The 115,343-nt window shown below is 33.0% G+C and carries 144 protein-coding genes, 1 tRNA gene, 1 other RNA gene, 2 pseudogenes and 1 riboswitch (1 of these 149 cut by a window edge); of the genes and pseudogenes, 119 read left to right on the top strand and 29 right to left on the bottom strand.

Features of this window, described 5'->3' with window-relative positions; genetic code table 11:
• Positions 1–165 precede the first annotated feature (165 nt).
• A tRNA-Arg gene (locus tag ISP08_RS09935) sits at positions 166–237 on the bottom strand.
• 151 nt (positions 238–388) lie between these two features.
• Between ISP08_RS09935 and clpP the strand changes: the two genes are divergently transcribed.
• Positions 389–973, top strand: coding sequence for an ATP-dependent Clp endopeptidase proteolytic subunit ClpP (clpP, locus tag ISP08_RS09930; RefSeq protein WP_048792598.1), 585 nt, complete (start codon positions 389–391; stop codon positions 971–973).
• 31 nt (positions 974–1,004) lie between these two features.
• Here clpP and ISP08_RS09925 read toward each other — a convergent pair whose 3' ends face one another.
• Both ISP08_RS09925 and ISP08_RS09920 read right to left on the bottom strand, forming a co-directional pair.
• On the bottom strand, positions 1,005–1,901 hold the full coding sequence (locus ISP08_RS09925) for a TIGR01777 family oxidoreductase (protein ID WP_195718530.1): 897 nt from the start codon (positions 1,899–1,901) through the stop codon (positions 1,005–1,007).
• 137 nt (positions 1,902–2,038) lie between these two features.
• A complete protein-coding gene (locus ISP08_RS09920; RefSeq protein WP_195718529.1) occupies positions 2,039–2,224 on the bottom strand; it encodes a hypothetical protein in 186 nt (61 codons plus the stop codon).
• A 255-nt stretch (positions 2,225–2,479) separates the two neighbouring features.
• Here ISP08_RS09920 and ISP08_RS09915 point away from each other — a divergent pair, with 255 nt between their 5' ends.
• Positions 2,480–3,157, top strand: coding sequence for a DUF4887 domain-containing protein (locus ISP08_RS09915; RefSeq protein ID WP_195718528.1), 678 nt, complete (start codon positions 2,480–2,482; stop codon positions 3,155–3,157).
• A 60-nt stretch (positions 3,158–3,217) separates the two neighbouring features.
• Here the strand turns inward: ISP08_RS09915 and ISP08_RS09910 are convergent, their stop codons facing one another.
• Entirely contained in the window at positions 3,218–3,436 is a 219-nt protein-coding gene (locus ISP08_RS09910) for a hypothetical protein (protein ID WP_195718527.1), read from the bottom strand.
• Positions 3,437–3,749: 313 nt separating this feature from the next.
• Between ISP08_RS09910 and ISP08_RS09905 the strand changes: the two genes are divergently transcribed.
• The 12 genes from ISP08_RS09905 (at position 3,750) to ssrA (ending at position 16,165) form a co-directional block, all read left to right on the top strand.
• Positions 3,750–4,778 carry a sugar-binding transcriptional regulator gene (locus tag ISP08_RS09905; RefSeq protein ID WP_195718526.1) on the top strand — a complete coding sequence of 343 codons (1,029 nt, stop codon included), beginning with the start codon at positions 3,750–3,752 and terminating at the stop codon, positions 4,776–4,778.
• Positions 4,779–4,818: 40 nt separating this feature from the next.
• Positions 4,819–5,826, top strand: coding sequence for a type I glyceraldehyde-3-phosphate dehydrogenase (gap, locus tag ISP08_RS09900; RefSeq protein ID WP_048792604.1), 1,008 nt, complete (start codon positions 4,819–4,821; stop codon positions 5,824–5,826).
• Between the two features lie 130 nt (positions 5,827–5,956).
• Entirely contained in the window at positions 5,957–7,147 is a 1,191-nt protein-coding gene (locus tag ISP08_RS09895) for a phosphoglycerate kinase (protein WP_195718525.1), read from the top strand.
• A gap of 70 nt (positions 7,148–7,217) precedes the next feature.
• Positions 7,218–7,979: a triose-phosphate isomerase gene (tpiA, locus tag ISP08_RS09890; protein ID WP_048792606.1), complete on the top strand. Its 762-nt coding sequence runs from the start codon at positions 7,218–7,220 to the stop codon at positions 7,977–7,979.
• Between the two features lies 1 nt (position 7,980).
• Positions 7,981–9,498, top strand: a complete 1,518-nt coding sequence (gene gpmI, locus ISP08_RS09885; RefSeq protein ID WP_195718524.1) for a 2,3-bisphosphoglycerate-independent phosphoglycerate mutase — start codon at positions 7,981–7,983, stop codon at positions 9,496–9,498.
• Positions 9,499–9,694: 196 nt separating this feature from the next.
• Positions 9,695–10,999, top strand: a complete 1,305-nt coding sequence (gene eno / locus ISP08_RS09880; protein WP_048792608.1) for a surface-displayed alpha-enolase — start codon at positions 9,695–9,697, stop codon at positions 10,997–10,999.
• Positions 11,000–11,164: 165 nt separating this feature from the next.
• Entirely contained in the window at positions 11,165–11,626 is a 462-nt protein-coding gene (locus ISP08_RS09875) for a hypothetical protein (RefSeq protein ID WP_195718523.1), read from the top strand.
• A gap of 68 nt (positions 11,627–11,694) precedes the next feature.
• Positions 11,695–11,928, top strand: a complete 234-nt coding sequence (secG, locus tag ISP08_RS09870; RefSeq protein WP_048792610.1) for a preprotein translocase subunit SecG — start codon at positions 11,695–11,697, stop codon at positions 11,926–11,928.
• 127 nt (positions 11,929–12,055) lie between these two features.
• Complete coding sequence (locus tag ISP08_RS09865) at positions 12,056–12,796, top strand: alpha/beta hydrolase (RefSeq protein ID WP_195718522.1); 741 nt, start codon at positions 12,056–12,058, stop codon at positions 12,794–12,796.
• Positions 12,797–12,833: 37 nt separating this feature from the next.
• Complete coding sequence (rnr, locus tag ISP08_RS09860) at positions 12,834–15,215, top strand: ribonuclease R (RefSeq protein WP_048792612.1); 2,382 nt, start codon at positions 12,834–12,836, stop codon at positions 15,213–15,215.
• Between the two features lie 22 nt (positions 15,216–15,237).
• Positions 15,238–15,702 (top strand): SsrA-binding protein SmpB, encoded by a 465-nt coding sequence (gene smpB, locus ISP08_RS09855; protein WP_048792613.1) that lies wholly within the window; start codon positions 15,238–15,240, stop codon positions 15,700–15,702.
• A 103-nt stretch (positions 15,703–15,805) separates the two neighbouring features.
• Positions 15,806–16,165, top strand: a transfer-messenger RNA (tmRNA) gene (ssrA, locus tag ISP08_RS09850).
• A 49-nt stretch (positions 16,166–16,214) separates the two neighbouring features.
• On the opposite strand, the gene ISP08_RS09845 is transcribed toward ssrA, so the two are convergent.
• Entirely contained in the window at positions 16,215–17,264 is a 1,050-nt protein-coding gene (locus ISP08_RS09845; RefSeq protein WP_195718521.1) for a tyrosine-type recombinase/integrase, read from the bottom strand.
• 112 nt (positions 17,265–17,376) lie between these two features.
• On the opposite strand from ISP08_RS09845, the gene ISP08_RS09840 reads away from it, so the two are divergent.
• Positions 17,377–17,559 carry a hypothetical protein gene (locus ISP08_RS09840; protein ID WP_195718520.1) on the top strand — a complete coding sequence of 61 codons (183 nt, stop codon included), beginning with the start codon at positions 17,377–17,379 and terminating at the stop codon, positions 17,557–17,559.
• On the opposite strand, the gene ISP08_RS09835 is transcribed toward ISP08_RS09840, so the two are convergent.
• The 6 genes from ISP08_RS09835 to ISP08_RS09810 form a co-directional block, all read right to left on the bottom strand.
• Positions 17,556–18,428, bottom strand: a complete 873-nt coding sequence (locus ISP08_RS09835; RefSeq protein WP_195718519.1) for a hypothetical protein — start codon at positions 18,426–18,428, stop codon at positions 17,556–17,558. The two genes, ISP08_RS09840 and ISP08_RS09835, sit on opposite strands and share 4 nt — an antisense overlap.
• 61 nt (positions 18,429–18,489) lie before the next feature.
• Entirely contained in the window at positions 18,490–19,089 is a 600-nt protein-coding gene (locus ISP08_RS09830) for a hypothetical protein (protein ID WP_195718518.1), read from the bottom strand.
• Between the two features lie 42 nt (positions 19,090–19,131).
• Positions 19,132–19,314, bottom strand: a complete 183-nt coding sequence (locus tag ISP08_RS09825) for a hypothetical protein (RefSeq protein ID WP_195718517.1) — start codon at positions 19,312–19,314, stop codon at positions 19,132–19,134.
• Positions 19,315–19,324: 10 nt separating this feature from the next.
• Complete coding sequence (locus tag ISP08_RS09820; RefSeq protein WP_195718516.1) at positions 19,325–19,789, bottom strand: ImmA/IrrE family metallo-endopeptidase; 465 nt, start codon at positions 19,787–19,789, stop codon at positions 19,325–19,327.
• 161 nt (positions 19,790–19,950) lie between these two features.
• Entirely contained in the window at positions 19,951–20,184 is a 234-nt protein-coding gene (locus tag ISP08_RS09815; RefSeq protein ID WP_195718515.1) for a hypothetical protein, read from the bottom strand.
• A gap of 79 nt (positions 20,185–20,263) precedes the next feature.
• Positions 20,264–20,599 carry a helix-turn-helix domain-containing protein gene (locus ISP08_RS09810; RefSeq protein WP_195718514.1) on the bottom strand — a complete coding sequence of 112 codons (336 nt, stop codon included), beginning with the start codon at positions 20,597–20,599 and terminating at the stop codon, positions 20,264–20,266.
• A gap of 165 nt (positions 20,600–20,764) precedes the next feature.
• Here ISP08_RS09810 and ISP08_RS09805 point away from each other — a divergent pair, with 165 nt between their 5' ends.
• Entirely contained in the window at positions 20,765–20,965 is a 201-nt protein-coding gene (locus ISP08_RS09805; protein ID WP_195718513.1) for a helix-turn-helix transcriptional regulator, read from the top strand.
• Between the two features lie 110 nt (positions 20,966–21,075).
• Positions 21,076–21,252, top strand: a complete 177-nt coding sequence (locus ISP08_RS09800; RefSeq protein WP_195718512.1) for a hypothetical protein — start codon at positions 21,076–21,078, stop codon at positions 21,250–21,252.
• On the opposite strand, the gene ISP08_RS09795 is transcribed toward ISP08_RS09800, so the two are convergent.
• Entirely contained in the window at positions 21,249–21,488 is a 240-nt protein-coding gene (locus ISP08_RS09795; RefSeq protein WP_195718511.1) for a hypothetical protein, read from the bottom strand. The genes ISP08_RS09800 and ISP08_RS09795 overlap by 4 nt on opposite strands.
• A gap of 62 nt (positions 21,489–21,550) precedes the next feature.
• Here ISP08_RS09795 and ISP08_RS09790 point away from each other — a divergent pair, with 62 nt between their 5' ends.
• The 57 genes and pseudogenes from ISP08_RS09790 (at position 21,551) to ISP08_RS09515 (ending at position 61,645) form a co-directional block, all read left to right on the top strand.
• Entirely contained in the window at positions 21,551–21,760 is a 210-nt protein-coding gene (locus ISP08_RS09790; protein ID WP_195718510.1) for a hypothetical protein, read from the top strand.
• 11 nt (positions 21,761–21,771) lie between these two features.
• Positions 21,772–21,942, top strand: coding sequence for a hypothetical protein (locus ISP08_RS09785; RefSeq protein ID WP_195718509.1), 171 nt, complete (start codon positions 21,772–21,774; stop codon positions 21,940–21,942).
• Positions 21,943–22,058: 116 nt separating this feature from the next.
• Entirely contained in the window at positions 22,059–22,670 is a 612-nt protein-coding gene (locus ISP08_RS09780; RefSeq protein WP_195718508.1) for an MBL fold metallo-hydrolase, read from the top strand.
• Positions 22,671–22,691: 21 nt separating this feature from the next.
• Positions 22,692–23,462 carry a DUF1351 domain-containing protein gene (locus tag ISP08_RS09775; RefSeq protein WP_195718507.1) on the top strand — a complete coding sequence of 257 codons (771 nt, stop codon included), beginning with the start codon at positions 22,692–22,694 and terminating at the stop codon, positions 23,460–23,462.
• Positions 23,463–23,481: 19 nt separating this feature from the next.
• Positions 23,482–24,105: a hypothetical protein gene (locus ISP08_RS09770; protein ID WP_195718506.1), complete on the top strand. Its 624-nt coding sequence runs from the start codon at positions 23,482–23,484 to the stop codon at positions 24,103–24,105.
• A 78-nt stretch (positions 24,106–24,183) separates the two neighbouring features.
• Positions 24,184–25,908, top strand: coding sequence for a hypothetical protein (locus ISP08_RS09765; RefSeq protein WP_195718505.1), 1,725 nt, complete (start codon positions 24,184–24,186; stop codon positions 25,906–25,908).
• A gap of 66 nt (positions 25,909–25,974) precedes the next feature.
• A complete protein-coding gene (locus ISP08_RS09760) occupies positions 25,975–27,792 on the top strand; it encodes a DUF5906 domain-containing protein (RefSeq protein ID WP_195718504.1) in 1,818 nt (605 codons plus the stop codon).
• A 3-nt stretch (positions 27,793–27,795) separates the two neighbouring features.
• Positions 27,796–27,981 carry a hypothetical protein gene (locus tag ISP08_RS09755; RefSeq protein ID WP_195718503.1) on the top strand — a complete coding sequence of 62 codons (186 nt, stop codon included), beginning with the start codon at positions 27,796–27,798 and terminating at the stop codon, positions 27,979–27,981.
• A 5-nt stretch (positions 27,982–27,986) separates the two neighbouring features.
• On the top strand, positions 27,987–28,265 hold the full coding sequence (locus ISP08_RS09750; RefSeq protein ID WP_195718502.1) for a helix-turn-helix domain-containing protein: 279 nt from the start codon (positions 27,987–27,989) through the stop codon (positions 28,263–28,265).
• A gap of 383 nt (positions 28,266–28,648) precedes the next feature.
• Positions 28,649–29,131 carry a hypothetical protein gene (locus ISP08_RS09745; RefSeq protein WP_195718501.1) on the top strand — a complete coding sequence of 161 codons (483 nt, stop codon included), beginning with the start codon at positions 28,649–28,651 and terminating at the stop codon, positions 29,129–29,131.
• Complete coding sequence (locus ISP08_RS09740) at positions 29,124–29,318, top strand: hypothetical protein (protein WP_195718500.1); 195 nt, start codon at positions 29,124–29,126, stop codon at positions 29,316–29,318. Before ISP08_RS09745 ends, ISP08_RS09740 begins: the two co-directional genes overlap by 8 nt.
• Before the next feature lie 2 nt (positions 29,319–29,320).
• Positions 29,321–29,995: an SA1788 family PVL leukocidin-associated protein gene (locus ISP08_RS09735; RefSeq protein WP_195718702.1), complete on the top strand. Its 675-nt coding sequence runs from the start codon at positions 29,321–29,323 to the stop codon at positions 29,993–29,995.
• Complete coding sequence (locus ISP08_RS09730; RefSeq protein ID WP_195718499.1) at positions 29,992–30,201, top strand: hypothetical protein; 210 nt, start codon at positions 29,992–29,994, stop codon at positions 30,199–30,201. Before ISP08_RS09735 ends, ISP08_RS09730 begins: the two co-directional genes overlap by 4 nt.
• Entirely contained in the window at positions 30,182–30,418 is a 237-nt protein-coding gene (locus ISP08_RS09725; RefSeq protein WP_195718498.1) for a hypothetical protein, read from the top strand. The genes ISP08_RS09730 and ISP08_RS09725 overlap by 20 nt, the downstream gene beginning before the upstream one ends.
• Before the next feature lie 2 nt (positions 30,419–30,420).
• Positions 30,421–31,032: an HNH endonuclease signature motif containing protein gene (locus ISP08_RS09720; RefSeq protein ID WP_195718497.1), complete on the top strand. Its 612-nt coding sequence runs from the start codon at positions 30,421–30,423 to the stop codon at positions 31,030–31,032.
• A complete protein-coding gene (locus ISP08_RS13040) occupies positions 31,033–31,227 on the top strand; it encodes an SAV1978 family virulence-associated passenger protein (RefSeq protein WP_195718496.1) in 195 nt (64 codons plus the stop codon).
• A 6-nt stretch (positions 31,228–31,233) separates the two neighbouring features.
• On the top strand, positions 31,234–31,572 hold the full coding sequence (locus tag ISP08_RS09710; protein ID WP_195718495.1) for a hypothetical protein: 339 nt from the start codon (positions 31,234–31,236) through the stop codon (positions 31,570–31,572).
• 1 nt (position 31,573) lies between these two features.
• Positions 31,574–31,804, top strand: coding sequence for a hypothetical protein (locus ISP08_RS09705; RefSeq protein WP_195718494.1), 231 nt, complete (start codon positions 31,574–31,576; stop codon positions 31,802–31,804).
• Positions 31,805–32,008: a hypothetical protein gene (locus tag ISP08_RS09700; protein ID WP_195718493.1), complete on the top strand. Its 204-nt coding sequence runs from the start codon at positions 31,805–31,807 to the stop codon at positions 32,006–32,008.
• On the top strand, positions 32,009–32,329 hold the full coding sequence (locus ISP08_RS09695; RefSeq protein WP_195718492.1) for a MazG-like family protein: 321 nt from the start codon (positions 32,009–32,011) through the stop codon (positions 32,327–32,329).
• Positions 32,316–32,942: a hypothetical protein gene (locus tag ISP08_RS09690; RefSeq protein ID WP_195718491.1), complete on the top strand. Its 627-nt coding sequence runs from the start codon at positions 32,316–32,318 to the stop codon at positions 32,940–32,942. The genes ISP08_RS09695 and ISP08_RS09690 overlap by 14 nt, the downstream gene beginning before the upstream one ends.
• 71 nt (positions 32,943–33,013) lie before the next feature.
• Complete coding sequence (locus ISP08_RS09685) at positions 33,014–33,226, top strand: DUF1381 domain-containing protein (RefSeq protein ID WP_195718490.1); 213 nt, start codon at positions 33,014–33,016, stop codon at positions 33,224–33,226.
• 78 nt (positions 33,227–33,304) lie between these two features.
• Positions 33,305–33,439: a hypothetical protein gene (locus ISP08_RS12950; protein ID WP_279610843.1), complete on the top strand. Its 135-nt coding sequence runs from the start codon at positions 33,305–33,307 to the stop codon at positions 33,437–33,439.
• 1 nt (position 33,440) lies between these two features.
• Positions 33,441–33,629: a hypothetical protein gene (locus tag ISP08_RS09680; RefSeq protein ID WP_195718488.1), complete on the top strand. Its 189-nt coding sequence runs from the start codon at positions 33,441–33,443 to the stop codon at positions 33,627–33,629.
• A gap of 3 nt (positions 33,630–33,632) precedes the next feature.
• Positions 33,633–33,824: a transcriptional activator RinB gene (gene rinB / locus ISP08_RS09675; RefSeq protein WP_195718487.1), complete on the top strand. Its 192-nt coding sequence runs from the start codon at positions 33,633–33,635 to the stop codon at positions 33,822–33,824.
• Positions 33,821–34,255: a transcriptional regulator gene (locus tag ISP08_RS09670; protein WP_195718486.1), complete on the top strand. Its 435-nt coding sequence runs from the start codon at positions 33,821–33,823 to the stop codon at positions 34,253–34,255. The genes rinB and ISP08_RS09670 overlap by 4 nt, the downstream gene beginning before the upstream one ends.
• Before the next feature lie 228 nt (positions 34,256–34,483).
• Positions 34,484–34,819 (top strand): HNH endonuclease, encoded by a 336-nt coding sequence (locus ISP08_RS09665; RefSeq protein WP_195718485.1) that lies wholly within the window; start codon positions 34,484–34,486, stop codon positions 34,817–34,819.
• Positions 34,820–34,970: 151 nt separating this feature from the next.
• Positions 34,971–35,273, top strand: a complete 303-nt coding sequence (locus ISP08_RS09660) for a P27 family phage terminase small subunit (protein ID WP_195718484.1) — start codon at positions 34,971–34,973, stop codon at positions 35,271–35,273.
• Positions 35,270–36,955, top strand: coding sequence for a terminase TerL endonuclease subunit (locus ISP08_RS09655; protein ID WP_195718483.1), 1,686 nt, complete (start codon positions 35,270–35,272; stop codon positions 36,953–36,955). Before ISP08_RS09660 ends, ISP08_RS09655 begins: the two co-directional genes overlap by 4 nt.
• Before the next feature lie 14 nt (positions 36,956–36,969).
• Positions 36,970–38,160 (top strand): phage portal protein, encoded by a 1,191-nt coding sequence (locus tag ISP08_RS09650; RefSeq protein WP_195718482.1) that lies wholly within the window; start codon positions 36,970–36,972, stop codon positions 38,158–38,160.
• Positions 38,157–38,900 (top strand): head maturation protease, ClpP-related, encoded by a 744-nt coding sequence (locus tag ISP08_RS09645; RefSeq protein ID WP_195718481.1) that lies wholly within the window; start codon positions 38,157–38,159, stop codon positions 38,898–38,900. Before ISP08_RS09650 ends, ISP08_RS09645 begins: the two co-directional genes overlap by 4 nt.
• 25 nt (positions 38,901–38,925) lie before the next feature.
• Positions 38,926–40,053 carry a phage major capsid protein gene (locus ISP08_RS09640; RefSeq protein WP_195718480.1) on the top strand — a complete coding sequence of 376 codons (1,128 nt, stop codon included), beginning with the start codon at positions 38,926–38,928 and terminating at the stop codon, positions 40,051–40,053.
• Between the two features lie 70 nt (positions 40,054–40,123).
• Positions 40,124–40,420 carry a phage gp6-like head-tail connector protein gene (locus ISP08_RS09635; RefSeq protein WP_195718479.1) on the top strand — a complete coding sequence of 99 codons (297 nt, stop codon included), beginning with the start codon at positions 40,124–40,126 and terminating at the stop codon, positions 40,418–40,420.
• Entirely contained in the window at positions 40,404–40,760 is a 357-nt protein-coding gene (locus ISP08_RS09630) for a head-tail adaptor protein (RefSeq protein ID WP_229294116.1), read from the top strand. The genes ISP08_RS09635 and ISP08_RS09630 overlap by 17 nt, the downstream gene beginning before the upstream one ends.
• A complete protein-coding gene (locus ISP08_RS09625; RefSeq protein ID WP_195718477.1) occupies positions 40,757–41,164 on the top strand; it encodes a hypothetical protein in 408 nt (135 codons plus the stop codon). The genes ISP08_RS09630 and ISP08_RS09625 overlap by 4 nt, the downstream gene beginning before the upstream one ends.
• Positions 41,161–41,556: a hypothetical protein gene (locus ISP08_RS09620; protein WP_195718476.1), complete on the top strand. Its 396-nt coding sequence runs from the start codon at positions 41,161–41,163 to the stop codon at positions 41,554–41,556. Before ISP08_RS09625 ends, ISP08_RS09620 begins: the two co-directional genes overlap by 4 nt.
• A 40-nt stretch (positions 41,557–41,596) precedes the next feature.
• Complete coding sequence (locus ISP08_RS09615) at positions 41,597–42,238, top strand: major tail protein (protein WP_195718475.1); 642 nt, start codon at positions 41,597–41,599, stop codon at positions 42,236–42,238.
• A 72-nt stretch (positions 42,239–42,310) separates the two neighbouring features.
• A complete protein-coding gene (locus ISP08_RS09610; RefSeq protein WP_195718474.1) occupies positions 42,311–42,541 on the top strand; it encodes a fibronectin type III domain-containing protein in 231 nt (76 codons plus the stop codon).
• A gap of 39 nt (positions 42,542–42,580) precedes the next feature.
• Entirely contained in the window at positions 42,581–42,931 is a 351-nt protein-coding gene (gene gpG, locus ISP08_RS09605) for a phage tail assembly chaperone G (RefSeq protein WP_195718473.1), read from the top strand.
• Positions 42,932–42,972: 41 nt separating this feature from the next.
• Complete coding sequence (locus ISP08_RS09600; protein ID WP_195718472.1) at positions 42,973–43,128, top strand: hypothetical protein; 156 nt, start codon at positions 42,973–42,975, stop codon at positions 43,126–43,128.
• 14 nt (positions 43,129–43,142) lie between these two features.
• A pseudogene (locus ISP08_RS09595) lies at positions 43,143–44,603 on the top strand (phage tail tape measure protein); the annotation flags it as partial.
• Positions 44,604–44,865: 262 nt separating this feature from the next.
• A pseudogene (locus ISP08_RS09590) lies at positions 44,866–49,260 on the top strand (phage tail tape measure protein); the annotation flags it as partial.
• Between the two features lie 5 nt (positions 49,261–49,265).
• On the top strand, positions 49,266–50,096 hold the full coding sequence (locus ISP08_RS09585) for a phage tail domain-containing protein (protein WP_244138698.1): 831 nt from the start codon (positions 49,266–49,268) through the stop codon (positions 50,094–50,096).
• Positions 50,097–50,105: 9 nt separating this feature from the next.
• A complete protein-coding gene (locus ISP08_RS09580) occupies positions 50,106–51,698 on the top strand; it encodes a phage tail protein (RefSeq protein ID WP_195718469.1) in 1,593 nt (530 codons plus the stop codon).
• Entirely contained in the window at positions 51,691–52,254 is a 564-nt protein-coding gene (locus tag ISP08_RS09575; RefSeq protein ID WP_195718468.1) for a hypothetical protein, read from the top strand. The genes ISP08_RS09580 and ISP08_RS09575 overlap by 8 nt, the downstream gene beginning before the upstream one ends.
• A gap of 12 nt (positions 52,255–52,266) precedes the next feature.
• Entirely contained in the window at positions 52,267–54,201 is a 1,935-nt protein-coding gene (locus ISP08_RS09570; protein WP_195718467.1) for a phage baseplate protein, read from the top strand.
• Between the two features lie 13 nt (positions 54,202–54,214).
• Positions 54,215–55,708, top strand: a complete 1,494-nt coding sequence (locus ISP08_RS09565) for a BppU family phage baseplate upper protein (RefSeq protein WP_195718466.1) — start codon at positions 54,215–54,217, stop codon at positions 55,706–55,708.
• The gene (locus ISP08_RS09560; protein WP_195718465.1) at positions 55,692–56,072 is read left to right on the top strand and encodes a DUF2977 domain-containing protein; all 381 of its coding nucleotides are present in this window, start codon (positions 55,692–55,694) and stop codon (positions 56,070–56,072) included. The genes ISP08_RS09565 and ISP08_RS09560 overlap by 17 nt, the downstream gene beginning before the upstream one ends.
• The gene (locus ISP08_RS09555) at positions 56,056–56,226 is read left to right on the top strand and encodes an XkdX family protein (protein WP_195718464.1); all 171 of its coding nucleotides are present in this window, start codon (positions 56,056–56,058) and stop codon (positions 56,224–56,226) included. The genes ISP08_RS09560 and ISP08_RS09555 overlap by 17 nt, the downstream gene beginning before the upstream one ends.
• 36 nt (positions 56,227–56,262) lie before the next feature.
• Positions 56,263–56,706, top strand: a complete 444-nt coding sequence (locus ISP08_RS09550) for a hypothetical protein (protein WP_195718463.1) — start codon at positions 56,263–56,265, stop codon at positions 56,704–56,706.
• Entirely contained in the window at positions 56,679–57,092 is a 414-nt protein-coding gene (locus tag ISP08_RS09545) for a hypothetical protein (protein ID WP_069844471.1), read from the top strand. Before ISP08_RS09550 ends, ISP08_RS09545 begins: the two co-directional genes overlap by 28 nt.
• Positions 57,093–57,130: 38 nt before the next feature.
• Positions 57,131–57,418 carry a phage holin gene (locus tag ISP08_RS09540; RefSeq protein ID WP_103301626.1) on the top strand — a complete coding sequence of 96 codons (288 nt, stop codon included), beginning with the start codon at positions 57,131–57,133 and terminating at the stop codon, positions 57,416–57,418.
• A gap of 12 nt (positions 57,419–57,430) precedes the next feature.
• Entirely contained in the window at positions 57,431–58,303 is an 873-nt protein-coding gene (locus ISP08_RS09535; RefSeq protein WP_195718462.1) for a peptidoglycan recognition protein family protein, read from the top strand.
• Position 58,304: 1 nt separating this feature from the next.
• Positions 58,305–59,120 (top strand): CHAP domain-containing protein, encoded by an 816-nt coding sequence (locus tag ISP08_RS09530; protein ID WP_195718461.1) that lies wholly within the window; start codon positions 58,305–58,307, stop codon positions 59,118–59,120.
• A gap of 799 nt (positions 59,121–59,919) precedes the next feature.
• Positions 59,920–60,453: a hypothetical protein gene (locus ISP08_RS09525; protein ID WP_195718460.1), complete on the top strand. Its 534-nt coding sequence runs from the start codon at positions 59,920–59,922 to the stop codon at positions 60,451–60,453.
• Between the two features lie 242 nt (positions 60,454–60,695).
• Positions 60,696–61,226 (top strand): hypothetical protein, encoded by a 531-nt coding sequence (locus ISP08_RS09520; protein WP_195718459.1) that lies wholly within the window; start codon positions 60,696–60,698, stop codon positions 61,224–61,226.
• 5 nt (positions 61,227–61,231) lie between these two features.
• Complete coding sequence (locus tag ISP08_RS09515; protein ID WP_229294075.1) at positions 61,232–61,645, top strand: hypothetical protein; 414 nt, start codon at positions 61,232–61,234, stop codon at positions 61,643–61,645.
• 235 nt (positions 61,646–61,880) lie between these two features.
• Here the strand turns inward: ISP08_RS09515 and ISP08_RS09510 are convergent, their stop codons facing one another.
• Positions 61,881–62,429: a DUF4396 domain-containing protein gene (locus ISP08_RS09510; protein WP_229294282.1), complete on the bottom strand. Its 549-nt coding sequence runs from the start codon at positions 62,427–62,429 to the stop codon at positions 61,881–61,883.
• A 983-nt stretch (positions 62,430–63,412) separates the two neighbouring features.
• On the opposite strand from ISP08_RS09510, the gene ISP08_RS09505 reads away from it, so the two are divergent.
• From ISP08_RS09505 to ISP08_RS09485, 5 genes are all read left to right on the top strand, one after another.
• Complete coding sequence (locus ISP08_RS09505) at positions 63,413–63,805, top strand: GNAT family N-acetyltransferase (RefSeq protein ID WP_195718456.1); 393 nt, start codon at positions 63,413–63,415, stop codon at positions 63,803–63,805.
• 555 nt (positions 63,806–64,360) lie between these two features.
• Complete coding sequence (locus tag ISP08_RS09500; protein WP_195718455.1) at positions 64,361–64,780, top strand: GNAT family N-acetyltransferase; 420 nt, start codon at positions 64,361–64,363, stop codon at positions 64,778–64,780.
• A gap of 306 nt (positions 64,781–65,086) precedes the next feature.
• Positions 65,087–65,494 carry an HIT family protein gene (locus tag ISP08_RS09495; protein WP_229294074.1) on the top strand — a complete coding sequence of 136 codons (408 nt, stop codon included), beginning with the start codon at positions 65,087–65,089 and terminating at the stop codon, positions 65,492–65,494.
• Between the two features lie 469 nt (positions 65,495–65,963).
• Positions 65,964–66,350: a YxeA family protein gene (locus ISP08_RS09490; RefSeq protein WP_048792618.1), complete on the top strand. Its 387-nt coding sequence runs from the start codon at positions 65,964–65,966 to the stop codon at positions 66,348–66,350.
• 826 nt (positions 66,351–67,176) lie between these two features.
• Positions 67,177–69,117 carry a CDP-glycerol glycerophosphotransferase family protein gene (locus tag ISP08_RS09485; RefSeq protein WP_195718453.1) on the top strand — a complete coding sequence of 647 codons (1,941 nt, stop codon included), beginning with the start codon at positions 67,177–67,179 and terminating at the stop codon, positions 69,115–69,117.
• 394 nt (positions 69,118–69,511) lie between these two features.
• Here the strand turns inward: ISP08_RS09485 and ISP08_RS09480 are convergent, their stop codons facing one another.
• Positions 69,512–70,816, bottom strand: coding sequence for a TrkH family potassium uptake protein (locus ISP08_RS09480; protein ID WP_195718452.1), 1,305 nt, complete (start codon positions 70,814–70,816; stop codon positions 69,512–69,514).
• 208 nt (positions 70,817–71,024) lie between these two features.
• On the opposite strand from ISP08_RS09480, the gene ISP08_RS09475 reads away from it, so the two are divergent.
• The 3 genes from ISP08_RS09475 to ISP08_RS09465 all read left to right on the top strand — a co-directional run bounded on the left by ISP08_RS09475 (position 71,025) and on the right by ISP08_RS09465 (position 73,388).
• Complete coding sequence (locus tag ISP08_RS09475) at positions 71,025–71,936, top strand: ABC transporter substrate-binding protein (protein ID WP_195718451.1); 912 nt, start codon at positions 71,025–71,027, stop codon at positions 71,934–71,936.
• A 139-nt stretch (positions 71,937–72,075) separates the two neighbouring features.
• Positions 72,076–72,546: a GNAT family N-acetyltransferase gene (locus ISP08_RS09470; protein ID WP_195718450.1), complete on the top strand. Its 471-nt coding sequence runs from the start codon at positions 72,076–72,078 to the stop codon at positions 72,544–72,546.
• Positions 72,547–72,638: 92 nt separating this feature from the next.
• The gene (locus tag ISP08_RS09465) at positions 72,639–73,388 is read left to right on the top strand and encodes an HAD-IIB family hydrolase (RefSeq protein WP_195718449.1); all 750 of its coding nucleotides are present in this window, start codon (positions 72,639–72,641) and stop codon (positions 73,386–73,388) included.
• Positions 73,389–73,436: 48 nt separating this feature from the next.
• Here ISP08_RS09465 and ISP08_RS09460 read toward each other — a convergent pair whose 3' ends face one another.
• Positions 73,437–74,183 carry a sulfite exporter TauE/SafE family protein gene (locus ISP08_RS09460; protein WP_195718448.1) on the bottom strand — a complete coding sequence of 249 codons (747 nt, stop codon included), beginning with the start codon at positions 74,181–74,183 and terminating at the stop codon, positions 73,437–73,439.
• Positions 74,184–74,604: 421 nt separating this feature from the next.
• Between ISP08_RS09460 and ISP08_RS09455 the strand changes: the two genes are divergently transcribed.
• Positions 74,605–74,853, top strand: coding sequence for a GlsB/YeaQ/YmgE family stress response membrane protein (locus ISP08_RS09455; protein ID WP_048792624.1), 249 nt, complete (start codon positions 74,605–74,607; stop codon positions 74,851–74,853).
• A 120-nt stretch (positions 74,854–74,973) separates the two neighbouring features.
• Here ISP08_RS09455 and ISP08_RS09450 read toward each other — a convergent pair whose 3' ends face one another.
• Positions 74,974–75,123, bottom strand: coding sequence for a hypothetical protein (locus tag ISP08_RS09450; protein WP_161800949.1), 150 nt, complete (start codon positions 75,121–75,123; stop codon positions 74,974–74,976).
• A gap of 484 nt (positions 75,124–75,607) precedes the next feature.
• On the opposite strand from ISP08_RS09450, the gene ISP08_RS09445 reads away from it, so the two are divergent.
• Positions 75,608–76,051: a VOC family protein gene (locus ISP08_RS09445; protein ID WP_195718447.1), complete on the top strand. Its 444-nt coding sequence runs from the start codon at positions 75,608–75,610 to the stop codon at positions 76,049–76,051.
• Between the two features lie 51 nt (positions 76,052–76,102).
• Here ISP08_RS09445 and ISP08_RS09440 read toward each other — a convergent pair whose 3' ends face one another.
• From ISP08_RS09440 to tsaT, 4 genes are all read right to left on the bottom strand, one after another.
• On the bottom strand, positions 76,103–77,065 hold the full coding sequence (locus tag ISP08_RS09440) for an arsenic resistance protein (protein ID WP_195718446.1): 963 nt from the start codon (positions 77,063–77,065) through the stop codon (positions 76,103–76,105).
• A gap of 61 nt (positions 77,066–77,126) precedes the next feature.
• Positions 77,127–77,255: a hypothetical protein gene (locus ISP08_RS12945; RefSeq protein WP_267904781.1), complete on the bottom strand. Its 129-nt coding sequence runs from the start codon at positions 77,253–77,255 to the stop codon at positions 77,127–77,129.
• A 533-nt stretch (positions 77,256–77,788) separates the two neighbouring features.
• On the bottom strand, positions 77,789–78,040 hold the full coding sequence (locus ISP08_RS09435) for a hypothetical protein (RefSeq protein WP_195718445.1): 252 nt from the start codon (positions 78,038–78,040) through the stop codon (positions 77,789–77,791).
• Positions 78,041–78,088: 48 nt separating this feature from the next.
• Positions 78,089–78,271, bottom strand: coding sequence for a type II toxin-antitoxin system toxin TsaT (gene tsaT, locus ISP08_RS09430; protein ID WP_048792628.1), 183 nt, complete (start codon positions 78,269–78,271; stop codon positions 78,089–78,091).
• A gap of 302 nt (positions 78,272–78,573) precedes the next feature.
• Between tsaT and ISP08_RS09425 the strand changes: the two genes are divergently transcribed.
• Both ISP08_RS09425 and ISP08_RS09420 read left to right on the top strand, forming a co-directional pair.
• Positions 78,574–78,780 (top strand): TM2 domain-containing protein, encoded by a 207-nt coding sequence (locus ISP08_RS09425; protein WP_048792750.1) that lies wholly within the window; start codon positions 78,574–78,576, stop codon positions 78,778–78,780.
• A gap of 249 nt (positions 78,781–79,029) precedes the next feature.
• Entirely contained in the window at positions 79,030–79,239 is a 210-nt protein-coding gene (locus tag ISP08_RS09420; RefSeq protein ID WP_048792629.1) for a YozE family protein, read from the top strand.
• A gap of 2 nt (positions 79,240–79,241) precedes the next feature.
• Here ISP08_RS09420 and ISP08_RS09415 read toward each other — a convergent pair whose 3' ends face one another.
• From ISP08_RS09415 to ISP08_RS09395, 5 genes are all read right to left on the bottom strand, one after another.
• A complete protein-coding gene (locus ISP08_RS09415; RefSeq protein ID WP_048792630.1) occupies positions 79,242–79,475 on the bottom strand; it encodes a hypothetical protein in 234 nt (77 codons plus the stop codon).
• A gap of 277 nt (positions 79,476–79,752) precedes the next feature.
• Positions 79,753–81,048 carry a CitMHS family transporter gene (locus ISP08_RS09410; RefSeq protein WP_195718444.1) on the bottom strand — a complete coding sequence of 432 codons (1,296 nt, stop codon included), beginning with the start codon at positions 81,046–81,048 and terminating at the stop codon, positions 79,753–79,755.
• 190 nt (positions 81,049–81,238) lie between these two features.
• On the bottom strand, positions 81,239–81,475 hold the full coding sequence (locus ISP08_RS09405) for a hypothetical protein (protein ID WP_195718443.1): 237 nt from the start codon (positions 81,473–81,475) through the stop codon (positions 81,239–81,241).
• Between the two features lie 177 nt (positions 81,476–81,652).
• The gene (locus ISP08_RS09400; protein WP_195718442.1) at positions 81,653–82,177 is read right to left on the bottom strand and encodes a GNAT family N-acetyltransferase; all 525 of its coding nucleotides are present in this window, start codon (positions 82,175–82,177) and stop codon (positions 81,653–81,655) included.
• 295 nt (positions 82,178–82,472) lie between these two features.
• Positions 82,473–82,898 (bottom strand): organic hydroperoxide resistance protein, encoded by a 426-nt coding sequence (locus ISP08_RS09395; protein WP_048792634.1) that lies wholly within the window; start codon positions 82,896–82,898, stop codon positions 82,473–82,475.
• A 181-nt stretch (positions 82,899–83,079) separates the two neighbouring features.
• Between ISP08_RS09395 and aroD the strand changes: the two genes are divergently transcribed.
• Together aroD and ISP08_RS09385 are read left to right on the top strand one after the other, a co-directional pair.
• Positions 83,080–83,793, top strand: coding sequence for a type I 3-dehydroquinate dehydratase (aroD, locus tag ISP08_RS09390; RefSeq protein ID WP_195718441.1), 714 nt, complete (start codon positions 83,080–83,082; stop codon positions 83,791–83,793).
• 66 nt (positions 83,794–83,859) lie between these two features.
• Positions 83,860–84,399: a nitroreductase family protein gene (locus ISP08_RS09385; protein ID WP_048792636.1), complete on the top strand. Its 540-nt coding sequence runs from the start codon at positions 83,860–83,862 to the stop codon at positions 84,397–84,399.
• Positions 84,400–84,695: 296 nt separating this feature from the next.
• Here the strand turns inward: ISP08_RS09385 and ISP08_RS09380 are convergent, their stop codons facing one another.
• Positions 84,696–85,016, bottom strand: a complete 321-nt coding sequence (locus ISP08_RS09380) for a thioredoxin family protein (RefSeq protein ID WP_195718440.1) — start codon at positions 85,014–85,016, stop codon at positions 84,696–84,698.
• Positions 85,017–85,162: 146 nt separating this feature from the next.
• Between ISP08_RS09380 and ISP08_RS09375 the strand changes: the two genes are divergently transcribed.
• The 18 genes from ISP08_RS09375 (at position 85,163) to ISP08_RS09295 (ending at position 101,987) form a co-directional block, all read left to right on the top strand.
• A complete protein-coding gene (locus ISP08_RS09375; RefSeq protein WP_048792638.1) occupies positions 85,163–85,516 on the top strand; it encodes an arsenate reductase family protein in 354 nt (117 codons plus the stop codon).
• 149 nt (positions 85,517–85,665) lie between these two features.
• Positions 85,666–86,046 (top strand): glycine cleavage system protein GcvH, encoded by a 381-nt coding sequence (gene gcvH, locus ISP08_RS09370; RefSeq protein WP_195718439.1) that lies wholly within the window; start codon positions 85,666–85,668, stop codon positions 86,044–86,046.
• 173 nt (positions 86,047–86,219) lie between these two features.
• A complete protein-coding gene (locus tag ISP08_RS09365; RefSeq protein ID WP_195718438.1) occupies positions 86,220–86,612 on the top strand; it encodes a toprim domain-containing protein in 393 nt (130 codons plus the stop codon).
• Positions 86,609–86,911: a thioredoxin family protein gene (locus tag ISP08_RS09360; RefSeq protein WP_048792641.1), complete on the top strand. Its 303-nt coding sequence runs from the start codon at positions 86,609–86,611 to the stop codon at positions 86,909–86,911. Before ISP08_RS09365 ends, ISP08_RS09360 begins: the two co-directional genes overlap by 4 nt.
• Positions 86,912–86,962: 51 nt before the next feature.
• Positions 86,963–87,071: riboswitch (SAM riboswitch) on the top strand.
• A gap of 83 nt (positions 87,072–87,154) precedes the next feature.
• Positions 87,155–88,180 carry a methionine ABC transporter ATP-binding protein gene (locus ISP08_RS09355; RefSeq protein ID WP_195718437.1) on the top strand — a complete coding sequence of 342 codons (1,026 nt, stop codon included), beginning with the start codon at positions 87,155–87,157 and terminating at the stop codon, positions 88,178–88,180.
• Positions 88,173–88,868 (top strand): methionine ABC transporter permease, encoded by a 696-nt coding sequence (locus ISP08_RS09350; RefSeq protein WP_195718436.1) that lies wholly within the window; start codon positions 88,173–88,175, stop codon positions 88,866–88,868. The genes ISP08_RS09355 and ISP08_RS09350 overlap by 8 nt, the downstream gene beginning before the upstream one ends.
• Before the next feature lie 18 nt (positions 88,869–88,886).
• Complete coding sequence (locus ISP08_RS09345) at positions 88,887–89,696, top strand: MetQ/NlpA family ABC transporter substrate-binding protein (RefSeq protein ID WP_048792644.1); 810 nt, start codon at positions 88,887–88,889, stop codon at positions 89,694–89,696.
• A gap of 368 nt (positions 89,697–90,064) precedes the next feature.
• Positions 90,065–90,826, top strand: a complete 762-nt coding sequence (gene sufC / locus ISP08_RS09340) for a Fe-S cluster assembly ATPase SufC (RefSeq protein ID WP_048792645.1) — start codon at positions 90,065–90,067, stop codon at positions 90,824–90,826.
• Positions 90,827–90,922: 96 nt separating this feature from the next.
• A complete protein-coding gene (gene sufD / locus ISP08_RS09335; RefSeq protein ID WP_048792646.1) occupies positions 90,923–92,230 on the top strand; it encodes a Fe-S cluster assembly protein SufD in 1,308 nt (435 codons plus the stop codon).
• 120 nt (positions 92,231–92,350) lie between these two features.
• On the top strand, positions 92,351–93,589 hold the full coding sequence (locus ISP08_RS09330) for a cysteine desulfurase (protein WP_239682597.1): 1,239 nt from the start codon (positions 92,351–92,353) through the stop codon (positions 93,587–93,589).
• Entirely contained in the window at positions 93,579–94,028 is a 450-nt protein-coding gene (gene sufU / locus ISP08_RS09325) for a Fe-S cluster assembly sulfur transfer protein SufU (protein ID WP_048792648.1), read from the top strand. Before ISP08_RS09330 ends, sufU begins: the two co-directional genes overlap by 11 nt.
• Positions 94,029–94,227: 199 nt before the next feature.
• Positions 94,228–95,625 carry a Fe-S cluster assembly protein SufB gene (gene sufB, locus ISP08_RS09320; RefSeq protein ID WP_048792649.1) on the top strand — a complete coding sequence of 466 codons (1,398 nt, stop codon included), beginning with the start codon at positions 94,228–94,230 and terminating at the stop codon, positions 95,623–95,625.
• Positions 95,626–95,930: 305 nt separating this feature from the next.
• Complete coding sequence (locus ISP08_RS12900) at positions 95,931–96,941, top strand: hemolysin family protein (RefSeq protein ID WP_229294073.1); 1,011 nt, start codon at positions 95,931–95,933, stop codon at positions 96,939–96,941.
• 27 nt (positions 96,942–96,968) lie between these two features.
• On the top strand, positions 96,969–98,033 hold the full coding sequence (locus ISP08_RS12895; RefSeq protein ID WP_229294072.1) for an NAD(P)H-dependent flavin oxidoreductase: 1,065 nt from the start codon (positions 96,969–96,971) through the stop codon (positions 98,031–98,033).
• A gap of 150 nt (positions 98,034–98,183) precedes the next feature.
• On the top strand, positions 98,184–99,032 hold the full coding sequence (locus tag ISP08_RS09310; RefSeq protein WP_195718435.1) for a DUF72 domain-containing protein: 849 nt from the start codon (positions 98,184–98,186) through the stop codon (positions 99,030–99,032).
• A gap of 68 nt (positions 99,033–99,100) precedes the next feature.
• On the top strand, positions 99,101–100,420 hold the full coding sequence (locus tag ISP08_RS09305) for a bifunctional metallophosphatase/5'-nucleotidase (RefSeq protein ID WP_195718434.1): 1,320 nt from the start codon (positions 99,101–99,103) through the stop codon (positions 100,418–100,420).
• 82 nt (positions 100,421–100,502) lie between these two features.
• Positions 100,503–101,426 carry a lipoyl synthase gene (lipA, locus tag ISP08_RS09300; protein WP_048792654.1) on the top strand — a complete coding sequence of 308 codons (924 nt, stop codon included), beginning with the start codon at positions 100,503–100,505 and terminating at the stop codon, positions 101,424–101,426.
• Positions 101,427–101,606: 180 nt separating this feature from the next.
• Positions 101,607–101,987 (top strand): YutD family protein, encoded by a 381-nt coding sequence (locus ISP08_RS09295; protein ID WP_195718433.1) that lies wholly within the window; start codon positions 101,607–101,609, stop codon positions 101,985–101,987.
• A 123-nt stretch (positions 101,988–102,110) separates the two neighbouring features.
• Here ISP08_RS09295 and ISP08_RS09290 read toward each other — a convergent pair whose 3' ends face one another.
• Positions 102,111–102,377 (bottom strand): DUF3055 domain-containing protein, encoded by a 267-nt coding sequence (locus ISP08_RS09290; RefSeq protein WP_195718432.1) that lies wholly within the window; start codon positions 102,375–102,377, stop codon positions 102,111–102,113.
• A 136-nt stretch (positions 102,378–102,513) separates the two neighbouring features.
• Between ISP08_RS09290 and ISP08_RS09285 the strand changes: the two genes are divergently transcribed.
• From ISP08_RS09285 to dltD, 8 genes are all read left to right on the top strand, one after another.
• Positions 102,514–102,945, top strand: a complete 432-nt coding sequence (locus ISP08_RS09285; protein ID WP_195718431.1) for a DUF86 domain-containing protein — start codon at positions 102,514–102,516, stop codon at positions 102,943–102,945.
• 5 nt (positions 102,946–102,950) lie between these two features.
• Positions 102,951–103,730 carry a TIGR01457 family HAD-type hydrolase gene (locus tag ISP08_RS09280; protein WP_048792658.1) on the top strand — a complete coding sequence of 260 codons (780 nt, stop codon included), beginning with the start codon at positions 102,951–102,953 and terminating at the stop codon, positions 103,728–103,730.
• 10 nt (positions 103,731–103,740) lie between these two features.
• Positions 103,741–104,703 (top strand): 2-hydroxyacid dehydrogenase, encoded by a 963-nt coding sequence (locus tag ISP08_RS09275; protein ID WP_195718430.1) that lies wholly within the window; start codon positions 103,741–103,743, stop codon positions 104,701–104,703.
• A gap of 465 nt (positions 104,704–105,168) precedes the next feature.
• Positions 105,169–105,315 (top strand): teichoic acid D-Ala incorporation-associated protein DltX, encoded by a 147-nt coding sequence (locus tag ISP08_RS09270; RefSeq protein WP_080985239.1) that lies wholly within the window; start codon positions 105,169–105,171, stop codon positions 105,313–105,315.
• A 14-nt stretch (positions 105,316–105,329) separates the two neighbouring features.
• Positions 105,330–106,793 carry a D-alanine--poly(phosphoribitol) ligase subunit DltA gene (gene dltA, locus ISP08_RS09265; protein WP_195718429.1) on the top strand — a complete coding sequence of 488 codons (1,464 nt, stop codon included), beginning with the start codon at positions 105,330–105,332 and terminating at the stop codon, positions 106,791–106,793.
• Positions 106,790–108,004, top strand: a complete 1,215-nt coding sequence (dltB, locus tag ISP08_RS09260; RefSeq protein ID WP_195718428.1) for a D-alanyl-lipoteichoic acid biosynthesis protein DltB — start codon at positions 106,790–106,792, stop codon at positions 108,002–108,004. Before dltA ends, dltB begins: the two co-directional genes overlap by 4 nt.
• 17 nt (positions 108,005–108,021) lie before the next feature.
• Positions 108,022–108,258, top strand: coding sequence for a D-alanine--poly(phosphoribitol) ligase subunit 2 (gene dltC, locus ISP08_RS09255; protein WP_195718427.1), 237 nt, complete (start codon positions 108,022–108,024; stop codon positions 108,256–108,258).
• Complete coding sequence (gene dltD / locus ISP08_RS09250; protein ID WP_195718426.1) at positions 108,255–109,433, top strand: D-alanyl-lipoteichoic acid biosynthesis protein DltD; 1,179 nt, start codon at positions 108,255–108,257, stop codon at positions 109,431–109,433. The genes dltC and dltD overlap by 4 nt, the downstream gene beginning before the upstream one ends.
• Positions 109,434–109,461: 28 nt before the next feature.
• Here the strand turns inward: dltD and ISP08_RS09245 are convergent, their stop codons facing one another.
• Positions 109,462–109,704, bottom strand: coding sequence for a NifU family protein (locus tag ISP08_RS09245; protein WP_042739763.1), 243 nt, complete (start codon positions 109,702–109,704; stop codon positions 109,462–109,464).
• Between the two features lie 105 nt (positions 109,705–109,809).
• Between ISP08_RS09245 and ISP08_RS09240 the strand changes: the two genes are divergently transcribed.
• A complete protein-coding gene (locus tag ISP08_RS09240; protein WP_048792664.1) occupies positions 109,810–110,130 on the top strand; it encodes a YuzD family protein in 321 nt (106 codons plus the stop codon).
• 31 nt (positions 110,131–110,161) lie between these two features.
• Here the strand turns inward: ISP08_RS09240 and ISP08_RS09235 are convergent, their stop codons facing one another.
• Entirely contained in the window at positions 110,162–111,226 is a 1,065-nt protein-coding gene (locus ISP08_RS09235) for an NAD(P)/FAD-dependent oxidoreductase (RefSeq protein WP_048792665.1), read from the bottom strand.
• A gap of 446 nt (positions 111,227–111,672) precedes the next feature.
• On the opposite strand from ISP08_RS09235, the gene ISP08_RS09230 reads away from it, so the two are divergent.
• The 4 genes from ISP08_RS09230 to ISP08_RS09215 form a co-directional block, all read left to right on the top strand.
• A complete protein-coding gene (locus ISP08_RS09230; RefSeq protein ID WP_048792666.1) occupies positions 111,673–111,909 on the top strand; it encodes a YuzB family protein in 237 nt (78 codons plus the stop codon).
• Positions 111,910–111,921: 12 nt separating this feature from the next.
• Complete coding sequence (locus ISP08_RS09225; protein WP_195718425.1) at positions 111,922–112,281, top strand: HesB/IscA family protein; 360 nt, start codon at positions 111,922–111,924, stop codon at positions 112,279–112,281.
• Positions 112,282–112,572: 291 nt separating this feature from the next.
• Positions 112,573–113,781, top strand: a complete 1,209-nt coding sequence (locus tag ISP08_RS09220) for an NAD(P)/FAD-dependent oxidoreductase (RefSeq protein ID WP_048792668.1) — start codon at positions 112,573–112,575, stop codon at positions 113,779–113,781.
• Positions 113,782–113,890: 109 nt separating this feature from the next.
• Positions 113,891–115,343 carry the 5' portion of a M17 family metallopeptidase gene (locus ISP08_RS09215; protein WP_195718424.1) on the top strand. The gene runs 26 nt beyond the window's last position, so the window shows 1,453 of its 1,479 coding nt (coding positions 1–1,453); its start codon is at positions 113,891–113,893; the stop codon falls past the right edge of the window.

Here is a 115,343-nt window from a genome sequence, read left to right as displayed (position 1 = left end):
AAAGTTAAAATGAGGTAAGCTTTCAAATTTATTTGGAGGCTTATTTTTGTGAAAAGGCGTTTATTAAATCTGTTTATAAACAACTTTCTTTATGGAAAATTGAAAACATAATCTTTAAGTTCTATAATGACTTAATAAATAAAGAAAGTTGAATGAAAACAAGTACCCCCTCGAAGGGAATCGAACCCCTATTCTAAGAACCGGAATCTTATGTGTTATCCATTACACTACGAGGGGTAAAATATACAATACCAATAGTTTACAAATGTTCAAAGTATTGGTCAATGATGAGTTTGAAAAGAATTTCAAAATGGTGAGTTTATTTTTTGACCATTTTTGACTTTTAAGTTAAAATAAATTCAACAGTTATAATTAAGGAGGAAACAGAATGAATTTAATTCCTACAGTAATAGAAACAACAAACCGTGGTGAACGTGCTTATGACATTTACTCACGTTTATTAAAAGACCGTATTATCATGTTAGGTTCTCAAATCGATGACAATGTAGCAAACTCAATTGTATCTCAATTGTTATTCTTACAAGCACAAGATGCTGATAAAGATATTTATCTTTATATCAATTCACCAGGAGGTAGTGTAACTGCTGGTTTCGCAATTTATGATACAATTCAACATATTAAACCAGATGTACAAACTATTTGTATTGGTATGGCAGCATCTATGGGTTCATTCTTATTAGCAGCTGGAGCTAAAGGTAAACGTTTTGCTTTACCAAATGCTGAAGTAATGATTCACCAACCTCTAGGTGGCGCGCAAGGTCAAGCAACAGAAATTGAAATTGCAGCAAATCATATCTTAAAAACACGTGCTAAATTAAATCAAATTTTAGCTGAACGTACAGGTCAATCAATTGAACAAATTGAAAAAGATACAGATCGTGATAATTTCTTATCAGCGAACGAAGCAAAAGAATACGGCTTAGTTGACCAAGTAATGGAACCAGAAGCATAAAAAAACAGTCCTGTTAAGGACTGTTTTTTATTTATTGTTCTAAATTTTCTAGTGCTAATTTTAAATTATTAAATTTGAATTTAAAGTCTAGAGCTTCTAATTTATTAGGAATAACTTTTTGTGTATCTAGTACTACCGTAGACATTTGTCCTAAAACTAGGCGTATTAAAGTACAAGGGACCCAAGTGTAATGGGGTTTATCCATAATACGACCAAGTGTATAACCAAATAAATTTTGGCGTTCGGCAATAGGTGTAGTGAAATTAAATACACCGTTAGCTTTGTTATGGCTAATGACAAATAGAATAGCGCGCGTAAGGTCTTCTAGGTGAATCCAAGAATACCATTGACGACCAGAGCCAATTTTGCCGCCCACATATAAGTTATACGGTAGTTTCATTAATGGTAATGCGCCATCTTCGTTAGACAATACCATGCCAAATCTACCAATCACTACACGTGTACCCAATGTTTCAAATTGTTTCGCTATACGTTCCCATTGATAGACAACTTCTGATAAAAAGTCGAAAGGTAATGTGCGATATAGTTCTGTATATGTTTGATGTAAATCGGGTTTATAATATCCTACAGCACTAGCATTAAAAAGAACTTCAGGTTTGTAACTTCTATCCTTGAATAGCTCAAATAATGCATGTGTAGATTGTAATCTGCTTAGCATAATTGTTTGTTTGTATTTTGTAGTCCACCGTTTATTTAAACTCGCGCCAGCCAAATTGATTACGATATCTATGTCTGGAACTAAAGATTGCCATCCTGCTTTAGACCAATTAACATAGCTGATTTTATGGTGATTACTTGATTTATCTTGACGGGTTAATATAGTAATATGTGCATCACTCTCTTTAATTGCATCAACTAGCTGAGTTCCCACCATGCCAGTTCCGCCAGTTATTAAATAATTTTTCATTGTATCACCTCAAGTATATGATTTTGGTAATTTCGTTGTAATGTGGAGTATATAAATTAGTATAGCGTATTTTACAAAAAAGACGTTAAAATTTGTTTTTTAATAAAATATTGCTTGCAATAATAAAGGTATGAAATTTATATAATAAACATACCAACAATGAATATTATAATTAGTAGCGTTATGATAAAGATGACAAATGATAACTTACTGTGTTTCTTTGGGGCGTAATGATCATTTTCTAACATCATTTGTTTAATCGATTGTCCTTTAGGCTTTTTATCGTCGTCAAGTTCTTCAAAAGGGTCATGCTTTGTCATCATGTTATACTCCTTAACTATAAATATAATAAAATTTAACCTATTAAATGTTGAAACATTTCCTCTATTTAGATTACTATAAGTATAGCAATAACATAAGTAAAAACTTTAAAGTTCAAATAGATAAAAATGACTTATTTTGTAGTTTGTTTAATAATTAATTCAAATTTTGCAGTAAATAGGTTAAAATATAATGTCATAATGTAATAAAGTAGTAAGTTTAAATAAATTAGAGAGATTTCAAAGTGAGGGAAGTTTATGTCGAATCAAAATAATAATTTTGATGATAACCAAAACAAAAAAATGAGTGGTTTGGCTAAAGTAATTAGTGTTGTAATTATTTTGCTATTAATAGGTGGCTTAGCTTTTGCCATTTTTGCATTTGTTGATCATTCAAATAAATCCAATGAACGACTGCAACATCAGAAAGAAGAAGAAAAAGCTAAGAAAGATAAAGAAAAGAAAGACAAAGACAAGAAAGATAAAGAGAAAAAAGATAAAGAGAAGTCTGAGAAACAAACGCAACAAACACAGCAGACTCAACAAACACAGCAAACGCAGCAAACGCAACAAACACAGCAGACACAACAGACACAACAAACTCAACAACAAACGACGCAAAATAGAGCACGTAAGTCTACTCAACAAACAAAAGAACGACCTACTAAAGAAGAAAAGACGACCGAAGAAAAAAATGAAGAAAAGACAACAGAAGAAAAAACAGATGAGCCAAAGACTGAAGAACCGAAGACCGAAGAACCGAAGACCGAAGAACCTAAAACAGAGGAACCAAAGACTGAGGAACCTAAAACAGAAGAACCAAAAACAGAGGAACCAAAGACACAACAACCTAAAACCGAGCAATCCACAACAGAACAACCGAAAAGTAGTTCAAATTCCTCTCAAGATAAACAACAATCAGATAAAGACAAATAATACAGTAAATAGGCTGAGACATTTAAATATGTCTCAGCCTAAAATTTTTGCCTAAAAGTTTTAAAAGAGTAAAGAAAATAAATAACTTAAAAATTGAAAAATTGCTATCATTAATATAATTAAACCAACACAGCCGATACTTAACGGGAAGCATCCGCAATTAAAAACTTTTATGTTTCCTTTTTTAGTGTCGCGATTTTGTTGGTTTGAAAAATGTTCTTTATCTTTATAATGCTTATCTCCAGGTTCTAAAATTTCTTGTTTATGTTGTTGGTTCATTAAAGTCCCACCTTTAAAATATACTGAGCAGTATTATAGTTAGTTTAACTTAAACAACTAAACAAAACTATAAAATTGAAATGATGATTAATATTTTGTATTAGGGGTAATATTTAATAATGTAGTCATTAAGTTTTAAATGCAAAGTAAAATTTAAATTGTGGTTAGCTAACTAAGCTTATACTTGCAATTTTTTATATATAGTAGTACTATTGCAAATGTAGAGGTTATATTTTTTTGTCCCACAAGGGACGTAAAACGTCAACCTATGGTTGTTAGTTGACCCTTTGACAAGAAACGGAGGAGGTTAGTAGTGAAAGAATTGATGAAAATTCAACAGAAGTTAGTTCCAGAAATTGTTGAAAAGTTATATCGTCGTTTTTCGATTCTTTCTACTATTGCTAAAACTCAACCTGTAGGTAGACGTAGTTTAAGCGAGCATATGGATTTGACTGAACGTGTGCTTAGGTCTGAAACAGACGTGCTAAAAAAGCAAGAATTAATTAAAGTAAAACCAACTGGCATGGAAATAACACATGATGGAGAGGTTTTACTTCAACAATTAAATAGTTATTTCAATGTCTTTGCTGATAACCAACATTTAGCGCAACTGATAAAAGAACGCTATGGTATTCAAGATGTTTTTGTTATACCAGGCGATTCAGATGCTAAAAAATCGGTTAAGATTGAAATAGCACGTCAAGCTGGTCAATTACTGGAAAACAGTCTCTACGAAAATTCGGTAGTTTCTGTTACGGGTGGTTCGACAATGGCTTACGTAAGTGAGTCTATGGGTAAGCAACCTTATCAAGTATTCTTTGTTCCAGCGCGTGGAGGCCTAGGTGAAAACGTTGTGTATCAAGCTAACACGATTGCAGCTAGCATGGCACAACAAACAAATGGCGATTATACAACGTTATATGTTCCAGACAATGTAAGTGAAACAACGTATCATACATTGTTAAATGAACCTTCAGTCATTCATACGCTAGAAAAAATTAAAGAATCAAATATCACAGTTCACGGCATAGGTGATGCGCTGAAGATGGCTCGGAGAAGACAATCTCCCGAAGAAACAGTTGCAAAACTTCAACATCATAATGCTGTTGGAGAAGCATTTGGTTATTATTTCGATGCACAAGGCGATGTAGTCCATAGAGTGAAAACGATAGGACTACAATTAGAAGATCTTGAGTCGAAAAGGTTTATTTATGCCGTCGCAGGGGGTAAATCTAAAGGTGAGGCGATAAAAGCCTATCTTTCTATTGCCCCTAAGAACACAGTTTTAATTACTGATGAAGGCGCGGCACAAGTAATAGCAAATCATAGTAATAAAAAGTAATTTAGCTTTTTAAATATTCATTTTAAAGGAGGCCATTATAATGGCAGTTAAAGTAGCAATTAATGGTTTTGGTAGAATTGGTCGTTTAGCATTTAGAAGAATTCAAAACGTTGACGGAATCGATGTAGTAGCAGTTAACGACTTAACAGATGACGAAATGTTAGCACACTTATTAAAATATGACACAATGCAAGGTCGTTTCACTGGAGAAGTTGAAGTTGAAGAAAACGGCTTCCGCGTTAATGGTCAAGAAGTTAAATCATTCTCTGAACCAGATCCAACTAAATTACCATGGGGCGACTTAGATATCGATGTTGTCTTAGAATGTACTGGTTTATTTGCTGATAAAGATAAAGCTTCAGCTCACATTGATGCAGGCGCTAAAAAAGTTTTAATTTCAGCTCCAGCAACAGGCGACTTAAAAACAATCGTTTACAACACTAACCACAACGAATTAGACGGTTCAGAATCAGTAGTATCAGGTGCTTCATGTACTACTAACTCATTAGCTCCAGTAGCTAAAGTGTTAAATGATGAATTTAGTTTAGTTGAAGGTTTAATGACAACTATCCATGCTTACACTGGTGACCAAAGCACACAAGATGCGCCTCACAGAAAAGGTGACAAACGTCGTGCTCGTGCAGCAGCAGAAAACATTATCCCTAACTCAACAGGTGCTGCAAAAGCAATCGGTTTAGTTATTCCTGAAATCGACGGAAAATTAGACGGTGGCGCACAACGTGTTCCAGTTGCAACAGGTTCATTAACTGAATTAACAGTTGTATTAGAAAAAGACGTAAGTGTTGAAGACGTAAACAACGCAATGAAAAATGCTTCAAACGAATCATTTGGTTACACTGAAGACGAAATCGTTTCTTCTGACGTAATCGGTATGACTTACGGTTCATTATTCGACGCTACACAAACTCGTGTAATGACTGTTGGTGACCGTCAATTAGTTAAAGTTGCGGCTTGGTATGACAATGAAATGTCTTACACTTCTCAATTAGTTCGTACTTTAGAATACTTAGCATCACAAGCTAAATAAGTTAAAATAGTTTAATTTAGCAAGGCCGATGTGCTGTTAAATTTTATTAATAAGCTTAGGAGTAAGCGGGGAGCACAAACGCTTCTCCGCTTATTTTTACTTTATTGTCCCAAAAGAGGAGGAAGTTAAGATGACTAAAAAAATTGTATCTGACTTAGATTTGAAAGGTAAAACTGTACTTGTACGTGCTGATTTTAACGTACCTATGAAAGATGGAGAAATTACTGACGACAACAGAATTGTTCAAGCTTTACCAACAATTAAATATATTGCTGAACAAGGTGGTAAAATCGTATTATTCTCTCATTTAGGTAAAGTTAAAGAAGAAAGTGATAAAGCATCATTAAGCTTAAAACCTGTAGCTGCTGATTTATCTGAGAAATTAAGTAAAGAAGTCGTATTTGTTCCAACTACACGTGGAGAACAATTAGAAAATGCTATCAAAGATTTAAACGAAGGAGAAATCCTTTTAGTAGAAAATACACGCTTCGAAGATGTTGATGGTAAAAAAGAATCTAAAAATGACCCAGAATTAGGTAAATACTGGGCTTCATTAGGCGATGTATTCGTTAATGATGCTTTTGGTACAGCACACCGTGAGCATGCTTCAAACGTAGGTATCGCTTCTAATCTTGAAACTGCAGCTGGTTATTTAATGGATAAAGAAATTAAATATATCGGTGGCGTAGTTGAAAATCCTGATAAACCTGTAGTAGCTATTCTAGGTGGTGCAAAAGTATCAGATAAAATTGGTGTTATTACTAATTTACTTAACATTGCTGATAAAGTACTTATCGGTGGTGGTATGTCTTATACTTTCTTTAAAGCACAAGGTAAGGAAATCGGTCTATCTCTATTAGAGGAAGATAAAGTTGACTTTGCTAAAGATTTACTTGAACGCGCTGGCGATCAAATCGTGTTACCTGTAGATTGTAAAGTTGCGAAAGAATTTTCAAATGATGCTGAAATAACTGTTGTTTCTGTCGATGACATTCCTGCTGATCAAGAAGCAATGGATGTTGGTCCTAAAACAGTTGAATTATTCAAAGAACAATTACAAGGTGCGCATACAGTAGTATGGAATGGACCTATGGGTGTATTTGAATTAAGTAACTTTGCTAAAGGTACTATCGGTATTTGTGAAGCCATCGCTGAATTAAAAGATGCGAATACAATTATCGGTGGCGGCGATTCAGCTGCAGCTGCAATTTCATTAGGTTACGCTGATGACTTCAGTCATATTTCAACAGGTGGCGGCGCTTCATTAGAATATTTAGAAGGTAAAACACTACCTGGCGTAGAATCAATCTCTGATAAATAAATTGATAATACCACAAGAATTAACTATGCTTGTGATAAGAACATAAACAAACTTATAGGAGTGTAATATAATGAGAAAACCTATTATTGCTGGTAACTGGAAAATGAATAAAACAGTTCAAGAAGCTAAAGATTTTGTTAATGCATTACCTGCATTACCAGATACAAACGAAGTAGAATCAGTTATTTGTGCACCAACAATCCAATTAGATGCATTAGTAACATTAGTAAAAGATGGCAAAGCACAAGGTTTAAAAATTGGTGCGCAAAATGCTTACTATGAAGACAATGGTGCATTTACTGGTGAAACATCTCCAGTGGCATTAGCTGATTTAGGCGTTCAATATGTAGTAATTGGACATTCAGAACGTCGTGACATCTTCCATGAAACAGATGAAGAAATTAATAAAAAAGCACACGCAGTATTTAATCATGGTATGACACCAATTATTTGTGTGGGTGAAACAGACGAAGAACGCGAAAGCGGCAAAGCTAACGAAGTTGTTGGCAATCAAGTTAAAAAAGCAATCGAAGGTTTATCTGACGACCAACTTAAACAAGTAATCATTGCTTACGAACCAGTTTGGGCAATCGGTACTGGTAAATCATCAACTGCTAAAGATGCTAACGAAATGTGTGCATTTGTTAGAAAAACAGTTGCAGATGCTACTAGCCAAGAAGTTGCTGACGCTACACGTATTCAATATGGTGGTAGTGTTAAACCAAATAATATCAAAGAGTACATGGCAGAATCAGATATCGATGGCGCATTAGTAGGTGGCGCATCACTTAAAGTCGATGATTTTGTACAATTGTTAGAAGGTGCGAAATAGTATGGCAAAACAACCAACTGCATTAATCATCTTAGATGGTTTTGCAAATAGAGAAAGTGAACATGGTAACGCAGTTAAGTTAGCGTATAAGCCTAACTTTGACCGTTATTATTCTAAATACCCTACGACTCAAATTGAAGCCAGTGGTTTAGATGTAGGCTTACCAGAAGGTCAAATGGGTAACTCAGAAGTTGGTCATATGAATATTGGTGCTGGACGTATTGTTTATCAAAGTTTGACACGTATTAATAAATCAATTGAAGACGGAGATTTCTTTGATAATGAAGTGCTTATTAATGCTATTAAACATGTGAAAGATAATAATTCTGCATTACATGTATTTGGTTTATTATCTGATGGTGGCGTACACAGTCATTATAAACACTTATTTGCAATTTTAGAATTAGCTAAAAAACAAGGACTAGCAGAAGTATATGTCCATGCATTTTTAGATGGTCGTGACGTAGATCAAAAATCTGCATTGAGATATATCGAAGAAACAGAACAAAAATTCCAAGAAATAGGAATTGGTAAATTTGCTTCAGTTTCTGGTCGTTATTATGCAATGGATAGAGACAAACGTTGGGATCGTGAAGAAAAAGCTTATAATGCTATTCGTAACTTTGACGGACCTAAATATAGTTCTGCTAAAGAAGGCGTTGAAGCAAACTATGACAATGGCTTAACTGATGAATTCGTTGAACCATTTATCGTAGAAGATCAAAATAATGGTGTTAATGATAATGATGCTGTGATTTTCTATAACTTCCGTCCTGACAGAGCTGCTCAACTTTCTGAAGTATTCACAAACAAAGTGTTTGATGGCTTCAAAGTTGAACAAGTTAACAATCTATTTTATGCAACTTTTACTAAATACAATGACAACATTGACGCTGAAATTGTATTTGAAAAAGTAGACTTAAACAATACAATTGGCGAAGTGATTCAAGATAATGGCTTAAAACAATTACGTATTGCTGAAACTGAAAAATATCCTCACGTAACTTATTTCATGAGTGGTGGTCGTAACGATGAATTCGAAGGTGAACGTCGTCGTTTAATTGATTCACCTAAAGTAGCTACTTACGATTTGAAACCTGAAATGAGTGCTTATGAAGTGAAGGATGCTTTAATTGAAGAGTTGAACAAAGGTGACTTAGATTTAATCTTACTCAACTTTGCTAACCCTGACATGGTTGGTCACAGTGGTATGCTAGAACCAACGATTAAAGCAATTGAAGCTGTAGATGAATGTCTAGGTGAAGTAGTTGATAAAATTATCGATATGGGCGGTAATGCAATCATTACTGCTGACCATGGTAACTCTGACATGGTATTAACTGACGATGATGAACCTATGACTACACACACTACAAATCCAGTTCCAGTTATTGTCACTAAAGATGGCGCAAATTTACGTGAAACAGGTCGTTTAGGTGACTTAGCGCCAACATTGTTAGATTTATTGAACGTTAATCAGCCTGAAGACATGACAGGTGTATCATTAATTAAACATTAAGTTAATGCTTAATTAATGATTAAAGAAACTGTATTAACAACAATGCTTAATTTATAATGAAAAGTAATTACGCTTCATTATAAATAATAGGACATGAATAACTTAATCATTTTATATTTGAATTAAATCAAGCTATAATGAAAGTGCAAAAATAAAAAAATTCTAAACTACATTAAGAAAAAAAGGAGATTAAAACATGCCAATTATTACAGATGTTTATGCTCGCGAAGTCTTAGACTCACGTGGTAACCCAACTGTCGAGGTTGAAGTATTAACTGAAAGTGGTGCGTTTGGTCGCGCATTAGTACCTTCAGGTGCTTCAACTGGTGAACACGAAGCAGTAGAATTACGTGACGGTGACAAAAACCGTTACTTAGGAAAAGGTGTTACTAAAGCAGTAGAAAATGTTAACGAAATTATCGCACCTGAAATCGTTGAAGGTGAATTTTCAGCTTTAGATCAAGTATCTATCGACAAAATGATGATTCAATTAGACGGTACAGAAAACAAAGGTAAATTAGGCGCTAACGCTATCCTTGGCGTATCAATCGCAGTAGCTCGCGCAGCAGCTGATTTACTTGGCCAACCACTTTACAAATATTTAGGTGGATTTAATGGTACTGAATTACCAGTTCCAATGATGAATATCGTTAACGGTGGTTCTCACTCTGATGCACCAATCGCATTCCAAGAATTTATGATTTTACCAGTTGGTGCTGAATCATTTAAAGAATCATTACGTTGGGGCGCTGAAATCTTCCATAACTTGAAATCTATCCTTAAAAACCGTGGTTTAGAAACAGCTGTAGGTGACGAAGGTGGTTTCGCACCTAAATTTGAAGGTACTGAAGATGCAGTAGAAACTATTCAAGAAGCTATTAAAGCAGTAGGTTTAGAACCAGGAAAAGACGTATTCTTAGGCTTTGATTGTGCGTCATCAGAATTCTATGAAAATGGTGTTTATGACTACAGTAAATTCGAAGGACCAAATGGTGCTAAACGTTCAGCTGAAGAACAAGTTGACTTCTTAGAACAATTAGTAAACAAATATCCTATCATTTCTATTGAAGATGGTATGGATGAAAACGATTGGGACGGTTGGAAAGTACTAACTGAACGTATCGGTGACCGCGTACAATTAGTTGGTGACGACTTATTCGTAACTAACACTGTTAAATTAGCTGAAGGTATCGAAAAAGGTATTGGTAACTCTATCTTAATTAAAGTTAACCAAATCGGTACTTTAACTGAAACATTTGATGCTATCGAAATGGCTCAAAAAGCGGGTTACACTGCAGTAGTTTCTCACCGTTCTGGTGAAACAGAAGATACAACAATTGCTGACATTGCCGTTGCTACAAACGCTGGTCAAATTAAAACAGGTTCATTATCAAGAACTGATCGTATCGCTAAATATAACCAATTATTACGTATCGAAGATGAATTATATGAAACTGCTAAATTCAAAGGATTAAAAGCATTTTACAATTTATCTAAATAATATAGTTTAAAAAGTTCACGCTTAAAAGCACGTAAGCCATTCTAGCTTACGTGCTTTTTTATAATATAAAAATATCTTTTGTGTGAAATAAAGCTAAAAGTTCATCTTTCAAGGTGAAACTGATATAATATAATGTGTAAATATTTTAAGGAGTACTTGGTAACTATGGATGATAAGCAAAACGCAAGAGTTATAAAAACGGGTCATTTTATTGCGTATAGTTCATTGTTTCTTGCTATTTTGTTAGCAATTCACTTGTTTGTTATATTGGATGACCATGTAGTAAAACAATTGTTAGTGAGTAATGGACAAAAACCGACAGCAAATGCTATTGGTACGATTCGTAATAGCTTTCAATTTACTGGTACTATGTATGTTTTTGCTTACCTAGCTGGTGTTGTGGCGATTTGGAATCGACACACATATTTATGGTGGTTTATGTTTGCGACGTATACATCTCATGTTTTATATAATTTAGTAAATATAACTGCATTATTTAAAGCAATCATTGATGCAAAATCTGCAGTGAACATCTTACCGTTATCAATCGTTATGGTAGCATCAACGTTATTAGCGATTTATATGTTAATAGTATCAATTAAACGAAAGAGCACATTTAATAGATAGAAATTTGATAAAGTAAACGAACGTATGGTATAATGCGTTTCGTATATAAGGAATGGAGGACAATTATTATGCACACGTTAATGATAATACTTTTAGTAATAGATTGTATTGCATTAATAACTGTTGTATTACTCCAAGAAGGTAAAAGTAATGGCCTTTCAGGCGCTATTAGTGGTGGTGCAGAGCAGTTATTTGGAAAGCAAAAACAACGTGGTATCGACTTATTTTTGCATAGATTAACAATTGTATTGTCTGTCATTTTCTTCTTGTTAATGTTAGGCATTAGTTATTTGGGTATATAAGGTCCGACAATGTTATCGTCGGACTTTTTTATTTATAATAGACGGTGTGAATATTATAAATATTTAGTAAGTATATGGGTATAAACATCATGCGTGTATTTAATGCAAGTGAAAGGATTGAAACAAAATGCAAATTAAACTACCAAAGCCATTTTTCTTTGAAGAAGGAAACCGTGCTGTACTACTATTACATGGTTTTACCGGGAATTCAGCTGATGTTAGACAACTAGGCAGATTCCTACAGAAAAAAGGTTATACTTGTTATGCACCTCAATATGAAGGTCACGCAGCACCACCAGAAGAAATACTCGAATCAAGTCCACACGTTTGGTTTAAAGACGCCTTAGATGGATATGATTTCCTCGTCGAAAAGGGCTATGATGAAATTGTAGTGGCAGGAATCTCATTAGGTGGTTGTTATGCTTTAAATATAAGCTTAAATCGAGATGTAAAGGGTATTATAACCATGTGTTCTCCTATGTATATCAAGACTGAAGGTTCAATGTTTAAAGGCGTACTCGAATACGCACGTAAATTTAAACAATATGAAGGCAAAGATGAATCAACGATTGAAAAAGAAATGTCTGCATTCAAACCGACAGATACGTTGAAAGAATTACAAGGTCAAATTCAAAATATACGTGAACACGTTGATGAAGTCATAGATCCATTGTATGTCGTACAAGGTGAACTGGACGAAATGATTAATACAGATTCAGCGAATATTATATACAATGAAAGCGACTCAGATGAAAAATCTATAAAATGGTATGAAAATTCAGGTCATGTCATCACTATTGACAAAGAAAAAGAACAATTATTTGAAGACATTTATGATTACTTAGAATCATTAGATTGGTCCAAATAATGCAAAGATAAATATACAATTAGAAAGGAGGGGCATGATGAATTTAAAACAATCCATTGAAGAAATAATTAAACAACCAGATTATGAACCGATGTCAGTGTCTGACTTTCAAGATGCCTTAGGTTTGAACAGTGCCGACTCATTTAGAGACTTAATTAAGGTGCTCGTAGAACTAGAACAAACTGGTTTAATAGAAAGAACTAAAACGGATAGATATCAACGCAGAGAAAGTAATAAATCTAAACAAGGCTCACTCATTAAAGGAACTTTAAGTCAAAACAAAAAAGGTTTTGCTTTTTTACGTCCGGAAGATAGTGACATGGATGATATCTTTATTCCCCCAACAAAAATTAATAGAGCGTTAGATGGAGATACTGTATTAGTAGAGCTTCACAATTCAAGAGGTGACCATAAAGGTAAAACTGAAGGTGAAGTGAAATCTATTGAAACACATTCAGTAACGCAAGTTGTCGGTACTTATAGTGAAGCACGACACTTTGGCTTTGTAATACCCGACGACAAACGTATTATGCAAGATGTCTTTATTCCAAAAGGACAAAACTTAGGTGCCGTAGACGGACATAAAGTACTTGTCCAAATTACAAAATATGCAGATGAAAACTCGAACCCAGAAGGTCACATCTCTGCAATTTTAGGACATAAAAATGATCCCGGCGTAGATATATTATCAATCATTTATCAACATGGTATCGAAATTGAGTTCCCTGATAATGTATTAGCTGAAGCTGAGAAAGTGCCTGAACAAATTGAACCAAATGAACTTAAAGGTAGAAAAGACTTACGTGACGAACTTACAATAACGATTGATGGCGCAGATGCTAAAGACTTAGACGATGCCATTAGCGTGAAGAAATTAAAAAATGGCCATACAGAGCTTACCGTAAGTATTGCCGACGTAAGTTATTATGTCACTGAGGATTCGGCTTTAGATCAAGAAGCCTTTGATAGAGCTACGAGTGTCTATTTAGTAGACCGTGTTATTCCTATGATTCCTCACCGTTTAAGTAACGGTATTTGTTCATTAAATCCAAATGTGGATAGATTAACTTTAAGTTGTCGTATGGAACTTGATCAGAGTGGAGACGTTGTAAAACATGAAATTTTTGATAGCGTTATACATTCTGATTATCGTATGACTTATGACGAAGTTAATGAAATTATTACTGATAAAAACGAAACGACACGCGAAAAATATAGTGAAGTCACACCAATGCTTGATTTAGCACAAGACTTATCTCAACGCTTAATTTCAATGAGAAGACGTCGTGGTGAAATTGACTTTGATATTAATGAAGCAAAAGTACTTGTAGATGGCGATGGTATACCAACAGACGTACAAGTGCGAAGTCGTGGCGAAGGCGAACGTTTAATAGAATCATTTATGTTAGCAGCAAACGAAACGGTTGCAGAACACTTTGATAAGTTAGACGTACCATTTATATATCGTGTACACGAACAACCGAAATCAGAACGCTTACGTCAATTCTTCGATTTTATTACTAACTTTGGTTTAATGATCAAAGGTACTGGCGAGGATATTCATCCAGCGACATTACAAAAAATTCAACAAGAAGTTGAAGGATTGCCAGAACAAATGGTAATTTCTACGATGATGCTTCGTTCTATGCAACAAGCACGTTATGATGATACAAATTTAGGTCATTTCGGCTTATCTGCAGAGTATTATACTCACTTTACGTCACCAATCAGAAGATATCCTGATTTGATTGTGCATAGATTAATACGTAAATATTTAATCGACAATACGATGGATAATAAAGAAGTGCATAAATGGGAAGAAAAATTACCTGAAATTGCCGATCATACTTCTCAAAGAGAACGTAGAGCAATTGAAGCAGAACGTGACACTGACGAACTTAAGAAAGCCGAATATATGGTACAACATATTGGCGAAGAGTTTGAAGGTATCATTAGTTCAGTAGCAAACTTTGGTATGTTTATTGAGTTGCCGAATACTATCGAAGGTATGGTACACGTAGCTAATTTAACAGACGATTATTACCACTTTGATGAACGCCAAATGGCAATGATTGGTGAACGTCAGGCTAAAGTATTCCGTATCGGTGATTCAGTGCAGATAAAAGTTATCAATGTAGACGTAGATGAGCGTATGATTGATTTCCAAATCGTAGGTATGCCGCTACCGAAGAATGAGCGTAGCCAACGACCAGCGAGAGGCAAGACAATTCAAGCTAAAACGCGAGGCAAGTCTTTAGATAAAAATAAAGATAACGATAATAAAGGCAGCAAAAAGAAAAAACAACGTAAAGGTAAAAATCAACGTCAACGTGATAACCAAAGCAATGGAAATACGAAACACAAACCTTTTTACAAAGACAAAAAGGTAAAGAAACACGCACGTAAAAAGAAAAAATAAATCAACAAAGAGGTGAAACTCAATGCCAAAGAAAAAATCACCAGGTACATTAGCTGAAAATCGTAAAGCAAGACATGATTTTAATATTGAAGATACGATTGAAGCGGGCATTGTGTTACAAGGAACTGAAATTAAGTCTATCCGACGTGGCAGTGCCAACTTGAAGGATAGTTATGCACAAGTGAAACGTGGCGAGATATACTTGCAAAACATGCATATCGCGCCATATGAAGAGGGTAACCGATTTAATCATGATCCTAGACGTTCACGTAAGTTATTATTACACAAACGTGAGATTGCTAAGCTAGGAGATAGAACGAGAGAAGTCGGGTACTCTATCGTTCCTTTGAAACTCTATTTAAAACATGGTAACTGCAAAGTCTTATTAGGTATAGCACGTGGTAAGAAAAAATATGATAAGCGTCAAGCTTTAAAAGAAAAAGCAGTGAAACGTGATATAGATAGAGAAATGAAAGCCCGTTATTAAGCGGATTTGTTGCGCTACAAGCGATTGTTTGATATTATTAAATGTGCTTTCTGAAAAAGATTAGATGCAATTTATCGACAGAAAGTACATTATTTCCTATTAAGGGGACGTTTTTGGATTCGACAGGGGTCCCCCGAGCTAATTAAGCGTGTCGGAGGGTTGTCTCCGCAACAACACACTCAGTTTATAATAACTGGCAAATCAAACAATAATTTAGCAGTAGCTGCGTAATAGCACTCTGCATCGCCTAACAGTGTTTCCTATGCACTGTTAACGCGATTCAACTGTAGTAGGATACGCTAGGCACTGCAGTTTGAAGTCTGCCTAGAAGAGATTAATCAAACTAGCATAATGTTGGTCGTCTATCACCTCTCATTATGCGAAACTTAACGATAGACTACGCACGTAGAAAGATTTGTATCAGGACCTCTGGACGCGGGTTCGAATCCCGCCGTCTCCATATGCAAGCCTTTATATACAAGGCTTTTAAGGTAGCAAGTGTCAAATATGTGTCAAGAGAATAATTCTCTTACACGTTGACCTTGCTCTTTTTTTTGTTCTTCTAACAAGTGTGAGTACGTGTCTAATGTAATTGATATACTAGAATGCCCTAAACGCTTACTAATATATTCAATGGGAATTCCTTTAGAAAGTAAGTATGATGTGTGAGTGTGTCTTAATACGTATGGAGTAATAGAATTATCTTTTAATCCTATTTGTTTTTTTGCGAAATCAAATGATTTTTTTACAGCGTTGTGACTTAATTTAAATAATTTGCCATTAACACGTTGTGGTAAATTGGCCAGTTTAGATTTAATTAATAAAACATCTTTTGTTGTAACTTCCACAAAGCGATCAGCGTTACTTGTTTTTGTTCCTCTTAAATGTATAATTCCTTCTTTACTGTTCAAATCAACGCTTGTCATATTAATAGCATCACTATATCTTGCTCCTGTAATTCCTAAAATATAAAGAAAAATATAACTTTGCTCTTCTCTAGATTTAAAATACTCAATTAATTTAAGATAACTTTCTATAGTTATATACTTTGTGGATTCCTGTTTAGCTTTTTTAGTCCCTTTAATATCAATTTGATAAGTAGGGTCTTTTTTTATATAACCGTCATATACTGCATCTCTAAGGCAGGGAGATAAACAACCATTTACTTTACGAACAGTTTCATCTGTGCGTCCCTGACCAAAATCATTTAAAAATTTTTGGTAATCAGTACGTTTAATGTTGCCAATTAAGTAACTCTTACCAAACCATTCATTAAAAAGTTTTAATGACCGTTCATACCAATAGTATTGCTGTGATGCGACATGTTTTTTATTTTTTATCTCTAGCCAGTCTTTGTAATATGCTTCGAATGTTTTATTATCTTCAATCTTGTTACCATCTTCCAAATCTCTAATAAGTTGTTGTGCTGCATTAATTGCTTCTGCTTTCGTTTTAAATCCTGATTTACGTTTTTTACCTGACTTAAAACTAGAGTCTTTCACATCGTATTGCCAAGTCGTAGATGTTTTATTTTTACGTTTTGTTACTGTAAATGATGCCATGTTTAATTTTCCTCCCTAAAAAAGATAAAAATATATACCCATAGATAAAAACTATGGGATAATGTATTAATTATAGTTTTGTGTTATAATTAAATAAAAAGTAGGTGTTGCTATGAATATTAAACTTAGCGATAAAGATATTCATGTTATTTTTGTAAGCCTAGATTACTTGTCGAAATCTACTAATTTACTTGAGAATTATGATTTGTGGCATGAAGATGAAATGCAGGATTCTTTTGCAAAAGATTATTATAAGCTATTACAAAAACTTCGCAATTCAAATGAAAATAATTAATCTATATATTCGTCAACAAAAAATTCAATAGTTTTAAGAATCCATTCACAGTCATTTTGTATCACCTTGTTTTTGTTTGTATGTGATGTCGAGTTTCTAACTGAATAAGTAACTAAAAGTCTATTGTTAGCTCTTTTTGAAATAATATTTTTATTTCTGAGTGTTTCTCCGATTTTATTTAACATAGTACTGTCATCATCAACTTTCAAATTGTTTTTCTCAAGGATAATCATTAATACAGTTTCTAAACATACAGAAAAGGTACAAGTAGCAGCTAAATATAATTGATTTTCATAACAGATTTTTGCTTCATTCATTTGATACTTGAAATCAGCGTCATTCACTTTATCCATAATTGTTTCAAAATCTAAAAATGAAAACGGGTTTTTGGATGGCTTATTATTATTCATTATTTTTTTGCTCTTATCTTTATAGATCTCATCATAATGTTCTTTTGCTAATAATTTACCTTTAAAACCGAAGTGGTCGGGTTTGAGTTCATAATTAATACCGAATTTTACATAACTAAATTTCTTATTATTAAAGTCTATAGTAGGAAGCAGATATTGAGCCACTTCTTCGGGGTTATCTTCATTAGCTATCATTTTTTTGAAATTAGGATCTTCAGTATTTATTTGAGTTTCTTTAATATATTGATTTTCGATATTATTTGTAATAACGACAATATACTCATTGGGTTCGTTAATTTTTCCTATATTTAAAATTATTAAACCTAAGTAATCATAGGCTTTATAAAATGGAAAATTTTTCTTGTCATTTTCAGACAAAAAACTATAATCACTTTCTATTTTATTTAAATATCCTTTTTTAAATTGCGTTAATAAATTATTTACCATTTCTATATTCATGCATTATCTTCCTTAATAATAAATTTTAAAATATATAGGGCACGTTAGGGTGCCCTTATAGTTAGTTTCTAATTTGTTTTGACCACAAATCATATTGTTGTTGGTTAATTGTTCCATTTTGTAATTGTTGGTCTAAAGTATTTTGTTCTTTGTTTATTTTAGAATTTGAAAAGTTGTTATTATATTTTTCGTGACCATCATTTGTATATTCTTTTTGGTAAGCACTATTATCTTGTTGGTATTTTGCACCATTGTCTTGAGCTTGTTGCTGCTGTGGTTGAGATTGTTGAGTCTGTTGTGTATTTGCATTAGCTTGTTGTTGACTAGTATTTGCTTGTTGATTCTGTTGTTCAGTATTAGCCTGTTGTGTATTGTTGTTATCTTGCGCTTGATTATCTGCGTAAGCTTGTTGGTTTCCATTATCTTGTGATTTATTGTCGTTACTAGCAGTTTGTTTGTCTTTATCCGATTTATCTTTGTTGTTATCTTTTTTAGCTGACTTTTTATCATCATTCGATTTTTTGTCATTAGACTTCTTATCATTAGTTTTCTTGCTTTTACTTTCTGATTTTTTATTATCATCAGATTTATTATCTTCTTTATTTCCACATGCACTTAAAACTAAAAATCCTGCTAAAATTAAAAATAAAACCTTTTTCACTATTAATCCATCCTCTTTTTTTAAATTTATTTAAATTAATACCTATGAAAAGGTAGCAATTAAAATACCAATTACAAATAAAACTCCAACTATAAATAAGACGCAACCACATCCTTCAACGGGTCCGTTACTCTTACCATTCGTATCTGCACTTTTTGACGCCATATACATAAGTATGATACCAATTACCAAAAAAATTATTGCGCTTACTAGTAAAGTACCCATATCAATCCCCTTATTCTATTGTTTTATATTCAAATACTCTCAGTGGCTCAAACTGTATTACATAATTCCCACAGTGAGTTGCTAAACCATATTTACGTTTATAATGTGCAATACAATCTTGTACATAACCTTCTGTAAGTTCAAAAAAATTAGCCATCGTATATAAATTATGGCAACCATGTTTGAAGGCTGATACTAAATCTTGAAGTGAAATCATCTTTTCCATGGCATAACGTCTTGCGTACCCTTCGAATTTTCTGTTGTTGAATTGTGATTGATCTAGGATGTTACCATATGTAAGTTTGTGGTGGGCGAGTTCTTCGGCTAGTATCTCGGCTTTATGTGTTTCAGATAAATTAGGTCTGATAAATATTTCTTTGTTAACACAACTTCCTGACTGAAAAGAAGGTAGATTGTTTGTTTCCTTAATATAAATATGACTGTATTCCATACATAGGTCTTCATATAATCCCATAAAAAACACCCTTTTTGATAAGTTTAAGTTATAATAGTTGATAAGTTTGTGTTATAATTATATTAGTAGGATATCGGGCGCTCGTGGCTGAATTATTTCGTCAGCTATGCGTTGCACTTTCCTTAAATAAGGCTTAGCTCAAAGTCACCATATCAATAGACTTAGGCTTCCTTTGAATTCACCCGATACAAACTATACATTACTGTATAGAAGGGCAATAAATTACCTAGCGTTGGAGCTTGTGATGCGATAGTACTACCAAATGTGTTGCGTTTACTCATGTTTGTAATTAAATCTACCCCTTTACTATTTTTAATTCCAAATCTACTTGCAAGTGACGCGTTTGATTTTGCAATTTCACCTAGTGCTTTAGAAGCAGGGGCTCCAACTTTCAATTATGTTATCGCCGCGGTTTTTTATCCGTGGCTTCTTTATGTTTCCATAAAGTTCAGCATATGTGTTTATCCTATTAAATTACTTATCTCTATTTTTAACCCATTCAATAAATTTTCTAACTTCTTCCATTTCTTCTTCAGTTAAATTTTCTTTATCAAAGTGTGCTGCGAATGTGTCTTGTTCTTCTTTGACTACATCTTGTCTTTCAGTAATCCGAGATTTGGGAACATTGAAATATTCGGCAAGTTCTTCGATTTTTCCAATACGTGGATATTTTACTTCTTTTATCCAATTAGAAATAGTTGATTGACTTACGCCAATAGCTTCAGAAAGTTCTATTTGTGTAATGTTGTTTTGTTTCATAAGTTGTTCTAAGTTCTCCGACAAAATTTTTCTAGCGCTTTTATACTCCATATTTTCTGCTCCTTTAATATTACTTAATGTAATATTAACTTACCATAAGTAATCTATTATTACAATAGGTAATATCACTTTTTAAGAAAAAATATTACTTTTTATGTTGACATATCACTTTAAGTAATAGTAGTATTGTATTTAGCAACTAGGAGGTGATTAAAAATGCCAGGAGAATTTCCAGTCAAAGTTTGGAGGATTAATTCAAAAATGACACAGCAAGATGTTGCAGATAAGTTAGGTGTTACTAAACACACTGTTATCAGATGGGAGAAAGACGATACAGAATTAAAGGGCATTCAATTATATGCTTTGGCTAAGTTGTTTGATACGGAAGTAGATTACATCAAGGCCAAAAAAATTTAATATCATTATCACTTTAAGTGATAAGAAGAGGTGAATAGTTAATGAACGAACTACAAACATTTCATTAAAGATGTTAAACCATCACAAATCGAAATTTAGGAGGAAACGGAATGTTTAAGAAAAAAAACAAAATCATTAATTTAAAACCATTAGTTGAATCTAACAACGACGACTTTAGAATACCGACACTATTTTTAAAATTACAAAAATTCTTTTATGAAAATAAAATAAGCGAAGAGGAACGCAAGAAATTATCTCGCATGCTCAACGCTTACTATGAAGGTTAGAATTTTAAGTTATTTAACACATCTAATCCTTCTGATAATTCTTGAGATTTTTGCTTTTCTTGTTTCTTAGAATATTCTTCATTAAATTTTTTAGCCTTATCAACAGCATCGACATAAACATTCAATGCTTTCTCAACGTTAATTTTTCTAGGGGCTATTGAAGATTGTGAAGATTCCCAATCATGAGAAGAAACCAAAGCAGATGCAAATTTCTCTGGATCAATGTAATTACTCATATTTCCCACCACCCACTATCGCAGTAGCGATAACAACATTATACACGAAAGGAGTGATTTAAATGGAATTTATCGGATTTGCAGATGCAAAAGAGTTTGTAAAAGTTAGCGGAATTTCTAAAGATGATTTGGAAGAAAAAGTTTTTTCAAACAAAGCATTCCAAGAAGCGTGTATGTATCGTTTTGGTAAAGGTAATAAACGTTACATCAAAATTAGACCTGCAATTGACTTTATAGAACAAAATATTTTTATTAAAGAATCTAATTTATAAGGAGGGATAGCATGAATAAGTCGTTTTATATCGCATTCACAGCGTGGATGGTATTTACACTCGCTTTAATGTTAATAGGTGTGTATTTCACAACAGCGATTTTTACAGGAACAGTGGTAGCAGCATTGATTTACGTATTCTTTAACAACTATTTTTTCGCAAATAAAAAGACTGCAAGCTAATGGCAGTTAGCTAACAGTCAGAAATTTAATAGTATACACGAGATATGAACGTTCAATAGTTCACTACTTCTTATTATACCTAATATTTAACCAATAAACAATAAGGAGTGGCGTAATTGAATTATGAAATTATATCTTCAGGTTCAAAAGGTAATGCAGTCTTAATCAACGATGTACTAGTAGACTGTGGTGTCTCGTTTAAAAAACTTAAAAATCATTTATACGACGTTAAGTATTTACTCTTAACTCATATCCACAGTGACCATATTAAACCATCGACATTAGTGAACATCAAAAAGCAATTTCCACATATTAGAGTGATTGGTAATTATGAAGTTGCTCAAATATTTGAAATAGATCACATCATCAACGCAGGTTACCCAATAGATATTGATAATTACACATTTGAAGCATTCGAATGTGAACACGATGTAACAACGTATGGTTATACATGGGAGTTTGAAAATAAATCGATTATTTACGCTACCGACACAAGTACTTTGAAAAACGCACCTGTGAAGCAATACGATTACTTATTTCTTGAATCTAACTACGATGAAACAAAGTTAGAACTAGCAAGAGGTAAACGAAGTAATTACGGGTATGACCCATATCTTTCAGGGCTTAGACATTTGAGTACAAAGGATTGTAAAACATTTTACTATTTGAACCGTCGAGACAAAAATTCAGAACTTATTGAACTTCATAAATCAGAAAGGTTCTATTAAAAATTTTATGGAGGTTCGAATATGAACGAGTTAATTATAGAACACGATTACAAAGTAACTACACAACAAGGTTCTGTGAACTTTGAAGAATACGACAACTTACTTGCAGAGGCTCAAAACTTAGCCGACCATGTTAAGACTGTTGAAGTAACAGAGGAGAACGTCAAAGAAGCTAAAAAGTTAATGGCTTCGATGAATAACAGAGTGAAAGACCTCGAAAGTGTACGTAAAGATGTAAAGAAATCTATGTTACAACCATACAACCACTTTGAAAGCCAAGTTAAAACAATCAAACAAGTTATTGATGAAGCAGTGGGACATGTTAAAAAACAAGAACGTGAACTCACTGAACAAGAACGTGAAGACAAGAAGCAAAGTATTGTCACGTTATTTGATAAACGTATAAAGCATTATGACTTTGAAAACATATTAGGGTTTGCTGATTTTCTAAGACCTGAATATTTAAACAAGTCTTACTCAATGAACAAAGTTGAAGACCAGTTAGTCCAATGGCTAGAAAAAACGAAACGTGATTTGGAAGTCATTAATAGATCTAGTAACAGAGAAGAACTCATCATTGAGTACCAAAACACGCAAGACTTATCAATGGCTTTTGAAAGAGTTGATAAGCGAAACGAACGTAAAAGACAAATTGAAACGCAGCAAAACGAACGTAAGCAGCCGACGAAACAAACGTATCACGTTTTTACAATCGGTGATGACAAAGAAGCACAAATTGCAAAGTTACTTTTAGAACAAAACAATATCAATTTTGAATACAAAAATTATTAATTAAAGGAGCAATTAAACTATGGAATTATTAAAAGATTTAGAACTTGTAGAGGTAGCAGTAGAAGACGGTAAAGCAGAGTTAACATTTTTAGACGAAGAAAACATGGAAATTCGTAAGGTCAACATTAACAAGAAGAAATACGACCGTGACAAAAATAAATGGTTTGAAGATAGCGAACAAGCTGAGAAGGCTGAAAAAATTGCCGAAGATGAATTCGGAAAAAGTTTTGATGATTTAGAAGATGCTGTAGGACAACGTAAAGATATTTATGCATACGACAAATTCAATTCATTATTCGAAGTCCAAATGATTGAGAAATTCGATAAAGACCAGGAGGGTTTAATATTCCAAACAACAATTTCTGAAATCACTGAAGACAATGTAGGTATTCATATTCGTTTTGAATACGAAGGAGATAAGTATGAATCTAAAATGACATACTCAGATTATTTAGAAGCTAAAAAACAATTTATCGTAGATCCAATTAAGAAGCAAAAGCAATATGAAAAGTTTGAAACCAAATTTAAATTACCGATTTCCGAGAAAGAACAACTCATCGGTGAACAAATAACTGTCGAAGTCAAAGTAGCGTTCGGAAAATTCTCTTACGCTGAAATTAAACCAATACCTAAGAAGAAATAAACATTAAGAAAAGTAACTAATTAAACAGAGCGGGTCCAGTCCCGCTTTTCCTTTAAATAAATCTTAGGAGGAAAAATTATGGAAGATTTACTTTTCTTCGATATTGAGGTTTATAAACATAACTCATTCGTAGTCTTTAAAAACATTGATAAAGAAACTGTTGGTATTTTCACCGACAAAGGAGAATTTGAAGGGCTTCGTAAGTTCATCAAAGATAAAACTTTAGTAGGTTATAACAATAATTATTACGACAACAAAATATTAAGAGCAATGGTAGACGGTAAAGAGCAATCTAAGATAAAACAGATTAACGATAATATCATTACAGGTGAATACGTAAATTACGCTAGTGTACCAAATACCACTTACGATTGTTTTCAACAAATAGACGTATCTAGTCCTTCATTAAAGAAAATAGAAGGTAACACTGGGCGCATGATATTAGAAACCGACATTGGTTTTGATATCGATAGAGAACTTACCGATGAAGAACTTGAACAAGAAATGAAATATTGTGCCTATGATGTTGAAAATACTATCGATGTATTTAAGGAACGTAAAAGTAATTACTTCGATATTAAAGAAAATCTAACTGACATGTTAGGTAATAAAAAAGCAATGAAATGGAATACGACAACGATATCTTCGAACATTCTGTTAGGTGACATGAAACCAACATCTATGTGGGGTCCGATTGAATACTACTTACCTGAAGGAATATTCAATAATGTACCTGAAAATGTCAAGGACATGTGGACATCTAAGAAATCAAATAAAACCTCAATTACAATAGAAGATTTTGATTGTGAAGTAGAGTTTGGTTTCGGGGGCCTTCACGGTGTGCATAAGCACATTTATAAAGCCCATGATGTAAAACTCCTAGACGTAGCTTCCATGTATCCACATATTATTTTAAACATTAAAGCGTTACCTGAGAAAGCACTTAAAAAATATGAAGAAATATTAAACGAACGTATCAAAATCAAACACGTTGATAAGAAAAAATCAGACGCTTTGAAACTCGTTTTAAACAGTGTTTACGGCAACCTCAAAAATAAGTACAGCGCTTTAAGAAATGATAATGCTGCGTTAGCAGTTTGTGTATATGGTCAAGTTGCTTTATACACACTTTGCAAACGACTTTCAGAGACTTGCACTATCTTGAATATCAATACAGATGGGGTAGCTTTCACAACTAATTCTGATGAATATCAAAAGGTTTGGAAAGATTGGGAACAAGAATTCAACCTTACACTCGAAGAAGATAAATTCAAAACACTTATCCAAAAAGATGTTAACAACTATATCGCTGTCGAACCGGACGGCGCAATCAAAGTTAAAGGCGGAGACGTAAACAGGTATCACAGTGACGCTAAGTTCAAAAACAACAACGCACGTATTTTAGATATAGCACTTGTAGATCATTTAGTTTATGACAAACCTATTATTCAAACATTACAAGAATATAGAAACCAACCCCACTTATATCAATATATTTTACAAGCAGGTCGAACATACAAAGGAACGTATGACAGTAATGAGAACAAATTACAAAAAGTCAATCGTGTGTTTGCTGCAATGCAATTTGGAGAGGCTTATCGATTGTATAAGGTAAAAGAAATAGATGGTCAAGAATCTTGGGCAAGGTTCCCAGATGCACCCGAAAATATGAAAGTTTGGAACCATGAAATATATGACGAAGAAGGCAATTCACTTATACCAGACTTTGAGAAATTTATAGACATCAACCACTATTATCAAATACTTGTAAAAAAATTAGAACGATGGAAAGAACCCGTATAAAAATAATCAGTATAAAAGAACCAACATAATCCAGCATAAATATTTTATTCGAAAGGAGAGTTCACATTGTATGTAGAATACAAAGACGATAACTCAAAACATGCAACAAATGATGCTGATGTGAGTGAATTCTCAGATAGTTTTAGAAACGCAGGTTGGTTATTAACTGATAACGATCTTGTTGTAGATATAGATAACTTACCTAAAGAAACTATTAAAAAAATGCTTAAAACATTCAACATTAACACCCAAACAGTTTGGACTGATAGAGGTGTGCATCTTTACTTCAAAAAACCTGCAACGTTCAGAGGTGCAGGTGCGGTCACGCCACTCGGTTTTGAAGTCGAGTATAAACACTTGAAAAATACGAAATCAGTCACGATAAAACGTAAAGGTGAAATGCGAGAAATCGAAAACCAAGGTGTTAGAGAAGCCTTACCATTCGTGTTATCGAATTCAGTCAGCAAGTTAGATTCACTTTTAGGACTTGAAGAAAATGACGGACGTAATCAAAAACTTTACAAGCACAAAATGAAACTTAATCGACATAAACACACAGATGCAATATTAGCATTCATTAATGACTATATATTTGCAGAACCTATGGAACAGTCAGAGTTTGAAACCGTATCTCGTTCCAGTGATTCAGGTTCGACAGACCAAGACGAACATTATGCAAAAGCAACAGAAATCATGAATATATTTCAGACGGTCATATATGGTGACACATTGTACTTTAAAGACAATGATGGTGAATTTACAGACGACACAGCAATTCTTAGACAACATATTTTCAGATTATCAGGACCTAAGAAAACCAACTTTATTGATGAGGTCATGAAACAGGTTGAATATCGTAGTCATCGTATACCTTCAAACACAGTGTTTCCAATTAGATTTAAAAACGGAATCCTTCAAGATGGTGAATTTATTCCGATTAACTACCAAGAATTTACACCTTATATTATCGACATCGATTATGACCCTGAAGCAGAACCCGTTAAAGAGGTTGATGAATATATAGACCTACTTACTAACCAAGATGATGGTTATAAAAAACTTTTACATGAAATCATGGGTCACACTTTAATAGTTAATCCAGAGTTCAAACGTCTCATGGGTAAGTTCTTCATATTCGTCGGAGATGGCGGGAACGGTAAAGGAACCTTACTTACAATTATTCGTTCCATACTAGATAGAAAGAACGTAACAGGGCTTTCAATTCGTAATATGGCTGATGAAAGATACTTTACAACAATGAAAGGTAAACTTGCCAATCTTGGTGACGATATTCAAGACGAACCTATTAACAATGATCAAATGAAATTATTAAAAAACATTTCAACATGTGACTATGTTTCGATGCGACAGCTTTATAAACAATCGGAAGATGTTGAATTAACTTGTACATTGATTTTCACATCGAATCATATCTTGAAATCATTTGAAAAAGGTGCTTCATACAAACGTCGAGTACTTTGGTTACCAATGTATTCCAAACCTACAAAGAAAGACCCTAAGTTCATTACTAAACTAACAACACCAGCAGCAATGAAGTACTGGATTAGATTAATCGTAGATGGTTATATGCGACTTTATAACAATGTAGAGTTCACTCAAAGCGTTAGCGTTAATAAGTTTAACTTAGATTACCATAATGAAAACGATACTTCAGGGTTGTTTTTACAAGACTTCAATAAAGAAGACATTGAAGGATTGAGACCACCTGAAATTTATGATCAATACGAAGTGTTTTGTGAAGAAAATGGTATTAACGTCATGAGCCGTAAACAATTTCAAATAAATATTAAAGAAGATTTTGGTTTGACCCCAAAACCTATCAAAAAGAATGGTAAAACCATGAGAGCTTATCAGGAGGTATAAACAATGAAAGTATCGATTAAAGAAATAGAAGATCTATATAGCATTATCAAACATTGCAAGGTTGTATTTGATAACACAATTACAATGGAAGATTTTGAAACTGAAGACGAATTCATCAAAGCTTACCAAGAAGGTGCAAGAATCGAACTCAATGAATATGCTGATCACGAATATATTGATTTGGGGTGAATAAAGTGCCTAAAGTTCCATTCAATGAAGTGATGAATAAAGTACGAAAAAGACATAATCTTACTCAAAGTGATGTGAGTATTAAATCAGGATTAAGTTTGAAACGAATTCAGAATATAGAAAAAGGCGAATACTACTTTACAGGTGTACATCAAATTGCAAATTTATGTGATGCATTACAAATGGGTAGGTTGGCTAAGAAAAGATGGGTTTATGAACTAAGCGAATATGTAAAAATACCTGAATATATTTATTCTCCACATCAAAGAGATAAAAATTCATAGTGCGGTTACTTTTTTGAAATAAGATAATCACTACTCCCGCAAGGGATAGAGAACTTTTACAGTTTACAGTTACGTTTCGGTTACATGCTTTTTTGAGAAATGTAACCGGCGCATACCTTGAGAGAGTAAGGGTTGTAGCGATTTGGTTCAAAAGTTACAACAAATAACGATTATGATTTTTTCTCAGAGAATATAGACACAAAAATTACATCTCTCTTTATAGAAATACTTTTAACTTTAGAAAAGATATAACTATATAACTAATATACTATATCCCTTGGGAGAGTAAGAAAGCAAGAGTTACAAAATAGTTACATTTGGTTACATGTTGATAATTTATGTAACTCTTGTCTGAATCATTGAATAACTACTCTGCATAGAAGGTGATCTCAATCAAAACTAAATACACTTTAACCAAACATGCACACGACAGGTTCCATCAACGTGTACGTAAAGGAGACCCTAAAGCATGGACGAACCTTGCGATTGAACGGGGCATACCTTTGGAAGATGGCAATATTAGATATGGTGATTATCTTATAGTCCTTAAAGACAAAATGGTTGTCACAATATCTTACTACAACGATCAGCAGTTAAGAGATTTTAAACATGATGTGGTTAAGACGATTGTTAATAAATTTAAACGCAAACTAAAACCTTTACTGAAACGTAAGAAAGAAACACAAATTGAAATATATGAAGCAAAGATACGTGAATTAAAAGCGCGTAATCCTAAAGTAGTAGCATCAATCGCTGAACATATCGTTGAGCTTGAAAAAGATTTAAACGCAGTATCGACTGAGATTAATGATTTATACCGCATAGCGCAGATGTATCACATACAGAGAGGTGATCTCAATGGATGAAGAAACAATCAAGATTAAATATAACGTCGAGTTTGAAAAGACGATTACATTTCCAGCTCATCCTAATGATGATAACTGGGAACTGGAAGAACAAATATACAATCACATGCAAACAAATAAAGAAGATTATACAGATGGCAAGATTCGATGGATAGAGGAACCGACCATTACTGACAGGGGGATATAACAATGATATTTAAAGGCGAAGAAATTTCAATACGAGAATTAGCGAGACGTACAGGCATTAGTTATGGCACGTTGGAATATAGATATAACCAACAAGGTTTACGTGATGATGACTTGCTTAATGGTAAAGATTACAGAAAGACTAATATGTTCACATATAACGGTGAAGCACATGAAATAACTACAGAAGAAAGAAATAATATAATCAGCCGAAATTTGAATTTGAAACTCGTACAAAAACGTTTAGATGCTGGTTGGGATTATGACCTGGCGACAAATTTAAGCAAAGCATACGTCACTATGGATAATACCATTTGCTTACAGATTAAAGTTAATAAACATTTTTATCATATACCTTACGATGAGTTACCTGACTTACAAGAGCAAGGAATCAGTCCACAAAGTATACGTAATACATTAAGAAAGGGTGGCATTTACGACATCGTACCAACAGGCACTGTTGTCTACATCAATGGTGTAAGAACAACAGGAGAAGCTGATGTGTTCGATGAAATGGAAGATGAATATATTGAGAAGAAAGTGCAGGCGTATAAGGCAGAACGTCATCGTGAGAAGAAGCCCCATCTTTTCCAAGTGCCACAGAAACATACTGAAAGTAAGTATGCGAAGTATCTGTGGGAGAGTTACACATTCAAATGTAAGGAGGTGGCAAAGTGATGAAAATAATTGATCTAAACCTAGATGATTACATTTGGTTTATCGAACCTGGTACGAGCATTTCATATCCGGCTACAGTTACTAACTTAGTTTATAACGATGATAAACCATATGCCGAAGTATTAGTTGGGCAGCATGAAGTACGTATCGATGATAGTTACGACATAGCGATAGGAGAGAGAAAAAATGCAAAACACACTTGGTGACTTAAACAATCATTTATTTGCACAACTAGAGAGATTGAACGACGAAGAAATTAAAGGCGAAGAATTAAAAGAAGAAATTGAACGTTCTAAAGCAGTATCTAATATCGCAAAAGGGATTATAGATAATGGGCAACTCGTATTACAAGCGCAAAAGTTTGCTGACGATCAAATGAATGCAGATGGGAAAATGCCTAAGTTACTAAATGGTGGTGTTTAGGTGTGCATAGATGGACTGACGAAGAAAAAGAGTTCCTAAAACAGAATGTAGAAGGTACGCCAATACATGAATTAACTAAAATGTTTAACGCTGAATTTAACACTGATTTAAGGTACGAACAAGTAAGAGGTACAGTAAAACGAATGAAGTTAAGATGTGGTGTTACAACTCAATTTAAGAAAGGTCACATTACATGGAATAAAGGTGTGCCCATTTACAACAAGAAATGTGAAAAAACACAATTCAAAAAAGGTCATGTCCCTAAAACATATTTACCTGTTGGCGCTGTAAGAATTAATAAAGACGGTTATAAAATGATTAAAGTTTCTGATGAAGGTGGATATAGCGATAGATGGAAATTGAAACATAGAGTGATGTGGGAAAGAGAAAATGGCAAAATACCACATGGCTATAACTTAATGTTTTTAGATGGTAATAAATTAAATGATAGTATGGATAATCTTATTTTAATTAAACGTTGTGAACTATCAAGATTAAACAAGCAGAAGTTGATTAAAGACGACCCAGAATTTACAAAGGTTGGAGTCAATATTGTAAGAATACAACAGAAAGTACATGATTTACAGGATAACTCTAAGAAAAAGGGTGAGTAAATGAGATCCACATACTTCACTAACAAGCATTACCTAACCAAAGATAACCGACGTATTGCCCACGTACATATTGTGGGTAATGCGTGCACAGTATGCGGGCATTATAGAAGGTTTACTGAATTTAAGCGACGTACGTTTGATAAAGCAGCATTTGAACAGTTTTGTATCGATAGAGGATTAACAATGAAGGAGTGATGGCGAGTGAGTGAATATAAATTAGATTTAAGTAACTTTAAAGAAGAACCACCGACACCATGGACTGATGAACAGTATAGAGAAGCATTTCAGTCGTTAGTAATTAAATATCACGAAATGAAAAGAGAAAGAAATACTTTAATAGACGACATAGCCATATTAAAAGCTAATAACGAGCGTTTAATGCGACGTAACCAGAAACTCGAGGATTACGTGCGTATGTGGGAGAAACTTACCAAATGGAAGCAAGGGAAACTAGCAGAACGTTGTAATAATGATTTATTACATGAGTTGAGTTATACGATGAATGAGTTGGAACGAGATATGTATAAGGGGCGTGGGTAGTATGGTGTATAAGTATGAAGAATTTATAGACGCTATGAGATTTGGATTGACAATGAGTGATAGAGATAGCACTGACGATATATGGAAAATGGTAGATGAAGTTGTAAATAAAGCAAAGGCGTTTGATGAAATATTAAAAATAGATAATCAAGCCACTGATGAAGATAGAATAACAGGTCAGTATGAAAGTGATATTGAAACGGTTTTAAGTGAATATAAGGAGGACGAGTAGATGAGCGAAGTAGAAACAAAACGTATTTACGATATCAATAAGAATAAATTTCATGGCGTATTTCAATCGGCAAGACCTTATACCGCTGTGACTGTTGGAGGACAGTCTGGACAGATTTCTTTTCCAGTAGCAGTTATAGAATACGAGAACGAATTGAGAGTTGTTGAACCGTATCAAGTTAGGTTTATCCAGGAGGACGAGTAAATGACTAACATAGATCAATTAATCAAATCTGTAGAACAATGGTCAATAGATAAAGACTTACACAAAGGTAATCCAGATAGACAAGCATTAAAGTTTTATGAAGAAGCTGGCGAAGTGGGTGCAGCATTATCACGTAACAAGTTAGACGATTTAAAAGATGGTATAGGCGATACAGTAGTGACGTTAATTATACTAGCCCAACAACATGGAATGACATTAGAGGAGTGTTTACAGTACGCATATGACGAAATCAGTAAAAGGAAAGGACGTACTATAAATAGTACCTTTATTAAAGAAAGTGATTTAAATGGGAACAGTTAAAAATATGAGAGGGCATAGATTTAATGGTTGTGAAGTTTTAAAAAGAAGTGGCACGAATAGTGATAAAAGGGCTAAGTGGTTATGCAAGTGTAGATGTGGAAATATATTTGAAGTTACAGGCAAATCTATTAGAAATGGGCATGTAAAATCTTGTGGTTGTTATAGAAAAGAGGTAACTAAAAGGCGTGGTAAAAAGAACGCAACTCATGGTGACACAAACACAAGACTATACAATATATATCGCGGAATGAAACAGAGGTGCTATTATACTAATTCTCATAATTATGAAAGATATGGTGGGAGCGGTATTAAAATTTGTAAAGAATGGCTTGATGACTTCAGTAATTTTAAAAAATGGGCAATAACTAACGGATATGACGAAAACCTATCAATAGATAGAATAAATAACAAAAAGGGTTATGAGCCAAATAATTGTAGATGGGTTGACGCGAAAACGCAAACACGCAATAGAAGTATTACTAAAAGAGCTGTTTTTCAAGGTAGATTAATAACACTCGGAGAAATATCTGAAATAACTGGGATGTCATTTTCTAAAGTACATTATATGTATAAACAAGGGAAGAACTTAGATGCAACAAAAATCAGAAAATAATAAGAAGGCCTCAAAGAATACTAAAGACATCGTAGAACGTATTAAAGATGTACTAAATAAGGAGTGATGTTATGCAATACCTAATCAAAACCACCACACACGATACAGGCGAAGTCTTTCACGATGTGGTTAAGGCGAGAGAGAATGAAGTGTTTACGTTGGTTGATGCAGAGAGTGAGAGAGAGGCGCTTAAAAGATATAGGTTCAATAAATTGGTTAAGCGAATTAATAATACATTGAAAAATAATAAATTATTGCAAGCAATAAGAGAGGACAGTGAGTAAATGGAAGACATATTATTTACCATTGTAATAATAGTAGCTATCATCTGCTATACCATTTACAAGATAGATTGTAACCATGTGAATAACCCTAAGAATAGTTATCCTACTGGTGGATTAAGTGGGCATAGAAGTTTAGAAAAGAAACCTGCCAGTGATGAATTAATAGAGCTTTTGAAACATAAAGCAGAGGAGAATAGAAAGGACAGTGAATGAGATGAACAGTAAATTTTATTACTCAGATAAAAAGAAATTAGTTATATACGTAATGAATGCGAGATTTAATAAAGAAACTGTAGAAGCATTAAACACTGCTTTCAACGACGTGTTGCCAAAAGATTATAGAGTATTTATCTTACCTGAAGGAACAGAAGTTATTGATATGGATTTAACTAAGGAGGACTAACCTATGAAATTCATTAAACGTTTACTATATATTATCTCTCTACTCACTGTGTACGAACTAAGCAAGTACGTTACGAATGAGATTATCATACGCTTAACAGCTAATGATGAGATAGATGCACCGTGTGATTACGATATCAGCAGTCATGCAGATTTGAACGGTGTTCATAACTACAATACGGGAGGTATTCAATGAGCACATCCTATGATATTAAGCCTGGTACATTTAAGTATATTGAATCAGAGATATATAACTTACACGAGAATAAACGTGAGATAAATAGATTAAGAATGGAGATACTTAATCCTACTAAGGATATAGATACGAATATAGTATATGGTCCATTACAGAAAGGAGAACCCGTAAGAACCACAGAACTCATGGCTACACGTTTACTTACGAATAAGATGTTACGTAACTTAGAAGAGATGGTTGAAGCAGTAGAGTATGTGTACGATAAGTTACCTGATGAACATCAACGTGTAATTAGATTAAAGTATTGGAACAAAGATAGGAAGATGAAGATGGAACAGATAGGAGCAGAGTGTCATATGCATCGCAACACAGTAACTACGATAAGAAAGAACTTTGTTAAAGCTGTAGCGATACATGCAGGTATCAAATAACATTGTGCATTGATTGTGCAAATGGCCTACAAATCAGTGTTATTATGATAGTGTACAAAGATTGTATCTATGTACTACTCCTTTACTACACTTGAGCACATCACATCAGTGGTGTGCTTTACTTGTGCTTATTGATACCAGCACTACACATGAACATCATCCATACCTTTCTCAGTCATGATGTAGTGTTGGTATGAGTTAGCATTTAACTCAATGAGGTGAACACTGATGACACTAACAGAAGAACAACGACGATCATTTTACAATAGCATGGACTGGCGAAACAAACGCGAGGCCATCAAAGCAAGGGACCATTACGAGTGCCAACAATGTAGACGCGAGGGTAAGGTGGCGCTTGACATATACGAGCCTAATAAGAATGGCCGTAAGAAGATAAAGCTAGTAGTACACCATATTAAAGAGCTAGAGTATAACCCAGACTTAGCACTTGAAGATGATAATTTAGAAACCTTATGTGTTGAGTGTCACAATAAGATTCACGACAGACATTTTTCAAGTCGACCATCTCCAAAAAAATTAAAGTGGGATGATGAAACATGGTAAAAATTAAATTTATAAATATTATATAAAAAAATTATTTAATTTTATCCCCCCGGGTCAAAAATTTTGGCAAAAACTTTTCCGGCGGGGAACCGGTGTAGGGGAGCCGACAGAACGATTTTGGTTTTAAAATTTATACGTTAGGGGGGTATTTATGAAAAATAAAAAATCTATCGAGCAATATTTACTAGGTCAAATAGAAAAGGATAATCCAGTACAAGTTGAAAAAGTACAACGTTATCTTAACTTATTAGATATTTTTTATAAGCTAGATAAAGACATTAAGGAACACGGCACTTTGGTTGAAACAAAAAATGCCTCTCAAACATTTTTAAAACCAAATCCTGCTGTGGCTGAAAAGAATAAAATAAATTCTTCATTGTTATCAATTGAAAAATCATTTGGTTTTGAAAAGGTTGAAATTGAGGAATCGCCTACAAGTAGTGGTTTACTATGATACGTAATAAGCATGTAGATGAATACATCAATCAATATAAACAAGGGAAAATTATTCTTAATAAAGAACGTATTGATCTAATAAATCATTTAGAAAAAAATATCCTAACTAGAAATGATGTATTCTTCGATGAAATAAAAATAGAAAATTGTATTAAATTTTCGGAAAAATGGTATTTTCCATTACAACCTTTTCAAAAATTTATAATTGCTTTTGTTTTCTTATTTAAGAAACAAAAAGATGAAATGACTAATGAAGATGTTATATCACCCTATTTCAAACAATTCTTTATCACACTCGGCCGTGGCGGCGGTAAAAATGGTTTGATTAGTGCATTAACTAATTTTTTTCTTACACCATATCACGGTATTAAAAAGTACGATGTATCAGTCGTAGCTAACAGTGAAGACCAAGCTAAGGTCTCATTTAAAGAAGTATACGATATGATAACCGACAATGATTTGTTTATTAAAAAAGGTAGAAAGGCCGCGCCCTTTAGACGAACACGTACTGAAATAGAAGGGCTTGAAACACAATCCATATTCAGATTTAACACATCTAACGCAGAAACCAAAGATGGTGGCCGTGAAGGATGTGTTATTTTTGATGAGATACATCAATATGAAGATGCTCAAATCGTTAATGTTAAACGAGGGGGTTTAGGTAAAGTCGAACACGGTCGCACTATTTATATAGGGACTGATGGTGACGTTAGAGAAGGTTTTATGGATGGTCTCAAAGATAGAACTCTGGATTTACTTAGCGGAGAAGATACAGAAGATAGACTATTCCCATTCTATTGCAAATTAGATGACAAAACTGAAGTAGATGACCCTTCAGCATGGGAAAAAGCCAATCCTATGTTTCATAAACCTTTTTCAAAGTACGCAAGAAATTTATACGAGGAAGTATATACGGAGTATAAAGACTTGATACGTAACCCGGGTAATCGAAGCGAATTTATGACTAAACGTATGAACTTACCTGAAGAAGACCTTGAAAAAATTATTGCTACTAGAGAAGAAGTTAAAGCTACCAATCGACCTTTCCCTGAATTAGAAAATAAACAATGTATTGGCGGTTTGGACTATGCAAATATTAAAGACTTTGCTGCAGTAGGTTTATTGTTTAGAGACGGTGAAGATTATATATGGAAAACTCATTCGTTTGTACGTAAAGGTTTCTTAGACTCAGTTAAGTTAAAGCCGCCTATTTATGAATGGGAAAAAGATGGGCTTCTTACAATCGTAGATGAACCTTCAATTAGTGAATATTATATCGCCCAATGGTTTGATGATATGCGCCAAATATATGGTTTAGAAAAAGTTATTGTAGATAATTACAGAATTGATTTAATTCGTAGGGCCTTTGAAGAATATGGCATAGATTACGAGGTTATTCGTAGTCCACGTTCTATACACGGACTATTAGCCCCTCGTATAGAAACAATGTTTGCGAATAATAAAATTGTTTTTGATAATAACCCATTAATGCGTTGGTACACGAATAATGTTGCTGTAAAAATCAAACCTGATGGCAATAAAGAATTTATTAAGAAAGATGAAATTAGACGTAAAACAGATGGCTTCCACGCTATGCTTCATGCACTTTATCGAGCCGATGATTTGCTAGAAGTCGATTTGAATGACAGTTTAGATTTCTTAAATGCAATTAGTTTTTAGAAGGGAGGGACAACATGGGAATTTTAGATCGCATATTAGGTAAGCAACATGAAATTAGTTGGATGTATGATTTAGAACTGTTTCAAGATACATCAGAAAAAGCCTACTTGAAACGTATGGCTATCGATACATGCATTGAATTTTTAGCGCGTACGATTTCCCAATCTGAATTTAGGATTATGGATGAGAATAAAAAAGCAATTAAAGATAACATCTATTATAAGTTGAACTTCAGACCGAATACCGATTTATCAGCGACAGATTTTTGGCAAAAAGTTATTTACAAGCTTGTATACGATAACGAAGTTTTAATCGTCGTGACTGATAAACGAGAACTTGTTATTGCTGATGATTACGATAGAAAGAAATTTGCGTTATATCCAGATGTATTTGAGCATGTGCTTATTGGTGAATATGAATATGAACGTTCATTTGATATGGATGAGGTTATTTATTTAACTTATAACAATGCGAAATTGAATCAATTTACTGAAGGGTTATTCCAAGATTATGGGGAGCTATTCGGACGTATGATGAATGCGCAAATGCGTAACAACCAAATACGTGGCATTATCAACGTGGATTCACAAAAAGTAAATACTACTGAAGAAATGGAAAAAATGCAGGATTACGTTAACAAAGTGACTGAAGCTTTTAGTAAAAACGGCGTCGCTATCGCACCACTAACGAAAGCATTTGAATATCAAGATGCATCTTCAGGCAACAAAATGAGTGCAGCACCTTTTGATGAGTTAGGCAAGCTACAAAAATCTTTAATTGATAATGTAGCTAGAGCTATCGGTATTCCACCTTCGCTTTTACATGGTGATTTAGCGGACTTAGAAAATGCGTTTGAAGCATATATTAAATTCTGTATTAAGCCACTTACGAAGAAGTTTGAAGATGAGCTTAACGCTAAACTATTCACAGAAGCAGATATCTTAAAAGGTATTGGTATTAAGATAATTGGTATCGATAAGAAAAATCCATTAGAACTTGCTGATAGCATAGATAAGCTTGTATCTTCAAGTACATTCACACCTAACCAAGTATTAATACTATTAGGCGAAGAACCATCGGACGACCCGAAAATGGATGAATACAAGATTACGAAGAACTTAACAACAGCAAGAGAAAAAGAAAATGGTAATCAGGATAACCAAGATAATCACGAAGAACCACTCGAAGGAGGTGATGATGAATGAGAATAGAGGTCAAGGGTGCAATTGTACCAAATAACGACAAATGGATTTATGACATGCTTGATTTAGACGCCACATCACCAAAAGATGTGATTGATGCACTGCCTACATCAAATGAAGATGTTGAGTTAATCATTAACTCAGGAGGAGGAGATGTTTTCTCAGGGAGTGAAATATATACATCTTTGAAAGAATATCCAGGTAACATCAATGTGAAAGTGGTCGGTGTTGCAGCAAGTGCAGCTTCTGTTATTGCCATGGCTGGTAAGCATATTGAAATGAGCCCCCCAGCTCAAATGATGATTCATAATGCTAGCACCGTTGTTATGGGAGATGACAGAGCTATGACTTCTGCATCTAACATGTTGAGCGGTGTGAATCGTGGTATTGCGAATGCTTACATTGCTAAAACTGGTAAAGGTGAACAAGAAATCTTAGATCTTATGAATGAAGAAACTTGGTTGAATGCACAAGATGCTGTTGAATTAGGTTTTGCAGACAGTAAGATGTTTGATGAATCAGCACCTAAACTCGTTGCAAATTCAGGGCAGATGTTATCAAATGATGCGATTAATAAAGTTGCGACATTGATGAAACAAACACCAGAAGTGAAAATTGACGTCGAGCAAATAGCGAATAAAGTAATTGAAAAACTAAACGAAAAAGAAGAACCTGAAACGATTGAGGATTCAACGAAAGAACAACATGTTGAAAACAAATCGAAACCAAGGTTCTTTTTTTAATACAAAAAATAAGGAGGGCTAAATAATGCCTTTAAATTTATCAGATGATTTTAAAAACGCACGAGAAGAATTTTTAAATGCTATCCAAAACGGAGATAGCGAACAAGAACAAGCCGAACTATACGGCCAAATGATTAATGAGCTATTTGAAGAATCAAAAGCTCAAGCAAAACAAGAAGCAGAAAAGATTAGTTCTTTACCTTCTAAAGACAAACAATTAACAGCTGAACAACGTAAGTTCTTCAATGACATCAACACTGAAGTTGGTTACAAAGAAGAAAAATTACTACCAGAAGAAACAATCGACCGTATCTTTGAAGATTTAACGACAGAACATCCTTTATTAGCTGATTTAGGTATCAAGAATGCAGGTTTACGCCTTAAATTCTTAAAATCAGAAACGAGCGGTGTAGCTGTATGGGGCCAAATCTTTGGAGAAATCAAAGGTCAATTAGATGCTGCGTTCAGTGAAGAAACAGCTATCCAAAACAAATTAACTGCATTTGTTGTATTACCTAAAGACTTACAAGATTTTGGTCCTGCGTGGATTGAGCGTTTTGTACGTTTACAAATCGAAGAAGCATTTGCAGTTGCCTTAGAAGCAGCATTCTTAACAGGTACAGGTAAAGAACAACCTATAGGATTAAATCGTCAAGTACAAGAAGGCGTTTCAGTATCAGGTGGTGTTTATCCTGAAAAAGCTTCTAACGGTACATTAACTTTTGCTGATTCACAAACAACAGTTGATGAATTAACAAAAGTATTTAAACATCATTCAACTGATGAAAAAGGTCACGCAGTTGTGGTTAAAGGTAATGTAACAATGGTTGTTAATCCTTCAGACGCGTTTGACATTCAAGCACAATATACACACTTAAATGCAAATGGCGTGTATGTAACAGCACTACCATTCAATTTAAATATTGTTGAATCTTTAGCACAAAAATCAGGGCAAGTATTAACTTATGTTAAAGGTCGTTATGATGGTTACTTAGCAGGTGGTATTAACGTCAAGAAATTCGACCAAACATTAGCTATTGAAGATATGGATTTATACACTGCTAAGCAATTTGCCTATGGTAAAGCAAAAGACGATAAAGTTGCAGCTGTGTATGATTTAAACATTAAAGCTACAGCATCTTCACCCAAGTAACCCCCAAAACGTTGAAGTAACAGCGAATGCTAAAACAGCTACGATTTCAGCGGAATAGGGGCGTGATACTATGGACGATTTGCTCGTTGAATTTAAAGGTCGTATGCATATTTTTCACAGTTCCGAAGATGAATCGTTAAAGCAGATATTGGAATTATCTTATTTAGCGATTCAATCTATTTGTGGTTCGTTTGATATAGATGAGAATTCAGTAGGTAGAGAGCTCGTGCTTGAACGTTCACGTTATGTTTACAATGAACAACTCCAATTTTTCCATAAAAATTTTTCGACAGTGCTACATGACTTTGGTATGCAAAATGTGATCTATAGGGGTGATGATTTTGGCACAGATGAACTTCAAGAATAGAAAAGTGTTGTCTGGCGACTTTCGCACTCCTGTCAGCTTTTTCCAATATGAAAACCAAGGGCCTTATCCAGATGATTTTGAAGAAACAAACTTATTTAATTGTTTTGCCGAAACCTATAGTCCTTCTGTTAAAGATAGGGAATTACTTGGTGTAAGTGATTCAACTTCGGGTTTATCAATGGTGATACGCGATCCGTATCAAACTTATACACCGACAGCTAAACATGTTGTCAAAGTTGATGATTTTAGGCTACAAAAACAATTATTTGATATCAAAGATGTTCGTTTGGATACGCCTGAACGTGGTTTTATCACGTTAGTATTGGTGGAAAAAGCATGACAGTAGAAATTAAAGGCATACCAGAGTTGGAAAAACAATTGGAACAAAGATTTGGTAAACAAGCCATGCGTGAAAAAAGTGATAGAGCGTTAGAACAAGCTTCGGATTATATGTTAGGTGAATTAAAGAAGAACTTTGTCGCATTTAAAGACACAGGCGCTTCAATAAATGAAATGAAACGAACTCAACCCTTTACAGCAGCTAAAGATAGACAAAGAACAGTTGTTATTGAATGGGTGGGCCCAATGGACCGTTATCGTCTCATTCATTTGAATGAACATGGTTATACGCGAAACGGTAAGAAAATTAACCCACGTGGTTTTGGTGTGATTGAAAAAACATTACAAGCAAGCCAAGCGAAATACCGAAGTATTTGTATTCGAGAATTGGGGAGATCCTTATGAATATACTTAGGTACATTTATGACTTACTCATCAACGACGATTTCATTAAAGCCAATGTCGCTAACCGTATTTATTTTTATGAAGTAACTGAAAATGTTGATACGTCAAAGCCTTTTATTATTTTGTCGCCTATATATGATACGCCAAGTAGTTTTGTATCAGATAGCTACTTATCAGAAACCTACAATGTTCAAGTCGATGTAGAAACTTATAAAGACCAAACCACAATAGATATAACGAAACGCGTTAGAAAGATATTATTTGATAATAACTTTTATCAAACAGCTAGCATGTTAGACGATTATTTTAAAGAGACAAAAAGATACGTGAAATCAAGAAGGTATGAGGGCATACCAAAAAATCAATATTACAAAGGCGAGCACATCAATTAGGTGTGCTTTTTTAATGCCTAAAAATAGGAGGAATTATAATATGGCTCAATCACAAGGTTCATATAAAGTCGGTTTTAAACGTGTACACGTAGGTGTATTTAACAAAGAAGGTAAAGCTATCGAACAAAAATTCATTTGGGAAAATGAAAACGGTGGTACAGTTAACATGAACATTACAGGTTTAGCACCTGATTTAGTAGATATGTTCGCATCAAACAAACGTGTTTGGATGAAAAAACAAGGTACAAACGAAGTTAAATCAGACATGGATATTTTCAATATTCCAAGTGACGATTTAAATACAGTTATTGGACGTTCTAAAGATAAGAACGGTACTGCATGGGTAGGCGAAAACACTCGTGCGCCATATGTTGCTATGGTTGGTGAATCAGAAGATGGATTAACTGGAGAACCTGTTTATGTAGCATTACTTAAAGGGACGTTCAGTTTAGACTCTATCGAGTTTAAAACAAAAGGTGAAAAAGCAGAAGCGCCAGACCCTACAAAATTAACTGGTGACTGGATGAGCCGTACTATCGATAAAGACGGTACACCTGAAGGTATTACTTATGGTTACCATGAAGGTTCTGCAGGCGCAGACGAATTCTTGAAAAAAGTATTTGTTGGCTTCACAGGGACTGAACCTGAAGTAAGTGATTCAGAAACAGTAGATGCACCCTAATACGCCCCAAAATGTAGAAGTGAAGGCTAATACAAGAACAGCCGTAATTAACGCTGAATAGGGGGCTAATATATGACAGAAAAATTAAAAGTTTATAATACCGAAAACGAAGTTGTTGGCGAAGCGTCTAAAAGTGATGAAGGAAAAACGAGCATCACCATTAAAGACTTAGAGCCTGGTACAACTTATCCTAAAGGTACTTTTAAAATAGTTACTGAAACGAAAGATGGTGTGTCTGAATATGTTGACGTACCTGAATTTACAACTAAAGAAGTAAAAAGAAAAACGAAGGCGCAGAAATAATCTGCGTCTTTTTTATTTGAATAATAAGGAGCGAATACAATGATTAAATTTGAAATTAAAGATAAAGAAACAGGTAAAACAGCATCATATGTGAAGGAAGATATCACAATGGGTGAAGCTGAGAAGTTTTATGATCACATGGAATTTTCTGAAAAAGAAAATGCAAAAGAAAAACCTGATGCAAAAAAAGTTAGAAAAAATGAACGACAGTTTTTAGCAAATTTATTCAAAGACCAAGGTTTAACTGAGGATGATATTTTAAATAATATGAGCACTAAAACTTATTCTCGTGTATTCGATGCCTTATTTCAAGAAATGCAAGGCGAAGATGGAGAAAGTTCAGAAGATGCATCAGAAGAAGTGGGAAAGACAGAGGAACAATCTCAATAAGAGACATTTTATCGAACATTAAATCTATACAAAGATACTGTATGGAACAATATGGTTGGACGTTAACTGAAGTTAAAAACCAACCTTATTTTGAATTGCTCAATATCCTCAACTCCCAAAATACTGAAGAAGAGGAACAACAAGAAGAACAAAAAGTTTATACAGGTACAGACCTTAAACAGTTATTTGGGGGCTAGAAAGGAGGAACTAAATGGAAGATTATGTTAGAGGCGTCACGATACGAAACACAATGGATAATTCACAAGTAGACCGTGGATTTGCAGGGTTAAAACGTCAACTCGGTTTAGCTAATAGTGAATTAAAAGCGAATATGTCCGCTTTTGATAAGTCTGAAAAGTCTATGCATAAATACCAAACACGTTTATCAGGCTTGAATAAAAACATGAAAATTCAAAAGCAAATGTTTAACCAAGCCGAGAGTGAATTAAAACAACTTAATGAGAAATATGCAGAAGCTAAACAACGCGTAGGCAGTGTAGAAAAAGCTTATAAAGGGTTAGTTGAAGCTGAGAAGAAAAACAAAGTTGCTTTAGACCGTTCAAATGAATCTTTAAAAGAATCTAACGCTGAACTAAAAAAGCAACAAGCACAATATAAGCGTACGACAGAATCTAAAGAAAAAGCGTATATAAAACTCAAACAACTTCGACAAGCTGAAAAAGATTTAAAGAACTCCAATCAAGCCACAACAGCTCAATTAAAACGTGCAAATGATGCTACTCAGAGACAAGCGAATAAACATAAAGAACTTGTTCAAAAGTATAAAGATGAAGGCGCTCAACTATCTAAACTTAAAGGGCAAAATAATGCCTTAGCAACTTCTAATGGTAAAGTACGTGCTTCTTATGATAAAACGAACACTGAATTATCCCAAACAGAAAAAGAATTTAACGATCTAAATAAAACAATTAAAAATCATGACCAAAACTTAACGAATGCACAGAAAAAGGTCAATGCTGAACGTACGTCAATGAACAATCTTCAAAAGACAATTGGACGTACAGAGTCTGAAATGAAAGCCTTCAACAAGGAACAGTTGATAGCGAATAGCCACTATACGAAAACGGCTAATCATTTAGACACGATGTCTGGTAAGTTTGGAAAAGTTGGTTCTAGTATGACATCGATGGGACGTAGCATGAGTGTTGGTGTGACAACGCCACTCACTTTAGGCCTCGGTGCAGCTGTTAAGAAATCAGCAGACTTTGAAGAACAAATGTCTAAAGTGGGTGCGGTTTCACAAGCAAGTGGTAGTCAATTAAAAGCCATGTCAAATGAGGCTGTGCAACTCGGTGCGAAAACATCTAAATCAGCAAGTGAAGTAGCTGAAGGTATGAACGAACTTGCACAACTTGGTTTCAATGCGAAACAAGTTATGGCAGCAATGCCAGGTGTTATTAGTGCGGCTGAAGCCAGTGGTGCAGATATGGCAACAACTGCAACAGTTATGGCATCTTCTATTAACTCATTTAACTTAAAAGCCAGTCAATCTGGACATGTGGCTGATGTATTAGCTACTGCTGCAAACGACAGTGCGGCTGACATTAGCTATATGGGAGATGCATTGAAATACGCAGGTACACCAGCCCATTCGCTAGGCATGTCACTAGAAGATACATCAGCTTCTATTGAAGTAATGAGTAATGCGGGTCAATGGCTCGAACACATAGAAATATGTGCGTAGAAATCGGTGAATTCGGTAGAGGTTAAGGTGATAAATATTATCACTATACTAATACCGAGCCAAGCACGTGAAAGTTCAAAAAGTAGCGTGAAGGTGTAGAGACTAGAGGTTGAACTAGAACAAGTAATAATGCCTCCACGAGCGCCGATTACCTTAAATGGTAAAGATATAGTCCGACACTCAAGGGAAATCTTGAGAGTATAGGGTAAACTCCTATATATAACAGATGCTAAAGGGGGAACAAGCAGGTACCACGTTACGTGCATCCCTTATCAGACTAGCAAAACCGACAAAACAATCTCAAAAAGCAATGGATGAACTCGGTATATCTCTTACGGATTCTAAAGGTAAGTTTGTAGGCATGCCTAAATTAATCGGTCAGTTCAAAGACGGCTTACAAGGCATGACCAAAGAACAAAAACTTGCGACTGTTTCACAAGTTGTAGGTACTGAATCTGCGAGTGGTTTTTTATCCTTAATTGACGCTGGACCTAAGAAGTTAGATAAGTATAGTAAATCACTTAAAAACTCTGACGGTGCAAGTAAGAAGACAGCGAAGCAAATGCGCGACAACTTAAAAGGTGCACTTGAACAACTTGGTGGTGCATTTGAATCACTAGGTATTCAAGTAGGTAATGATCTAACACCAATGTTACGAGGCGCTGCAGGTGTCATACAAAAATTCGGTCAAGGTTTTTCTAGTATGCCAGGTTGGGTCCGTAAAGGTGCAATTGGTTTAGGTATCTTTGCAGCCGCAACAGGACCTGTGCTTATAGCTACAGGCTTAATGATTGGGGCAGTTGGTAAAGCTGCAAAAGGTTATGCAGCACTTAATAGACAAATGGCAGTGAATACAGCAGAGGCAGCAGTTAATGCTGGAGCGAATAAAGCGGCTGCAGGTTCACTGGCAACAACAGGTAAAGTGACTAAAGGTCACCAAAGCACATTAGGTAAAATGGGCAATGTCTTAACAACTGTAACAGGACGTTATGGCAAGTTAGGGAGCGCCGTTAGAATTGCAGGGAAAGTCCTTAGTAAAGCAGCGCTTCCAGTTACAATCTTAACAACTGTACTAGGGTTAGCTTATACAAAATTAGATTGGTTCCGTAAAGGTGTAAGTGACTTTGGCAAATTATGGGGTCAAACATTTGGCCACATGGACTTTTCATGGGTTGGTAAACTCGGTAGTGGCATCGCTAAAGGCTATGATAAGCTCAAAGGCTTTAGTGCGAAACTACTTGGCATGACACCACAATTCCAACTTATAAAAAAAGAATTTGGCTTACTTCATAAAGCCGTATCTAAGACCACTGATACAATGAACGTGTTAGGTAAAGGGATTTCTAAAAGTACGAAAAAAGCTTTAGGTGCTTATACGGATTTGTCACAGAAATCAAAAGTAAAACTTGAACAAATACGTATATCTCATAAGAAAATTGGAGATAAAGAATACAACCAAGTTAAGTCACTTTATGGCAATATAAACAAAGAAGTTTCTAAACAGATGAATAAACGCCATGACAGTGAAGTTAAAGGTTTACAAAAAATCTTCAAACGTACAAGTGGATTATCTCAATCTGAAGAAGGTAAAATTTTAGAGAATACGAAACGTCACAATCGTAAAGAATCTAAAGAAGCTAAAAGTATTAATAATCAAATTGTTGGCATATATGCTAAAGCACATCGTGAACGTCGTTCATTGACGGCCAAAGAAAATAATAAGGTTGCTAGCTTGCAACGTAAATTAGATAGAACGGTTGTTAAATCTTTATCTAAAGGTGCAATTGAACAAAAAGCTATCTTAGAAAGATTAAAACAAAATAAAGGCAAGTTATCTATGCAAGCAGCCTCACGTGTTATTAAAGAAAGCGCTAAAGAAAGAGATAAATCAATCTCTAGTGCTAAGAAAAAGTATAAAGACACAGTAGCTGAGGCTGTTAAACAACGTGATGTGACGGGTAATCTATCTAAGAAGCAAGCTGATAAAGTTATTAAAGATGCTAAGAAACAATATAATGAATCTAAAAAGAACGCTAAGAAACAACATAAAGACGTTGTAGATCAAGCACAGAAACAAAATAAAGGTGTTAAGAAAAATATCGATGCGCAAACAGGCCATGTGAAATCGAAATGGGAAGTAATGCGTGATACATCTATTGGTAAAGCTAAGGCTATTTCGAAAGGTACAGTCAAATGGTTTAAGGATATGCACAAAGGTGCAAAAACTTGGTGGGGCGCACTTGGTAGAACAATAGCGGATAAATCAAGAGATAGTAAAAATAGTTCAGGTAAAAACTTTAAAGGCTTAGTCAATACAGCTAAGGGTAAGTTTAAAGATTTAGTTGGTGATGTTAAATCAAAATGGGGCAAAATCAAAAATCACATTACTGATAGGTCAAAAGATAGTAAGAATAGTTCCAACAACAATTTCAAAGGTTTAGTCAATACAGCCAAAGGTAAGTTCAAGGATTTACTCGGCGATGCTAAATCGAAATGGAATAGCATAAAAAATAATATCTCGGATAGATCTAAAGATAGTAAGAATCATTCCAATAAAAACTTCGGCGATATGGCGAATACGGCTAAAGGTAAATTTAAAGACATGTTAGGTAAAGCCAAAGATAACTTTAATAAAATCTTTAGAGACAGTGATGATAAAGGTAAGAAAACACATGGTAAGTGGAAAGAATGGTTAAATAAAACACTTAACTTTATCAAGAATATCAAAAAAGATTTTGGCAATGCTGCTTCCGACTTAGGTAAGACCGTAGCTAATAAAGCTGTAGATGGGTTAAATGGCATGATTGGCGGTATTAATAAAATTGCTAAAGCGATTACCGATAAAACATTAATTAAACCTATACCTCATTTATCAACTGGTACTTACGACGGCGCTAAAGTAGCAACAAATGCTGATGGTGGATTAAAACAATCTACATTAGCGGTTGTCAATGACCGCGGTAAAGGTAACGCGCCAGGTGGCGGGTATCAAGAAGTTATTGAACGTGCCGATGGTAGCATACATGCGCCAAAAGGTCGTAACGTTGTCGTTCCACTTGGTGTAGGAGACAAAGTTCATAATGCTACGGATACAAAACGTTATCAAGATATGGGTATGATACCAAGATTTGCTAGTGGGACGAAGAAAAAAGAAAATGATTATTTAAAACATCCCTTAAAGGCACTATTTAGCGATGGTAAAAAAGGTGCTGCCGTAGCTAAAAAGACAGCTAAGGATACATCAAAGAACGTCATTAAGAAAACTAAAGAAGTTGGTACCGACGCCCTAGAAAAAGCTGAAGATGCTGCTATGGGTATTTGGGGTGGCATTAAAGGTATCACTAAAGATGTTGGTGAATTCCTAGACCACCCAGGTAAACTTGTAGACAAAGTTATGGAGAAGATTGGCGTTAATTTTGGTAGTGGCGCAAACGCTACAGTTAAAATGGCACAAGGCGCTTATGGGAAATTAAAGAAAGCATTAGTAGAAAAAGTTAAAACTTGGTTTGAAGAATCGGGTGGCGATGGTGACGGTGGATATATTAAATATCTTGATAACATCACGACACCATATAGCCCGAACGGACCACCACCAGGATATGCGTTTAATTGGCCTCACCCAGGTATTGACTTACCTTATCATTATGAACCTGTATACTCTACGATTAATGGTACTGCCCATACGAAAGAAATGCCGGGTGGATTTGGACATTATATCCAAGTTCATGGTGGTGCTTTAGATGTTATTTATGGGCATTTAAGTAAATGGCTTGTTAAAGAAGGACAAAAGGTGCATCCAGGTACAAAGCTTGGTATCTCAGGTAATACAGGTGCAAGTACAGGTCCTCACTTACACTATGAAATGCATCAAAACGGTAAACCAATTAACCCTATTAAATGGTTGAAATCACATAATGGTAGTAAAGGCGGTAAAGGTGAAAGCTATGCTCGAAGTGTTATTAAACAAGCTCAAAATATATTAGGCGGAAAGTATAAAGGTAGTTATATACTTAATAATATGATGAAACTAGCTAAACGTGAATCAACTTATGATGCTAGTGCAGTAAATAACTGGGATAGTAACGCCAAAGCAGGGCACCCATCTAAAGGTCTATTCCAAATGATTGATACGACATTTAGAGCGAATGCTAAAAGTGGATATTCAAACTTTAGTAATCCTGTTCACCAAGCAATATCAGCTATGCGTTATATTCAGAGAACTTACGGCTGGGGCGGTTTCCCAAGAGCAGCTGCATACGCATATGAAAACGGAGGCATGGTCACGAAACATCAAGTGGCTGAAATCGGTGAAGGTAACAAACCTGAAATGGTTGTACCTTTAACGAAACGTAATAGAGCCATACAACTTATTGAGCAAGCTATGAGATATGTTGGTATGGATAAAGGTTCTACGAATGTGACAGTCAACAATGATAATTCAACTATGGAGAAATTGTTACAACAACTTGTAAGAGTAAATGATCATAATAATCGTTTAACTCAAACGTTAATAGAAATTGTAAAAGCACCTACACGAAACGGTAATCCTAAAGATGCTGAAAAAATACTTTCAAATCTGATGGGTGAACGTGCAGCGATGACAGCTTTTAATCAAGGAGGTTAAACAGTGTGGAAGATAAATGGGTCAAAATAATTAGAGATGATGAAACGATAAATGTTACTGAAGTAATCCCTAATTTCATAATTATGGAAGTGAGAGCAAGTTATCCTGTCTCTACTGTAGAAAATACTTCCACTAAAGGCGTTGATGGTGAGCTACCTGGTGTAGCCACTTTCGCGCCTTTTAATTTAGTTATCAAATGTGGTTTTGATGGCTTTGATTCCTACGATGTTAATTTAATGGAATGGCGCTTACGTGATATTTTCTTTTCACGTAAACCGTTTTATATCGTTACATCTGAAAATCCGGGCATTAAGTATCCTGTACAAAATCCAGATATTCAACCCGATTATAGCGATTATACGGCGACTAAATTTGAAATGACGTTTTCAGTTTATAAAGGGTACGCTGAATCAATAAATGATACTTCAGACCTTAACTTTCTCAATGACAATTGGCAATTTGAATCAGGCGTTATAACAGATGAAATTAAGTATAACTTTAATGAAAAACGATTTACAGTTTGGAATGGCTCCTCAGATAAAATAGACCCCTCGTTACGACATAGGTTGAAACTTATTATTCATGCGGATGCACCCAATGGATTAAGAATTAAAAATTATCATAATGATTCTGAATTTATTTATTATGAAAGTTTAAGCAAAGGCGATACTTTAGTCATAGATGGCGTTTATCCCATTAAGAACAATAAACGTGTTGGGATAAACACAAATAACGACTGGATAACTTTAGAACGAGGCAACAACAATATTGAAATTGATGGTAACGGCGTGTCGAATGTTTCTGCTCAGTTCGTCTTTCCGTTTATTTTTAGGTAGGTGACGTGCATGAATTATCCTTTAATTGTTATGAATAGAGCAAAGACCTATGCCGAAATCATTAATGATTTTGATTATGGGTCTTTTCGTTATGAATATGAAAGAAATAATGAACGCCAAATTACGTTTACAGCAGAAAAGACAACAGGTAGTGGCGATATATTCGACATGCTCGTTAATGAAGCTTACATTAAATGGTTGGGTCAAACTTATGTGATTAAATCAACTGCTATTACGCATGATAATGCCAAAATCAGTAATGAGGTTATAGCAAAACATATCTTTATGGATTTTCAAGACCATTACGTAGATCAAGATATAAGTAAACAAACGCTAAATGATGAAACGAGTAGTGATGATAACGCACCATTATATACGTTAGACGAATATTTAAAGTTTGGCTTTAAAAACAATAAGCAGAGCTTTGAGTATGAAATCGTTGGTGATTTTCCTACGCCTGTACCGATTGCAGAACTTGGCAATAAAAATGGTATGGAATATATCACTGAAGGTGTTGAACTATTTAATTATATTTATTATGCCGATAATAAAAAAATATACTTTTATAGCGAAGATGCATTTTATCAACGTATTGAAGAAATACTTGTATATCGTTATAACATTCAGGGTGTATCCGTCAATGTTAATACAACTGATATGAAAACGTATGTTAAAGGCTATGGTAAAAAGAAAACAGCCGAAGAAACAAAGAACTATCAACCGATGAAACCAAAAGATTTTAAATTATCTGGCTCATTTAATAAAGACGGTAATTGGTACTCAGAATCCAATGGCGCAAGTTACACCAAAACGTTCACATGCAAATGGGGTAACGAAACGCTCACATGGACGAATAAACAACTCTCTCGTGGTGGCATGGTTGATGTTTATTTAGATAATAAAAAAATAGGTAGCTATTCACAATATAGTAAGCGTTCAAAAACGAATCAGATTGTTATTAAAAAAGGCTTAGCTAAAGGCAGTCATACTTTTAAAGTTGTTTACAAAGGTGCGAAATCAGGTGTTGATTACAAGAAGAAAACACCTCGTTTTTATATCGGTACAGAAAAAACAACTGTATTAAACTTAACAGCTGAACTCAAAGGTGAAGATGTATACCACGTTGTTGATGAATACAAAGCAAAAAACTATGATTCGTTTCCAGATAAAATTGCCCCTACGGTGTTTGATGAAACAGCTAAAACAATTTCTCAGCTACGACCTAAATTGAAAGAATCTATTAATTCAGACCCGACAGTTGAAGTCACAACAGAATATTTGGGACGAGATCCAATGGATTATGAACGTATTACTTATAATACTGTGAATGACAATACACAGATAAGGTTTGTTCATCAACCACTTAATTTTAATACAGATTTAAAGGTCGCCAAAATAATCAAATATCATCCACACACTAACCTTTCAACCGAGGTAGAGTTTAGTAACTCGAAAAAAGATATTGTTAAAATACAAAATCAAATCAATCAAAGAATTAAACGCGTTAACAACACGATTGCTAATGGTAGTTGGACGACCGATAAAAACGTGCAATATGACTTTATGTCAAACGTCGTAGGGAGTGTGTTAGTTGATGAATAAAGAAGTACCCGCAATATTTATGCAGGACCCAAAAACAGGAGAAAATGTCTATGTTGTCTCACATGTAGATTATGTAGATGGTATGCCAGATGATTTTGAAGATTATGATTTGGACGGTTTACAAGATAACGTTTCTACAATTAATGACAATTTGGGTTCAGTACAAAGCCAGATAAATAATTTACAATCACAAATCAGTAGCATGGTTAAAGACACAGGTTGGCAAAATATCACTTTAAATAGTGGCATAACTTCATATAGCACAAGTTGGACACCGCAGTATCGTTTTATAACGATAAACGGTGTTTCTTTTTTATCGCTCAAAGGTGCAGTCAAAGGATTAACAGGTGCTGCAACGATAGGGACATTGCCAAGTAATGTTGTAAATAAAATAACTGATATTCGTCCTTTTATTCAATCCATGTCTAATACAAATGGCACTCCTAATTTCAATAGATGGAGTGTTCAGCCAAACGGCAATATAAATTTAGAATATTCAACGACGACGATAACAAATACACAATGGATATCGTTCGATATTACTATCATGCTTTAAGGGGGCAAATAAATGGAACAATTAAACCTACAAAAGAGTTTAACACTCACACTAGGTCAAGAATTTAGACAACAATTGCATACAAATTTTGTACGTACCGAAGATTTTGTGAATGAATTAAAGCAATACCAAGACTATCACGAGAAAGATGAAGTTAACGCGCATAATTCAGAACAAATTAACCACATTATTAATGGTAATGTGAAAAATGCACTTGTTGATTTAGACAAGCGCGTAAGTAATTTAGTATTATCTAAAGGTAAAAATAGCTTACAAGAAGTTAAAGATGCGCGTGTGGATAATAAAGGCGAAAGCCACAATACATTATATGACCGTTTACGTTCGGACGCAACAGAATATACATTAGATAAAGACACTGTCATGCAATCGGTTGAAGACGCAAAAAATAAAGTATTAGCGCAAGAATTTATGTTTGATATTCCCAACCAAGGTTGGCAATACTTAACGAATTTATCGCCATTTACAAATAGTGTGATGCAATCATTTCACTTAGATAATCGCACAGGTATTTTCTATCAAACGCAAGTCTATGGTAGTAACTACAAATTAACGAAGATGAAAACCAATGGACAACTCTTATCTCAAATGGAAGTTGTGGGTGGTGGACATGGGACGCATCTTGGTTACCGTTGGATTAATGATAAGTTATGGTTGTACTCATTTATACTTGATAATGACGGTAATAATAAACTTGTACGTTTCTCTTATAAACCCAATGTTAGTATCAAATATGGCGATTACGATATGGAAGAAGTATTTACGGGTCATAGTGAATTACCGTACATCACGCCTGTGATTAACGAACATGAAGGTTTAATTTTATTCCGTATCGAGTATCCATCTAGTGAATGGACAACAAGAGATGCGCGTAACTATATTGAAGTGAGACGTTTGGAAGATATAGATAATCGTGTTGATAAAGTATTGTACCGTATGGATATTCCAATGCGATTAACTGACGGAACAATTGGTCAACCAATGCAAGGGATTACGTTTGATGATAATAAACTGTATTGGTATTCAGGTGATAGTAATCCAGCAATACCGAATTTCATTACTGTGTTTGACTATACAACAGGGAAACAACTTTACCAAAAAGCATGTGATATTGGTAAGATTGGCAATGAGTTTCCAGGTAATTTTGCAGAAGCTGAAGGTTTACAAATTTATTATGACATTGAAACAGGTAAGAAAGCTTTACTTGCAGGCGTGACCGTAGGCGCACCAAACTATAGAGCACATCAGATACATGGTATATTCATGCGTGATGTATATGATAAATTAACGGCTCAAGCTACGCCTGTATTAATGACTGAAACAGGTGGTCGAACTAAAACTTATCCACTTTCTGAATACACAAAACTATCCGATGTAACTGAACCTGGTGTTTATTACATGACAACAGCTGACACAATGAAATTAACTGACTTCCCTTTACCACCCGAAATGCGAGATGCAGGTTGGTTTTTAGAAGTTTCAGCAGCTAACGTTGCAGGAGATACGAAACAAAAACTGACACGTAATAGTTATACACGTGACTTAATGATTTTTGAGCGTATGGTATCAATTTATAAATTAAATGGAGATACGGCAAATACGACAGGTTGGAACCACTTAAAATCAAGTAGTGTGTACGGTGTAGCTGAAGGGGCACCAAGTTTTATCACAAATATGAATCAACTCGGTATTGTAACAAACAAGCGTTGGTACATTGATACAACACGCTCTAGCCAATTAAAAGACTTCCCTAATCCAGGCGTTGCAGGTTGGACGTGTGATGTAGAAAGTGTAACAGCGAATGCATTTAAATTAGTTTTAACACGTGTAACATCTGGTGCTGCTATACAACGTTATGAAGCTTACTTCAATACCAACAAAAATGAACGTACATCACCTTGGACTTTATTCCAAGGCACTAACGTATAGGAGGTCATGCTAAATGAGTATGGATAAAATAGCCAATTTACAACTCGAAACGACGGCACAGTATCAAAGTTTAAGTAATCTCAACGTTCAATTTTGGAATCAAGATAGAGAAACTGCAATACTACAATTTCAAATTACGCGTAATAACTATCCTTTAGCTTTAAGTGAAGAAAACGTCAAAGTTTTCATTGCACTGGAATCAGGGGATAGTTTTTTAGTGGACGATAAACTTGAATTTGTAGATCAGTTAAATGGTGTTGTGAGTTACACAATACCTACAGATTTCATGAAAGTAGTCACAGAAGTTACGGGGCAGGTATATGTAACGACACTTGATGGAGAACAAACAATTGTGCAAAGACAATTCACATTTAATGTAGCAAATGACCTAATTGCAGACTTACCTGCCGAAGATAAAATTAGAGAAATTAAATACTTCTCTGATATGCGTGCAGAAGTAGCCCAAATGATGACGAAGTTAAATAGTGACTTCGAGAATATGAATGATTACGTTACGCAGGTAAGCGATACTACGCGAGAAGGTATCGCAGCACTTACAAAACTCATCGATGATAAAGAGAAAGCATACAATGACAATCACGAAGCTAAAATGAAAGAACTCAATGATAAAGGTACAGAATACAGTACAAAGTTTGATGAAGATAAGCAATATATGGACGAAAAATTCACTGCGTTTCAATCATCTGTCAATGGTAGTGGATTGGTAACGACTGGTGCGAGTAAAGATTGGCAGAAATATAAGTTAACGAATGATGATGGTATAAGAACCTATCTAACTAAAGGTAGCGTTAAAGATATTAAAGCACTTAATGTAGGTTTCTATGAAACAGTTGTAGCTGGAACTACAGATGCTTCAGAATTTCCTAAAATATCTTATGGTAGCTTTGTTGAATTGGATGTTATGAAGTCTGACGCTGGGCGTATGCAAGTTAAGTTAGTAATAAGTGGTACAGGGAGAACATTTAATCGTTATATCCACACTGATGCATCCAATGATACAGGTTGGTTAGAAATGCCACAATTCGCAGATATATCAACAATGGAAACAACTCAAGGCTCACAAGCTAAAGCAACAACAGCTGAAAATAACGCGAAACAATATACTGATACTAAAATGTTAAACGATAAAACACTTATTTATAACGGTTCTGCAAATGGTGTGGGGACAGATTTAAATTTAAGTGAAACATTAGATAACTTTGTGTTTTTATTTATCTATGGTTCAGCTAATGGTGTTTATTTCACTGCTACAGGTAATCCAATGGACAACTATAATATCACTGTTTCGTGTACAAATGTAATTGACAGTGACGGTAATGGTGGTGGACACTATGAAGCTTTACTATCTAAAACATCTCGTACTAAATTGAAAATTACTAATGATGTTTATTTTGATTTTGGTTCAGGTGTTGGTTCAGGAGCAAACGCAAATAAAATCACTATTAATAAAATTATAGGGGTGCGTAAATATGCGAGTATTAATTAATGAGAATAATGAAATTGTAGGTTATGCGACTGTAGGTGGTTTAGAAGGTGATTTTGAAGTGCATGATAGTATTGTTCCTCAAGATTTTACACAAACGTTCAAACCCAAATACTACTTATATCAAGATGAAAAAATCATCATCAATCCAAATTACCAACTTGATACATTTGAACAACCAACGACACCTACACAGCCTGTAATGTCAGATAGCACACTAAAAAACATGGTTGCAACGCTTCAAAAACAAAGTGCTCAAAGTAATATACGTTCTCTTAAATTAGAACGTGAGAACGAAGCGCTAAAATCACGAATCGCGCAATTAGAATCTAAGGTTGAGGTGACAGACAATGACAAAAATGAATGATTTAATTTCTCCTACATTTAGCGAAATAAAACAGATGTACATTTGGGGCTGTCTAACGAACGATGATATTAAGTGGTATGTTGAAATGGAAGCCTTAGACAAAGAAGATTATGCGTTAATTACTAATGAAAAATATCCAGAACCACAGGCTTAGGCTTGTGGTTTTACTATATAGAAAGTGGGTGAATCAATGCTAGAAGATAAAAAAGGATTAAGTCTTTTCCAAATGATCGTTGTTGTGTACTGTATGGGATTTGGTATGTATTCGTTATGGCGTGGTGCTTATTGGGTGTTTTTTGCTGATAAAGCATCTACAGAATCACCATTATATATGTCAATGCATCAAATAATTAGTTTGTTCTGGTGGGGGATGCCGTTCTTAATTGCGGGTGTATTATTAATGATTGCTGGGCTAATGGTACCTTATTATAAAACCAATAACTACTTTCTATACTTGTTTACCATAGGTCACATCATATCTATGGTATTTTATTATATCTTCACACTCGCAGGGTTCCATAATGCCATCAATATTTTGACACCTGGACAAAATTTAACATGGGCTGTCATATCAGGTGTGATGGCATTTATTGGAGGTGTTTCACTGTGGAATCAAAAGACAACGAAAAAGTAAGTTACTACTTACCACGGCATGAGTTTTTAGAGAAACGCCTTGAAATGTTTAAGTATATTGATGATGGAGATAAGCGTGTGGAAGGTCAACTAGAACAGGTTAATTTGAGCTTACACACATTCATAGAAAGTCAAAAACCTATGCAAGAAACAATGAATGGTTTACTCGAAGAAACAAAAACTATGAATAAAAATATTACAAAACAAGTAAGACGTACAGAGAAATTAGAAGATGAACAAGAGCGGATTAAGGTATCAATTACCACGATGCAAAAAGAACAAACACAAAAAGTTTCGGAGAGAAATAAATTGATTCTAGGTATCTTAGGAACACTTGCTGGTGCTGGTGGATTAGTACCTGTATTGGCACAAATATTTTTTAACTAAGTCGACTTCGGTCGGCTTTTTATTATGGAGGTCAAGATATGAAAAAATTTTTAGGTTTAAATTTAAAAGTAAGATTTAATAACCCAACAGCGATAGGCCAATGGCTTGTCGCTATATTTTTACCTGTACTTATTTATTTAGGCGTAGATTGGCAAACACTCACAACATGGCAAGCTGTAGGTACTGCGTTATTGCAAATCGTGTCGAATCCAATAGCTGTTGTGTTGATTATTTTAAATTTATATAACGCAACAATTGATGGCACAAGCACAGGATTATCAGATAGTAAACAAGCACAGAACTATTCAAAACCCAATAAACAATAGGAGTGAAGTTAAATGACTGAAACATGGAATGGTGTAAAAGTTAAAACACAATTATTGACGAAAGGTACACGTCGTTATGGTGAGAAATTAAGAAAAGGTCATCCAGAATTTTTAGTTGCTCACGATACAGGTAATCCGAATACAACAGTACAACAAAATGTTGATTATTACGAGAACACCTACAACATTGATTGGGACCATGTCGCAAGTGCCCATATCTTTGTAGATGATAAAGAAGCGATTGTGTGTATTCCTACCACAGAGAAAGCTTGGCATGTGCTATACAATGCCACTACTGATAATGAGTGGTATGGTGTCGATGCAAATGACGGTGCCGTAGGTGTAGAGATTAGTTACTTTAATGATAAGAAGCGAAGTCAGAAGTCACTAGATAACGGTGCAAGAGTATTAGCTTATCTTGCTGAATACTGGAAGATTGATTACAAAACACGTATGCCAGGCCATCAAGATATTCAAGATGACAAACAAGACCCAGGTAATTTGTTAGAAGCTGCAGGATATAGTCGTTCAACTGCCAACTTAGATAAGATTGTCGCTAAATATTATAAAAAAGACACTAAGCAAATACCACAGTTACAAGTTGAATGGAAATGGGCAGGTACATTTGTACCAAATACACCTATCAAAGTGAGAACTGCGCCATCAATGAAAGGAAGTATTGTAAGCAATGATGTTATGAAATATACAGGCGTAAAAGTTATTAAGTTTAATTCCATTGTTAAAGAAGATGGCTATTGGTGGATTTCGTACACAAGTAAAGGTAAGAAATACTATTCAGCTATATGTAAGATTACAGACAAAAAAGAACGCGTAAAACATGAGAAATATTGGGGCAAACTTAAATGGAAAAAGGAGGATAAATAATATGACAACAGCAGTAATGACGCAAACACAATTTGTAAATTGGTTAAAGAACTCGATAGGTAAAAAATATGATTTTGATGGTTGGTATGGCAATCAGTGCTACGACTATGCGAATACAGGTTTTAACGCATTATTTCCTGGTTATCATTTAAGTGGTATTAACGCATGGGCTATTGCATCAGATAATAGTGCATTGTTAGCTTCACGTGCAAAAGTATATAAAAATACACCATCATTTTTAGCTAAACCAGGTGATATGGTTTTATTCCCAAGTACGTTTGGCAATGGTTCAGGACACGTTGCATGGGTGTTATCTGCCACACTAAACGCAATCACTGCAGTAGAACAGAATTGGGAAAATGGAGGCTGGACATACGGACCAGAAAAAGGTGGTAGTGGTTGGGAACCTGCCACAAAACGTACACATGCATATGATCCTAACATGATTTTTATCCGTCCTAACTTTGCGGGTAATAAAGTAACTGCCGTAGCTAAGAAAGCAACTGCTAAAGTAAAAGCAGCGCAAACAACTTGGAACTGGAAAGGTCGTTTCTATCCAAACACATTAGTTAGAGTTAGACGTGCAGCAGGATTACATGGAAGTGTCGTTGATAAAGGTTCATGGTTGAATGGCAAAAGTGATTGGGTAGATATTACACAAATTAAAAAAGTCGACGGATACTGGTGGGGCCGCTTTAAATATCCTCGTGCTGGTAGCAGTGATAAATATTTTTGGTGCGCATTAGCTAAAATTACAGATAGCAAAGCACGTATCAAATATGAAAAAGCAATGTATGGTACTGTGAAATGGAAATAAATATGTTAAACTAACCGTACACAATTTATGTGTAAAAAATTTACGGTAGTGCGTAAATGGAGTAGTCTCCTAGGGCTACTCTTTTTTTATAATAATATATATTAATTAAACGCAATTGTTTAAAAAAACTAAGTATGTTATAGTTTATTAATCCTAAGTACAAGTTAGGATTATTTATATTTATATCAAAGAGCAGGCTTCCTCCAGACGCTTGCTCTTTTTATTTTTTTGCCCAATATATTGTGATATATTATCTACAGAGGTATAGGGTCTCTTAATTATTCTCATTTTGATTAACATGAATTCCCCTAAACAGGCTCCCCATAGCCTGTTTCTTTTTGTGTTAAAAATGTTATTGTGTTAGATTGACAATAGAGTTTTGCCAACTCTAACCTTTCATTTTCAAACGTGTTATACGATTTGCAGACAGGATTTCCGACCTGTCTGTTTTTTGTTTTAAATACAACCTCTAGGGTATAATATTTAAACATGCACTAGTTATCCAACTATTGCTTTTATAATGAATCAAATCTCCGTCATCCAAGCATGTCACTGGATGAAACTTTGGTTTAAAGGGCAGGCACTTAGGTGCTTGTCCTGTTTTTTATTTATTTTATGTGTGATAAAATTAAAATACATGCACAAATTCTCTTAACATAAAATAGTGTGATATTACACTCACATCCTAGCCACCTAAGCATGTCACTGGGTGGTTGTTTTTTATGATTAATTTTAATCTTATAGGGTAATATAATACTTCCTTACTACTGTCTCCAAATAAATATAAAGGAGATTTAATATGATAAATATTATTTCAGCAATTGGTTCCATGGGAACATTTATAATGGCAATATTCTATTTTGTATCAGTATCAGTTCAACTTTATCAAATGAAAATTAGTTTTCTACCTGCATTAGGATTTAATCAAATTCTTTTAGAAAAAGATGGAAACAAAAACCTAAATTTAAAAAATACAATTATGAATTCTAATGAACATGAAGATCATTTAAAGTTATATAATCTTGGTGGTGGAGCAGCAAAAAAAATCACTATTGAAGTTTTGTTAGGAGAAAATGAAGTTATACAGACTAAATATGTTAGCATATTGCCTAGTAAAGAGGGGTATATGTTACCTCTTAATAAAAAAGTTTTTGATGAACTAGATAAAACTATCAAGAACAACGGTTATGAGTCAGATATGAATATAAAGCTGACATATTATCATAATGTGAGTAGAAAACAGCATGAGGTATTACTAAAAGGTCATATTGATGATTTTAACAATTATGATAACAAAAAGGTTTATGAGCTACAGTTTATTCAAGTAAATTAGCAAATGTTTATTTACAAAAGCCTAGAAATAAATTACAGTTAAGTTTACACACCTTAGGGTGTGTTGGGACGATGGGAAAACGTTTCACACCCTTTGGTGTGTGATGACGTTAACTCCCGTTATAGTCTCAAAAGCCCCTTTTATTAGGGGGTCTTTTTTTATGTTCGCTTTTATGTTCTGTCTATCTCTTTTTAAATAAGTTGTGTATTATATATCTATAGCAAAGATAAGGAATATTTAAAATGGAAGATAATAAAAATTTGGCGAAAATTTATGTGGTAAAAGCTGCATATTTTTTTCTAGCAGCTTTTGTAAATATATTAACAATCATAACTACTAAACATTTTGATGTTACCATGCTAGGCGTATTACTTTATTTTATGCCTATTGCCATAGAAAACTATATGAAGAACGTCTATAATAAAGCCACAGTTGTGCTAAGAAGAATAGGGTATATACTTCCTAGCGTATTCATGTTTTTTAATATATTAATATTTATTTTATGTTCTTATATACCTGCATATAAGTTTATCATTAGTACAAATTGGTATATTGGTGCTATTATAATAGTATCTATATTATTAATTTTTATAAGTATATTAGATATTTTTCTTTATGGATTTAATGATGAGGAAATTGAAGCAAGTAATAACGCTATAGAATATTTAAAAAAAAATAGAGAACAAAGTAGAGAATTAAAAATCAAGCAAGAGAATGAATTGAAAGAAGAAGAGCGTCAATTTATAGTTGAGCGTTCTAGAAGAAAGGGATGATAGTTATGATTATAACAAGTATAAGTATTTTTGTTGTAAGTGCTATCTTATTATTTTATTTATCAGCGGTAACCTTTACTGCTATAAGGTCTTATGATTATAATGTTAAATTTAGTTTACCAACTTTATTTGCAATTCCGTTAATTTTAGTTTTAACACATATAAAAATTTATAATACTCACAAACTTTCTGACAGAAAGAAAGCTTTTAAAATGTTTATGTTTATATTTAAAAAATATCCAGTAGCAGTCGCAATGTTCTTAACTATTATTGCTACAAACATAGCTGAACAAAATGTTCAATTATCGAATGGTGCAAACTATAGAAAAACGAATAGTCCACAACAGAAGAAACGTAAGAAATCCATTGATAAAGTCATAAAAAATAATACCTATGGGGAAATGCTTTGGGGCGTGTAGAAACCATATCTTAAATGATACGGTATTTTTATGTTACAATATACTAAGGAGCTGTAGTAGGTTCTCACTTATTAAATGCCTCACCATCGGGTGGGATTTTGTTTATATTATAAATTTTGTGGTATAATACATTAAGCGTCATAGAACGCTTGCCAAAACTCTTTGAACAATCTCTTAGCAAGCTCACCTTCGGGTGGGCTATTTTTTTATATAAATTTATATCTTTTAGAAATAACTACATGGCATGTTTTATTCCTTTTTTGACAAGGTACCAATTCACAGGATAACTTGTTATAAAACCTATAAGCATAGCTATTTGCATTAAAAACCAATATTCTAATTTATTTGGTTGTAGAAGTGCATTATTAATTGCAAAACGCATTATTATCATAAAGCCAAACATACCAATTTCAAATGCTATAAGTGAGAAGGTGTCTGCTTTTACAGCATCCTTCAAATCTGCTAATGGATGATCATGTTTGATTTCCATATGGAAATATTGAAATAATAAACCGAATATATAAGCTAAAATAAACTCTATTATTAGTGTAGTAGCTAATTCGTTGTTAAAGAAAGTTATTCCAAATAAGAAAATAACCGGAGCACCAATTAGGTTACCTAAAGAACATCCTGCGCTACAATGAGTAGTAGAAATAATTACGCTTTGCCAAAATGGTTTATTGTGATTTGTTAGTCTATCTATTTTTGTTCTGCCTAAAGTGTAATAACCAATAATACCTAGAATGGGGAAATAGAGTCCTGTAAGAGGCCAAACAATATTCATGATAAACATTTTTTGAGGTCTTTTAAATATATCTATCAATATTAAGATAAATTGTAGAATAGATAATATAATAAAAATTAATGATATTATTAACATTGTAAATTTCCTTTCACTATAGTTTTAGAAAAATTTCTCCTAGATTGATAATAGCATAAAATTTAAATCGATATGCAAACACCCACCTAAATGAATAGATGGGAGTTTTACGTGTCAAATATGTGTCAATTTAGTTATATTTAGTTCTGTTTATTCCGAAAGTAAATTAGTCAAAATGCTTTAGTTACGCCTTTTTCTACTATATACGAAAGTTCCATTATTCCCGCCGTCTCCATTACATAGCTCTCAACCATTACGGTTGAGAGTTTTTTAATTTTTGAGTGCACAGATAACCACAGAAATTGCACAGCAAAAAAAGTATCCTTATTTTGGGGAGAGGACAAATTTTTGGTAGGAAATGACAACAAATGCGACCGTCTCAGAAAGTAATTTTAAAATAAACGATAATTTTGATGCCTTTGTTGATATTAAGATGAATCTAAAAAATATTATTATGAAGAAGATATTAACAATGGCTCAGCACTTTTATCTTTAGAAATAAAGATTGGTGACGTTGATTTCAAATATCCTTTTAAGTTTAAAGTGGACATAGAATCATTGTTTGAATGGGAAAATTTTAACGGTACTGATATAGGTAAATTTTTAGAAATTAATGGAGCTGCTATTCTGTATTCATAAAGTCGCGCACATATAAGTCTTATTAATAATACCAGTAAATATCCTTCATTTGATTTATCTTTTTATAATTTTACAAACAATATCGATAAGTAGTTTCATTACAAGCAAAAAGAGTTTTTACAGTTTATGATATAAGTGCTTTTAGATTATTGAAGGTTAGTTCTTTTCCCAGCAACTCTTCGGAGTGGTTATTTTTATACGTATTTATGTTAGAATATTCTGTGAATTAAAAAGGGAGTGTATTTAACTTGGAATATACATTAGTAGAATATCATTCACGTTATTGGGAACAAATTAATGAATTGAATAAACAAGAAGGATGGCAAAATCTTGTTGAAAATAAAAATATGTATAGAAAATCTTTAGAAAACTCTATAACAATTGTTGCAGTCGATAAAAGCAGTAATGTTATAGGTTTTATTAGAGGTATAACAGACGGTTACACGACTTTGTTTATCTGTGAGTTGCTTATAATAGAACAGAAAAGAGGTAGGGGTATAGGTAACGAGTTGATAAATCACTTACATAAAATGTATCCAGATACAAGAATTGACTTATTAGCAACAACCCATTCATCAAAATTTTACGAAAAACAAGGGTTTAGAATTTTTCATGGATATAGAAAAAATTTTAATAACTAAATTTCTAAATAGTTGGTATATAAAAATAGTGTTAAAATAAACTATTGCTGATTAAAGGTAGCTCTCTCATAAGGTAATCTATACGTTCATAGTGCACAAATTTATGTTGTTTTTTGCAATTTTAACATTTTACACTAAGTCGTTAATACAATGTAAACGTTGATATGATAACAGGTAAAGCGATTTTCAAATGTATATAATCGCTTTAATGAAATCCCACCGCCTTCATTACACATATCTCTCAACCATTACGGTTGAGAGCTTTTTGTTTTTTGTTGCTATAGATTTGCCACAGTATATGAAATAACCACCGGTTAAGGTCATAAGTATTGTAAGAAAGCTTGATGTACAGTGTAATTTAAAGCAATCAAAGTAGAAGACACCAAAAATGAAAATCGAAGAATGAGTTTGGTAAATTAAGATAAATACATACTCTATCCTATGTCATTCCGTTTCGCCTGATTCATCCTGTCATTGATTTATAAAGATAACTATAGTTTGAATAGAATGTATTAGTGTATAATGTAATTATTTAATGAAGGGGGTAGTGTTAAAGTGGATATTCAACTGGTAAACACATATAATAAAAATTATTTAGATTCAATTTATGAAACCTATCAATCTGTTGGATGGTTAAACCATAGCAAAGATAATATTGAACATATTCTGAAAAATAGTACTTATATCACATTTATAATTTTTAATAATGAAGTTATTGCTTTAGGTAGAGCGCTATCTGATGGATATTTTAATGCTGCTATATATGATGTGATTGTTAACCCTTTATATCAAAAGTGCGAAATAGGTAGTAGAATAGTAAACGATTTATTAAAACAAATAGGAGATGTTTCCTGTGTACATTTAATATCAACTACAGGGAATATGAATTTTTACAATAATCAAGGGTTTAAAAAATTAAAAACTGGTATGGCTATTTATAAAAGCGAAAAATTGCAAATAGAATATACTGAATAAGAAATAGATTTAAGAAGAATTTGTTGACACAAGTTGATGTTGCTTTTTGTAATTTCAATATTTTACTCCCAATGACTAATGCAATGAAGACATGATATAAAAAGTATTATAAACTCTAACTTTTTTCACGATGTAACTCTCAACCATTGTGTTTGAGAGATTTTTTGTTTCTATAGAATTGTCCTAAGAATATAAATTAAATAACTCATCTTAATTGACGGTTTTTTTGGTGTGTTAAAATTTATTTAGATAAATAAGTGATATGCTAAAAGACAATAAAGAAATCAAAATAAAAAACAAAGGGAGATGTATAGTGTGAAGAGTTGTGTATTTTGTAATCTAGATTTAGATTCTCATCAGAATATTATTTTAAGTAATGATGAATGTCTTTTTTTACAATTAAATGAATCAAATAAGGAGGGGGGATTACTTGAAGGGGCAGGGGTAATTGTTCCTAAGAAACATAGAGAAACTGTTTTTGACTTGACAGAAAGTGAGTGGAATCAAACATATAGCCTACTTCAAGAGGTGAAAAAATACTTAGATCAAGAATATAATCCACAAGGATATAATCTTGGTTGGAATTGTGGTGCAGTGGGTGGTCAACATATTTCACATGCTCATTTTCATGTTATTCCAAGATTTAAAGATGAACCTTTTGCAGGTAAGGGGATTAGATATATTTTTAAAAGTAAAAAAAACGTTAGAAAATAGAAAACGGGATAATTCATAATAATTTTTGACATTATTTTTCTACAATTCAATCGATATTTAAAATTACTTTCTCATCATTCTATATTCCTCCAATTATTTTCCTATCATTTCAAAAGTTAGCCATTTTTCTGTATCATTTACAAGTCAAGTTCCATCATATAACTATTATTCGTTCTCATGGGCCTCCTCTAGAATAAGGATGGGAATACAAGATAAAACATTAGAAAATGGACACAATGAAATCAGTCATTAACAATTTTTTTGCACTCACCAAAAATAGATACTTTATACTGGGGGAAATATATTTCCTTTGCCTCTTAGCTTCACTTAATATTTTTTATTGTCCGATCATAATAGAGCGTTTTTATAACAATTTTGTCACATTAAGTGTTTAATCTGTTATGTAAATCGAAGGATGATAAACAACTATGAATGATATGATTGGATTATCAATTAGGAGGTTTTAATAATGAAAATTTTGTATAGTATCATTGGAATCATTATATTGATTTTCTTAGCTTTATTAGGATGGAAATTCTATGCTGAATCACATACGGAAAGCGCTACAGTTAGAGATTTAGCTAAATTTAATCCTTTAATTTCTAGCGAAAAATACTATGTAAAAACTGAAGAACCAAAAAAAGTAAAGAAATTAGAAGATAATTTTTATAACTACACATATAAAAGTAAAGCATATAATAAAGAAGGCAAATCAAAAATTATAAAATATACTGCTACCAAGAAATTAAAAAAAGACCATTATCTAGCATTAGAATATAAAGTTGGAGAAGTTAGAAATTACAAAGAAGTTTCCTCATCAAAAATACCTAAAAAAGCACTCCATAAATTAAAATAATTAGTACGCTGAGAAGCATAATACATTACGGAGCAATTAGTAATAGAAAGCCACTCTAAATAAATAGAGTGGCTTTCCTAATATACTTTTGGCCCTCTTCACTGGGGTTTACAAGAATTAGTGCAGTAAATAATAATACAATTTAAGTGGTGGTATGACAGTAGATATATCGTTATTAATGTATATAATTTGATGAACTCTCCTTGTCTACTTATATATTTAAACCTTCAACAATTGTGGTTGGAGGTTTTTATAGTTTACAAATATAAAGGTTACTTTTTGGTTTTATTGATCAAAGAGGATTTTGCATTTTTAATATGATGAATAGTAAAGGGAAGTAAGACACGAGAGATTATTACTTTGCTTTAAATGATGCCAGAATTATATAAAGATAGCAAAGTAAAAGTAAAGTTTAACAAAAAGAACTTAATTAATAGTGACGGGTATTTTAATATTTTATAAGTGTAATTCATTATACTAACATTAATGTATTTTTAAGAAGAAATTAGTGACATTTTATGCGGTGTTAAATAAATTGCGAATTTTAGTACATGAGACTGACTGCTAGCATACTTTTTTGATGATTGGTATTAATTTAACTCTCAAAAATTCACTAAATTTATTAGTAAGGAGAAACTCGATTTGTTAAATTGTAAAACTTCAATAACCAAAATGATTTTATAATTACTGAATCACAACAATAATTTGAACTTTTTATATTACCCATACATTTTATATAGTATAATAAGATTAAGATAACGTAGTACAATTTTATAAAAATTTAATCAACAAATTAAAGTTAGATATTGCAAAGGGGTTTAAGTTATTGAAAATATATGTACAAGAAAATCAATTTTTTATTGAAAACCTACAAGTGCCAGAAATTACATTAAGCAATAACGAAAGTAAAAAAATATTCTCACTTGAACAAAATCGGTTTGTCATTAAATTTGAAGATTTACAGGGAGTTTTAACTGAAAAAAATGCACCATTAACTTTTACAACTAATACAAACGAGGACTTAATCGTTCCTGACGACACACATAGTTTTGAGAAGACTTTTATTAAAAAAGGAAAAATAACATATTTTATATATTTAACTAAAGATAATAAATTATGCGTCATATTAGATAAACGACCGAGCTTGTTAAACTTTCATAATAAGAATGCTGTATATAATAAAGCTACTGTAAAAGATAATAAATTAATTCTAAATTTTAAGTTTACTTGTAGTATTTATCAACCAACTACAATTGTTGGAAAAATAAAAGTCAGAAATAAAAATGCTGAAATTACTACAAATGGTGAGATAGTAGAAATACATAAAAATAATAATGATTATAGTGTTACAGCAAATTTAATTTTTGATATTCAAGAGTTAGAAACGTTATTTATGGAACAAGTACCATTCTACACGTATAACTCAGATGTATATGATATTAGTTTTAATTATCGAATTGCTGAAATGCAGATTTCTAAATATTACGTAAGGTTAAAGTTTCCTTTAGAAAACAAGTACAATGTAGATGATGAACAATGGCTAGCTTTAGATGATCATTTTATGTTGCATTGCAGACCCTATCCAACGTTATATGGCAACCTTTCGATGCGTCTTACTCCAATTCCTAAAGAAACATATAATGACTATATTACTAATGAACTGGTCAAGCTAAATAATAATGGTAAGCTAAATATCGTGTGTCTAGAATATCCTGAAAAAGCGCAAGAAAATGGTTTGATTTATTTTAAATGGTTGGTAAAAAATTTAGCAAAGGATTTTAACATTTATTATATGGTTAGTCCTGATAGTAAAGATTTAGATAATTTAACAGGGTACGAAAATCATGTTATTTTTTACAAATCAAGAGAAAACTTAGCACTTGTAAATGAAGTGAATGTTATTTGTCATTCACATTCTGCAGAATACTTATTACCTATACTTACAAACAAAACGGAACGATATATCAAGCAAAAAAATAGAGTGTTTTTACAACATGGTATTATTGGTTCTAAAGACGTAAGTGGGGTATATGGTAGAAAGCCGAATGATTCGATAACAGATTTATTTGTCGTTTCTTCAGAGAGAGAAAAGGAAGTAATTTATCAAAATTATGGTTTTGATAAAAATGAAATTATTATCACAGGATTACCAAGATTTGATGATGTTATAAAAGAGCGGAGAAATATTGTTAAGAAAATAAAAAATCGACATAAAATTTTAATTATGCCCACTTGGCGAAAGGGTTTGAATACGTACACGGATGAAAAATTTATGGAAACAGCGTATTATAAAGAATTTCAGCAGTTAATTAATAATGATGAAATCAAAACTTTAGTAAAAGAAAAAGGTTATCAAATAGCTTTATATTTACATAGGAATTTCCAAGGATTTAAACATCTTTTCACTTCAGAAAATGTTGAAGTTTTGTCGGACCAAGAACATACCGTTAAAGATTTATTGGCTGAATATCAAGTTTTGGTTACTGACTATTCAAGTGTAGGTTTAGACTTTGCATTGATGCATAAGAAAGTTATTTATTATAGACCTGAGAATATTTTAGGAGAAGATTTTATTTCAGAGTCCACGGACTTATTACCAGGAAATGTAGTAAATAATCAACAACAATTAATTTATCATTTTAAAAACACGGCAATGATTAAAAAGTATAAAAATAATCTAGATAAGTTATATAAATATGCAGATAGAAAAGCGTGTGCCAGAATAGCTGAAAATATGATTAGTCATTTTAAATTATTTGATCAGTAATGAGTTATATCACCACTATTTGGTTAAGTGAGATTTACAATAATAAACAAAAGTATTATATTAAATGTAGGAAGCTATTTATGACGCTAAATACTTCCTTAACTAAATTGCATTTTGTATAGTTTTGAGCGTGCTATACCTCTTTTTTTAAATTTCACAATTTAATTAACATACAGTTTTCTTTACCTCATTATTATATAACGCTCATAATGGACTCTACTTTAGTAGAGTCTTTTTTTATGTCTTCATTATTTGTTTATTAATAAAATAAATATATGAAATCCAGATGAATGATGCTAGGATTCTTTTATATTGATATTCGACCAGTTAAAAAAAACTACCTCATATAAGGTAGTGTGGAATATAAGTTAAAGTTAGCTTAAGTAACTACAAATTAGAGATGGATGTGACCTTTAGCGTAATGGTATTTTTTATCTTTAGGTGTAACAAAAGCTCTTAAGACAGTTAAAATACCAACCTTACCAATTAACATGACGAAAATAATAATTAGTTCTGTTACGCCATGATATTTATCTGTGTAATCCATCGTTAAACCAACGGTACCAAAGGCCGAAACAACTTCAAACAGTATTTTTATGAGTTGAACATTGGGGTTTAGCACAGTTATCACAAACGTAACTAAAAAAACGAAACTTAAAGACACAATAAACGTTACAGTAGCTAGTTTTACAAGTTTATGAGGTATTTCTCTATTAAATAGCTCAACGTAATCATGTTTTTTAATGGTACTAATTACGAACATCACAAGAATTGCAAAAGTTGTAACTTTAATACCACCTGCCGCACTTAATGGGGCTCCACCAATAAACATGAGCATCATTAATAATAACGCCGTTGGATTATTAATGTGGCCAATATCGACACTATTAAAGCCTGCGGTTCTTGTCGTTATTGATTGGAAAAATGAAGTGCCAATTTTTTCAATAATATTCATATGTTGCATCGTATTATTTGTTTCTAAAATAAAGAATGTTATGGCACCGAATAAAATTAAAAAGACCGTTGTAGATAAAACTATTTTTGAATGCAAAGTAAGTTTTTTTAATTTTTTACAAGTTGCTAAGTCTAGTAACACAAGATGTCCTAATCCGCCTAGTATAATCAATAAAGGCACCGTAACCATAACAATGGGATCTTTTGTAAAATCTATTAAATTATTTTTAAATAAGGCAAATCCTGCATTGTTAAATGCTGAAATGGCAGTAAACACACTCACGAATATGCCTTTCGAAATACCAAATTTAGGTATAAATGATAAACAAAGACATAGGGAACTGATAAACTCGGTAATCAAAGTGTAAATCGCTAAATGTTTAATTAGTTTTACAATGCCACCTGGATCATCAATACTCCATGTCACCATAATTAAAAATCTGTTGCGAATTGAGATTTTCTTATTTAAGAAAATGAGAGTGAGCATCGTCACCGTCACAATACCTAATCCACCAATTTGTATAAGTAGGAGTATTACAGTTTGTCCTAAAACGTTAAATTGTGTACCGATATCAGTAGGAGATAACCCTGTTACTGTAAAGGCACTAGAAGCAATAAATAATGCATCAATAAATCCTATAGGTTTTTTACCAGTACAAGGTAAAAATAGTAATAACGCTCCTATAAAGGTAGTTGATATGAATAGCATCAGATAAAAATATAATGGTTTATTTATCTTACTCATTTTTGTTCTCCAGTTATTAAATTTTAAGTTAAAACTACATTGAAATCATAGCACATATAAGTTGTAAGCATAGATAAATATTACACCAAATATGAACGTTAATTGACAATGTGAAAGATATTTAATCATTAATAATTTGTAATTTCAAATATTAACATTGATTATCATTATCAATTAATAGTATACTTGAAAAAAAGAGGTGTTAAACATGAAAAAATTTATATTCCTTATTTTAAGTTTACTGCTAATTACTGCAGCATGTGGTAACAAAGATAGTCAAGATAAGGATTCCAAGGACAAGAAAACGTATAAGACGACAGATGGTAAAAAAATAGAAATTCCAAAAAACCCTAAAAGGGTGGTCTTACTAACTGCCAATTATGGTAATTTGAAAAAATTAGGCGTTAAACCAGTGGCAATAACGAGTGCTTTTCCTAATTCCAAATATATTGGTAATGACAAAATAAAAAAAGTAGATCCAGAAAATGTTGAAGAAGTTACTAAATTAAAACCAGATTTAATCATTACATATAAAGAGAATAAGAATAATAAAAAATTCTCTAAAATTGCACCAACAGTACCAATAAAAGTACAAAACTTTGATTATAAACAAACACATATAGAATACGGAAAATTAGTAAATAAAGAGCAAAAGGCTAAAAAACAAGCGGCTGAAGTTTCTAAAAAATTAGCACAAGATGGTAAAGAAATTAAAAAACATATTGGTAAAGATGCGACATTCTCAATTATGGATATACAACAAAAAGATATATACCAATTTGGCTCACGTTTTGGTAGGGGTAGTGATACTTTATATGATGGCTTTAAAGTGAAAGAAGATCCTGAAGCTAAAAAGGCTATGCCTAAAGAGAAATTTATGAAAGTGCCAAAAGAGAAGTTTAATGAGTATTCTGGAGATTACTTAATGATACCTACAGCAGATGGTAAAAAGCCAAATACTGACTTTACAAAAACATCAATATGGAAAAATAATAAAGCTGTTAAAAATAATAAAGTCATTTATTATCCAGCTGACGAAGCTATCTATGGAGATTTAATTACTGTAGAGAAGCAGGGAGAACAATTTAAAAAAGCAATATTAGAAAAACAAGATAAATAACATAACAATATAAAAACAACTCACCCTATTTGGTGAGTTGTTTTTATATTGATATGTTATTATTTAAATATTCAATGAAGGTAAAATAAAGATTTTAACTGTTGCTAATAGAATATTGTCAGTAAGGAGCAAATGATATATGTACTTTAAAAAGGCTCAACTAAAAGATATTGAGTTAATTTATGATTTAATGATTCAATCTTTTACAGAATATGAGACAGACGAGATACCTCCTAACGCACTAAAAGAAAGGGAAGAAGACGTTTTAGAAGGATTTAAACGAAACGAAGAAAGTGCATTTATCGCTTATGAATCAAATAAGCCTTTGGGAATGGTTCGTTTTCAAGTCGAAGATAATATATTATATTTTTTTAGATTATCAGTCTTGCCTAAATATAGAAATAAAGGTATTGGTAAAAGTATCATTACTTATTTAGAAAGTTTCGCTAGAGAAAATGGAATATCTGAAATCATTTGCAAAGTGCGTCAGAATGTTACAAAAAACTTAAAACTTTATAGTTCATTAGGATTTCACATATATGATGAATATTTTATTATTAAATCGAATAACAAAAAATTAGAAATGGTAAAAATGAAGAAATATATATAAAGTACTTCATTACAACAATGCTTTAAATAAAATCATTTATTAATATTTACAAGTTTATTGATAATGAAATTGTAAATTAGCGGGGTGTTAGTTTGATATATGTTTTTGATATAGATGGAACTATTTGTTTTAATGGCAAAAATATAAACTCAACATTAATTAAGAAAATAAAAGCGTTGGAAGAAAACAACGAAGTATTATTCGCTTCTGCAAGACCTATAAGAGACTTACTTCCAGTTGTAAAAGCATTTGAAAGCAATACATTGATTGGGGGAAATGGCTCAATAATATCAATCAACAACAGCATACAAGTGGTTAAACAAATACCCATGAAAGAATATAGGTTAATTAAACAAATTATTACTGATTATAATTTGAAATTTATAATAGATGATTCTTTTAATTACTCGGCAAACGTTGATTCAAACAATTCAATTTTCAAACAGTTAGATCCAGATAACTTAGCAAAAAATGTAAGTAGTGAAAAAATTATTAATCCAATAAAAATTATTTTAGTAGATATTGCTAGTGAACTTTATCCTAAAATTAAACAATATTTAATTGAAAATGGGTGCAATCTTTCTATTCACTTTCACGAGAAAGATAACAATATTGATATAACCTCAAAAAATGTAAATAAATATATTACACTAAGAAACATTATAGGAGAAAAGCCATATATTGCTTTTGGCAATGATATAAATGATTTTGAGTTACTAAAATATGCAGATCAGGCATTTTATGTTAGCGATAATGAAAAAGCAAGCGTTCCTCAGAAGTTTAAAATAATACCAGCTCGTGTTGAAGCGCTTTTAAAAACATTAGAAGGTAAAATTAATTAACGAAAAATATACATAAAAAAACACATCATCTACTGAGTTGATGTGTTTTTAAATTGACAATAGTAGTAATAAACCCAACATAGCGATAAGTAAATAAACCCACTTTTCAAAATGATGTGCTGGTGTTTTAATTGTTAAGTATCTGCCAATTATTGTGGCGAGCAGTAACAACGGTAATGACATTAAATAAATAGGTATAGTCTTATCTGTCCATACATTACCAGATGCTTGACCGATAACTACGAAAATAGCGGTAAGTAGGAAATGTGCTTGCAAGGTACTTTTAAATGTTTTAATAGGCCACTTGCTTAGTGTTGCATAGATGACTATAGGCACGCCATGAGAATTATATAAACTCCCTAAAATACCTGAAATCATACCAGCAATTGTACTCCAATAAGGTGATTGCAACGTGAGTTTTCGATTGTTGTTAAAGAATTGTCTTTTGCCAAAAGCATAAATGCCATATAAAAATAAAAAGAGTGCTAATATGATTTGGATTATCGTCGTATTAAAATGATGCAAGATATATATACCAATTGGGATGCCGATGATACTGCTGCATAACATTAAACTTAAAATTTTGTACTTTATATGTTTTAACTCAGATAAAATATTAAACATCGCAACGGTTAAACCAGCTAAACCTATAATCGATATAGCGCTTTTAATATCTAACCCGATTAGTGCTAATAAAGGCATACTGATTAGCGCTTCGCCAAAGCCAAAGTAAGTACGTATAAATGCGCCTAGAAAGATAGCGAGTAATATCAAAGTAATTAAAGTTATAGACATAGAAGACCTCTGTAAGTGTAATTAATAAATAACTTATTATTGTTACACCTATTATCTCATTAATTTATTTGTGATTACACCAATGAAGATAATTTAAAGCAATATTATTTTACATCAATAATTAATTTGCATATAATGTTTTTTGCATGCCTTAGGGCATGTGGCTTAAAGGATACAGTAGCTTGTGTGCCCTTTGGCATGCATAGATACACTTCCTTTAAACCGACAGCCCCCTTAATTGGGGGTCTTTTTATGCCCGTATTTAACAATTAGTAGCAAACAACCTTTTTTGAAAATTCGAAATATTAGATTATAAAAAATGCTTAAATTCTTTGCTATAACTAGGTTTTAGTTGATGGTGTATGGGTAATATATATATGGAAAATACCATACACAACATATATTTAGGAGGAGTTAAGTTATGGGCTTTATAATTATGATTATAGTCGGAGGATTAATCGGCTGGTTAGCTGGTGCAATCCTTGGTAAAGACATCCCAGGTGGAATCATCGGTAACATCATTGCTGGTTTAATTGGTTCTGCTTTAGGTAGTAAAATATTAGGAACTTGGGGACCAGTTTTAGGTGGCGTTCCTATTATCCCAGCATTAATCGGTGCAATTATTTTAATATTAGTACTATCATTTATACTAAAAGCAATAAAAAAATAATGTATTTTGAATCTATAACAATGATTAACCATTGTTATAGATTTTTTTGTATCGAAAATCACCAAAAATATACTTTAAATAAAAAAGCCTTCATATAGATAGAAGGCAGTTAGTAGCAATTTAAAATTGATCATTAGTACGATCTTCATCTTCTTCAGTTTCATCATGATCATCTGAAGTTGAATCATGTCTCGTCGTATTAGCATTCAAAAATTTAAAACTTAAAATGCTAAGAGAAGCTATAAAAACATATAACAATATTTTTCTCATAATAACCCACCCCTAAAAATGATTTTTATAATAGACAGAAAAATTTAAACTTAAGTAGGCACTTGCGATAATTTTTGTAGTATAAGTAATATGATAAAAAACAAAAAATTAACCGATTAAGTTTAATTAATTTAAGTCAGTATGGTTAGGACTATAACAAACTAACGTATTGTAGTTATCAGCTTATTATTCAAGCATATAAGTTCATACTACTTGACGTATTCCACGGCGTATATATGTCAAAACATTAATGTATGTATAGTTACACTAAGCGTTATGAAACTTATTAAATTAATTTTACTATTTTATCCATATATACACAATAAAAAGTATATATAATAAATTGATTACAAATATAATGCTACAAGTCCAGTTAGTAAGTTGGAAGATTCTTCATGTCTTTATGAGTGATTTTTAACTAAAAGGGGTAAAACTAGCAGTAATTAAAATAAAGATAGACTATATTAATTTTTGAGGTGTAATGATGACAGCATTATTTCCATATTTAGCATTTGATAACACAAAAGAAGCAATTGCATATTATGAAGAAGTTTTTGGGGCTACTGATGTAAAACGCTTGCCAGTAGATTCACAACAAGCAAGCAATTTCGGCATATCAGAAGACGAGGCTGATAATGCAACGATGCATTCAGATTTTAAAATTGCAGGTACAACGATATTAGCTTCCGATTCTTTCGGCAAGCCTTCGTCAATTAATGAATCAATTTCGTTGTTGATTGATTATGATATTAATAACGAAGCGGATGTAAAAGAAGTCGAAGCATTATATGACCGTGTAAAAGATCACCATACTATTAACGTAGAAATGCCATTGGAAGAACAATTTTGGGGTGGCAAAATGGGGGCATTTACTGATAAATATAATGTGAGATGGATGTTGCATGGTCAAGACTATACAAAATTATAATATAGAAATATGCTAAAAAAGCGTATGTATCTAAAAATAGGTACATACGCTTTATTTTATAAGTTTAGGTATAACTTGAATATAAATTACTTCAAATATCAATTCGATGATAGTTTGCGTAACGATAATTGAAGTTACAGTAAGAGCTAGATTTTGAGGTAATGTTAAGGCGAGTGGCAACACAACAAGTGAGTTTCTCGTCGTGGCACTAAAGGCTATGCTACGTCGTAACTCAACATCCAATTTAAATAGTTTGGCACATAGGTTGCCAATAATGGGTGCGACAATAGCAAAACAAATATAAATTGGAATAATTCGATAGATAACTGTAAGATCTTTGGTTACAAATGAAATTTGAGAAGCAATAACCGCTATGAGTACCAATGCCATCATCGGGACAGGAAGCCAACTTATTGCATGATTTATATTATTTAACCCTTTGTTGCTCTGGCTGAATTTTTGGAGTATCAATGCAATGACAACAGGTATTAAAATGAAAAATATAAAGGCAAATAAAAATGTTGTTAAGTCGATATAGTTAGTTACACTATGTGTGAGAAAAATAGTGAAATAAACTGGCAGTAATACGATTTGAACTATTAATAGTAAAGGTGTACATATTAACAACATCGTGGCATTGCCTTTACCTAAGCTAGTGAAAACAATGACGTAATCAATACAAGGCATAAGTAAAACTAAATAAAGCCCTAACTGTATGGGACCTGATTGTATATTAAAAATTGTTATAAGTATCCAAACTAAAAAGGGAATGAATATAAAGTTTGATAATAATAAGACTATTATAAATTTCAAATTGGTAAATTGGCTTTTTAAATTATTTAATGGCAGTTGGCAGAACATACTAATCATTAAAATTATGATAGCAGGTGTGGTTAATGCTTTGAAAAATGTAGCAATAGCCGTAGAAGATAGGCCCAATATAATACCAATCATCACCGCGAAGAAATATATGTATGCTTGATTTGTTTCCATCTTGTGTTTCAATTTGTGCATGTCATCAACCCATTAAAGATTTTTATTAATTTTAACATAAAAAACACTAAAGTAATTTACTTTAGCGTTTTGCTTCTACATTAACTTTATTTTCAACTATGTCATCGCTAGTTTCATTTACATTCAACAATAATGCGCGTACTATAAATATGCCTGTGACAATTAATAATATTTTTTTTACATATTTCATACCCACCACGCCCAATCACTAAATTAAATAATATCATTTAGTAATCTTTACCCGAATTTAGCAAGGATAGACAAATTAATAGTGCTATAAAATAAAAAGAACCCAACAATCTTATAGCAAGATGTTGGGTTATATATAGTTATAAAGAAAATTTTAGTAAATAAAAACGATAGAATATTAAGCGTTATTATAAAAAAGAAATTACGATTAAAAGATATCTATAATTGCTTTAATAGCGTTTAAGACACCATCTACGATTTGAGTCCACTCCATATTTAACGCCTCCTAAGAAGTTATAAGAAATTATTTAAAACTTTCTACGATTGTTTTAACAACTTTGATGATGCCACCTACGATTTCTGTCCATTCCATAGTGTTACCTCCTTCTTTGTTTTAACTTAACTTTATTATATAGGAGGTAATTTAATTTTAGGCAATTAATTCGTAAGTCGTATTATTTAAAGCGTAAGTGTTAATTTATCCTTCTAAGAAGACAGTTAGGATGCGTAAATGTATTGCGCAACTAATTGAAATTAGTCTTTATCTAAAATTGTGATACTGGTGCTTTCTTGATCTACTTCAATCTTTAGTTCATTACTATTGTTTTCAGTCGTTACTTCAGTAACTTTACCATTAGTTATAGTGAAAAATATTTGGTTTAAAATAGCGAAAGCATAATCATTAATAGGGCTAACTATAGATAAACTTTGTTGATCTTCTTGGATAGCAAACTTTTTCGTACTTTTATTAATAACTTGCCACTCAGGAAAGTTTTGTAAATGCATAGGGTGTCACCTCTAAAATTTTAAGTTTTACTTGAGATATTAATATAGTTAACTAAATATTAGGCTGAACAATATACCAACTATGCCAAAAATGAGAAGCATTACTGTAACACCAAGTAATGAATCTTTACCTTCAGAAGGTTTTTTTCGTTTAAAAAGAATAAAGGTGATGACACCTGCTACTAAAAATATGAAAGATAGCCAAAATACTATTAAGAAATGTAAACTCATAACTCAACCTCCTTACTCAAAAATCTAAATTTAATAAATCGAACAAATTAAAGTTAAAGTGTAATCGAACATTTATTGTATTTATCTTATCATTTATTATAAGTGTGCAATAGACAAATGAATTAACATTTTAGTTACATTATTTACAACAATAATTATTATGACCAGTTATTAAAGTATTATCTTGAGTCATAAAGCAAATATGACTAGTGTAGTTATTAAGTTATTAGCAATTTCCGCTGATTCTAGATAAAATATAAATATATCTTCTAATTAATCATAATTAGGGAGGTGACTTAATGATGAATGAAGTAAATAAAGTTTTATATATCGTATTGGCTATATTTTTAGGTAGCTTTGGAGTTCATAAATTTTACGCACGTAAACCAGTTGTAGGTTTGATTTTCTTAGTATTTTGTTGGACTGCAATACCACACATTTTAGCCATTATTGGAGCAATAATTACATTATTTAAACCTGCTGATGAAAATGGTAATGTGCTCGTTTAAAGATAATGAAAAACATGGCAACTTTTAATTATAAGTTGCCATGTTTGTTGTTCATACAATTTTTAAATTAATTTAATAATATTTACATTCGCCTATAAACGTTGTCACATCAGATGTGTTGATATTAATACTACAAAAACAGTAAGATATATATATAGACAAAAAGTTTAAATTTGATATGATTGAACAAAGGCTGTCATAAAGAGAATGTAAGCGCTGATTAAAATAAATAAACTGGGGTAGATGCTAATGACATTTTATGATTTTGTAATAACATTTATAGAAGATGATACACCACTTGGTAATTTAGCGCATAATGTGAGCAGTGATAAGAATTTTCCCAAAAATGAAACATGCCATTCTACGCTACGTAAATACTTCCATAGTCATTATTTAGATCATGAGATGTTAGAATCTGCCAATAGAGCGCTCAGTTTATATCGTGTTAACTATAATTAAAATCAATTGTAATACCAATTATGTTCAATTAATGCTTCCCACACATCTCTTGTTTTAAAGTTAATTTCATTATTTCTCACTGAAAATGGTTCAATTATGTCTTGATCTAGCCAAGTATTAATCAATTCACTTGGTAAACCATCTAATAGCATTTCACTTTTGCTTATAATAAAGCATTCCCAATCAAGTGATATAGCTGAAGGATTAACGTAATTGCAATCATTTGTTTGATTCATAATTAATACACTCCTTAATATTGTAAATCCGACTTTAACTTTTACCCATGTACTATTAAAATAAAACGAAAGTTTATACAAATTAATGAAAAAATACTTGTTTTTAATGTGCATTAAGTCTTAATTTATGCAGGAATAGGGCTACAACAAAAATGAGATATGTGACATCCAATCGCTAAAGTATTAATACTTTAGCGATTTTTGTGTCTCATTAAAAAAGCTAGAACAATAAATGTCCTAGCTTTAATGGTTTTAAATTATTTATTATATTTTATAATTACCACGGAATGATGCCTAGTATTATTGCAACAAATATCATAAATAGACTGGATCCTATTGCCCATTTAATTACGATACGTTGGTTACGACCATACTCGATGTCTAGCATGCCGACTAAAAGATAACCAGCTGCATATAGTGGACTTAATACGTGTAATGGTTGTCCTAATACAGAAGCACGAGCCATTGCTACTTTAGATATGCCAAACTGGTGTGCAGATTCGGCTAGAATGGGTAGTACGCCGTAATAAAAAGGATCATTCGCCATGAAGTAGGTGAAAGGTCCACTTAAAATTGCGGTTATGACAGCAAAATGACTGCCCAATGCTTCTGGGATGATTTGCACCAATGTATGTGCCATTTCGTCTACCATTTTCGTACCATCCATGATACCTGTGAAAATACCAGAGGCGAATACTAAACTGATAACTGCTAATACATCACCAGCATGTTTTTTAACTACTGAATTTTGGATGCTCAAATTTGGATAGTTAATTAAGAGTGCTACACCGAACCAAACCATAAATAAGACTGGAATAGGTAATAATTCAATAAGTAAACATACTATTAATGAAATGGTTAATATTGCATTTGGTATAATCATTATTGGTCGTTTTAATAATGAATCTTCTTTAGATTCGGTCATTTGTATATCATCAGTATCGATATCTGTCGCAGAGTGTATATATTTTTTAGAACGATTTCCTAGTATTACTGCAACAGCTAGCGCAAAAATGATACCTGCAATCATAGCTGGAATAATTGGAATAAAAACATCTTCAGTTTGTAAGTGCAAAGAAGATATTGCACGTGCTGTCGGCCCACCCCATGGAAGCATATTCATTACACCTATGGATAATAAAGCAAGTGTTGATAATATGTAGTAGCTCATACCTATTTTTTTATAAAGTGGCATCATGGCTGTGACCGTGATAATAAACGTAGTCGTACCATCACCGTCTAATGCCACCATTGAAGCTAAAAGCACAGTTCCTATTGCTATTTTGACTGGATCACCTTTGACTACTTTAATAATTAATTTAATAACAGGTTCAAACAGACCAGCGTCGATCATTACACCAAAGTATAGAATGGCGAACGTTAACATAATACCCGTAGGTGCCACAGTTCCAATACCATCTAACATGAATTTACCTATACCAGCATAAAAACCACCGATTAACGCAAAGATTGTTGGAATTACTATTAATGCTATTAAAGCTGACATTTTTCGTGTCATAATTAAAATCATAAAAACTGCAATCATAATAAAGCCTAAAATTGCTAAATACATAAACTCCCCCCTTATTTTTTTATATTATAGCGCTTTCATTAAAATTTTAATATTAATATTCACAAAATTCTTAAAATTTTTGTGCTTTTGTAAAACATAAAAAATACAGTTAATAATTAAAAATAAATAACCATTATCATTAATTATTAACTGCTCTTTATTTAATATGTATTTGTTATATAAGAGATTTCTAAAAAGGATATAGTATAACAATAAGTGAAAATAAGGTAACTACAAGAGCAAAGATATTTGCTAACTTATCACCATTTAACAGGGCAGAAATATTAAAAATTAATACGCCTGCAATAAATAGTATACCTACAACCATTGTCATATTACCGCCCAATACATTTGCAACTACAAAAAGAGGAATCGCTAATGTAACCAAAGATAAAAATAGTGATAATAAAGTGCTCGAGTGATTCAAATTAAACATCCTCTCTAAATACAGTAATTATGTTTACAGTAATTGTATATAGTAGAATAATATATTTTTGTGATTTTTATTACAAGTTAAAGTGTATAAATTACCTTAGTTTATACACTATTTATTGTGGGTCAATCATTTTTGAAGTTTAAAAGAAGAACATATTATTTGTTTTATTTAAGAAGGAATTTCTTTTAAATGATACACTAACCAATGTTGATCTACATAATGCTGATTATACTTTCTAGCATGTTGTTCTACAGTTAGGAGTTCGAAGTCTAAATCACTGAAAAACACTTTGGCAGTAATATTATTAGAAGCAACGGAAGCTAAGATAATTTCAATTTCCTGTTCTTTACAATAATTAAATACTTGAGCAATTAATTGTGTAGCTAATTGTTTACGCTCTTCGATATCATCGGCAATGATAGCCATGTTTTCTAAAAAAAGTTTGTGAGAAAGACCATGGATTTTTATATTACAGAGTGTCGTTGCAGCAATTAATTGTTCATTGGAAAAAGCCCCAATAATAATACAATTACTATTATCTTGAGCTAAGGTAGGCTTTAGATTTTCTTCTGAAGCTAGTTCTAAATCATAAATGCCACATGAAAACACATCTTCACCCTTGTGTAATACATATGTTATAAATTGTTGGTATGTCATTAAATCACTATGCGTTAAAATCCGAAAATGCACCATTGTAGTCCTCCTTCAAAAAGTGGATTATATAGGGAATTAAATATGTGTATAGTTAATGTTATTTTTATAATAAAGGATTAATTATTCAATAGCAATCTTTTATATACATAAAACTTAATAATATTTGGCAATATATATATTTAATACAAATTTATCTTTCGTTTTTAAATTTATTAATGAATTTGCAAGGCTAAATAAAGTTCAAGCGTTACTTTATAAATGCATAAAAAAATACTATAAAAGGCATATGCCTTTTATAGTATTCATTGTTGAATAAACTTAAATTCTCGAATCCTTAGCTTACAACTTCAACGTTTAAATTAACATCGATGTTACCACGAGTTGCTTTTGAATATGGGCAAAATTCATGTGCATCTTGTAAATATTTTTCAGCATCAGTTTGAGATAAAACATCTTTTACTTTTGCATCAATATCAACGCTTAATTTTGGGCTTTCAGCGTCTGGGTCGTCTTCTAATCTAACTGTTAGCGTCACTTCTGGTTCAGCACCACGGACTTTGTTTTGTTTTAAAATTAAGTCAAAAGCACCATTGAAGCAAGAAGCATAACCTGCTGCGAATAATTGTTCAGGGTTCGTACCTTTATCTGCGTCTGCTTGATCTGGAGGGATGACTGCAACGTCTATTGCTTTATCATCAGTTTGAACGTGTCCTTTACGTCCACCTGTATTTGTAGCTTTAGTTTCATAATTAACTGCCATTATAATTCCTCCTTATTTCTAGTTATACGTAAAGTGTACCCCAAATTTTGAAAGTTTAATCATGAGTAATAAAGCCGATTTTTTAATTATATATAAGTAACAATAGTACCGGTAGTTGTAATTATTGTACAACTTAAGCTAAAATATGGCTTATTATATTAAGAAATAGAAGGTGAAAGTCATGACACATGTAGACATTGCTGTAACAATAGCACCAGAAACTAAATTAGACGAAGAAACACTTATTAATTTAAAAAAATATAACGAAGATGTTGATATTGTAGAATTACGAATTGATCAGTGGAATGACATTGATGTTAATTTAATCGATACTATTCAACAACAAATTAAAGATTTAGATAAACGTTTGCTGATTACTTATAGAACTAGTAGTCAGGGCGGGAATGGTCAGTTAAATGGAGATGACTATTATCAAATGCTAAATTCATTAATAAAAGTTAACAATTACGATTTAATAGATATAGAATTTGATAAAAATACTGATAAAGAGATTTTGGCTACCATAATTTCGGCTGCTCAAAATAAAGACTTGGAAGTTGTGCTTTCTTATCATGATTTTGAACAAACACCTAAATTAGACGAATTAAAACATTTATATTATAAAATGCAGTCATTCAGTCCAGATTACATTAAAGTTGCTGTCATGCCTAAAAATAAACAAGATGTCACTAATCTCTTGATGGCAATGTCTGATTCCGCTGATTCAGTTAATCCACGCGTTATAGGTATAGCAATGTCAAAATTAGGTTTGGTGACTAGAACTGCACAAGGTGTCTTTGGTGGTACTGTTTCATATGGTTGTTTAGATACGCCGAAAGCACCGGGACAAATACACGTAAGTGTGTTAAGGGAACAATTAAAAATATACGAGTAATTTGAAAAGAGCACGATTGTATCTTATAATTGAAAATAGTTATCATTAACGAAAGGGCGATAGAGAATGGAACTACAAGATGCAATCGCTAATAGAAGAAGTTGTAAAATATTTAAGAGAGATATGTATATCGATGATGAAGCATTGTATCAAGCTATAAAGCAATCATCTGATGCGCCAAACCATGGCTTAAGAGAACCTTGGCGTGTTGTGCATATCGCTAAAGATAGATTAGGTGATATGAGTAAAGCAATTTCGGATAAGGCATTTCCTCATCAAAAAGATAAACAACAAGATCACTATAATACGGTGACAAAATTGGGCGGTATGTTAGCATTAATCGTTAAAGATGATCCAAGACAAAAAGAAAATTTAGAAAACTATTTAGCTTTTGGTACATTTGCTCAAAATTTAATGTTATTACTACATGAAGCGCATATCGGCACATGTTGGAAAACACCACCATATATTTTCATGCCACAAGTAAGAAAAGAATTTGGCGTCAAAGATGACGAAAGCTTGGTAGGCTTTTTATATCTAACAGATATGCAAGATACTATGCCACATGCGCCGCGTCATACGAATAATATTATTACCAAATTTTAGTTAATCTCTCTTTAATTAATAAATAATCTAGGAAATTACAAATTAGATTAATATAAACTTTAAGCACAAGCGTTATGGACTTAAACGTCCTAGAAATAAGCAGTAGCAATTTATTTTTAATAATAATTGCTACTGCTTTTAGTTTGGATTTTTATTCAAGTTTAACTTTAAATTGCCACGTAATCGTAGTGAGTGCATCTCAAAAATAGTTCCTTTTATACTAAAACAACTCATTTCTAACTGATTAAATCAGTGAAATGAGTTGTTATTTATTACAAGATAGAATTTAGGATAAATTAATTGAATGTTTCAGCTAAGAAAGACTCAACTTGTTCAGGTGATTTAGCATTTGCTGAATGTAAATGCGCTAATTTTTCCCCGTTTTTAAATACTAATAAACTAGGGATACCCATGACATCATTGTCCGCAGCAACATCTTCTAGTTCATCTCTATTTACTGTATACCAGTTGTAATCGTTATATTTTTCTTGTATTGGATCAATCCACATATCCATGGCTTTACAATCTGGACACCAACCAGCTTCGAATTTAACAATTACCGGGTTATCGCTATTTATAGTAGTGTTAAAATCATCATTTGTTTTAATATGTTGCATAACTAGTAACGCTCCTTTTTATAATTTATTAGTTTATATTATAACGAATAATTATAAGTAATTAAAAACTTTAAGCTTAAAATTAGAAGCGTTTTTTATATAATTCTGCTATATTAGTGATAATAACGTATAGGAGGTACAGAAACATGATTAAATTTTACCAATATCCTAATTGTACTACTTGTAAAAAAGCTGCTAAATTTTTACAAGCATATGGTGTTAGTTACGAACCTATTGATATTGTTCAACACACACCAACGAAAAGTGAATTCAAAGAAATTATTGAACGCACTGGCTTAGAAGTAAATAAACTATTTAATACACACGGCGCAAAATATCGTGAGTTAGGGCTCAAAGATAAGTTGGGCTCAATGTCAGATAACGATAAGTTAGACTTATTAGCTGAAAATGGCATGCTTGTAAAACGTCCGTTAGCTATATCTGGGGACAAGGCAACAGTAGGTTTTAATGAAGAAGTTTATAAAGAAACTTGGCTGTAAGCAATAGCTATATTAAATAGGGCGTTTATACACTAGGGCATGTTTATCATTACATGTCGCTTATTGTTTCGTTTTTATTATAAACAGTTGCCATTAAGCATCGTCATATGGCATCATAAAAGTGTAAATTCATATAGGAGGGGATACTTGTGGCAGTACCGAGCGAATTAAAATATTCTAAAGATCATGAATGGGTTAAAATTGAAGGCAATACAGCAACAATTGGTATTACTGAATACGCACAAAACGAACTAGGAGATATCGTTTTTGTTGAATTACCAGAGGTTGACGATGAAATTAATGAAGGAGATACTTTTGGTAGCGTAGAATCAGTTAAAACTGTATCAGAATTATATGCGCCTATTTCAGGTAAAGTCTTAGAAGCAAATGAAGAGTTAGAAGACAGCCCTGAATTTGTAAATGAATCTCCATACGAGAAAGCTTGGATGGTTAAAATAGAAATTACTGATGAAAGCCAATTAGAAAGCTTATTATCAGCTGATCAATATTCAGAAATGATTGGCGAATAATTAAAAAGTTGAACTCCTTGATATTTATATCTAGGAGTTTTTATTATTAGTATAAAATTTATTAAGACTTAGTATATTTTTGGCCGTTTGGCCATAATTTATGTTTAATGATTAAATATATGGTGGAATAGTATAGTAGCGTGTTGATAATTGACTTTGAGAAGGTGGATGTCATGACTATATTAAATAAAGTTATTGTTGTTGAAGGTAAATCGGATAAAACGCAAGTGAAAAAAGTGCTTGATGAACCTGTACAAATAATTTGCACTAACGGTACCATGAGTATTGATAAAATTGATAGTATGATTGAAACACTTTATGATAAACAAGTATTTATCTTAGTTGATTCAGATGATGAAGGCGAAAAAATTCGCAGCTGGTTCAAAAGATATTTAAGTGAAAGTAAACATATAAAGGTAGACAAACAATATTGTGAAGTAGCACGATGTCCCAAACAATATTTATCTAGAATACTAGAAAAAAATGGCTTTATAGTTAAAGATGAAGAGCAGATAGACAAAGCTCAATTAGAAAACATAGCTGAAAGGGTAAGTTTGATAACATGAACGTAACAAAAGAACAACGAGTAAATGTAGAAGAACATTTCAACGAAGACAAACACTTGATTTTCGGATATACACCTACATGCGGCACGTGTAAGGTTTCAGAAAGAATGTTAGATATTGCGAATGATATTTTAAAATTGCCAATAACTAAAATTGATTTGAATTTACATCCTGATTTTAGTCAACAACATGAAATTCAGTCAGTGCCTGTTTTAATGGTAATGTCAAAAGGTTCAGAACTAAAAAGATTATACGCTTTTCAGTCCGTTCCTTATTTGTTAGAAAATTTAAAAAAGTAATTGACGAATCATTAGTGCAATGGTAGGATAAAAAATAATTAAATCATGTAACTCTTATCGAGAGAGGTGGAGGGATGTGCCCTATGAAGCCCGGCAACCGTCTAATTAATAGAAATGGTGCCAATTCACATAAAGTTAAGCTAACTTTAAAAGATGAGAGAGAGTATAAATTGCTTTCTCTATTCTGGATAAGATAGGGGAAGCATTTTTTAGTTTATCGAGCATTACAAGGAGGCAATCGCAATGATTGAGTTAAATCAAATCGTCAAACGTTATAAGACGAAAAAGCAAGAAGTACTTGCTGTCGATCATGTTGATTTAAACATAGAAACTGGCTCAATTTTTGGCGTGATTGGTTTTTCAGGAGCGGGAAAAAGTACTTTAGTTAGACTTTTAAACAATTTAGAAGAGCCAACATCAGGTGATGTCATTATTGATGGTGACAATATAGGACAGTTGTCTAAATCGGCATTACGCCAAAAACGTCAAAAAGTAAGCATGATATTTCAACACTTTAATTTGTTATGGTCTAGAACCGTATTAAACAATATTACATTTCCTTTAGAAATTGCTGGCGTATCACGCCAACAAGCTAAAAAGAGAGCTAAGGAATTAATTGAGCTTGTAGGCTTGCAGGGAAGAGAGAATGCATATCCTTCGCAGCTTTCAGGTGGGCAAAAGCAACGTGTCGGCATTGCGCGCGCACTTGCAAATGAGCCAACGGTATTACTTTGTGATGAGGCGACAAGTGCATTAGACCCTCAAACGACAGACGAAATTCTTGATCTTTTGTTGAAAATAAAGGAACAAAGCAATATAACAATCGTAATAATCACTCATGAAATGCATGTGATTCGTCGCATTTGCGATGAAGTGGCAGTAATGGAAAATGGACGAGTGATTGAACAAGGGACAGTTAATGATGTGTTCGAACACCCGAAACATCAAGTGACAAAACGCTTTGTTAAAGACGATTTGAATGATGATTTTGATGAATCTATCGATGAATTAAATACATTACAACCTGGAGATTACATAGTTAGACTAAACTTTGTAGGTAATAATACGACTGAACCAATCGTTTCATATATAACTAAAACGCATAATATAGATGTGAATATATTAGAAGCAAATATTAAAAATAGTAAAAATGGTTCAATTGGATTTTTAGTATTACATTTGCCAAATGTAGGTACTGAACAATTCGACACTTTCAAAGAAAACTTAGAGTCACAACATGTATCAGTGGAGGTGTTACGTCATGGGTAAGTCATTTGGAGAAATTGTGCAAGAAATGATAACAATGCCAAATGTCCAATGGTCTGAAGTTTGGCAAGCAACATATGAAACGTTATACATGACAGTGATTTCAACTATTTTTGCGTTTGTTTTCGGTATTATTTTAGGGGTACTATTATTCCTCTCTGCAAGAAGTAACTCTAAAACTGCGAAAGTGTTTTATTCAATAGTGTCATTTATTGTTAACTTATTTAGAGCGATACCATTCATTATTTTAATTTTGCTACTAATTCCATTTACAAGCATCGTCTTAGGGACAATTAGTGGACCGTCTGGTGCATTATCAGCATTAATCATAGGTTCAGCACCATTCTATGCTAGATTAGTTGAAATAGCATTCAAGGAAATTGATAAAGGTGTTATTGAAGCGGCATGGTCTATGGGAGCCAATACTTGGACTATTGTAAGAAAAGTATTATTACCAGAAGCAATGCCTGCATTGGTTTCAGGTATCACTGTCACTGCAATTGCCTTAGTTGGTTCAACTGCAATAGCAGGTGTTATAGGTGCAGGAGGATTAGGGAATTTAGCATATTTAACAGGATTTACGCGTAACCAAAATGATGTCATCTTAGTATCAACAATTTTAATTTTAATCATAGTATTTATTATCCAATTCATTGGTGATTGGGCTACAAATAAAATCGATAAAAGGTAAAACGAAAGGGGACTTAACATGAAGAAGTTTTTAAGTTTAGCGTTAGTTGCAATCTTAGCAGTTGTATTAGCCGCTTGTGGTAAAGGCGGAGATGATAAAAAAATCACAGTAGGTGCATCACCATCACCACATGCTGAAATTTTAGAAAAAGCTAAACCTTTATTAAAAGATAAAGGTTATGATTTACAAATTAAAACAATCAACGATTACACAACACCTAACAAATTGTTAGATAAAGGTGAAATCGATGCTAACTATTTCCAACACACACCATATTTAAACACTGAGAAAAAAGACAAGCATTATAAAATTGAATCAGCTGGTGATGTTCACTTAGAACCTATGGCTGTTTATTCAAAAAAATATAAAAGCTTAAAAGACTTACCAAAAGGCGCTACAGTTTATGTTTCAAATAACCCAGCTGAAGAAGGCCGTTTCATTAAATTCTTCAAAGATGCTGGATTAGTTAAAATTAAAAAAGGCGTGAAAATTGAAGACGCTAAATTTAGCGATATTGTAGAAAACAAAAAAGATATTAAATTCAACAATAAACAATCAGCTGAGTACTTACCTAAGATTTATCAAAATCAAAAAGCTGACGCAGTAATCATTAACTCAAACTTTGCTATCGACCAAAAATTAAGTCCACGTAAAGATTCGATCGCTTTAGAAAAATCTAAAGACAATCCTTATGCTAACTTAATTGCAGTTAAAGAAGGTCACAAAGATGATAAGAAAGTTAAAGCTTTAATGGAAGTTTTACACTCTAAAAAAATCAAAGATTACATTAATAAAAAATATGACGGCGCGGTTGTGCCAGCTAAATAATAAAGAAAAAAACTCCCTATCCTCTGGAAAGGGAGTTTTTTATAAGATTTCACTTCTATAAAAATGAAAACAAATGATAAGATAACTTGTTTTATAACCTTATAAGTTAATCTTATAGTTTAGCAAAAAGGTCCATATAGCTATTGAGAACAAACGTTTAATCATTATCAGTTACTTTCAGAAAGTAAGGCTTAATAAAAATAGTTGCTTTATAATAATTATTATAAAATACTAGTTCAAAAGGTTTATATTAGCTAGTAAGTGCGTTATAATTAGACGATGTAATGCGTTTGCAGTTTTTTGACTGTAGATTAAAATTATTATAAACTAGTTAGGAAAACATATTATTTATTATGGAGGGAATATGTATGCCATCAACATTAGAGATCAAAGACCTACATGTGTCTATTGAAGATAAAGAAATTTTAAAAGGTGTTAATTTAACAATTAATACTGGTGAGATTCATGCAATCATGGGACCAAATGGTACTGGTAAATCAACATTATCATCTGCAATTATGGGTCACCCAAGTTTCGAAGTAACTCAAGGTGAAGTTATTTTAGACGGTGTGAATATATTAGAACTTGACGTTGACGATCGTGCAAAAGCTGGCTTGTTCTTAGCTATGCAGTATCCTTCAGAAATTACAGGTGTTACAAACGCTGACTTTATGCGTTCAGCAATTAATGCTAAACGTGAAGAAGGAGAAGAAATCAATTTAATGCAATTTATCAAAAAATTAGATAAAGAAATGGATTTCTTAGACATCGATCAAGATATGGCACAACGTTATTTAAATGAAGGTTTCTCTGGCGGTGAGAAAAAACGTAATGAAATTCTTCAATTATTAATGTTAGAACCAAAATTCGCAATTTTAGATGAAATCGACTCTGGTTTAGATATCGATGCATTGAAAGTTGTTTCTAAAGGTATTAATGAAATGCGTGGAGATGAGTTTGGTTCATTAATCATCACTCACTATCAACGTCTATTAAACTACATTACACCTGATAAAGTACATGTAATGTTCGGTGGTAAAGTCGTTAAATCAGGCGGACCAGAATTAGCTAAACGTTTAGAAGAAGAAGGTTACGAATGGGTTAAAGAAGAGTACGGTGCTGCAGAATAAGTCTCAACTCATATTAATTTGTATAACTGAATTTTTAATAAGTCAGTTTATCCAAATCAAGGCAACAACTAATCATCTTAATGGGAGGAAAATAGTATGACGACTGAAACTTTGAACATTTCTGAAGCGCAACTTGTTGAATATTCACAAGCCCATAATGAACCTTCTTGGATGACGGAATTACGTAGAGAAGCGTTAAAATTAACTGAAACTTTAGAAATGCCAAAACCAGATAAAACTAAAATAAATAGATGGGATTTTGACTCATTTAAACAATTTGAAACAACAGGTGAAGCGTACAACGATTTAGATGCATTACCTCAAGAAGTTAGAGCAATTATCGATGTTGATAAATCAGAAAACTTAATTATTCAACATAATAATTCATTAGCTTTTACACGTGTTTCTCAATCAGCTGAAAAAGATGGCGTAATTGTAGAAGGCTTATCAGAAGCTTTAGTTAACCATCCTGATTTAGTACAAAAATATTATATGAAAGATGCGGTATCTGTCGATGAACACCGTATTACTGCTTTACACACAGCATTAATGAATGGTGGGGTTTTCGTCTATGTACCTAAAAACGTAGTCGTTGAACACCCAATTCAATATGTCGTATTACACGATGATGAAAATGCTAGTTTTTATAACCACGTTATTATAGCTACTGAACAAAGTGCCGAAGTAACTTACGTTGAAAACTATCTTTCAAATGCAAGTGGTGAAGGTAACCAACTTAATATCGTATCAGAAGTAATTGCTGGGCCTAACTCAAATATTACTTACGGTTCAGTTGACTATTTAGATAAAGGCTTTACTGGACATATTATTCGTAGAGGTACTGCAGATGCAGATGCTACGATTAATTGGGCATTAGGCTTAATGAACGAAGGTAGCCAAATTATTGATAATACAACTAATTTAGTAGGTGACCGTTCAACAAGTGAATTAAAATCAGTTGTAGTAGGTACTGGTGATCAAAAAGTAAACCTTACTTCTAAAATCGTTCAATATGGTAAAGAAACAGACGGTTACATTTTAAAACATGGTGTTATGCGTGAAAATGCATCATCTGTATTTAATGGTATTGGTTATATCAAACACGGTGGTACAAAATCAATCGCGAACCAAGAGTCTCGTGTATTAATGTTGTCTGAAAATGCACGTGGAGATGCTAACCCTATCTTATTAATTGACGAAGATGATGTTGAAGCAGGACATGCTGCATCTGTTGGCCGTGTTGATCCAGAACAACTTTATTATCTAATGAGTCGCGGTATCTCACAAAGAGAAGCTGAAAGACTTGTTATTCACGGTTTCTTAGACCCTGTTGTTAGAGAATTACCGATTGAAGATGTTAAACGTCAATTACGTGAAGTAATCGAATTAAAAGTAAACAAGTAATAAACCTTAGCACAGTCACTTATAATAAAGTGATTGATATAAATATGTATGAAGTGCATTTGAGTAACTTCAACTAAGGTCTAATCAGAGATTCTTAATTAAGAAAGGTCTGTGGGTAATGTGACCGAATCATTAAATGTTCAAGAAATTATTAAAGACTTTCCTATTTTGAACCAACAAGTTAATGGGAAACGTCTCGCTTATTTGGATACTACAGCAACAAGTCAAACGCCCGTGCAAGTATTAAACGTACTTGACGAGTATTATAAAAAATATAATTCTAACGTTCATCGTGGTGTACACACATTAGGTTCATTAGCTACTGATGCTTATGAAGGTGCACGTGAAACAGTTAGACGTTTTATTAATGCACGTTACTTCGAAGAAATTATTTTCACACGTGGTACGACAGCATCAATTAATGTGGTTGCACGTAGTTATGGTGATGCTAATTTACAACCTGGAGATGAAATTGTTGTTACCGAAATGGAACATCATGCCAATATCGTGCCATGGCAACAATTAGCAAAAAGAACTAATGCCAAGCTTAAATTTATTCCAATGACAGCTGAAGGCGAACTAGATATCGAAGATGTTAAAGCAACAATCAATGATAATACTAAAATTGTAGCTATCGCTCACGTATCGAACGTATTAGGTACAATCAATGATGTTAAAGCAATAACTGAAGTAGCACATGAACATGGTGCTGTTATAAGTGTTGATGGCGCACAAGCTGCACCTCATTCTGCTTTAGATATGCAAGATTTAGATGTAGACTTTTATAGTTTTAGTGGACATAAAATGCTTGGACCAACGGGTATAGGCGTTTTATATGGTAAACGAAAATTATTACAAGAAATGGAACCTGTTGAATTTGGCGGAGACATGATTGACTTTGTAAGCAATTACGATGCAACATGGGCAGACCTACCAACTAAATTTGAAGCAGGCACACCATTAATTGCACAGGCGATTGGCCTTGGTGAAGCGATTAAGTATCTAGAAAATTTAGGTTTCGATGCAATTCATGAACACGAAAAACAACTAACTGAGTATGCTTATGAACAAATGTCTACTGTTGATGGCATTGAAATATATGGCCCGCCAAAAGAGCGACGTGCTGGAGTAATTACTTTTAATATTAAAGATATTCATCCACATGATGTAGCTACTGCTGTCGATACAGAAGGCGTGGCTGTGCGTGCTGGTCACCATTGTGCGCAACCATTAATGAAATGGTTAAATCAATCGTCAACTGCACGTGCTAGTTTTTATATATACAACACGACTGAAGATATTGATCAATTAGTTGAAGCGTTGAAGCAAACGAAGGAGTTTTTCTCATATGAATTTTAATAATTTAGATCAATTATATCGCTCAGTCATTATGGATCATTATAAAAATCCTAGAAATAAAGGGAAATTAGATAATGGTACGATGACTGTAGATATGAACAATCCAACATGTGGGGATCGTATCAATTTAACGTTTGATATCGAAGATAACGTTATAAAAGACGCTAAATTCGATGGAGAAGGCTGTTCTATTTCTATGTCTAGTGCTTCAATGATGACGGAATCAATCAAAGGCCATACTTTAGCAGAAGCTATGGAAATGAGCCAACAATTCACTAAGATGATGCTTGGTGAAGATTACGAAATTACTGAAGACATGGGTGACATTGAAGCGCTACAAGGTGTTTCACAATTCCCTGCACGTATTAAATGTGCAACGCTAGCATGGAAAGCATTAGAAAAAGGTACAGTTGAAAAAGAAGGCAAAACAGAAGAATAATCAGTGCAATACGTTGACAAAGTGTAATATGCCATTCACACTAGAATAAACAACATGAAAACACTAAGGTGATTAAACTAGCAAATGTTTAATGTAACTTGGTAGTGGCTTAAATGAATATACCATGCAACTTGTTACAATTTTAAATAAATATAACTCGCACGGATGAGGCTTTAAATATATAAAAGGAGTGATTAACATGGCTAAGAAAGCACCTGATGTTGGAGATTACAAATATGGTTTCCACGAAGAAGATGTTTCCATTTTCAGATCAGAACGAGGTTTAACAGAAAACATCGTTAAAGAAATTTCCAATATGAAAGAAGAGCCAGAATGGATGCTTGATTTCAGACTTAAAGCATTGAAGTATTTCTATAAAATGCCAATGCCACAGTGGGGTGGAGATTTATCTGAATTAGACTTCGATGATATTACGTATTATGTAAAACCATCTGAACACGCTGAACGTTCATGGGATGAAGTTCCAGAAGAAATTAAACGTACATTTGATAAATTAGGTATTCCAGAAGCAGAACAAAAATACCTTGCAGGTGTATCTGCACAATATGAATCAGAAGTTGTTTACCATAATATGGAAAAAGAACTTGAAGAAAAAGGTATTATCTTTAAAGATACTGACAGTGCCTTAAGAGAAAATGAAGAATTATTCAAAGAGTACTTTGCATCAGTAGTACCTGCTGCTGACAATAAGTTTTCTGCATTAAACTCAGCTGTATGGTCTGGTGGTTCATTTATTTATGTTCCTAAGAACATTAAATTAGATACACCATTACAAGCATATTTCCGTATTAACTCAGAAAATATGGGTCAATTCGAACGTACACTAATTATTGCTGATGAAGGAGCTTCAGTAAACTACGTAGAAGGTTGTACTGCTCCAGTTTACACAACAAGTTCACTACACTCAGCAGTAGTTGAAATTATTGTTCATAAAGATGCTCACGTGCGTTATACTACAATTCAAAACTGGGCTAACAATGTTTATAACTTAGTTACTAAACGTACATTAGTTTATGAGAATGGTAATATGGAATGGGTAGACGGTAACTTAGGTTCTAAGTTAACAATGAAATACCCTAACTGTGTCCTTATGGGCGAAGGTGCTAAAGGTAGTACTTTATCAATTGCCTTTGCAGGTAAAGGTCAAGTACAAGATGCCGGTGCGAAAATGATTCACAAAGCACCAAATACTTCTTCAACAATTGTTTCAAAATCTATTTCAAAAGATGGCGGAAAAGTTGTTTATCGTGGTATCGTTCACTTCGGACGTAAAGCGAAAGGTGCACGTTCAAATATTGAATGTGATACGTTGATTTTAGATAATGAATCAACTTCTGATACTATTCCTTACAACGAAGTATTTAACGATAACATCTCATTAGAACACGAAGCGAAAGTGTCTAAAGTTTCTGAAGAACAGTTATTCTATCTAATGAGTCGTGGTATTTCAGAGGAAGAAGCGACAGAAATGATCGTAATGGGCTTCATTGAACCATTCACAAAAGAATTACCAATGGAATACGCAGTTGAAATGAACCGACTAATCAAATTCGAAATGGAAGGTTCAATCGGTTAATAAATCGAATCTATTGTGTAAAGATAATATATAGAGGTGTCCTTCGGGCGCCTCTTTTTTATCGTTATGACGAGTGAAAATGACGCAAGTTCAAGATTAACAGAATAAATGAATTTTGATCTAGAACACTTTATGTTTAACATTAAGCGTAGGTATCGTGTTAAACTATATTGAATACATACATTCTGATGAATAAAAATGAGAGTCAGAATTAAGTTATTTCATTAACAAAGTTGTTTTTAGTAAATGTGTTAGGGAATAAGTATTAAAACAGCAAATAAAACATAACGAAGGGGATATGCTTTTTGGTTATATCGATAATCATTTTATTGTTAGCCTCGTTTTTCTTTTCAAGTAGTGAAACAGCATTGACTGCTATAAATAAAATTAAATTAAGCGAAGAAGCACAACAAGGAAATAAAAAAGCACAAAAGCTATTAGATTTTTTACATAAACCAAGTGATTTTATAACGACAATTTTAGTGTGCAACACAATAGTGAATTTATTGATTTTAACGTTAATGACTATTGTCGCAATTAATCATAGTTTGAATATTATTGGCACAATTATACTGTCAATTATAGCAGTTATATTAATAGGTGAAGTCATTCCGAAATCTATTGCAGCATCAATTCCGAATGGAGTCGGTCGTTTTATTTATGGGCCACTAAAATTGATTACAATGATCTTTAAACCCATAACTATGATTCTAAACGGACTAACGGATAGTATTCATCACGCATTAACAAAAAATCAGGAAAGTGAACAAAAATATTCTAAAGAAGAAATACGACAACTTGTAACAATCGCTGGTAGTGAAGGCGCATTTAATGAGATGGAAAGTAAACGTATTCAAGGCGTTATGGATTTTGATAAATTAAAAATTAACGATGTGAATACGACACCAAGAATTAATGTAACGGCATTTTCGGATGATACTAGCTACGAAGAGGTATATGAAACGGTAAAATCAAATCCATATACTAGATATCCAGTTTATGAAGGTGACATTGATAACATTGTTGGGGTCTTTCACTCTAAGTATTTGTTAGCATGGAATCATGAACAAGATAAATCAATTGTTGATTATACTTCAGTGCCATTATTTGTGAATGAGCACAATAAAGCTGAGTGGGTATTAAGAAAAATGACCGTAACGCGTAAGCACTTAGCGATTGTGTTAGATGAATATGGTGGTACGGATGGTATTGTTTCTCATGAGGATTTAATTGAAGAAATGCTTGGTATGGAAATTGAAGATGAAATGGATGAAGAAGAGGAAGAAAAATTATCTTCAAACTTGAAGAAAAAATAATTAACCATTAATCGAGAGGTGTTAAAGATGCAATTGTCAACACAGCTTACAAAACGCTTAAATATAGATTATCCGATAATTCAAGCAGGTATGGCTGGAAGTACAACGCCAGAATTAGTTGCTGCGGTATGTAATGCTGGTGGTTTAGGCATGATAGGTGCCGGATACTTCGATGGTGAAAAACTGGAAAATGAAATTGATGAAGTGAAGGGCTTAACTACTAAACCATTTGCGGTGAATTTATTTGTTCCAAGTAATAACGAAATAGACAATGGACTTGTCGAACATATGCAAACTTGGCTCAAACCTTACCGCAAGGCATTTAATTTAGAAGAACCAGTAGTGAATATAACTGAACAACAACAATTTGAACGGGCTATAGATATAATTATTCATAAGCAAGTACCTATTGTTGCGTTTACTTTTGGTATTCCTAATCAGGAAACAATTGCCAAATTGAAAGCACACCATGTGACTTTATTAGGCACTGCGACATCCGTTGACGAAGCGAAAGCTAACGAAGATGCAGGCATTGATATAGTCGTTGCGCAAGGCAGTGAAGCGGGTGGTCATCGTGGTTCATTTATTGATACAAGTAATAATGGCGCACTCGTAGGTACAATGTCATTAATACCACAAATTGTTGATAATGTTTCTATTCCAGTTGTCGCTGCGGGTGGAATTATGGACGGTAGAGGATTAATAGCCAGTATGGCATTAGGGGCCCAAGCGGTACAGATGGGTACAGCATTTTTAACTACGTTGGAAAGTGGCGCCAATAACGTTTTACGCAATGCTATATTGAATAGTAAAGAGACGGATACAGTAGTTACACCCGTGTTTAGTGGTAAACCAGCTCGAGGCATAGATAATGAGTTTATCCATGAAATGAATAAATACGATGATGATATTCCAAGTTATCCTATACAAAATCAACTAACAAATGCTATTCGCAAGGCAGCCGTGCAACAAGGCGATGCCGACATGACGCATTTATGGAGTGGGCAAAGTCCAAGACTTGCTCAAGCAGTTAGTGTCGATGACTTAATACAACATATCCTTAATCAATCAAGAAAAGTATTAGAATATTAATGAGTTAAGCATCATTACATTGAAAGATAGTTTTTATGTAAAAACTATTGATGAGTGTAGTGGTGCTTTTTATATGAGAAAAGCGTTTAATTAAGCTTAAACAAGTGAATGAATTATTATATGTATGGTATTATGTAGTCGGTGATATGAATGATAAATATTGGACTCACAGGTTGGGGTGATCATGATACTTTATATGAAGATCTACAACGAAAATCAGATAAGTTAAAAACATATGCAAGCCATTTTCCTATAGTAGAACTTGATGCATCTTATTATGCAATTCAACCAGAACGAAATATATTAAAATGGATGAAAGAAACACCCGAAAAATTTAAATTCATAGTAAAAATACATCAAGCATTAACTTTACATGCAGATTATAAAGAATACGCAGAATCAAGACAAGAATTAATAGATCAGTTTAAACTCATGCTAGAACCATTAAAGCAAGAAAACAAACTCGCGATGGTATTAGTTCAATTTCCGCCATGGTTTGATTGTACTGCACAGAATATTACATACATTAGGTACATTAGAGCACAACTAAAAGCATTTCCTATTTGTGTTGAATTTCGACATCAGTCATGGTTTTCTGATGATTTTAAAGAGCAGACATTATCATTTTTAACAGAGCAAAATATTATCCATTCTGTATGTGATGAACCTCAAGTAGGCCAAGGTTCTATACCTTTAGTAAACAGAATTACTAATAGCGTTGCATTTGTGAGATACCATGGACGTAATACGCATGGTTGGACCAAACAAGATATGACAGATGAAAAATGGCGCGATGTACGTTATTTATATGATTATAGCAAGGAAGAGTTAACACATTTAGCAAATAAAGTAAAAGTGTTGGATCAGAAAGCTAGCGACGTTTATGTCGTATTTAACAATAATTCTGGAGGGCATGCGGCTAACAACGCTAAAACTTACCAGAAAATATTAGGTATAGATTATGATGGTTTGGCACCGCAACAATTGCGCTTATTTTAATGGAAGAATATAGAGCATTATCTGAAGTTTAAATTTCTAACTTTGTAAGTTATCAGGAGAGGATATAGATGCAATTAACTATTTATCATACTAATGATATACATAGTCATCTACACGAATATTCAAGAATTTCAGCCTATTTAGCTGATGTAAGATCACAATTAACACACCCCTCTCTATACTTAGATATTGGAGACCATGTAGATTTATCGGCACCAGTGACTCAAGCAACAATGGGGATTAGGAACGTAGCTTTATTAAATGAAGCGCATTGTGATATTGCAACGATAGGTAACAATGAAGGCATGACGATATCACACGAGTCACTCAATAATTTATATAATGACGCAAATTTTGCAGTGACGTGTGCGAATGTTTTTGATAAAGAAGGGCATTTACCACATAACATTTCGTCATCTTATATTAAAACTATTGATGGCGTACGTATATTATTTGTAGCTGCTACTGCGCCTTTTACACCGTTTTATAGAGCGTTAGATTGGGTGGTTACAAATCCATTAGAGGCCATTAAAGATGAAATTCATGCGAATGAGGGTCAATATGATGTGTTAATCATAATGAGTCATGTCGGCGTCTTTTTTGATGAAAAATTATGCCAAGAGATTCCCGAGATAGACGTAATTTTAGGGAGCCATACGCATCATTATTTTGAAAATGGCGAAGTCAATAATGGCGTTTTAATGGCAGCGGCAGGAAAATATGGTCACTACTTAGGTGAAGTAACTTTAGACATTGAAAACAGCAAAGTGACGTCCAAAAAAGCTACGATTCACCCCCTAGAGACTTTACCTGAAACAGAAACAAATTTCGCTGAAGAAGGGCAAGCATTAATGGATGAGGCAGTTACAGATAGACCGATATCGCTACCTCGAGAAACAAACTTCATTAGTAAAACGGCATATTTGCTAGCAGAAAGCTTACAATATTTTACAGGTGCTGATTGTACGATAATTAATGCAGGGTTAATAGTGAAAGAGATAGACGATAAAATTGTTACTGAATATGATATACATCAAATGTTACCACATCCAATTAATGCAGTTAGAATTAGATTATCAGGTGAAATGTTAAAAGAAGTTGTGATTAAAAGTCAAAAGCAAGAATATATTAATTCTCAAGCACAAGGTTTAGGTTTTAGAGGAAATATCTTTGGTGGATATATCTTATATAATATTGGTTTTATTGAGTCAGAAAATCGTTACTTTATCGATGGTGAAGAAATTATTGATGACCATATTTATACGTTAGGAACAGTTGATATGTATACTTTTGGAAGATATTTTCCAATGTTAAAAGACCAACAAATAGAGTACTTAATGCCGGACTTTTTAAGAGATATATTTAAGAAGAAATTGTTACAATATTAATTTATGCCTAATTTACGTTTTAATTTGGTGTGAAGTTAGTTATAATAGTTAGAGATATTTATACAGGAGGGTAAGCGTTGTTATGGCTACTAAAAATGAAGAAATATTACGTAAACCAGATTGGTTAAAAATAAAGCTTAACACGAATGAAAATTACACTGGCCTCAAGAAAATGATGCGTGAAAAGAACTTACATACAGTTTGTGAAGAAGCAAAGTGTCCAAATATACATGAGTGTTGGGGTGAACGTCGAACTGCAACATTTATGATTTTAGGTGCGGTTTGTACCCGTGCTTGTAGATTCTGTGCTGTTAAAACAGGATTACCAAACGAATTAGATTTAGGCGAACCAGAAAGAGTTGCTGAATCAGTAGAATTGATGAACTTAAAACACGTAGTTATCACAGCGGTAGCAAGAGATGACCTAAGAGATGCGGGTTCAAACGTTTATGCTGAAACAGTACGTAAAGTACGTGCGCGTAACCCATATACAACTATTGAAATATTGCCATCAGATATGGGTGGAGATTACGAAGCTTTAGAAACATTAATGGCTTCTAAACCAGATATTTTAAACCATAATATAGAAACGGTACGTCGCTTAACGCCGAGAGTTCGTGCACGTGCTACTTATGATAGAACTTTAGAATTTTTACGACGCTCAAAAGAATTACAACCAGAAATACCTACAAAATCTAGCTTTATGGTAGGTTTAGGTGAAACTTACGAAGAAATTTATGAAACTATGGATGATTTACGTGCGAATGACGTAGATATTTTAACAATTGGACAATATTTACAACCATCACGTAAACACTTGAAAGTTGAAAAATACTATACACCATTAGAGTTTGGTAAATTACGTAAAATTGCTATGGATAAAGGCTTTAAACACTGTCAAGCTGGTCCACTTGTAAGAAGTTCATATCACGCAGATGAACAAGTAAACGAAGCGGCTAAAGAAAAACAACGTCTTGGTGAAGCCCAACTCAACGCAGAACAATAATTTAATATGAATTAATTTTAGACTTAGTTTACACGTATGTATTTTTACATATGGTGGACTAAGTCTTTATAGTAACAATTAAAATAATTAGTTACTGTAAAACCTGAGAAGATATGTGTCATCGATATTTAACTTATATCGGAACATATTTGATCTAATATAAAATCAAGGTGAAATCTAATGATAAAAGTAAATGATCAGTTTTTTGAACTAATAGAAGAATACAGAGAATGTTTTGATGAAGAAAAATTTGTTGGACGCTATTCTGATATTTTAGACAAATACGACTATGTTGTAGGTGATTATGGTTATGATCAGCTTCGCCTAAAAGGTTTTTATAAAGATACCAACAAAAAAGCTGAGTTAAGCAAACGTTTCTCTACAATTCAAGATTATTTGCTAGAGTATTGTAACTTTGGTTGCCCATATTTTATTGCTCAAAACGTGACAGCCGAAGTAACGAAAAATAATACGTCAGCACAAACATCTGCCGAAGAAACTCCGGAAGATAAATTGAAAGACGTTAAAATTCAACCGACAATTCAAAATACTGAAGAATAACTAATAGTTTCGCAGCGCGCGTAAGAAAGAATATTAGTTTATACTTTAAAAGGCAAATTCTATCTACTTTAAATAGAATTTGCCTTTTTTATTTAGGATTAATATAAACTGCTTATTTAATTACTATTGAATTCTCTCTGCTAAAAAGGCATTTAATTCATTGCCTTCTGCTTCACTAACGCCTAATATGTATGCGATATAACCTTCTTCTTCTAAATCGTCCGTTCCTATAATACCAAATTTATTCGTTTGAATATTTAATACTATGGTTTTACCAAAATGACGATCAGTCTGTACGAGCATTAAATCATAACGACTTTCCTCGCCAACGAAACCAACAAATTGCACTTGTGCAGTCTCATCATCATCATATAAATACATATCTATCATAAAACGACCTTCTTTCTATATTTTACTAAGCGTAAAATGATTAATTTTATTTTGCAAATCTTTAGTTCTCAGTATAACCACTAATGAATTTAACTTCAAAATTGTGATATTATTAAAGTATCGAGAGGTGACGGTTATGTACTTTGTAAATAAAGAACAGTTAGATACAAAATTAAATTATATTCAGCAATTAACCGAGGATTATGAGGACAATAAAGGCAATACATATGCATTTGAACGTATTGCTCAAATGCTAATTGAAGCATCTGTAGATATTGGTAACATGATTATTGATGGATTTATTTTAAGAGATCCAGGTAATTACAAAGATGTTATTGATATTTTGGCTTTAGAAAAAGTCATTTCAGCTGAAACACAAGAACAAATTAACCAAACGATTGATGTAAGAAAGCAATTTGTTCATTTTTATGATCAACTTGAAGATAATAATTTAATGCCATTATTTGATCAAGCAATTCCTTATTATCAACAGTTTATTGCAGAAGTAATAAACTTTTTAAAAAGTGAAAACGTACCAGTAACAGCATTTGGAGATAAAGGAGAATAAATTAAATGAAGCAGTATAGCGCGTATTTACTAGATTTGGATGGCACGATGTATAAAGGTGATGACGTTATAGATGGTGCAGTCGAATTTATAGATTACCTAAGTAAACACAGTATTCCTTATTTATTCGTAACAAACAATTCATCAAAAGAACCTGTTGAAGTGGCAGAAAGGCTTAATAGATTAGGCGTAAAAGCAACAGCTGATGACATTATTACTTCAGCAGTAGCTACGGCGGATTACATTGCTAACGAACAACAAGACGCAACAGTTTATATGATTGGTGGTAATGGTTTAAAAACTGCATTAAACAATAGAGGCTTGCAGCTTAAAGATGATGAATTTGTAGATTATGTTGTCATTGGTCTTGATGAGGCTATCACATATGAAAAATTAGGCATTGCGACATTAGGGGTACGCAATGGAGCTAAATTTATTTCAACAAATAAAGACGTTTCTATACCTAAAGAACGCGGTTTTATGCCTGGGAACGGTGCGTTAACAAGTGTAGTATCAGTTTCGACAGGGCAAGAACCCGTGTTTATTGGAAAACCTGAACCTGTAATAATGAATATGGCATTGTCTGTACTAAATCTTCCTAAAGAGGAAGTGGCAATGGTTGGCGATTTATATGATACGGATATTTTGTCAGGTATTAATGTAAATATTGATACGATTCACGTACAAACAGGGGTAACAACATTAGAAGAAATTCAACAAAAAGAAGAACCACCAACGTACTCATTTAAGGATTTAAACGAAGTTATAAAAGAATTAGAAGGGTAGGTCGATTGGGATGGGTAAAATTATTGTAACAAGAAAAGTACCGGATAAATTTATTGAGCAATTAGAAGCAATTGGTACAGTTGAACTTTGGGACGATGCGTATACGCCAATGCCAAGGGATAAATTTTTAAATGCTTTATCAGAAGCGACGGCATGTTTCATAACTTTATCAGAGCAAATTGATGACGAAGCTTTAAATGCTGCACCAAATTTGAAAATTATAGCAAATATGGCGGTTGGTTTTGATAACATAGATGTACAATTGGCTCACGATCATAATATTGTTGTTACGAATACGCCAGATGTGTTAACTGAGACTACAGCCGAATTAGGGGTGTCATTAACGTTAAGTGTGGCACGTCGAATCGTTGAAGCGGAACGCTATGTACAAGAAGGTCAATGGCAAAGTTGGAGCCCATATTTATTAGCAGGAAAAGATCTATATAGAGCCAAAGTTGGTATTTTTGGCATGGGTGATATTGGTAAAGCTGTAGCGCGTAGGCTCAAAGGTTTTGAAGCTAATATAATGTATCATAATCGTTCAAGACATATTGATGCTGAAGAAGAATTAGGTGCATTATATGTATCATTTGATACATTATTAAAAAACAGTGATTTTATTATATGTACAGCACCACTTACCGAAGATACAAAAGATAAATTTGATAAACAAGCCTTTGCTAAAATGAAAAAAGAAGCAATATTTATTAATATTGGTAGAGGTGCAGTCGTAGATGAAGAAGCACTTATTGATGCATTAAATGAAGGACAAATATGGGCCTGTGGACTAGACGTCTTAAGGGAAGAACCTATTGATATGAAGAATCCTTTATTAAATATGAAAAATGCTGTCATAGTACCACATATTGGTAGTGCGTCTATCGTAACTAGAGATCGAATGATTCAACTATGCGTGGATAATATTAAGTTAGTATTAGCAGGACAAGCACCTTTAACACCGGTTAAAGGATAACCAACAAAATAAAATATTAGATAAAGCAGCTCAACCGACAAAGTTGAGCTGCTTTTTATTATGTGACAATATTTTACAAAGTTTACAAAAACTTTACAACCTGAGACCGAGTTTTTTTATCGCAAAATTTTGTATAACTAAACTATAAAAAGAAAAAATTAAATGGAGGCAAGTAAATTAAGTATATGATTATATAAACTGAATGTAAAAGCCTTTAAAATAATTGTTTGGAAACGGTTTTATAATTATATTAACAAAATATCGAAATTAAAAACATTGCGCAATTTATTTTGTTGTCGCAGCAGTAAATATACGTCCTAGCAATAATGTAAATTATTTATACAATTGTAAACGTATAAGAAAAATTGTATAATGAATTTGTAAAGAGTTATGATGGACAACGATTTTAAATTTTCATCATTTAAGTTGTGAGAATTAATCATTGATTTTATTATGAGGTGGACTATGTCAAAAATTAAACTTAAATTCATGCAATATAGTGCTGTGAAGACAGTAGGGCTAACCGTATTGTATTTTATAATATTAATCGCTTTATATTTGATATATGGGTCGGGCGATACCCACAATAATTTCATTTATAATGAATTTTAATAAGGAGCAGAGAGATGGATATCTTAACAACATTTGAACAACACGCATCATTTTACCCTGATCAAGCAGCTATCAAATATAATGATGAAATTTTAACTTATAAAGAACTAGAACTATTTTCTAACACATTAGCAAAGACTATAGAAGATGCTAGCAAACCACTGCTATTATATGGACATATGTCGCCGTTCATGGTTGTAGGAATGTTAGCAAGTATGAAAGCAGGATGTGGCTATGTACCTGTGGATACGTCATTGCCTGAAGATAGAATCGCATCGATTATTAATAAAGTAGAACCACAATATATTTTCAATACGACTTCGGAGTCACTCTCTTTAGCAAGTAGTGATGAAATTTTTCCAACTTCTTTACATCATATGCCTACTGTTGAACACTATGAAGCCTATATTGAGAGTGAGGACATTGCTTACATAATCTTTACTAGTGGTTCAACAGGCGAACCTAAAGGCGTGCAAATTAAATACAGTAGTTTAAATGAATTTGCAGACTGGGTGGTTGAGTTAAACCAAACAGGTGAACACCAACAATGGTTAAATCAAGCGCCATTTTCTTTCGATTTATCAGTTATGGCCATTTATCCATGCTTATTATCTGCTGGAACATTGAATTTAGTTGATAAAAATATGATTAATAAACCTAAACTGTTAAATGAATTGCTTGAAAGAAATGATATTAACGTATGGGTTTCAACGCCTTCATTTTTAGAAATGTGTTTATTATTGCCACATTTCGATGAACAAAAATATTCACAACTGAAGCAATTTTATTTCTGCGGAGAAATATTTGCACATAAAACGGCAACGATATTGAATAATAAATTCCCACACGCAACAATTTATAATACTTATGGTCCAACAGAAGCAACTGTAGCGATAACTAGTATTCAGATCACTAAAGATATCATCGATAAATATAATCCACTTCCAGTGGGCGTTCCGAAAAATGGGACAACTTTGGATGTAACAGAAGAAGGTGAATTAGTCATTACGGGGAACTGTGTTAGTGCTGGTTATTTTAAAGATGAAGATAGAAGTAAAAAAGTCTTTCAGGATAATGAGCATAGTAGAAGTTACTATACAGGTGACAAAGCAGTTCAAAAAGATGGTCTATGGTTTATCCAAGGGCGTATCGATTATCAAATCAAATTGAACGGTTATCGTATCGAATTAGAAGAAATAGAATTTCAATTAAGACATATGGATAAAATACGAGAAGCTATTGTAGTACCAGTTTATAACAAAGACAAAGTATCAAAAATTATTGGTGTTGTTACATTAACGCAAGAGACATCACAAAATTTTGATATTAATGCGTTGTCTCATGAAATTAAAGAGCAATTGAAACAATATGTGCCGGTATATATGATTCCAAGCAAATTCAAAGTCATTGATCAAATGCCAATGACAGTGAACGGTAAAGTAGATAGAAAGAAAATTGCTGAGGTTACAACAACATGATACCTTATGGAACTTTCACCTTTTTCTTAATAGCGCTTATCGTATTACTACCAGTAATTATATTGGGACTTATGGGTAAGAGAAGTTACATTTATAATGGTTTGTCTACTGTCATTATGGTTGTAATTATATTCTCTTCACATAAACATAATCTATTTGGCATTAGCTATATTAGTACGCAGCTTGTTAGTTTTATTATCTATATTATATGGCAAATATGTATCATTATGACTTATTGGAAATCAAAGGCTAGGCGTAATTCATTTGCAAAATTTGTAGTAGTTATCATTTTATCTATATTACCTTTAGTATTAGTGAAAATTATTCAGAGCTCATGGTTAGGACATTACCAAGTCATATTACATGAAAGTAAAGTCGTTTCATTTATTGGCTTTTTAGGTATTTCCTACGTCACTTTTAAAAGTGTGCAATTACTTATGGAAATACGAGATGGTTCGATTAAAGAAGTGAAATTTTGGAAACTCATCCAGTTTATTTCATTCTTTCCGACTATTTCGTCTGGTCCTATAGATAGATATAAACGTTTTGTCAAAGACGATAAAAAAGTCCCAACTGGCGGAGAATATAATGACTTACTAATTAAAGCGGTACATTATATTATGATGGGTTTTTTATACAAATATATTATCGCTTATTTAATTCAAAAATTTGCTATTGCGCCACTAACACTAGAATTAACTACGTTTACAGGTAAATGGCTGTATATGTATGCCTATAGTATGTATTTGTTTTTTGATTTTGCAGGTTATAGTTTGTTTGCAATTGCCTTTAGTTATTTATATGGGGTGAAAACACCTGAAAACTTTAATCAACCGTTTAAAGCAAAGAATATTAAAGATTTTTGGAATAGATGGCATATGACATTGTCATTTTGGTTTAGAGACTGTATTTATATGCGTTCACTATTCTATATGTCCAAAAAAAGAATGTTTAAAAGCCAACTCTTAATGTCGAATATCGCATTTTTTATTAATTTCTTTATTATGGGCGTCTGGCATGGTTTAGAAGTACATTATATTGCTTACGGTTTATATCATGGTCTTATGTTTATAGGTTATGGATATTACGAACGTTGGAAAAAACAGCATCCGCCTAAATGGCAAAATAAATTTACTCAAGCATTGAGTATTGTAATAACGTTCCACTTTGTAACTTTTGGTTTTCTTATCTTTTCAGGTAAGCTGTTTTAATTTTAGGAGGAATTTATATGGAATTTAGAGAACAAGTTTTAGATTTATTAGCCGATGTGTCAGAAAATAACATCGTGAAAGAGCAACCAGATATAGAAATTTTTGAAGAAGGTATTATTGATTCGTTTAAAACTGTAGAACTCTTATTAGAGATTCAAAATAAATTAGATATTGAAGTTTCTATTATGGATTTCGACAGAAACGAATGGGCGACGCCAAATAAAATTATTGCAGTACTTGAACAACAAAAATGAAGTTAAAACCTTACATTCCTATAATGGTTAGCTTAGCATTATTCGGGGTTTTCCTATTATTACCAGCGAGTTGGTTTACGGGGTTAATCTCAAATAAGGCAGTAGCCGATCAAAGATTGTCACTGAATGAACAAGTGTTAAAAGGAACGCTCATTCAAAATAAATTATTCGAATCGAATCATTATTATCCTATCTATGGATCGAGTGAACTTGGTAAAGATGATCCGTTTAATCCTGGAATTGTAATGCATAAGCATAAACACGTTGCGCAAAAACCATATCTAATAGGTACTGGTGGTTCAACTGATTTAATAAATGCAGTTGGACTAGCATCTCAATATAATAATTTAAAAGGTAAGAAATTAGCTTTTATTATCTCGCCACAATGGTTTACAAACCGTGGATTAACAAACAATAATTTTAACGCTAGGATTTCTCAAACACAAATAGATAAATTGTTTGAACAACCTCACTTAAGTCCAGAACTTAAACAACGTTATGCTAAAAGGCTATTACATTTTAAAAATGTCCAAAACAAATCATTTTTAAGACAAGTAGCTAAAAATCCAGATAATATCAGTCATTCATATGTTGCTCCGTTCAAAGAAAACCAACTACTTAAAATAGAAGCAATTAAATCAGCTTATCCGTTAGCGTCATCACCACTCGAACACGTTAAACCTCTTAACGATAATTACGAATCGTGGAAGGCTATGAGGAAAGATGCAGAAGTATATGGTGGAGAACATACTAAATCTAATAAATTTGGTATTAGAGATAAATATTGGGATTTAATTAAAGCGCGTAAAAGAAAAATAAATAGAAATTATGAATTTAATAAAAACTCTCCAGAATTTACGGATTTAGCACTACTAGTAGATACAATGCGTGCGGCTGGCGCAGACGTACAATACATTAGCATTCCAGCTAATGGTAAATGGTACGATCATATTGGTATAGACTCAGAGCGTCGACAAGGTGTCTATAAAAAAATTAATCACACTGTCACATCACGTGATGGAAAATTATATGATATGACAGACAAAGATTACGAACCATTTGTAATTAGTGATGCCGTTCATATTGGTTGGAAAGGCTGGGTTTATATTAACCAACGCATCAATCATCATATGCATGAAAAACCACAAAATATTAAAAAAGAGCGCTCAGCATAATGAGCGCTCTTAATATATTTAATGTCGGTTAGAATACTTGTTCTACTTCGATAACACCTGGTACTTCTTCGTGTAAAGCACGTTCAATACCAGCTTTTAAAGTAATAGTAGAACTTGGACAAGTACCACATGCACCGTGTAATTGTAATTTCACAATCCCATCCTCTACATCTACTAGGGAACAATCTCCTCCGTCACGTAGTAGGAATGGACGTAATCTCTCTATGACTTCAGCTACTTGATCAAACATAGTTGCGTTCTCAGTTGGCATACATATGCCTCCTTTCAAGTAAAAAAATTTCAACTTGTACTCATTTATTTATTATAATAGAAAATGAAAGAAAAATCTATGATTGAAACTAAAGGGGGATTTAACTTGAACAAGGTGAGTGTCGTCGTGTATGGGGCGGAAAATGTTTGTGCGAGTTGTGTCAACGCACCAACTTCTAAAAACACGTATGAGTGGTTAAAACCATTATTAGCTAGAAAATACCCAAACATTCAATTTGAATACACATATATTGATATAGAAAAAGATGATGATAATTTATCAGATCATGACCAACATTTTATCGAACAAATTCAAGAAGATGAATTGTTTTATCCACTTATAACAATGAATGATGAATACGTGGCTGACGGTTATATTCAATTAAAAGATATAACACGATTTGTAAATCAAGTTGAAGAACAATAAAAGACTGCTCTTGAGTGAGCAGTCTTTTTTATTATCCATTATGATATTTATACATCCAAAGTACACCGGATTTTAAAATGGAAGCTAAACGGCCAGTTACAGTTCTGTCCATAATATATGCAAATCCTTTTTTATCTCCTAATGAACCTAGAAAGCCTTGTATTTTGATTTCAGGCATTTTTTCAGGTAATTGTTTGTCTTGCCATTGTAATTTCATGACATCAGCAATCTGGTCACCTTGGAATTCTGCCAATTGTGCACTTGGAGCGTGAGGTAGCTCAGCACAATCGCCAACTACATAAACGTTAGGATAAGTTGGTACTTGGTGATATTGGTTTAAAATAACACGACCACTTTTACTTATATCGATAGGTAAATTTCTTACGATTTCGACTGGTTGAATACCAGCTGTCCAAACGATTAAATCCAAGTCTTCTGGCACGTCACAGTTATAAATACGACCAGGTTCAACTTTATTAATATCTGAATTTGGCACGACATTAACATTGTTTTTCTTAAACCATTTTTCTATATAATTACTTAACTTTTCTGGGAAACGAGATAAGATGCGTTCACCACGATCATATAAATAAATGTCTAAATCTTCACGACTTTCGCGTAATTCACTTGCTAATTCGATACCACTAAGACCTGCGCCAACGATACCAACTTTAGCACCGTTTGGTAGTTCGCTAATATGATGGAACGTTTCACGAGATTTAGATAATGTTTGAATACTATGCGTATATTCTTCTGCGCCAGGAACATTGTGATATTTATCTTCACAGCCTAAGCCAATAACCAATTCGTCATAATCAACTTTTGTTTGTCCAGCAGTAACGATTTGCTCCTCTAAATTAATGTCGTTGATTTCCCCGTAAACGATATTAACTCGTTCAGAATTTGGGAAGTTCATACGCACTTCTTTATCAGATTTTGTACCAGCTGCCAGTTCATAAAATTCAGGTTTCAAACTATGATATGGCATACGATCGATTAACGTAAGTGAATAATTATCTGGTAAAGCATTTGGCAAAATATGAGACATAATACGCATGTTGCCGTAGCCGCCGCCTAATAAAACTAAATTCTTCATTTTGATACCCCTCTAATAATAAATATGTTTACAGATTTCAACAAAAGACATAGTACTCAAGTTCAGCCCGTTTGAATAAAATACATTAACGCCTATAAGTTTCAATCTACTTGTTAAGGTGAAAAATAAATAGGTGTTAGTCACCATCTCATTTTTCAAAATAAATAACTCTTCTTTATTATATGCCTTTTTTAAATGTTCTACAAATAACTTAGACACATTTTAGACAGAAATTAAATTATTATAGTAAGCAAAATCGTTACAAAAACGATGATTATTGACTCAAAAAAGTTGATAAATATCCATTTAAATCAGAAAAATTATTAATATTTAGCCCTAAATATGTTAGCTTGAATATTTAATGATATGAAACAAAGCAAGAACATAGTCATTCGTAGTGAAAGTTGTTATAATGTTATAACTGATTATTAATAAGAAGGTGTATTATGAATCCAATAGTAGAATTCTGCATTTCGAACATGGCGAAAGGTGGAGATTATGTATATAACCAACTTGATAATGATCCGGGTGTAGATGTTCTAGAATATGGGTGTCTTCAAAACTGTGGATTATGTTCAAGTACCTTGTATGCATTAGTAAATGGTGATATCGTTGAAGGTGAATCACCAGACGATTTATTACAAAAAATATATGCTCACATAGAAGAAACATGGATTTTTTAGGAGGGAAACATTATGGCAGTTATAAATTTGACTGAAGCAGCAGCTTATGAAGTAAAAGACATGCTTAAACAAAATGATATGTCAGACGGTTATCTAAAGATTAAAGTTAACGGTGGCGGATGCACTGGCTTAACTTACGGTATGTCAGCGGAAGAAACAAAAGGTGACAACGATGAAGTATTTGAATTTTACGGTTTAAAAGTATTAGTTGATAAAGATGATAAAGCAGTATTAGAAGGAACGACAGTTGATTTTAAACAATCATTAATGGGTGGCGGTTTCCAAATTGATAACCCTAATGCGATAGCATCATGTGGTTGTGGTAGTTCATTTAGAACTGCTAAAGTCGCAGGCTCACCAGAAGATTGCTAATTAAATTAAGTTGGGACACTATCACGTTGTAATGGTTACAAGTCCAATGAATAACATTAAAGTTGTTATAGTTTGAGACTAAGTTGACCATTAGCGTGTAGCTGTTCCAACTTTTTTAAAAATTTGATTTGTGAAAAAATAAACAATATATATGTAAGTGCTTGAAAATATACCTTAAAAAATATAAAATTAATAATGGATGAAAGATTGTCTTTAATGAGTTGAATTACTCTAACCAGGTCTTACTAAAGACGGTTGCAAGAAAAAATTATGAAAGCTTAGGTGAATAAAATGGCACAAAATCGTAAAAAAGTTCTAGTTTTAGGTGCTGGTTATGCTGGCTTACAAACTGTTACTAAATTGCAAAAACAAATTTCAGCTGACGAAGCGGAAATTACATTAATCAATAAAAATGATTACCACTATGAAGCGACTTGGTTACATGAAGCTTCAGCTGGTACAATTAGCTATGAAGACTTACTTTATCCAGTTAAGAGCGTTATTAACGAAGATAAAGTGAACTTTGTAAAAGCAGAAGTAACTAAAATTGACCGTAATGCTAAAAAAGTAGAAACTGACGCTGGTATTTTTGATTTCGATATTTTAGTTGTAGGTTTAGGTTTCGAAAGTGAAACTTTTGGTATCAAAGGTATGAAAGATCACGCTTTCCAAATCGAAAACGTATTAACTTCTCGTCGTTTAGCTCGTCATATTGAAGACAAATTTGCAAATTACGCAGCATCTAAAGAAAAAGATGACCGTGATTTAGCTATTTTAGTTGGTGGCGCTGGTTTCACTGGAATTGAATTCTTAGGTGAATTAACAGACCGTATTCCTGAATTATGTAATAAATATGGTGTTGAACAAAGCAAAGTAAAAATTACTTGTGTAGAAGCTGCACCTAAAATGTTACCTATGTTCTCAGACGACCTTGTTAACCATGCTGTTAACTACCTTGAAAATAAAGGTGTTGAGTTCAAAATTGCAACACCAATCGTAGCTTGTAACGAAAAAGGTTTCGTTGTTAAAGTTAACGATCAAGAACAACAATTAGAAGCAAATACAGCTGTATGGGCAGCTGGTGTACGTGGTAGTCAATTAATGGAAGAATCATTTGACGGCGTTAAACGTGGTAGAATTGTAAACGAACAAGACTTAACTATCGCTGGCCATGACGATATCTTCGTAATTGGTGACTGTGCAGCATTTATTCCTGCTGGTGAAGAACGTCCATTACCAACAACTGCTCAAATTGCTATGCAACAAGGTGAACACGTTGCTAAAAATATCAAACAAATTCTTGAAGGCCAACCAACACAAGAATTTACTTACGTAGACAGAGGTACAGTATGTTCATTAGGTTCTAATGACGGTGTCGGTATTGTCTATGGTAGAGATATTACTGGTAAAAAAGCTGCTTTCATGAAGAAAGTTATCGATACACGTGCGGTATTCAAATTAGGCGGTATCGGTCTTGCATTCAAAAAAGGTAAATTTTAATTGCAAAATTAATAATACGACAGTGGTATCTAGTTAGGATATGCTGTGTGAGAAAAAGCCTATCTGATTAAGATAGGCTTTTTATTTTAATTAAAAGGGACTGATAATAATGAATATTCGATTTAACACAAAGGACATGGAGATTGAACAAACACTCATCGTTGGTGTGGCAGGACATTTAAATCAATTGACGCAATCTATTGAGGTAGATGGTGTAGACATTACCGATGAATTATCACAGTTGAAACATGATCACATCATTGGGAGTCAAGTAGGTAAAATATATCAAACACAACTACAAATTAATGATAAGAAATATAGACTTGTAACAATTGGATTAGCTAATTTAAAACAATTAACGTCTGCTGATATTGCAACAGTATTTGGCAATCTATTTCAATTTTTAAAAGCTGAAAATGTGACAGTAGCATCATTGTTATTTGACAGCTTTGAAGCAAAAACGTTGCCAGCAAAGAGAATAGCAGAATTATTAGGACAACAAAGTTTCCGTTCAATTTATGAATTTGATAATTATAAAACGACTAAAAAATCACCGTATGAATTAGTTATTAATTTACATAGTGAAAACCAACGCATCATAGAATCAGTACAACAAGGTCAAGCGATAGGACAGGCGATAAATATAGCAAGAGATTATAGTAACATGCCGCCAAATATATTGACGCCTAGTTATTATGAAGAACTATTATCCGAACATTTTAACGATACTGAAGTACACTTGGATGTTAAAAACGAAGCGCAATTACAAAATGAAGGTTTTGGATTAGTGCATGCAGTAAGTAAAGGGTCTAGTAATCCTGCACGCGTATTTACACTTACTTATAATGGGGCGGCAAATGATGAGGCGCCTATTGCATTAGTAGGTAAAGGCATCACATACGATTCTGGTGGTTATTCAATTAAACCAAAATTAGGTATGCAGACAATGAAATATGATATGTGTGGTTCGGCAAATGTAATCGGTATGATTGAAGCAGCACGTTTACTTAAATTAAAAATTAATATTGTTGGTGTTATCGTAGCTTCAGAAAATATGATAAATGGTGAAGCAATGAAACCAGACGATGTTTTCACGGCGTTAAGTGGAGAAACAGTTGAAGTGTTAAATACTGATGCAGAAGGAAGACTTGTTCTAGGTGATGCGGTCTTTTATGCAAATCAGTTTAAACCACAAGTTATATTAGATTTTGCTACTTTAACAGGTGCAGCAGTAGCAGCATTAGGTGAAGATAAAGCAGCCGTCTTTAAAAATAATGATAAAGCCCCGTTAGCAACAATTTTAGAGCATGCTAATGAAGCGGATGAAATGGTGTTTGAATTACCAATGACATCAACAGAGCAACGTTTAATACGACAAACAGATGTCGCTGATTTAGTAAACCATACAAATGGACATGGTAAAGCATTGTTTGCGGCAACATTTATTAGCCATTTTGCTGGTGATACACCTCATTTACATTTTGATATTGCAGGACCAGCTACAACTAATAAAGCTTCATACAATGGTCCTAAAGGTCCTACTGGTTATATGATCCCTACGA

This window comes from Staphylococcus lloydii (genome assembly GCF_015775975.1).
Classification (GTDB): Bacteria; Bacillota; Bacilli; order Staphylococcales; family Staphylococcaceae; genus Staphylococcus; species Staphylococcus lloydii.
The sequence above is the reverse complement of the archived record's forward strand: the minus strand, read 5'-3'. Positions and strand labels throughout refer to the sequence as shown.

Bases quoted from the DNA above. Each gene is read 5' to 3' on its own strand.
- clpP (WP_048792598.1), top strand. From the start codon at position 389: ATGAATTTAATTCCTACAGTAATAGAAACAACAAACCGTGGTGAACGT.
- ISP08_RS09925 (WP_195718530.1), bottom strand. From the start codon at position 1,901: ATGAAAAATTATTTAATAACTGGCGGAACTGGCATGGTGGGAACTCAG.
- ISP08_RS09920 (WP_195718529.1), bottom strand. From the start codon at position 2,224: ATGATGACAAAGCATGACCCTTTTGAAGAACTTGACGACGATAAAAAG.
- ISP08_RS09915 (WP_195718528.1), top strand. From the start codon at position 2,480: ATGTCGAATCAAAATAATAATTTTGATGATAACCAAAACAAAAAAATG.
- ISP08_RS09910 (WP_195718527.1), bottom strand. From the start codon at position 3,436: ATGAACCAACAACATAAACAAGAAATTTTAGAACCTGGAGATAAGCAT.
- gap (WP_048792604.1), top strand. From the start codon at position 4,819: ATGGCAGTTAAAGTAGCAATTAATGGTTTTGGTAGAATTGGTCGTTTA.
- ISP08_RS09895 (WP_195718525.1), top strand. From the start codon at position 5,957: ATGACTAAAAAAATTGTATCTGACTTAGATTTGAAAGGTAAAACTGTA.
- tpiA (WP_048792606.1), top strand. From the start codon at position 7,218: ATGAGAAAACCTATTATTGCTGGTAACTGGAAAATGAATAAAACAGTT.
- gpmI (WP_195718524.1), top strand. From the start codon at position 7,981: ATGGCAAAACAACCAACTGCATTAATCATCTTAGATGGTTTTGCAAAT.
- eno (WP_048792608.1), top strand. From the start codon at position 9,695: ATGCCAATTATTACAGATGTTTATGCTCGCGAAGTCTTAGACTCACGT.
- ISP08_RS09875 (WP_195718523.1), top strand. From the start codon at position 11,165: ATGGATGATAAGCAAAACGCAAGAGTTATAAAAACGGGTCATTTTATT.
- secG (WP_048792610.1), top strand. From the start codon at position 11,695: ATGCACACGTTAATGATAATACTTTTAGTAATAGATTGTATTGCATTA.
- ISP08_RS09865 (WP_195718522.1), top strand. From the start codon at position 12,056: ATGCAAATTAAACTACCAAAGCCATTTTTCTTTGAAGAAGGAAACCGT.
- rnr (WP_048792612.1), top strand. From the start codon at position 12,834: ATGAATTTAAAACAATCCATTGAAGAAATAATTAAACAACCAGATTAT.
- smpB (WP_048792613.1), top strand. From the start codon at position 15,238: ATGCCAAAGAAAAAATCACCAGGTACATTAGCTGAAAATCGTAAAGCA.
- ISP08_RS09845 (WP_195718521.1), bottom strand. From the start codon at position 17,264: ATGGCATCATTTACAGTAACAAAACGTAAAAATAAAACATCTACGACT.
- ISP08_RS09840 (WP_195718520.1), top strand. From the start codon at position 17,377: ATGAATATTAAACTTAGCGATAAAGATATTCATGTTATTTTTGTAAGC.
- ISP08_RS09835 (WP_195718519.1), bottom strand. From the start codon at position 18,428: ATGAATATAGAAATGGTAAATAATTTATTAACGCAATTTAAAAAAGGA.
- ISP08_RS09825 (WP_195718517.1), bottom strand. From the start codon at position 19,314: ATGGGTACTTTACTAGTAAGCGCAATAATTTTTTTGGTAATTGGTATC.
- ISP08_RS09820 (WP_195718516.1), bottom strand. From the start codon at position 19,789: ATGGGATTATATGAAGACCTATGTATGGAATACAGTCATATTTATATT.
- ISP08_RS09810 (WP_195718514.1), bottom strand. From the start codon at position 20,599: ATGGAGTATAAAAGCGCTAGAAAAATTTTGTCGGAGAACTTAGAACAA.
- ISP08_RS09805 (WP_195718513.1), top strand. From the start codon at position 20,765: ATGCCAGGAGAATTTCCAGTCAAAGTTTGGAGGATTAATTCAAAAATG.
- ISP08_RS09800 (WP_195718512.1), top strand. From the start codon at position 21,076: ATGTTTAAGAAAAAAAACAAAATCATTAATTTAAAACCATTAGTTGAA.
- ISP08_RS09795 (WP_195718511.1), bottom strand. From the start codon at position 21,488: ATGAGTAATTACATTGATCCAGAGAAATTTGCATCTGCTTTGGTTTCT.
- ISP08_RS09790 (WP_195718510.1), top strand. From the start codon at position 21,551: ATGGAATTTATCGGATTTGCAGATGCAAAAGAGTTTGTAAAAGTTAGC.
- ISP08_RS09785 (WP_195718509.1), top strand. From the start codon at position 21,772: ATGAATAAGTCGTTTTATATCGCATTCACAGCGTGGATGGTATTTACA.
- ISP08_RS09775 (WP_195718507.1), top strand. From the start codon at position 22,692: ATGAACGAGTTAATTATAGAACACGATTACAAAGTAACTACACAACAA.
- ISP08_RS09770 (WP_195718506.1), top strand. From the start codon at position 23,482: ATGGAATTATTAAAAGATTTAGAACTTGTAGAGGTAGCAGTAGAAGAC.
- ISP08_RS09765 (WP_195718505.1), top strand. From the start codon at position 24,184: ATGGAAGATTTACTTTTCTTCGATATTGAGGTTTATAAACATAACTCA.
- ISP08_RS09755 (WP_195718503.1), top strand. From the start codon at position 27,796: ATGAAAGTATCGATTAAAGAAATAGAAGATCTATATAGCATTATCAAA.
- ISP08_RS09740 (WP_195718500.1), top strand. From the start codon at position 29,124: ATGGATGAAGAAACAATCAAGATTAAATATAACGTCGAGTTTGAAAAG.
- ISP08_RS09735 (WP_195718702.1), top strand. From the start codon at position 29,321: ATGATATTTAAAGGCGAAGAAATTTCAATACGAGAATTAGCGAGACGT.
- ISP08_RS09725 (WP_195718498.1), top strand. From the start codon at position 30,182: ATGCAAAACACACTTGGTGACTTAAACAATCATTTATTTGCACAACTA.
- ISP08_RS13040 (WP_195718496.1), top strand. From the start codon at position 31,033: ATGAGATCCACATACTTCACTAACAAGCATTACCTAACCAAAGATAAC.
- ISP08_RS09705 (WP_195718494.1), top strand. From the start codon at position 31,574: ATGGTGTATAAGTATGAAGAATTTATAGACGCTATGAGATTTGGATTG.
- ISP08_RS09700 (WP_195718493.1), top strand. From the start codon at position 31,805: ATGAGCGAAGTAGAAACAAAACGTATTTACGATATCAATAAGAATAAA.
- ISP08_RS09695 (WP_195718492.1), top strand. From the start codon at position 32,009: ATGACTAACATAGATCAATTAATCAAATCTGTAGAACAATGGTCAATA.
- ISP08_RS09690 (WP_195718491.1), top strand. From the start codon at position 32,316: ATGGGAACAGTTAAAAATATGAGAGGGCATAGATTTAATGGTTGTGAA.
- ISP08_RS09685 (WP_195718490.1), top strand. From the start codon at position 33,014: ATGCAATACCTAATCAAAACCACCACACACGATACAGGCGAAGTCTTT.
- ISP08_RS09680 (WP_195718488.1), top strand. From the start codon at position 33,441: ATGAACAGTAAATTTTATTACTCAGATAAAAAGAAATTAGTTATATAC.
- rinB (WP_195718487.1), top strand. From the start codon at position 33,633: ATGAAATTCATTAAACGTTTACTATATATTATCTCTCTACTCACTGTG.
- ISP08_RS09670 (WP_195718486.1), top strand. From the start codon at position 33,821: ATGAGCACATCCTATGATATTAAGCCTGGTACATTTAAGTATATTGAA.
- ISP08_RS09665 (WP_195718485.1), top strand. From the start codon at position 34,484: ATGACACTAACAGAAGAACAACGACGATCATTTTACAATAGCATGGAC.
- ISP08_RS09660 (WP_195718484.1), top strand. From the start codon at position 34,971: ATGAAAAATAAAAAATCTATCGAGCAATATTTACTAGGTCAAATAGAA.
- ISP08_RS09655 (WP_195718483.1), top strand. From the start codon at position 35,270: ATGATACGTAATAAGCATGTAGATGAATACATCAATCAATATAAACAA.
- ISP08_RS09650 (WP_195718482.1), top strand. From the start codon at position 36,970: ATGGGAATTTTAGATCGCATATTAGGTAAGCAACATGAAATTAGTTGG.
- ISP08_RS09645 (WP_195718481.1), top strand. From the start codon at position 38,157: ATGAGAATAGAGGTCAAGGGTGCAATTGTACCAAATAACGACAAATGG.
- ISP08_RS09640 (WP_195718480.1), top strand. From the start codon at position 38,926: ATGCCTTTAAATTTATCAGATGATTTTAAAAACGCACGAGAAGAATTT.
- ISP08_RS09635 (WP_195718479.1), top strand. From the start codon at position 40,124: ATGGACGATTTGCTCGTTGAATTTAAAGGTCGTATGCATATTTTTCAC.
- ISP08_RS09630 (WP_229294116.1), top strand. From the start codon at position 40,404: ATGAACTTCAAGAATAGAAAAGTGTTGTCTGGCGACTTTCGCACTCCT.
- ISP08_RS09625 (WP_195718477.1), top strand. From the start codon at position 40,757: ATGACAGTAGAAATTAAAGGCATACCAGAGTTGGAAAAACAATTGGAA.
- ISP08_RS09620 (WP_195718476.1), top strand. From the start codon at position 41,161: ATGAATATACTTAGGTACATTTATGACTTACTCATCAACGACGATTTC.
- ISP08_RS09615 (WP_195718475.1), top strand. From the start codon at position 41,597: ATGGCTCAATCACAAGGTTCATATAAAGTCGGTTTTAAACGTGTACAC.
- ISP08_RS09610 (WP_195718474.1), top strand. From the start codon at position 42,311: ATGACAGAAAAATTAAAAGTTTATAATACCGAAAACGAAGTTGTTGGC.
- gpG (WP_195718473.1), top strand. From the start codon at position 42,581: ATGATTAAATTTGAAATTAAAGATAAAGAAACAGGTAAAACAGCATCA.
- ISP08_RS09600 (WP_195718472.1), top strand. From the start codon at position 42,973: ATGGAACAATATGGTTGGACGTTAACTGAAGTTAAAAACCAACCTTAT.
- ISP08_RS09580 (WP_195718469.1), top strand. From the start codon at position 50,106: ATGAATTATCCTTTAATTGTTATGAATAGAGCAAAGACCTATGCCGAA.
- ISP08_RS09575 (WP_195718468.1), top strand. From the start codon at position 51,691: ATGAATAAAGAAGTACCCGCAATATTTATGCAGGACCCAAAAACAGGA.
- ISP08_RS09570 (WP_195718467.1), top strand. From the start codon at position 52,267: ATGGAACAATTAAACCTACAAAAGAGTTTAACACTCACACTAGGTCAA.
- ISP08_RS09565 (WP_195718466.1), top strand. From the start codon at position 54,215: ATGAGTATGGATAAAATAGCCAATTTACAACTCGAAACGACGGCACAG.
- ISP08_RS09560 (WP_195718465.1), top strand. From the start codon at position 55,692: ATGCGAGTATTAATTAATGAGAATAATGAAATTGTAGGTTATGCGACT.
- ISP08_RS09555 (WP_195718464.1), top strand. From the start codon at position 56,056: ATGACAAAAATGAATGATTTAATTTCTCCTACATTTAGCGAAATAAAA.
- ISP08_RS09550 (WP_195718463.1), top strand. From the start codon at position 56,263: ATGCTAGAAGATAAAAAAGGATTAAGTCTTTTCCAAATGATCGTTGTT.
- ISP08_RS09540 (WP_103301626.1), top strand. From the start codon at position 57,131: ATGAAAAAATTTTTAGGTTTAAATTTAAAAGTAAGATTTAATAACCCA.
- ISP08_RS09535 (WP_195718462.1), top strand. From the start codon at position 57,431: ATGACTGAAACATGGAATGGTGTAAAAGTTAAAACACAATTATTGACG.
- ISP08_RS09530 (WP_195718461.1), top strand. From the start codon at position 58,305: ATGACAACAGCAGTAATGACGCAAACACAATTTGTAAATTGGTTAAAG.
- ISP08_RS09525 (WP_195718460.1), top strand. From the start codon at position 59,920: ATGATAAATATTATTTCAGCAATTGGTTCCATGGGAACATTTATAATG.
- ISP08_RS09520 (WP_195718459.1), top strand. From the start codon at position 60,696: ATGGAAGATAATAAAAATTTGGCGAAAATTTATGTGGTAAAAGCTGCA.
- ISP08_RS09515 (WP_229294075.1), top strand. From the start codon at position 61,232: ATGATTATAACAAGTATAAGTATTTTTGTTGTAAGTGCTATCTTATTA.
- ISP08_RS09510 (WP_229294282.1), bottom strand. From the start codon at position 62,429: ATGAATATTGTTTGGCCTCTTACAGGACTCTATTTCCCCATTCTAGGT.
- ISP08_RS09495 (WP_229294074.1), top strand. From the start codon at position 65,087: ATGTATAGTGTGAAGAGTTGTGTATTTTGTAATCTAGATTTAGATTCT.
- ISP08_RS09490 (WP_048792618.1), top strand. From the start codon at position 65,964: ATGAAAATTTTGTATAGTATCATTGGAATCATTATATTGATTTTCTTA.
- ISP08_RS09480 (WP_195718452.1), bottom strand. From the start codon at position 70,816: ATGAGTAAGATAAATAAACCATTATATTTTTATCTGATGCTATTCATA.
- ISP08_RS09475 (WP_195718451.1), top strand. From the start codon at position 71,025: ATGAAAAAATTTATATTCCTTATTTTAAGTTTACTGCTAATTACTGCA.
- ISP08_RS09470 (WP_195718450.1), top strand. From the start codon at position 72,076: ATGTACTTTAAAAAGGCTCAACTAAAAGATATTGAGTTAATTTATGAT.
- ISP08_RS09460 (WP_195718448.1), bottom strand. From the start codon at position 74,183: ATGTCTATAACTTTAATTACTTTGATATTACTCGCTATCTTTCTAGGC.
- ISP08_RS09455 (WP_048792624.1), top strand. From the start codon at position 74,605: ATGGGCTTTATAATTATGATTATAGTCGGAGGATTAATCGGCTGGTTA.
- ISP08_RS09450 (WP_161800949.1), bottom strand. From the start codon at position 75,123: ATGAGAAAAATATTGTTATATGTTTTTATAGCTTCTCTTAGCATTTTA.
- ISP08_RS09445 (WP_195718447.1), top strand. From the start codon at position 75,608: ATGACAGCATTATTTCCATATTTAGCATTTGATAACACAAAAGAAGCA.
- ISP08_RS09440 (WP_195718446.1), bottom strand. From the start codon at position 77,065: ATGCACAAATTGAAACACAAGATGGAAACAAATCAAGCATACATATAT.
- ISP08_RS12945 (WP_267904781.1), bottom strand. From the start codon at position 77,255: ATGAAATATGTAAAAAAAATATTATTAATTGTCACAGGCATATTTATA.
- ISP08_RS09435 (WP_195718445.1), bottom strand. From the start codon at position 78,040: ATGCATTTACAAAACTTTCCTGAGTGGCAAGTTATTAATAAAAGTACG.
- tsaT (WP_048792628.1), bottom strand. From the start codon at position 78,271: ATGAGTTTACATTTCTTAATAGTATTTTGGCTATCTTTCATATTTTTA.
- ISP08_RS09425 (WP_048792750.1), top strand. From the start codon at position 78,574: ATGAATGAAGTAAATAAAGTTTTATATATCGTATTGGCTATATTTTTA.
- ISP08_RS09420 (WP_048792629.1), top strand. From the start codon at position 79,030: ATGACATTTTATGATTTTGTAATAACATTTATAGAAGATGATACACCA.
- ISP08_RS09415 (WP_048792630.1), bottom strand. From the start codon at position 79,475: ATGAATCAAACAAATGATTGCAATTACGTTAATCCTTCAGCTATATCA.
- ISP08_RS09410 (WP_195718444.1), bottom strand. From the start codon at position 81,048: ATGTATTTAGCAATTTTAGGCTTTATTATGATTGCAGTTTTTATGATT.
- ISP08_RS09400 (WP_195718442.1), bottom strand. From the start codon at position 82,177: ATGGTGCATTTTCGGATTTTAACGCATAGTGATTTAATGACATACCAA.
- ISP08_RS09395 (WP_048792634.1), bottom strand. From the start codon at position 82,898: ATGGCAGTTAATTATGAAACTAAAGCTACAAATACAGGTGGACGTAAA.
- aroD (WP_195718441.1), top strand. From the start codon at position 83,080: ATGACACATGTAGACATTGCTGTAACAATAGCACCAGAAACTAAATTA.
- ISP08_RS09385 (WP_048792636.1), top strand. From the start codon at position 83,860: ATGGAACTACAAGATGCAATCGCTAATAGAAGAAGTTGTAAAATATTT.
- ISP08_RS09380 (WP_195718440.1), bottom strand. From the start codon at position 85,016: ATGCAACATATTAAAACAAATGATGATTTTAACACTACTATAAATAGC.
- ISP08_RS09375 (WP_048792638.1), top strand. From the start codon at position 85,163: ATGATTAAATTTTACCAATATCCTAATTGTACTACTTGTAAAAAAGCT.
- ISP08_RS09365 (WP_195718438.1), top strand. From the start codon at position 86,220: ATGACTATATTAAATAAAGTTATTGTTGTTGAAGGTAAATCGGATAAA.
- ISP08_RS09360 (WP_048792641.1), top strand. From the start codon at position 86,609: ATGAACGTAACAAAAGAACAACGAGTAAATGTAGAAGAACATTTCAAC.
- ISP08_RS09355 (WP_195718437.1), top strand. From the start codon at position 87,155: ATGATTGAGTTAAATCAAATCGTCAAACGTTATAAGACGAAAAAGCAA.
- ISP08_RS09350 (WP_195718436.1), top strand. From the start codon at position 88,173: ATGGGTAAGTCATTTGGAGAAATTGTGCAAGAAATGATAACAATGCCA.
- ISP08_RS09345 (WP_048792644.1), top strand. From the start codon at position 88,887: ATGAAGAAGTTTTTAAGTTTAGCGTTAGTTGCAATCTTAGCAGTTGTA.
- sufC (WP_048792645.1), top strand. From the start codon at position 90,065: ATGCCATCAACATTAGAGATCAAAGACCTACATGTGTCTATTGAAGAT.
- sufD (WP_048792646.1), top strand. From the start codon at position 90,923: ATGACGACTGAAACTTTGAACATTTCTGAAGCGCAACTTGTTGAATAT.
- sufU (WP_048792648.1), top strand. From the start codon at position 93,579: ATGAATTTTAATAATTTAGATCAATTATATCGCTCAGTCATTATGGAT.
- sufB (WP_048792649.1), top strand. From the start codon at position 94,228: ATGGCTAAGAAAGCACCTGATGTTGGAGATTACAAATATGGTTTCCAC.
- ISP08_RS12895 (WP_229294072.1), top strand. From the start codon at position 96,969: ATGCAATTGTCAACACAGCTTACAAAACGCTTAAATATAGATTATCCG.
- ISP08_RS09310 (WP_195718435.1), top strand. From the start codon at position 98,184: ATGATAAATATTGGACTCACAGGTTGGGGTGATCATGATACTTTATAT.
- ISP08_RS09305 (WP_195718434.1), top strand. From the start codon at position 99,101: ATGCAATTAACTATTTATCATACTAATGATATACATAGTCATCTACAC.
- lipA (WP_048792654.1), top strand. From the start codon at position 100,503: ATGGCTACTAAAAATGAAGAAATATTACGTAAACCAGATTGGTTAAAA.
- ISP08_RS09295 (WP_195718433.1), top strand. From the start codon at position 101,607: ATGATAAAAGTAAATGATCAGTTTTTTGAACTAATAGAAGAATACAGA.
- ISP08_RS09290 (WP_195718432.1), bottom strand. From the start codon at position 102,377: ATGATAGATATGTATTTATATGATGATGATGAGACTGCACAAGTGCAA.
- ISP08_RS09285 (WP_195718431.1), top strand. From the start codon at position 102,514: ATGTACTTTGTAAATAAAGAACAGTTAGATACAAAATTAAATTATATT.
- ISP08_RS09280 (WP_048792658.1), top strand. From the start codon at position 102,951: ATGAAGCAGTATAGCGCGTATTTACTAGATTTGGATGGCACGATGTAT.
- ISP08_RS09275 (WP_195718430.1), top strand. From the start codon at position 103,741: ATGGGTAAAATTATTGTAACAAGAAAAGTACCGGATAAATTTATTGAG.
- ISP08_RS09270 (WP_080985239.1), top strand. From the start codon at position 105,169: ATGTCAAAAATTAAACTTAAATTCATGCAATATAGTGCTGTGAAGACA.
- dltA (WP_195718429.1), top strand. From the start codon at position 105,330: ATGGATATCTTAACAACATTTGAACAACACGCATCATTTTACCCTGAT.
- dltB (WP_195718428.1), top strand. From the start codon at position 106,790: ATGATACCTTATGGAACTTTCACCTTTTTCTTAATAGCGCTTATCGTA.
- dltC (WP_195718427.1), top strand. From the start codon at position 108,022: ATGGAATTTAGAGAACAAGTTTTAGATTTATTAGCCGATGTGTCAGAA.
- dltD (WP_195718426.1), top strand. From the start codon at position 108,255: ATGAAGTTAAAACCTTACATTCCTATAATGGTTAGCTTAGCATTATTC.
- ISP08_RS09245 (WP_042739763.1), bottom strand. From the start codon at position 109,704: ATGCCAACTGAGAACGCAACTATGTTTGATCAAGTAGCTGAAGTCATA.
- ISP08_RS09235 (WP_048792665.1), bottom strand. From the start codon at position 111,226: ATGAAGAATTTAGTTTTATTAGGCGGCGGCTACGGCAACATGCGTATT.
- ISP08_RS09230 (WP_048792666.1), top strand. From the start codon at position 111,673: ATGAATCCAATAGTAGAATTCTGCATTTCGAACATGGCGAAAGGTGGA.
- ISP08_RS09225 (WP_195718425.1), top strand. From the start codon at position 111,922: ATGGCAGTTATAAATTTGACTGAAGCAGCAGCTTATGAAGTAAAAGAC.
- ISP08_RS09220 (WP_048792668.1), top strand. From the start codon at position 112,573: ATGGCACAAAATCGTAAAAAAGTTCTAGTTTTAGGTGCTGGTTATGCT.